Annotated in this window: 110 protein-coding genes, 1 tRNA gene and 2 pseudogenes (2 of these 113 only partly in view); 50 read left to right on the plus strand and 63 right to left on the minus strand. The window is 56.4% G+C overall.

Features of this window, described 5'->3' with window-relative positions:
• The 6 genes from aqpZ to AACZ86_RS01950 form a co-directional block, all read left to right on the plus strand.
• Window positions 1-719 carry the 3' portion of an aquaporin Z gene (gene aqpZ, locus AACZ86_RS01925; RefSeq protein WP_339688963.1) on the plus strand. 4 nt of this gene lie to the left of the window's left edge, so only the last 719 of its 723 coding nucleotides appear in the window; its start codon lies off the left edge, out of view; the stop codon is at window positions 717-719.
• Between the two features lie 120 nt (window positions 720-839).
• On the plus strand, window positions 840-1,907 hold the full coding sequence (locus tag AACZ86_RS01930) for an efflux RND transporter periplasmic adaptor subunit (protein WP_339688965.1): 1,068 nt from the start codon (window positions 840-842) through the stop codon (window positions 1,905-1,907).
• Between the two features lie 36 nt (window positions 1,908-1,943).
• Window positions 1,944-5,021 (plus strand): efflux RND transporter permease subunit, encoded by a 3,078-nt coding sequence (locus tag AACZ86_RS01935; RefSeq protein WP_339688966.1) that lies wholly within the window; start codon window positions 1,944-1,946, stop codon window positions 5,019-5,021.
• A gap of 11 nt (window positions 5,022-5,032) precedes the next feature.
• Window positions 5,033-5,566, plus strand: coding sequence for a peptide-methionine (S)-S-oxide reductase MsrA (gene msrA, locus AACZ86_RS01940; protein ID WP_339688968.1), 534 nt, complete (start codon window positions 5,033-5,035; stop codon window positions 5,564-5,566).
• A 9-nt stretch (window positions 5,567-5,575) separates the two neighbouring features.
• A complete protein-coding gene (locus AACZ86_RS01945; RefSeq protein ID WP_339688970.1) occupies window positions 5,576-6,445 on the plus strand; it encodes a UTP--glucose-1-phosphate uridylyltransferase in 870 nt (289 codons plus the stop codon).
• A 63-nt stretch (window positions 6,446-6,508) separates the two neighbouring features.
• The gene (locus AACZ86_RS01950; protein ID WP_339688971.1) at window positions 6,509-6,778 is read left to right on the plus strand and encodes a DUF6726 family protein; all 270 of its coding nucleotides are present in this window, start codon (window positions 6,509-6,511) and stop codon (window positions 6,776-6,778) included.
• Between the two features lies 1 nt (window position 6,779).
• On the opposite strand, the gene AACZ86_RS01955 is transcribed toward AACZ86_RS01950, so the two are convergent.
• The 4 genes from AACZ86_RS01955 to AACZ86_RS01970 all read right to left on the minus strand — a co-directional run bounded on the left by AACZ86_RS01955 (window position 6,780) and on the right by AACZ86_RS01970 (window position 9,613).
• Window positions 6,780-7,805, minus strand: coding sequence for a M48 family metalloprotease (locus AACZ86_RS01955; protein WP_339688972.1), 1,026 nt, complete (start codon window positions 7,803-7,805; stop codon window positions 6,780-6,782).
• Window positions 7,806-8,486 carry a LysE family translocator gene (locus tag AACZ86_RS01960; protein ID WP_339688974.1) on the minus strand — a complete coding sequence of 227 codons (681 nt, stop codon included), beginning with the start codon at window positions 8,484-8,486 and terminating at the stop codon, window positions 7,806-7,808.
• Window positions 8,487-8,525: 39 nt separating this feature from the next.
• Window positions 8,526-8,651, minus strand: coding sequence for a hypothetical protein (locus tag AACZ86_RS01965; protein WP_339688975.1), 126 nt, complete (start codon window positions 8,649-8,651; stop codon window positions 8,526-8,528).
• 71 nt (window positions 8,652-8,722) lie between these two features.
• Complete coding sequence (locus tag AACZ86_RS01970) at window positions 8,723-9,613, minus strand: LysR family transcriptional regulator (protein WP_339688976.1); 891 nt, start codon at window positions 9,611-9,613, stop codon at window positions 8,723-8,725.
• Between the two features lie 125 nt (window positions 9,614-9,738).
• Here AACZ86_RS01970 and AACZ86_RS01975 point away from each other — a divergent pair, with 125 nt between their 5' ends.
• The 3 genes from AACZ86_RS01975 (at window position 9,739) to AACZ86_RS01985 (ending at window position 12,180) form a co-directional block, all read left to right on the plus strand.
• Window positions 9,739-10,458 carry a pirin family protein gene (locus AACZ86_RS01975; RefSeq protein WP_339688977.1) on the plus strand — a complete coding sequence of 240 codons (720 nt, stop codon included), beginning with the start codon at window positions 9,739-9,741 and terminating at the stop codon, window positions 10,456-10,458.
• Window positions 10,459-10,550: 92 nt separating this feature from the next.
• A complete protein-coding gene (locus AACZ86_RS01980; protein WP_339688978.1) occupies window positions 10,551-11,132 on the plus strand; it encodes an NAD(P)H-dependent oxidoreductase in 582 nt (193 codons plus the stop codon).
• A 139-nt stretch (window positions 11,133-11,271) separates the two neighbouring features.
• On the plus strand, window positions 11,272-12,180 hold the full coding sequence (locus AACZ86_RS01985) for a mannan-binding lectin (RefSeq protein WP_339688979.1): 909 nt from the start codon (window positions 11,272-11,274) through the stop codon (window positions 12,178-12,180).
• A gap of 97 nt (window positions 12,181-12,277) precedes the next feature.
• Here AACZ86_RS01985 and rpoC read toward each other — a convergent pair whose 3' ends face one another.
• The 4 genes from rpoC to AACZ86_RS02005 form a co-directional block, all read right to left on the minus strand.
• On the minus strand, window positions 12,278-16,687 hold the full coding sequence (gene rpoC, locus AACZ86_RS01990; RefSeq protein WP_339688981.1) for a DNA-directed RNA polymerase subunit beta': 4,410 nt from the start codon (window positions 16,685-16,687) through the stop codon (window positions 12,278-12,280).
• 63 nt (window positions 16,688-16,750) lie between these two features.
• Window positions 16,751-21,163, minus strand: coding sequence for a DNA-directed RNA polymerase subunit beta (gene rpoB / locus AACZ86_RS01995; RefSeq protein ID WP_339688982.1), 4,413 nt, complete (start codon window positions 21,161-21,163; stop codon window positions 16,751-16,753).
• 258 nt (window positions 21,164-21,421) lie between these two features.
• Window positions 21,422-23,401, minus strand: a complete 1,980-nt coding sequence (locus tag AACZ86_RS02000; protein ID WP_339688984.1) for a sulfatase-like hydrolase/transferase — start codon at window positions 23,399-23,401, stop codon at window positions 21,422-21,424.
• A gap of 108 nt (window positions 23,402-23,509) precedes the next feature.
• Window positions 23,510-24,082 carry a TetR/AcrR family transcriptional regulator gene (locus tag AACZ86_RS02005; RefSeq protein ID WP_339688985.1) on the minus strand — a complete coding sequence of 191 codons (573 nt, stop codon included), beginning with the start codon at window positions 24,080-24,082 and terminating at the stop codon, window positions 23,510-23,512.
• A gap of 138 nt (window positions 24,083-24,220) precedes the next feature.
• On the opposite strand from AACZ86_RS02005, the gene AACZ86_RS02010 reads away from it, so the two are divergent.
• Together AACZ86_RS02010 and AACZ86_RS02015 are read left to right on the plus strand one after the other, a co-directional pair.
• Complete coding sequence (locus AACZ86_RS02010) at window positions 24,221-24,589, plus strand: hypothetical protein (protein WP_339688986.1); 369 nt, start codon at window positions 24,221-24,223, stop codon at window positions 24,587-24,589.
• 12 nt (window positions 24,590-24,601) lie between these two features.
• Window positions 24,602-26,041, plus strand: a complete 1,440-nt coding sequence (locus AACZ86_RS02015) for a carotenoid oxygenase family protein (protein WP_339688988.1) — start codon at window positions 24,602-24,604, stop codon at window positions 26,039-26,041.
• Here AACZ86_RS02015 and AACZ86_RS02020 read toward each other — a convergent pair.
• The 20 genes from AACZ86_RS02020 to AACZ86_RS02115 all read right to left on the minus strand — a co-directional run bounded on the left by AACZ86_RS02020 (window position 26,038) and on the right by AACZ86_RS02115 (window position 42,794).
• On the minus strand, window positions 26,038-26,478 hold the full coding sequence (locus tag AACZ86_RS02020; RefSeq protein ID WP_339688989.1) for a GFA family protein: 441 nt from the start codon (window positions 26,476-26,478) through the stop codon (window positions 26,038-26,040). The two genes, AACZ86_RS02015 and AACZ86_RS02020, sit on opposite strands and share 4 nt — an antisense overlap.
• Entirely contained in the window at window positions 26,475-27,329 is an 855-nt protein-coding gene (locus tag AACZ86_RS02025; RefSeq protein WP_339688990.1) for a fatty acid desaturase, read from the minus strand. Before AACZ86_RS02025 ends, AACZ86_RS02020 begins: the two co-directional genes overlap by 4 nt.
• The gene (locus AACZ86_RS02030; protein WP_339688992.1) at window positions 27,326-27,499 is read right to left on the minus strand and encodes a hypothetical protein; all 174 of its coding nucleotides are present in this window, start codon (window positions 27,497-27,499) and stop codon (window positions 27,326-27,328) included. Before AACZ86_RS02030 ends, AACZ86_RS02025 begins: the two co-directional genes overlap by 4 nt.
• A gap of 112 nt (window positions 27,500-27,611) precedes the next feature.
• Entirely contained in the window at window positions 27,612-28,298 is a 687-nt protein-coding gene (locus tag AACZ86_RS02035; protein WP_339688993.1) for a 5'-methylthioadenosine/S-adenosylhomocysteine nucleosidase, read from the minus strand.
• Window positions 28,291-28,830: an adenine phosphoribosyltransferase gene (locus AACZ86_RS02040; RefSeq protein ID WP_339688994.1), complete on the minus strand. Its 540-nt coding sequence runs from the start codon at window positions 28,828-28,830 to the stop codon at window positions 28,291-28,293. Before AACZ86_RS02040 ends, AACZ86_RS02035 begins: the two co-directional genes overlap by 8 nt.
• A 180-nt stretch (window positions 28,831-29,010) precedes the next feature.
• On the minus strand, window positions 29,011-29,382 hold the full coding sequence (gene rplL / locus AACZ86_RS02045) for a 50S ribosomal protein L7/L12 (protein WP_339688995.1): 372 nt from the start codon (window positions 29,380-29,382) through the stop codon (window positions 29,011-29,013).
• Window positions 29,383-29,423: 41 nt separating this feature from the next.
• Window positions 29,424-29,936: a 50S ribosomal protein L10 gene (rplJ, locus tag AACZ86_RS02050; RefSeq protein ID WP_339688997.1), complete on the minus strand. Its 513-nt coding sequence runs from the start codon at window positions 29,934-29,936 to the stop codon at window positions 29,424-29,426.
• 370 nt (window positions 29,937-30,306) lie between these two features.
• Window positions 30,307-31,788 (minus strand): GspE/PulE family protein, encoded by a 1,482-nt coding sequence (locus AACZ86_RS02055; protein ID WP_339689370.1) that lies wholly within the window; start codon window positions 31,786-31,788, stop codon window positions 30,307-30,309.
• A 200-nt stretch (window positions 31,789-31,988) separates the two neighbouring features.
• A complete protein-coding gene (locus AACZ86_RS02060; RefSeq protein ID WP_339688999.1) occupies window positions 31,989-34,676 on the minus strand; it encodes a TonB-dependent receptor in 2,688 nt (895 codons plus the stop codon).
• Window positions 34,677-34,752: 76 nt separating this feature from the next.
• Window positions 34,753-36,285, minus strand: a complete 1,533-nt coding sequence (locus AACZ86_RS02065; RefSeq protein ID WP_339689000.1) for a hypothetical protein — start codon at window positions 36,283-36,285, stop codon at window positions 34,753-34,755.
• A 176-nt stretch (window positions 36,286-36,461) separates the two neighbouring features.
• Window positions 36,462-36,842 (minus strand): GFA family protein, encoded by a 381-nt coding sequence (locus AACZ86_RS02070; RefSeq protein ID WP_339689001.1) that lies wholly within the window; start codon window positions 36,840-36,842, stop codon window positions 36,462-36,464.
• Window positions 36,843-36,923: 81 nt separating this feature from the next.
• Window positions 36,924-37,703, minus strand: coding sequence for a transglutaminase family protein (locus AACZ86_RS02075; protein ID WP_339689003.1), 780 nt, complete (start codon window positions 37,701-37,703; stop codon window positions 36,924-36,926).
• A gap of 111 nt (window positions 37,704-37,814) precedes the next feature.
• Window positions 37,815-38,516 (minus strand): 50S ribosomal protein L1, encoded by a 702-nt coding sequence (gene rplA / locus AACZ86_RS02080; protein WP_339689005.1) that lies wholly within the window; start codon window positions 38,514-38,516, stop codon window positions 37,815-37,817.
• 4 nt (window positions 38,517-38,520) lie between these two features.
• Window positions 38,521-38,952 (minus strand): 50S ribosomal protein L11, encoded by a 432-nt coding sequence (gene rplK, locus AACZ86_RS02085; protein ID WP_176280762.1) that lies wholly within the window; start codon window positions 38,950-38,952, stop codon window positions 38,521-38,523.
• Window positions 38,953-39,152: 200 nt separating this feature from the next.
• The gene (locus AACZ86_RS02090) at window positions 39,153-39,680 is read right to left on the minus strand and encodes a GNAT family N-acetyltransferase (protein WP_339689006.1); all 528 of its coding nucleotides are present in this window, start codon (window positions 39,678-39,680) and stop codon (window positions 39,153-39,155) included.
• 15 nt (window positions 39,681-39,695) lie between these two features.
• Window positions 39,696-40,232, minus strand: coding sequence for a transcription termination/antitermination protein NusG (nusG, locus tag AACZ86_RS02095; protein WP_176280761.1), 537 nt, complete (start codon window positions 40,230-40,232; stop codon window positions 39,696-39,698).
• A gap of 27 nt (window positions 40,233-40,259) precedes the next feature.
• On the minus strand, window positions 40,260-40,454 hold the full coding sequence (gene secE, locus AACZ86_RS02100; protein ID WP_176280760.1) for a preprotein translocase subunit SecE: 195 nt from the start codon (window positions 40,452-40,454) through the stop codon (window positions 40,260-40,262).
• Window positions 40,455-40,597: 143 nt separating this feature from the next.
• Window positions 40,598-41,173, minus strand: a complete 576-nt coding sequence (locus AACZ86_RS02105) for a hypothetical protein (protein WP_339689008.1) — start codon at window positions 41,171-41,173, stop codon at window positions 40,598-40,600.
• Window positions 41,167-41,859 (minus strand): DsbA family protein, encoded by a 693-nt coding sequence (locus tag AACZ86_RS02110; RefSeq protein WP_339689009.1) that lies wholly within the window; start codon window positions 41,857-41,859, stop codon window positions 41,167-41,169. Before AACZ86_RS02110 ends, AACZ86_RS02105 begins: the two co-directional genes overlap by 7 nt.
• A gap of 47 nt (window positions 41,860-41,906) precedes the next feature.
• The gene (locus tag AACZ86_RS02115; RefSeq protein WP_339689010.1) at window positions 41,907-42,794 is read right to left on the minus strand and encodes a phytanoyl-CoA dioxygenase family protein; all 888 of its coding nucleotides are present in this window, start codon (window positions 42,792-42,794) and stop codon (window positions 41,907-41,909) included.
• 151 nt (window positions 42,795-42,945) lie between these two features.
• On the opposite strand from AACZ86_RS02115, the gene AACZ86_RS02120 reads away from it, so the two are divergent.
• A complete protein-coding gene (locus AACZ86_RS02120) occupies window positions 42,946-43,512 on the plus strand; it encodes a TetR/AcrR family transcriptional regulator (protein ID WP_339689011.1) in 567 nt (188 codons plus the stop codon).
• A 3-nt stretch (window positions 43,513-43,515) separates the two neighbouring features.
• Here the strand turns inward: AACZ86_RS02120 and AACZ86_RS02125 are convergent, their stop codons facing one another.
• Together AACZ86_RS02125 and AACZ86_RS02130 are read right to left on the minus strand one after the other, a co-directional pair.
• A complete protein-coding gene (locus tag AACZ86_RS02125) occupies window positions 43,516-43,905 on the minus strand; it encodes a VOC family protein (RefSeq protein ID WP_339689013.1) in 390 nt (129 codons plus the stop codon).
• A 28-nt stretch (window positions 43,906-43,933) separates the two neighbouring features.
• Window positions 43,934-44,009 (minus strand) — tRNA-Trp (locus AACZ86_RS02130).
• A 242-nt stretch (window positions 44,010-44,251) separates the two neighbouring features.
• Between AACZ86_RS02130 and AACZ86_RS02135 the strand changes: the two genes are divergently transcribed.
• Window positions 44,252-44,620 (plus strand): PilZ domain-containing protein, encoded by a 369-nt coding sequence (locus tag AACZ86_RS02135; protein ID WP_339689014.1) that lies wholly within the window; start codon window positions 44,252-44,254, stop codon window positions 44,618-44,620.
• Between the two features lie 81 nt (window positions 44,621-44,701).
• Window positions 44,702-45,250 carry a cupin domain-containing protein gene (locus AACZ86_RS02140; protein ID WP_339689015.1) on the plus strand — a complete coding sequence of 183 codons (549 nt, stop codon included), beginning with the start codon at window positions 44,702-44,704 and terminating at the stop codon, window positions 45,248-45,250.
• 18 nt (window positions 45,251-45,268) lie between these two features.
• Here AACZ86_RS02140 and AACZ86_RS02145 read toward each other — a convergent pair whose 3' ends face one another.
• From AACZ86_RS02145 to nhaA, 3 genes are all read right to left on the minus strand, one after another.
• Window positions 45,269-46,465 (minus strand): aromatic ring-hydroxylating dioxygenase subunit alpha, encoded by a 1,197-nt coding sequence (locus AACZ86_RS02145; protein WP_339689017.1) that lies wholly within the window; start codon window positions 46,463-46,465, stop codon window positions 45,269-45,271.
• 75 nt (window positions 46,466-46,540) lie between these two features.
• Entirely contained in the window at window positions 46,541-46,936 is a 396-nt protein-coding gene (locus tag AACZ86_RS02150) for a YbaN family protein (RefSeq protein WP_339689018.1), read from the minus strand.
• A 51-nt stretch (window positions 46,937-46,987) separates the two neighbouring features.
• Entirely contained in the window at window positions 46,988-48,205 is a 1,218-nt protein-coding gene (gene nhaA, locus AACZ86_RS02155; RefSeq protein ID WP_339689019.1) for a Na+/H+ antiporter NhaA, read from the minus strand.
• 383 nt (window positions 48,206-48,588) lie between these two features.
• Here nhaA and AACZ86_RS02160 point away from each other — a divergent pair, with 383 nt between their 5' ends.
• Both AACZ86_RS02160 and aat read left to right on the plus strand, forming a co-directional pair.
• Entirely contained in the window at window positions 48,589-49,494 is a 906-nt protein-coding gene (locus AACZ86_RS02160; protein ID WP_339689021.1) for a hydrogen peroxide-inducible genes activator, read from the plus strand.
• Between the two features lie 63 nt (window positions 49,495-49,557).
• Window positions 49,558-50,415 carry a leucyl/phenylalanyl-tRNA--protein transferase gene (aat, locus tag AACZ86_RS02165; RefSeq protein WP_339689022.1) on the plus strand — a complete coding sequence of 286 codons (858 nt, stop codon included), beginning with the start codon at window positions 49,558-49,560 and terminating at the stop codon, window positions 50,413-50,415.
• A gap of 35 nt (window positions 50,416-50,450) precedes the next feature.
• Here the strand turns inward: aat and AACZ86_RS02170 are convergent.
• From AACZ86_RS02170 to AACZ86_RS02190, 5 genes and pseudogenes are all read right to left on the minus strand, one after another.
• Window positions 50,451-50,891, minus strand: a pseudogene (locus AACZ86_RS02170) (DUF2155 domain-containing protein); the annotation flags it as partial.
• Window positions 50,888-51,295 (minus strand): NADH:ubiquinone oxidoreductase subunit NDUFA12, encoded by a 408-nt coding sequence (locus AACZ86_RS02175; RefSeq protein ID WP_339689024.1) that lies wholly within the window; start codon window positions 51,293-51,295, stop codon window positions 50,888-50,890. The pseudogene AACZ86_RS02170 and the gene AACZ86_RS02175, both read right to left, overlap by 4 nt.
• 81 nt (window positions 51,296-51,376) lie before the next feature.
• Window positions 51,377-51,880, minus strand: coding sequence for a DUF192 domain-containing protein (locus tag AACZ86_RS02180; protein ID WP_339689026.1), 504 nt, complete (start codon window positions 51,878-51,880; stop codon window positions 51,377-51,379).
• 17 nt (window positions 51,881-51,897) lie between these two features.
• Complete coding sequence (locus AACZ86_RS02185; protein WP_339689027.1) at window positions 51,898-52,536, minus strand: cold shock domain-containing protein; 639 nt, start codon at window positions 52,534-52,536, stop codon at window positions 51,898-51,900.
• A gap of 147 nt (window positions 52,537-52,683) precedes the next feature.
• Window positions 52,684-53,166 (minus strand): regulatory protein RecX, encoded by a 483-nt coding sequence (locus AACZ86_RS02190; RefSeq protein ID WP_339689028.1) that lies wholly within the window; start codon window positions 53,164-53,166, stop codon window positions 52,684-52,686.
• A gap of 222 nt (window positions 53,167-53,388) precedes the next feature.
• Here AACZ86_RS02190 and AACZ86_RS02195 point away from each other — a divergent pair, with 222 nt between their 5' ends.
• Together AACZ86_RS02195 and AACZ86_RS02200 are read left to right on the plus strand one after the other, a co-directional pair.
• The gene (locus tag AACZ86_RS02195) at window positions 53,389-55,119 is read left to right on the plus strand and encodes a fatty acyl-AMP ligase (protein WP_339689029.1); all 1,731 of its coding nucleotides are present in this window, start codon (window positions 53,389-53,391) and stop codon (window positions 55,117-55,119) included.
• Window positions 55,120-55,207: 88 nt separating this feature from the next.
• Entirely contained in the window at window positions 55,208-57,577 is a 2,370-nt protein-coding gene (locus AACZ86_RS02200; RefSeq protein WP_339689030.1) for an EAL domain-containing protein, read from the plus strand.
• 15 nt (window positions 57,578-57,592) lie between these two features.
• Here AACZ86_RS02200 and AACZ86_RS02205 read toward each other — a convergent pair whose 3' ends face one another.
• The 4 genes from AACZ86_RS02205 to AACZ86_RS02220 form a co-directional block, all read right to left on the minus strand.
• Window positions 57,593-58,327, minus strand: coding sequence for a ParA family protein (locus tag AACZ86_RS02205; protein WP_339689032.1), 735 nt, complete (start codon window positions 58,325-58,327; stop codon window positions 57,593-57,595).
• Between the two features lie 43 nt (window positions 58,328-58,370).
• Window positions 58,371-58,721 carry an arsenate reductase (glutaredoxin) gene (gene arsC / locus AACZ86_RS02210; protein ID WP_339689033.1) on the minus strand — a complete coding sequence of 117 codons (351 nt, stop codon included), beginning with the start codon at window positions 58,719-58,721 and terminating at the stop codon, window positions 58,371-58,373.
• A gap of 104 nt (window positions 58,722-58,825) precedes the next feature.
• Complete coding sequence (locus tag AACZ86_RS02215; protein ID WP_339689035.1) at window positions 58,826-59,365, minus strand: (2Fe-2S)-binding protein; 540 nt, start codon at window positions 59,363-59,365, stop codon at window positions 58,826-58,828.
• Window positions 59,366-59,465: 100 nt separating this feature from the next.
• Entirely contained in the window at window positions 59,466-60,230 is a 765-nt protein-coding gene (locus AACZ86_RS02220; protein ID WP_339689036.1) for a class II aldolase/adducin family protein, read from the minus strand.
• 259 nt (window positions 60,231-60,489) lie between these two features.
• Here AACZ86_RS02220 and rpsU point away from each other — a divergent pair, with 259 nt between their 5' ends.
• Both rpsU and AACZ86_RS02230 read left to right on the plus strand, forming a co-directional pair.
• Window positions 60,490-60,696, plus strand: a complete 207-nt coding sequence (rpsU, locus tag AACZ86_RS02225) for a 30S ribosomal protein S21 (protein ID WP_067197663.1) — start codon at window positions 60,490-60,492, stop codon at window positions 60,694-60,696.
• Window positions 60,697-60,732: 36 nt separating this feature from the next.
• Window positions 60,733-61,308 (plus strand): FKBP-type peptidyl-prolyl cis-trans isomerase, encoded by a 576-nt coding sequence (locus AACZ86_RS02230; RefSeq protein ID WP_339689039.1) that lies wholly within the window; start codon window positions 60,733-60,735, stop codon window positions 61,306-61,308.
• An 18-nt stretch (window positions 61,309-61,326) separates the two neighbouring features.
• Here AACZ86_RS02230 and AACZ86_RS02235 read toward each other — a convergent pair whose 3' ends face one another.
• Entirely contained in the window at window positions 61,327-63,417 is a 2,091-nt protein-coding gene (locus AACZ86_RS02235) for a bifunctional (p)ppGpp synthetase/guanosine-3',5'-bis(diphosphate) 3'-pyrophosphohydrolase (protein WP_339689040.1), read from the minus strand.
• A gap of 172 nt (window positions 63,418-63,589) precedes the next feature.
• The gene (locus AACZ86_RS02240) at window positions 63,590-63,958 is read right to left on the minus strand and encodes a hypothetical protein (RefSeq protein ID WP_339689042.1); all 369 of its coding nucleotides are present in this window, start codon (window positions 63,956-63,958) and stop codon (window positions 63,590-63,592) included.
• 136 nt (window positions 63,959-64,094) lie between these two features.
• Between AACZ86_RS02240 and AACZ86_RS02245 the strand changes: the two genes are divergently transcribed.
• Window positions 64,095-64,634 (plus strand): helix-turn-helix domain-containing protein, encoded by a 540-nt coding sequence (locus AACZ86_RS02245; RefSeq protein WP_339689043.1) that lies wholly within the window; start codon window positions 64,095-64,097, stop codon window positions 64,632-64,634.
• Between the two features lie 53 nt (window positions 64,635-64,687).
• Here the strand turns inward: AACZ86_RS02245 and AACZ86_RS02250 are convergent.
• Window positions 64,688-64,830, minus strand: a pseudogene (locus tag AACZ86_RS02250) (phosphohydrolase); the annotation flags it as partial.
• Window positions 64,831-65,010: 180 nt separating this feature from the next.
• Here AACZ86_RS02250 and AACZ86_RS02255 point away from each other — a divergent pair.
• Both AACZ86_RS02255 and AACZ86_RS02260 read left to right on the plus strand, forming a co-directional pair.
• Window positions 65,011-66,243, plus strand: a complete 1,233-nt coding sequence (locus AACZ86_RS02255) for a histidine kinase (protein ID WP_339689044.1) — start codon at window positions 65,011-65,013, stop codon at window positions 66,241-66,243.
• The gene (locus AACZ86_RS02260) at window positions 66,240-67,040 is read left to right on the plus strand and encodes a LytTR family DNA-binding domain-containing protein (protein WP_339689046.1); all 801 of its coding nucleotides are present in this window, start codon (window positions 66,240-66,242) and stop codon (window positions 67,038-67,040) included. Before AACZ86_RS02255 ends, AACZ86_RS02260 begins: the two co-directional genes overlap by 4 nt.
• A gap of 3 nt (window positions 67,041-67,043) precedes the next feature.
• Here the strand turns inward: AACZ86_RS02260 and tadA are convergent, their stop codons facing one another.
• A complete protein-coding gene (gene tadA, locus AACZ86_RS02265; RefSeq protein ID WP_339689047.1) occupies window positions 67,044-67,502 on the minus strand; it encodes a tRNA adenosine(34) deaminase TadA in 459 nt (152 codons plus the stop codon).
• Between the two features lie 151 nt (window positions 67,503-67,653).
• On the opposite strand from tadA, the gene rpmB reads away from it, so the two are divergent.
• Window positions 67,654-67,944 (plus strand): 50S ribosomal protein L28, encoded by a 291-nt coding sequence (gene rpmB / locus AACZ86_RS02270; RefSeq protein WP_339689048.1) that lies wholly within the window; start codon window positions 67,654-67,656, stop codon window positions 67,942-67,944.
• Between the two features lie 4 nt (window positions 67,945-67,948).
• On the opposite strand, the gene AACZ86_RS02275 is transcribed toward rpmB, so the two are convergent.
• Window positions 67,949-69,034: an esterase-like activity of phytase family protein gene (locus AACZ86_RS02275; protein WP_339689049.1), complete on the minus strand. Its 1,086-nt coding sequence runs from the start codon at window positions 69,032-69,034 to the stop codon at window positions 67,949-67,951.
• Window positions 69,035-69,124: 90 nt separating this feature from the next.
• Here AACZ86_RS02275 and AACZ86_RS02280 point away from each other — a divergent pair, with 90 nt between their 5' ends.
• The 4 genes from AACZ86_RS02280 to AACZ86_RS02295 are packed head-to-tail and all read left to right on the plus strand — an operon-like array spanning window position 69,125 to window position 72,690.
• On the plus strand, window positions 69,125-69,832 hold the full coding sequence (locus AACZ86_RS02280; protein ID WP_339689050.1) for a CoA transferase subunit A: 708 nt from the start codon (window positions 69,125-69,127) through the stop codon (window positions 69,830-69,832).
• 20 nt (window positions 69,833-69,852) lie between these two features.
• Window positions 69,853-70,773 carry a hypothetical protein gene (locus tag AACZ86_RS02285; protein WP_339689052.1) on the plus strand — a complete coding sequence of 307 codons (921 nt, stop codon included), beginning with the start codon at window positions 69,853-69,855 and terminating at the stop codon, window positions 70,771-70,773.
• A 2-nt stretch (window positions 70,774-70,775) separates the two neighbouring features.
• Entirely contained in the window at window positions 70,776-71,417 is a 642-nt protein-coding gene (locus AACZ86_RS02290) for a 3-oxoacid CoA-transferase subunit B (protein ID WP_339689053.1), read from the plus strand.
• 10 nt (window positions 71,418-71,427) lie between these two features.
• On the plus strand, window positions 71,428-72,690 hold the full coding sequence (locus AACZ86_RS02295; protein WP_339689055.1) for a serine hydrolase domain-containing protein: 1,263 nt from the start codon (window positions 71,428-71,430) through the stop codon (window positions 72,688-72,690).
• On the opposite strand, the gene AACZ86_RS02300 is transcribed toward AACZ86_RS02295, so the two are convergent.
• The gene (locus AACZ86_RS02300) at window positions 72,687-73,484 is read right to left on the minus strand and encodes a sugar phosphate isomerase/epimerase family protein (RefSeq protein ID WP_339689056.1); all 798 of its coding nucleotides are present in this window, start codon (window positions 73,482-73,484) and stop codon (window positions 72,687-72,689) included. The genes AACZ86_RS02295 and AACZ86_RS02300 overlap by 4 nt on opposite strands.
• Window positions 73,485-73,631: 147 nt before the next feature.
• On the opposite strand from AACZ86_RS02300, the gene AACZ86_RS02305 reads away from it, so the two are divergent.
• From AACZ86_RS02305 to AACZ86_RS02315, 3 genes are all read left to right on the plus strand, one after another.
• On the plus strand, window positions 73,632-75,218 hold the full coding sequence (locus tag AACZ86_RS02305) for a fatty acid--CoA ligase (protein ID WP_339689057.1): 1,587 nt from the start codon (window positions 73,632-73,634) through the stop codon (window positions 75,216-75,218).
• A gap of 121 nt (window positions 75,219-75,339) precedes the next feature.
• On the plus strand, window positions 75,340-76,083 hold the full coding sequence (locus tag AACZ86_RS02310; RefSeq protein ID WP_339689058.1) for an enoyl-CoA hydratase/isomerase family protein: 744 nt from the start codon (window positions 75,340-75,342) through the stop codon (window positions 76,081-76,083).
• A gap of 139 nt (window positions 76,084-76,222) precedes the next feature.
• Complete coding sequence (locus tag AACZ86_RS02315; protein ID WP_339689059.1) at window positions 76,223-77,143, plus strand: M14 family metallocarboxypeptidase; 921 nt, start codon at window positions 76,223-76,225, stop codon at window positions 77,141-77,143.
• A gap of 60 nt (window positions 77,144-77,203) precedes the next feature.
• On the opposite strand, the gene AACZ86_RS02320 is transcribed toward AACZ86_RS02315, so the two are convergent.
• The 5 genes from AACZ86_RS02320 to AACZ86_RS02340 all read right to left on the minus strand — a co-directional run bounded on the left by AACZ86_RS02320 (window position 77,204) and on the right by AACZ86_RS02340 (window position 81,049).
• Window positions 77,204-78,112 (minus strand): DMT family transporter, encoded by a 909-nt coding sequence (locus AACZ86_RS02320; RefSeq protein ID WP_339689060.1) that lies wholly within the window; start codon window positions 78,110-78,112, stop codon window positions 77,204-77,206.
• A 186-nt stretch (window positions 78,113-78,298) separates the two neighbouring features.
• Complete coding sequence (locus AACZ86_RS02325; protein ID WP_339689061.1) at window positions 78,299-79,057, minus strand: SDR family oxidoreductase; 759 nt, start codon at window positions 79,055-79,057, stop codon at window positions 78,299-78,301.
• A 32-nt stretch (window positions 79,058-79,089) separates the two neighbouring features.
• A complete protein-coding gene (locus AACZ86_RS02330) occupies window positions 79,090-79,875 on the minus strand; it encodes a ThuA domain-containing protein (RefSeq protein WP_339689062.1) in 786 nt (261 codons plus the stop codon).
• Window positions 79,875-80,423, minus strand: coding sequence for a VOC family protein (locus AACZ86_RS02335; protein WP_339689063.1), 549 nt, complete (start codon window positions 80,421-80,423; stop codon window positions 79,875-79,877). Before AACZ86_RS02335 ends, AACZ86_RS02330 begins: the two co-directional genes overlap by 1 nt.
• Complete coding sequence (locus AACZ86_RS02340) at window positions 80,420-81,049, minus strand: glutathione S-transferase family protein (RefSeq protein ID WP_339689065.1); 630 nt, start codon at window positions 81,047-81,049, stop codon at window positions 80,420-80,422. Before AACZ86_RS02340 ends, AACZ86_RS02335 begins: the two co-directional genes overlap by 4 nt.
• A 182-nt stretch (window positions 81,050-81,231) precedes the next feature.
• Between AACZ86_RS02340 and AACZ86_RS02345 the strand changes: the two genes are divergently transcribed.
• Both AACZ86_RS02345 and AACZ86_RS02350 read left to right on the plus strand, forming a co-directional pair.
• Window positions 81,232-82,809, plus strand: a complete 1,578-nt coding sequence (locus AACZ86_RS02345) for an aromatic ring-hydroxylating dioxygenase subunit alpha (protein WP_339689067.1) — start codon at window positions 81,232-81,234, stop codon at window positions 82,807-82,809.
• 2 nt (window positions 82,810-82,811) lie between these two features.
• Window positions 82,812-83,234, plus strand: coding sequence for a PaaI family thioesterase (locus AACZ86_RS02350; RefSeq protein WP_339689068.1), 423 nt, complete (start codon window positions 82,812-82,814; stop codon window positions 83,232-83,234).
• Between the two features lie 3 nt (window positions 83,235-83,237).
• Here the strand turns inward: AACZ86_RS02350 and AACZ86_RS02355 are convergent, their stop codons facing one another.
• The 4 genes from AACZ86_RS02355 to AACZ86_RS02370 form a co-directional block, all read right to left on the minus strand.
• On the minus strand, window positions 83,238-84,050 hold the full coding sequence (locus AACZ86_RS02355; RefSeq protein WP_339689069.1) for a helix-turn-helix transcriptional regulator: 813 nt from the start codon (window positions 84,048-84,050) through the stop codon (window positions 83,238-83,240).
• A gap of 121 nt (window positions 84,051-84,171) precedes the next feature.
• Complete coding sequence (locus AACZ86_RS02360; RefSeq protein WP_339689071.1) at window positions 84,172-84,405, minus strand: biotin/lipoyl-containing protein; 234 nt, start codon at window positions 84,403-84,405, stop codon at window positions 84,172-84,174.
• 7 nt (window positions 84,406-84,412) lie between these two features.
• Window positions 84,413-85,414, minus strand: coding sequence for an alpha-ketoacid dehydrogenase subunit beta (locus tag AACZ86_RS02365; RefSeq protein WP_339689072.1), 1,002 nt, complete (start codon window positions 85,412-85,414; stop codon window positions 84,413-84,415).
• Window positions 85,411-86,394 (minus strand): thiamine pyrophosphate-dependent dehydrogenase E1 component subunit alpha, encoded by a 984-nt coding sequence (locus AACZ86_RS02370; protein ID WP_339689073.1) that lies wholly within the window; start codon window positions 86,392-86,394, stop codon window positions 85,411-85,413. Before AACZ86_RS02370 ends, AACZ86_RS02365 begins: the two co-directional genes overlap by 4 nt.
• 456 nt (window positions 86,395-86,850) lie before the next feature.
• Between AACZ86_RS02370 and AACZ86_RS02375 the strand changes: the two genes are divergently transcribed.
• The 3 genes from AACZ86_RS02375 to AACZ86_RS02385 all read left to right on the plus strand — a co-directional run bounded on the left by AACZ86_RS02375 (window position 86,851) and on the right by AACZ86_RS02385 (window position 90,302).
• A complete protein-coding gene (locus AACZ86_RS02375; RefSeq protein WP_339689074.1) occupies window positions 86,851-87,852 on the plus strand; it encodes an NADP-dependent oxidoreductase in 1,002 nt (333 codons plus the stop codon).
• An 86-nt stretch (window positions 87,853-87,938) separates the two neighbouring features.
• Window positions 87,939-89,150 carry an acyl-CoA dehydrogenase family protein gene (locus AACZ86_RS02380; RefSeq protein ID WP_339689076.1) on the plus strand — a complete coding sequence of 404 codons (1,212 nt, stop codon included), beginning with the start codon at window positions 87,939-87,941 and terminating at the stop codon, window positions 89,148-89,150.
• Window positions 89,151-89,162: 12 nt separating this feature from the next.
• Entirely contained in the window at window positions 89,163-90,302 is a 1,140-nt protein-coding gene (locus tag AACZ86_RS02385; protein WP_339689077.1) for an acyl-CoA dehydrogenase family protein, read from the plus strand.
• A 16-nt stretch (window positions 90,303-90,318) separates the two neighbouring features.
• Here AACZ86_RS02385 and AACZ86_RS02390 read toward each other — a convergent pair whose 3' ends face one another.
• Complete coding sequence (locus AACZ86_RS02390) at window positions 90,319-90,699, minus strand: nuclear transport factor 2 family protein (RefSeq protein ID WP_339689079.1); 381 nt, start codon at window positions 90,697-90,699, stop codon at window positions 90,319-90,321.
• A gap of 84 nt (window positions 90,700-90,783) precedes the next feature.
• On the opposite strand from AACZ86_RS02390, the gene AACZ86_RS02395 reads away from it, so the two are divergent.
• The 6 genes from AACZ86_RS02395 to AACZ86_RS02420 all read left to right on the plus strand — a co-directional run bounded on the left by AACZ86_RS02395 (window position 90,784) and on the right by AACZ86_RS02420 (window position 95,815).
• Entirely contained in the window at window positions 90,784-91,554 is a 771-nt protein-coding gene (locus AACZ86_RS02395; protein ID WP_339689081.1) for an SDR family oxidoreductase, read from the plus strand.
• Window positions 91,555-91,636: 82 nt separating this feature from the next.
• Window positions 91,637-92,050: an OB-fold domain-containing protein gene (locus AACZ86_RS02400; protein WP_339689082.1), complete on the plus strand. Its 414-nt coding sequence runs from the start codon at window positions 91,637-91,639 to the stop codon at window positions 92,048-92,050.
• On the plus strand, window positions 92,050-93,198 hold the full coding sequence (locus AACZ86_RS02405) for a thiolase family protein (RefSeq protein WP_339689372.1): 1,149 nt from the start codon (window positions 92,050-92,052) through the stop codon (window positions 93,196-93,198). Before AACZ86_RS02400 ends, AACZ86_RS02405 begins: the two co-directional genes overlap by 1 nt.
• An 8-nt stretch (window positions 93,199-93,206) precedes the next feature.
• Window positions 93,207-94,382 (plus strand): acyl-CoA dehydrogenase, encoded by a 1,176-nt coding sequence (locus AACZ86_RS02410; protein ID WP_339689083.1) that lies wholly within the window; start codon window positions 93,207-93,209, stop codon window positions 94,380-94,382.
• Window positions 94,383-94,385: 3 nt separating this feature from the next.
• Complete coding sequence (locus AACZ86_RS02415) at window positions 94,386-95,408, plus strand: NADP-dependent oxidoreductase (RefSeq protein WP_339689084.1); 1,023 nt, start codon at window positions 94,386-94,388, stop codon at window positions 95,406-95,408.
• 14 nt (window positions 95,409-95,422) lie between these two features.
• Complete coding sequence (locus tag AACZ86_RS02420; RefSeq protein ID WP_339689085.1) at window positions 95,423-95,815, plus strand: limonene-1,2-epoxide hydrolase family protein; 393 nt, start codon at window positions 95,423-95,425, stop codon at window positions 95,813-95,815.
• 2 nt (window positions 95,816-95,817) lie between these two features.
• Here AACZ86_RS02420 and AACZ86_RS02425 read toward each other — a convergent pair whose 3' ends face one another.
• Window positions 95,818-96,579: an SDR family oxidoreductase gene (locus tag AACZ86_RS02425; protein WP_339689086.1), complete on the minus strand. Its 762-nt coding sequence runs from the start codon at window positions 96,577-96,579 to the stop codon at window positions 95,818-95,820.
• Between the two features lie 272 nt (window positions 96,580-96,851).
• Here AACZ86_RS02425 and AACZ86_RS02430 point away from each other — a divergent pair, with 272 nt between their 5' ends.
• The 3 genes from AACZ86_RS02430 (at window position 96,852) to AACZ86_RS02440 (ending at window position 102,924) form a co-directional block, all read left to right on the plus strand.
• Window positions 96,852-99,311, plus strand: a complete 2,460-nt coding sequence (locus AACZ86_RS02430) for a TonB-dependent receptor (protein WP_339689087.1) — start codon at window positions 96,852-96,854, stop codon at window positions 99,309-99,311.
• Window positions 99,312-99,523: 212 nt separating this feature from the next.
• Window positions 99,524-101,986, plus strand: coding sequence for a TonB-dependent receptor (locus tag AACZ86_RS02435; RefSeq protein ID WP_339689088.1), 2,463 nt, complete (start codon window positions 99,524-99,526; stop codon window positions 101,984-101,986).
• A 146-nt stretch (window positions 101,987-102,132) separates the two neighbouring features.
• On the plus strand, window positions 102,133-102,924 hold the full coding sequence (locus AACZ86_RS02440; protein ID WP_339689089.1) for an SDR family oxidoreductase: 792 nt from the start codon (window positions 102,133-102,135) through the stop codon (window positions 102,922-102,924).
• Between the two features lie 2 nt (window positions 102,925-102,926).
• Here the strand turns inward: AACZ86_RS02440 and AACZ86_RS02445 are convergent, their stop codons facing one another.
• Both AACZ86_RS02445 and gyrB read right to left on the minus strand, forming a co-directional pair.
• The gene (locus AACZ86_RS02445) at window positions 102,927-103,280 is read right to left on the minus strand and encodes a DUF393 domain-containing protein (protein ID WP_339689090.1); all 354 of its coding nucleotides are present in this window, start codon (window positions 103,278-103,280) and stop codon (window positions 102,927-102,929) included.
• 110 nt (window positions 103,281-103,390) lie between these two features.
• Window positions 103,391-105,907, minus strand: coding sequence for a DNA topoisomerase (ATP-hydrolyzing) subunit B (gene gyrB, locus AACZ86_RS02450; protein WP_339689091.1), 2,517 nt, complete (start codon window positions 105,905-105,907; stop codon window positions 103,391-103,393).
• A 276-nt stretch (window positions 105,908-106,183) separates the two neighbouring features.
• Between gyrB and AACZ86_RS02455 the strand changes: the two genes are divergently transcribed.
• The 5 genes from AACZ86_RS02455 to guaA all read left to right on the plus strand — a co-directional run bounded on the left by AACZ86_RS02455 (window position 106,184) and on the right by guaA (window position 111,654).
• A complete protein-coding gene (locus tag AACZ86_RS02455) occupies window positions 106,184-106,585 on the plus strand; it encodes a PaaI family thioesterase (protein WP_339689093.1) in 402 nt (133 codons plus the stop codon).
• A gap of 254 nt (window positions 106,586-106,839) precedes the next feature.
• On the plus strand, window positions 106,840-107,346 hold the full coding sequence (locus tag AACZ86_RS02460; protein WP_339689094.1) for a hypothetical protein: 507 nt from the start codon (window positions 106,840-106,842) through the stop codon (window positions 107,344-107,346).
• 366 nt (window positions 107,347-107,712) lie between these two features.
• Window positions 107,713-109,278: a class I adenylate-forming enzyme family protein gene (locus AACZ86_RS02465; protein ID WP_339689095.1), complete on the plus strand. Its 1,566-nt coding sequence runs from the start codon at window positions 107,713-107,715 to the stop codon at window positions 109,276-109,278.
• A 24-nt stretch (window positions 109,279-109,302) separates the two neighbouring features.
• A complete protein-coding gene (locus AACZ86_RS02470) occupies window positions 109,303-110,007 on the plus strand; it encodes a zinc transporter (RefSeq protein WP_339689096.1) in 705 nt (234 codons plus the stop codon).
• 75 nt (window positions 110,008-110,082) lie between these two features.
• A complete protein-coding gene (gene guaA / locus AACZ86_RS02475; RefSeq protein WP_339689097.1) occupies window positions 110,083-111,654 on the plus strand; it encodes a glutamine-hydrolyzing GMP synthase in 1,572 nt (523 codons plus the stop codon).
• A gap of 108 nt (window positions 111,655-111,762) precedes the next feature.
• Here guaA and AACZ86_RS02480 read toward each other — a convergent pair whose 3' ends face one another.
• Together AACZ86_RS02480 and AACZ86_RS02485 are read right to left on the minus strand one after the other, a co-directional pair.
• Complete coding sequence (locus AACZ86_RS02480; protein WP_339689099.1) at window positions 111,763-112,359, minus strand: zeta toxin family protein; 597 nt, start codon at window positions 112,357-112,359, stop codon at window positions 111,763-111,765.
• Window positions 112,359-112,445, minus strand: partial view of a hypothetical protein gene (locus AACZ86_RS02485; protein WP_339689100.1) — the 3' portion only. The gene runs 264 nt beyond the window's last position; 87 of the gene's 351 nt are visible here — the last part of the coding sequence; its start codon lies beyond the right edge, outside the window; the stop codon is at window positions 112,359-112,361. Before AACZ86_RS02485 ends, AACZ86_RS02480 begins: the two co-directional genes overlap by 1 nt.

Consider the following 112,445-nt stretch of genomic DNA (forward strand, 5'->3'; position numbering starts at 1 on the left):
CAACAGTACAAAAATCATTAGCGGAATTTCTGGGAACATTCTGGCTGGTTTTCGGCGGATGCGGGAGCGCGGTTATCTCGGCGGCATTCCCGGAAGTCGGCATTGGTTTGCTCGGTGTTGCTCTGGCTTTCGGCCTCACGGTGCTCACAATGGCATATGCCATTGGCCATATCAGCGGATGCCATCTCAACCCGGCGGTAACCATCGGCCTGTGGGTGGGTGGACGCTTTCCGGCCAATGAAATCCCCGTTTATATCATCGCCCAGGTTTTCGGTGCGATTGCGGCAGCAGCGGCGCTTTACATGATTGCATCGGGTAACCCGGCTTTCGATCTTGCCGTGAACGGCTTGGCCGCGAACGGGTTCGGTGACAAATCACCTGGCGGCTATGCCATGGGAGCCGGGATCGCGATCGAGGTCTTGCTGACCTTCTTCTTCCTGCTGATCATATTGGGTGCAACCGATGGTCGCGCTCCGGCCGGCTTCGCACCGTTGGCAATTGGTCTGGGGCTGACGCTGATCCATCTGATCAGCATCCCGGTAACCAACACTTCGGTCAATCCAGCAAGAAGCACGGGACCCGCGCTGATCGAAGGTGGCATCGCATTGTCGCAGCTCTGGGTTTTCTGGATCGCGCCAATCGGTGGTGCCATATTGGCCGGTATCGTCTACAAGGTGGTCGGAGGGTCGGGTCAGGATATCGTCGGCACGGAAGGTTGATACTGACTCTTTAATAGCACATCCAAGGGGCCGGGTTTCACAATCCGGCCCTTTTTGGTTTCATTTCGAAATTTTCTATTGGTCAAGCCCGCCTAGCCACCTAAGAAGAATGCATTAGGGGTGGTAATTCGCGATATGGCGCTTGGCAGAACGATAATATCGATTTTCGTCGGTCTGGTTTTCTTGACCGGATGCAGCGGTAGCGAACCGGAAGCAAAGCCAAAATCAACCGAGCCCGTTCCGGCAGCAGTGACCACGGTCCAGCCGGCTAGCGAAAATGAGCTTATTGTCGCCGCTGGCACTGTCCGCCTGCGCCGGGAAACATCGCTGGGTTTTACCACTGGCGGCAAAGTCGCTTCGGTCCGCTTTGAAGAAGGTGACAGGGTGAAGCGCGGTGCGGTTCTTGCCTCTCTGGATAGCAGTACGGTCGCCTCCGACCTCAGCGTAGCGCGCGCGGAACGCGATCGTGCAGAAGCCGAATATGGTCGCATCGAGAAATTGTTCAAAGATGGTTGGGTGACCAAAGCCCGGCTCGAACAATCAGAAGCGGCTACGCGCGTGGCCCGTGCCCGTATCCAGTCCACGGAATTCGCCAGCCGCACCGCTGATATCCGTTCACCCGGCAATGGAATAATCCTCACCCGCAATATCGACGCCGGCCAAATCGTCGCGGCCGGAACGACCGCGCTGGTATTGGGAGAAATTGACAAGGGTTTCGTGTTGCGGGTTCCGATGACCGATGCAGATGCCGCCCGGATACGCGTCGGCATGACGGCAAAGGTTCTTGTTTCGTCCATTTCCGACTTCCCGATTGACGCGGTGGTCAGCGAGAAAGACGGACGGGCCGATGAACGGACCGGAACGTTCGAAGTAAGTTTTCTGCTGCCTGGAAATGACCGTTTGCGGTCTGGTCAGCTGGGCAAGGTCGAAATCGAGGTATCACGAGGATCGTCGGCAACTTTCGTTATTCCGGCTAATGCAATATTCGGGATTCGGACCGGTGAAGGTCTGGTATTTGTGGTCGATGACAAGAACCGGGTGAAACAACGCAATGTCGATATCGGAAAGCTGACCGACAAGAATCTTGAAATTCTCGGTGGCTTGAAAGAAGGCGAAATCATCGTGACCCGCGGCGTCGAGAAGCTGCGCGACGGTGACGTGATCAAGCCCATCAGGACAGCAAAGTGATCGCTGTTTCAACCCAGGCGGGTCATCGGGCCTGATATGCTTGCCCGGTTCGTCATTTCTCGCTGGCAACTCAGTCTGGTTCTTTTCATTCTGCTCGTTGTGCTGGGTATCAGTGCGCTCATCAATATTCCCAAGGCTGTTGATGCCCACTTTCCGATTCCGGCCGTCAACATCATTGCGATCCAGCCCGGAGCCGATGCGCAGGAAATGGAAGAGACGGTCGCCAAGCCGATCGAAGACGTCCTTCAGGGTCTGGACGACATCGTAGAGGTGCAATCGACAAGCACCGATGGCGGAACGGTGATCAATGTCGAATTTAGCGAATGGTCGGGTGACGTCGACGGTTATTTCGATGACGTGGTCCGCGAAGTATCCGCAATCCGGGACGAACTGCCGGCAGAATTGCAGAAACTGGAATATCGCAAGATCCGGACCACCGAAGCTGCGGTCATGCAGGTGGCTCTGATCAGCGAAACCGCTTCGTGGCGGCGGATGGAGAAATATGCGGACGATATGGTCGAGGTCTTCACCCGCAACAGCGGCGTCCGGGAATCGCGGATTTTTGGCCTGCCCAAGCCGGAAGTCAGCGTCGAGGTCGATTCGGATAGATTGTCCGAATTGCGCGTACCCGCTAGTGCGATAGCCGATACCGTGCGCCGGGGAGGTGCAGACTTGCCGGGCGGAGCTGTGCAGAGCGGCGAGCGAAGGCTGAATGTCGAGGCCGGTGGTGCATTCCGGAATCTCGATGCCATTCGTGGATTGCCGCTGCGGGCTGCCGACGGATCGCTTTTGACCGTTGATGATGTAGCAGACGTCAGCTGGGGCGCACAGGAACAGATTTACCGGACCCGCCACAATGGCCAGCGCGCCGTCTTCCTTACGGTGACCCAGAAGGACGGTGTCGATGTCACCCGCCTGAAAAACGAACTTGATATCGAGTTGAAACGGCAGCGCTCGATCTTGCCGCCGGATATTAAACTGGTGATGCAATTCGACCAGAGCCGCGATGTGAAGCGGCGATTGAACGAACTGACCCGCGACTTTTCGATCGCGATTGCCCTGGTCATCTTCACGCTTCTGCCGCTGGGTTTTCGCTCGTCGGCTATTGTCATGATCTCGATCCCGCTCTCGCTCGCCTCCGGCCTGCTGGTCCTTTATGCAATGGGATATAATCTCAGCCAGCTCTCCATCGCCGGCTTCATTGTCTCGCTCGGGTTGCTGGTCGACGACAGTATCGTAGTGACCGAAAATATCGCGCGGCATTTGCGAATGGGGAAGACGCGGATTCAGGCTGCAATAGAGGGCAGTCTGGAAATCCGTGCAGCGGTTATCGGTTCAACGGCTGTGCTGGTGCTGGCCTTTGTGCCGCTGCTGTTTCTGCCCGGTGGTGCCGGTTCCTATACCCGGTCCTTCTTCATCGCCATAATCGCGACCGTGATTGCCTCGTTGCTAATTTCCCTGTCCGTCATTCCGTTTCTCGCCAGTCGTATGTTGCGGCGGGACGAAGATCCGGAAGGGAATCCGGCGCTGCGTTGGGTCAATGATAAAATCCAGCGGTTTTACCGGCCATTTTTGCATATCGCTCTGGGGGCACCGGTCAAGACCGTCGTGCTGGCAATGGTTTTGTGCCTGTCGGCATTCGCGCTTGTTCCGGCTTTGGGTTTTTCGCTTTTTCCTTTTGCCGATGCACCCTATTTCCGGGTCTCGGTTGAAGCGGAACAGGGCAGCAGCCTTGACCGAACCGACGGGATTGTCGCTGAAGTTACGAAGATTCTGGAAACCGAACCCAGTATAGTTGTACGGGCAGAAAATATCGGAAACGGCAATCCGCAAGTGTTTTACAATGTCGGTCCCAGGGCCGAGCGCACAAACTATGGTGAAGTGCTGGCGGTTATGGATGAGTGGGACACGCGGGAAGGTCCGGAAATGATAGAGCGGTTGCGCAAGCAGCTCGATCAGATTGCCGGTGCCCGCGTGAAGATCGAACTTTTCCAGAATGGCACACCTGTGGAAGCGCCGATCGTGATTCGGGTGGCGGGACCGGAACTGGAAACGTTGAAGGAACTGTCGGGCAAGGTTGCCGATCTGCTACGACAGACTCCGGGAGCTCGCGATATCGTGAATCCCGTGGATACCGACAAGATTGACCTTGATATCGGTCTGGATGAACAGAAAGCCGCGCTGCTCAACATTGCCTCGGGCGAGCCGCGCCGTGCCATCCGGCTGGCGATCAGCGGCGAACAGGCCGCGTCTTTCCGGGATCAGGAGGGTGACAATTATCCGGTGACCGTCCGCTATCCGTTTGAGAATAATCTTCCGATCTCGGTACTGGACAAGGTGTATGTCGCTACGCGCACGGGTGATTCTGTGCCGCTGTCCCAGATAACCAATCCCAAACTCACGAACGTAACTCCGCAAATCCAACGCTATCAGTTGCAGAGAACTGTGCTGGTTACGGCCCAAGTCGATTTTGGCGAGATCCCGTCAACAATCAACAGCCGTGCGGTGGAGAAGCTGGAGCAGATGGATTTCCCCGAAGGCTATGAATGGTCGGTGGGCGGTGAGTCAGAAGCTATTGGCGAGACCTTCGGAAATTTCGGTCCGTTGATCATTACTTCCATCATGCTGATCATAGCGATTCTGGTGGCCGAGTTTCGACGGTTTCGGGAAACGATTGTAGTCGCAGGCGTCATTCCGCTCGGGACTTTTGGTGGTATTCTAGCCCTTTTTGTCACTGGGAACTCGCTGAGCGTCATGGCGATTATCGGCTTCATCGCACTGATCGGGATCGAAATCAAAAACTCGATATTGCTGGTTGATTTCACCACACAGTTGCGCGCGCAGGGCATGGGCCTGCGGGAAGCCATCGAGAAAGCCGGTGAGGTCCGCTTCCTCCCCGTGCTGCTGACTTCTATTACTGCAATCGGGGGCCTGACCCCTCTCGCATTCTGGGGCGGGGCTCTGTACGGCCCGCTGGCGCTCATCATCATCGGGGGATTGATAAGTTCCACCCTCTTGTCTCGCGTGGTTACACCCGCCATGTATCTACTTGTCGCTATGCGCGATGAAGCGAGCGAAAACACAAATAGCGGGGGCGTGGCCGCCTCTGCATAAAAGGAGTTTATATGGCACAGCAGGAAGCCATTTTGGCCGGCGGTTGCTTTTGGTGCACCGAGGCGGTGTTCAACGATATTGCCGGGGTGAATTCCGTCGAAAGCGGCTATATCGGAGGCGAAAAGCCCGACCCCAGCTATCGCGAGGTTTGTTCGGGTACCACCGGTCACGCCGAAGCAATCAAGATCGGGTTTGACGACGCGGCGGTAAGCTATTCCGACCTGCTCGATATCTTCTTTGCGACCCACGATCCGACACAACTTAATCGTCAGGGCAATGATGTCGGCACCCAGTACCGGTCGGCGATTTTCCCGGTCGACGATGTACAGAGGGCCGAAGCCGAAGCCGGAATAATGCGTGCCGGAGAGGGCAGGGCCGAACCGATCGTGACGACGATCGAAGGGCCTGCGACGTGGTATGTCGCGGAGGACTATCATCAACAATATTGGGCGGATGAAGGGCGCGGCAATCCATATTGTGTGGCCACCATCCCGCCAAAATTGCAGAAATTGCGGACCAGTTTCGCCGATAAATTGAAGGACTAGAGCAGAGCTATGAAACCGATCAGAAAAGCTGTCTTTCCCGTTGCCGGCATGGGAACCCGATTCCTGCCGGCGACCAAGGTAATGCCCAAAGAACTTTTCCCGATCGTTGACCGTCCGCTCCTGCAATATGCTGTGGATGAAGCGCTTGAAGCCGGAATCGAGCAGATGATTTTCGTCAACGGTCGCGGCAAAGGCATGATCGAGGATCATTTCGACATGGCCTATGAGCTGGAACACACGATGGCCGACCGATCGAAAGACCGCTCGGTTCTTGACGGAACCCGGCTCCGCCCGGGCGATTGCGTTTTCGTGCGGCAGCAGGAGCCGCTCGGACTTGGTCACGCGATCTGGTGCGCGCGGGACATTATCGGCGATGAGCCTTTCGCTATCTTTCTGCCCGATGAATTCATGGTCGGTTCACCCGGATGTATGAAACAGATGGTAGGGGCTTATGAAAAGCTTGGAGGCAATATTGTCTGCGCACTGGAAATTCCGATCGAAGACACGCCGTCTTATGGTGTGATTGATCCCGGCTATCAGGATGGTCCGATCACCGAGGTCAAAGGTCTGGTGGAGAAACCGGCCGCTGGTACAGCGCCGTCCAATCTGATCCTGCCGGGCCGCTATATCCTGCAGCCCGAAGTGATGCGGATATTGGAAACCCAGGCCGCTGGCGCTGGCGGGGAAATCCAGCTGACCGATGCGATGGCGCAGATGATCGGCAAGCAGCCGTTTCACGGCATGACCTTTGACGGTAAACGCTATGATTGCGGATCGAAGCAAGGCTATGTCGAAGCCAATCTGGCGATGGCGCTGGCCCATCCGGAAATCGGCAGTGACATCCGGGCGATGGCCGAGAAGCTGCTGGCCCGGTCCTGAACCGTCCGGACATTCATCCGGACTTCATCATATTGGCTGCACAAGGCAGTTGAGGAGTTTTTCATGCGCGCATTTTCAATTCTGTCGGTGGCTCTGGTCTCCCTGATGCTGTCGGGCTGCGTCACCAAAGTCATCACGGCGCCCTTCCGGGCTGCCGGCACGGTGGTCGAGACTGCTGTCGATGCGACCACCCAGAGCCAGTCCGAGCGGGAGGAAGATCTGGGCCGTAAAGTACTTGCCGACCGTAAAAAGCAGCGGGATCTTTGTCTGGACGAGGCGCAAAACAAGCAAGAGCGCCGCAATTGCAAAGATGCTTACAACCGGGACGATTGAGTCAGTCTGCTTTGGCCAGCAGCGGAGGTGAGAATTTGCCACCAACGGGTTCCATTGCCGCCATCTTCGCCAGTTCCTCTTCGAACAATTCGACCCGCTTCTTCCAGCGGTAATGGGTGGAGGCGGAGAATATGCCTTTTCCATGTTCCTTGCCATAGCGGGTCCAGAACCGGATCGCCGCTTGCGGATCGTAGCCGGCATTGACCATCAGCCACACCGATAGCCGGTCCGCCTCGATCTCTGCGGCCTTGATCTCGCTTGCACTCTCGCCGAATTGTCCAAAAAATCCGCGATTGACGTTCTTAGCATCGAGCCGGTCGCGGTGTTTCAGCAGATTATGGGCCAATTCATGTGCGACAACGGCAGCAAATTCGTCGTCAGTCAGAAAATATTCGGCGAGACGCGAAGAGACGCTGACCAGCTTGCCATCGGCGCCGGCACTCCTGTCAGCGCTGACTCGGATCTGAAATTGACTTGGACATGTCATAGCTGCAGCGACCGAAATAGTTTGGTTGATCCCGCCTCGCGAGATCGTCAACCGGACATTGTCTTCGGCAAGCGCCTGTTCGAGTAGCCGATTGATCGCCGCGACCCTGCGATAGACTGGCTGTTGGTTAGACAGCTCGGGATCGTCGATCGCAATGTCATTGATGGGGATAGTGTTGATCGCCAGCAGAGTGTCGCCTGGTGATAATTTGGCGCTTTCGGCCGGACTGTCCGGAGCCACCGCGGTAATCCCTACGGAACCATCGAACCCGAGCGCGAAACGGGCGGTTTCCTGATCGACATATTGAGCGACATCATTGAGCAACAAACCGGTCCTGGCGGCTTTCTGGTCGCAATATGGCGTGTTGGCATCGACCAGTCGATAACCGATGGCGTTCAACCGATGGTCAAGCAACTGCAGCCCCTTGAGCGCCAGAATCATGTCGGCGTTGACCCCGTCATCAGGGCCTTCCTGTGCCGACAGGGGGGCTGCAAAGCTCAACGCCACCAGAGAAATCCAGATTCTGATCATAAAGTCCATTTAGCCCATTGCTCCTGTCGGCAGGTTGAACGCGCTTTGCATCGCATTATCGGTGAGGTTCCACCATCCTAATATCAGCGCTGCGCCAGTCAGCACGAGCGCGGCAATTTTCTGAAACAGAGGCTGTGCCTGATCGGCATTGCCGAGATTGCGAGCCTTGGAAGCGAGAGCGGAGTAAAAGGTCAGGCCCGTTGTTTCCGTTATGACGGTCAGCCCTGCCAATATAGCAAATTGCAGCAGCACATTGCCGTCCGGATCGATAAATGGCGGGATGAACGCGGTATAGAATAACAGCGCCTTGGGGTTAGACATGTGGACCGCCAATCCGTTGAGCAGTCCTTTTCGGAAGCCGGCGCTGCGGGCCGGTTGTTTGGCAAGCGTGCTGGTGCCGCCTTTGAACATCTGCCAACCCATCCACGCAAGATAGGCTACGCCAAGCCAGCGAAGCACCGAATAAGCGGTCGGTACCGCCGCTATCAGTGCGATCAGCCCGAAGGCGGTCAGGCCATACCAGATAAAATTCCCGATATTCACGCCGACGATCGGACCGAGTGCGCCACGCATACCTCCCCTGGGTCCAAGCGGCAAAGCATGGCTGACCGCGACCATGGTGGCTGGCCCCGGAGTGAGGCAAAACATCAGGTCTGTGATGAGAAACAGAAATATGGTTTCGAGCGGCATTAATGTTCGCGCCTGTTATGCGGACGAACTTTACAAACTTTACAGTGTAAGAGCAAAAAATTCCTCGCCTTCGATTTTAGCCAGAAACTCGCCGTCTCGACTATCCACAATGGTCATCAAGAAGAAGTCGCCGCCATCGGGTTTGAAGAGCATTTTGTCAGACATCCGCGAAAGGTACAAAATCCCGACGGTGTAGGACAGGAAAATAACGGCGCGTATGCTCTACCTGTACTCAGCTAACGCAAATTGTCTTTCAGAAAGTCCACCAGTGCATCGACGCGGGCCGGACGCAAACGGGATGGGGGCATGACGATATTGAGAGCGATTTCACCCATGTCCCAGTTTGGCAGAATATTTATCAGGTCGCCCGCATCCAGCGCCTTTTGACACAGAAAGTCAGGCAGATATCCGATGCCCCGGCCAGCGATGAGTGCAGGCAGCATGACATCGCCGTTATTGCTCTGGAACCGGCACTTGGGGCGAACATTCGATGTCTGGCCTTTTTCGTCCGTGACTTGCCAGACTTCGGGTGTGAGGGTGTTGGAATATATGAAGCAATCGTGGTCGCTCAGGTCAGCCGGTATTTTCGGTCGGCCCTTGCGTTCGAGATAGCTTGGGGCCGCGATGAAATAGCCCTCCATTTTACGAAGCTTGATCGCCCTCAGGCTGCTGTCGGGAAGCGCGCCGATGCGGATGGCGCAATCAAACCCGTCCTCGATAAGATCGACCCGCGCATCGTTCAGCTGGAGATCGACGGTGATTTCGGGAAATGCGCACATGAAATCCGCGATCACCGGCGCGAGGTGCGAAAGTCCGTAGCTTAGAGGCGCAGCCAGGCGGACCCGACCGTTGAGCAGATGTGTAGTGTCGCGCGCAGCCTCCATCGCTGCTTCACCGTCGAGTGCAATTTGCTGGGCGTGTTGCAATAGCGATTTGCCAGCGGTCGACAGGGAAATTTTGCGCGACGTGCGGTGGAACAAAACCGTGCCGAGCGACTGTTCCAACCGCGAGATCGCTTTCGAGATGGTCGGTTTGGAGAGTGCCAGTTCATGGGCGGCAGCAGTGAAGCTCCCCAGTCGGGCTACTTCGGCAAAAATTGCCCATGCTTCATAATCAGGTAAGGCCATAGGAGATCATTAGATCTTATTTGGAAACAATCAAATTCCAATTTGTCTATTTTGGAAACACATAAGCCACTCTATCTCCATCTCAAGCAGAGCGGAAGTAACACCGCTCTAACAGGAGAAAGACAATGATCGAGAAACGCACATTCAACGACCTGGCCCATGTTGATCACGAATGGCTGCAGGCCCGCCATCATTTTTCCTTTGGCAAATATTGGGATCCCGCCCGCATGGGCTTTGGCCCGATCCGGGTGTGGAATGATGACGAAATCAAACCGAAAACCGGATTTCCGATGCATGGCCATCAGGATATGGAAATCATAACCTATGTCCGCGAAGGGGCCATCACCCACCGCGATAATATGGGCAATGAGGGCCGCACAGAGGCCGGCGACGTTCAGGTGATGAGTGCCGGTACCGGCGTGATGCACAGCGAATATAATCTGGAAGATGAGCGGACTCGTTTGTTCCAGATCTGGATTGAGCCGCGTGCTGCCGGTGGTGCCCCCCGCTGGGACGCGAAAGCCTTTCCGAAGGGTGATGACCGCTCGGACCAACTGGAAATTCTCGCCAGTGGTTTTGATGAAGACATCGAAGGCGGTGCCTTGATGATCGGAGCCGATGCACGGCTTTACGGCGCGACGCTTACTGCTGGAACCACGGTCGAACATCAAATCGCCGATGGCGCCCATGTCTATCTGGTCGGTTCTGCCGGTACAGTGAGGGTCAACGGAGAACCGGTCAGTGCCCGGGATTCCCTGGCGATCAGGGATATACCGTCGCTGCAGATTGAAGCCATCGACGATGCGGAATTTGTCTTTGTCGAGGCATGGGAGTCGCACCACTGACACCCGCTACCGGAGGGACGCTCTCCCATCCCGTTTTTGGGCGAGCGTCCCTCCAATCCCTTCCACTAATTACAACCATAGGAAATATTCTCATGACCGATCAAAGAAACATCCTCCGTATCGACGCAAGCGCTCGCAAAGCGGCTTCATCGTCTCGCGCCTTGACCGATGCCTTGATTGAAAGGCTCGCACCGGCCAATATTGTCGCCCGCGATCTTGCCGTGGCATTACCCTTTGTGACGGAGAATTGGGTCGCCGCCAATTTTACCGACGAAGCGGAACGAAGCGACGCACAGAAAGCGGAACTCGCTTTGTCCGATACGCTGGTAGAAGAACTGATTGCGGCCGATATATTGGTGATCGGCACGCCGATCTATAATTTTGGTATCCCGGCAGCACTGAAAGCGTGGATCGATATGGTGGCGCGGGCGCGCATGACGTTTCACTATACCGCTAACGGCCCGGAAGGGCTTCTGACGGGCAAGAAAGCCTATATCCTGGTGGCTTCGGGCGGTACAGAGATCGGCAGCGAGATTGACTTTGCTACCGGCTATTTGCGCCATGTGCTGGGGTTTATCGGTATCACTGACGTTACCTTCATCGCTGCAGATCAGCAGATGGTGAAGGGGCAGGCTGCGGTGGAAGCTGCCTTGCAGGAAATAGCCATAGCTTAAAGCGCTTCCGGTTTTCGCTAACAGAAAGGTCCTCCGAAATCTCTTCGGCGGACCTTTCTTATTTGGGTGATGGACTTGTTATAGGCCGCCACACTGTGCAACAGAGGGCTCTGGGTCGCACCAGAATAACGGGGAAGTCATGACTATTTTAAACAAAGCGTTGGCAATGGGCCTGACCGTTGCCACGATGGGATCAACATATCTGGTTTCTTCTGAAGCCGCATACGCGCAGCAGCGGCAGCAAGGTGTGAACGGCTATAACGTGTCAGAGGTCAGGTTTAATGGCGGCTTGTTCCGTGAAACCGGCAGAGGACATTGGACGGAATATGGGGCCGATGGCCGGGTTAAATTCATTTTCAGAGAGACCAGCCGGGATGACTGGTCGGTCTATCTCGATGATTCCTCACGGAATATACAGCTGCAAATCGACATCCACCGCAAATGGATAAGATTGGGTGACAATGGCGGGCCCATGCACGATTTCTATGCGATTACAAAAGCGTCCCGCAATGAAGGGCGAACCAGAACGCCGCCACAACCTTCCCCGCGCGCAGAGCGTGCCCGAACCAACGGCAGTAACGTGCAGCAGGTATATTTTGCTGGCGGCAGTTTCAAAAAGAGCGGTCCGGGCCGCTGGACGGAATATAATGCACAGGGCCGGGCGATATATAATTTCACGGAAACCGGGCGCGATCAATGGTCCGTCTATCTCGATGACCGGTCGCGCAATGTGCAATTGCAGCTGGATCTTTACCGCAACTGGATCGGTTATGGCCAAAATGGCGGTGCCAAGAGTGACCTGTACCAGATTCAGTCATCGTCACGGGTGCAGGCAGCAGCGCCCCAGCGCCGGTCCCCGCCTCCGGCCCGCCGCCCTGATCCTCGTCCCGTAAGCAATACGCGCAATATTGATGCGGGTCCGATCTGGAACCAGCAGGATGCACAACGAAAATGTCCGGCTGTGGCGGCCTCTCAGGGCGGGCAGTGGACGGGCCAATGGCGTACGACGGTCCAGGGCCAGATGTCGGTCTGCGAGATCAGGTTCTAGCCAGTTCACGCTTCTCGCAGTTGACTGAACAACAAAAAGCCCCGCTGGATCATCTCCAGCGGGGCTTTTTTTAAACCGGTTGAAAGGGCGGGAAGGTCTATTCTTCCTTGTCTTCGTCGGACTGAGCCGCTTCGGTGTCGCTCTCTTCGATGCCTTCACCCATGGTTTTTGCCATATGTGAATCGCCCGTAGCAGCTTCCTCACCTTGCGCCAGTTCGGCCGCATGCTGTTCTTCGGAACTATCCGCAGCAATCAGGGCTTCCTCGACCGGTGTCTCGCCGAACACGTCAGCAGCGGTTGGCTCGGCTTCGGCAGCAGGAGCCGGGGCAGAAGCCGCAGCATTTGCTACTTCTTCCGCTTTCAGATCGGCTGCAGCCTGCATTGCGTCGAGCATTTTCTGCTGTTGTGCCCGCAATGCCGCATCACGGCTGGTTGCGGCGATGCGTGCACGGTTCATGCCCGCTCCGGTACCAGCCGGGATCAAACGGCCAACGATCACGTTTTCCTTGAGACCGATCAGCTGATCCTTCTTGCCCTCGACAGCCGCCTGGGTAAGCACCCGGGTGGTTTCCTGGAAAGAAGCGGCAGAGATGAAGCTGCGGGTCTGCAAGCTCGCCTTGGTGATACCGAGGAGCACTGGCTTACCGGCAGCAGGTTCCTGCTTCTTGGTCAGCTTCGCATTATATTCCAGCATCTCTTCAAGATCGATCTGCTCGCCCGGAAGAAGCGTGGTATCGCCGCCATTGGTGATTTCAACTTTCTGCAGCATCTGACGAACGATCGTTTCAATGTGCTTGTCGTTGATTTTCACGCCCTGCAGACGATAGACTTCCTGAATTTCCGAAACGAGATATTCGGCCAAGGCCTCAACCCCGAGAACTTCAAGAATATCATGCGGATCCGGAGAACCGGAGACCAGATTGTCGCCCTTCTTGACGAAATCGCCTTCCTGTACGTCGATGACTTTCGTCTTCGGCACCAGATATTCGACTGGTTCGCCTTCTTCAGGAACGATCGCGATCTTGCGCTTCGCTTTATAGTCGCGGACGAATTCAATCCGGCCATCGATTTTCGCGATGATCGAGTTATCCTTCGGAATGCGCGCTTCGAAAAGTTCGGCCACACGTGGCAGACCACCCGTAATGTCGCGGGTCTTCGCAGCTTCGCGAGAGACACGTGCCAGCACGTCACCAGCGACAACCTTCTGGCCATCTTCGACCGAAAGCGTAGCGCCGTTTGCGAGCATATAACGACCGGTTTCACCGCTGTTTTCATCCAGCAAGGTCATCCGCGGACGAAGGTCTTCCTTGTTCGCGCCGCGACCAGAAGCCCGATATTCCATGATCACACGCTGTGCGATACCGGTGGCTTCATCGGTCTGTTCGGTCATCGTCTTGCCTTCGATGACGTCCTGATATTTGATGACACCCGGTTTTTCGGTAATCATCGGCATGGTGAACGGGTCCCATTCGGCGAGACGATCGCCGAGGTGAACCTTCGCGCCGTCCTTGATCAGCACGCTGGTACCATAAGGCACCTTATCGGCAGACCGTTCGCGACCGTCATTGTCGATCACGGCGATGATACCGCTACGCGCCAGCGACAGGAAGCGTCCGTTCTTGTCTTCGATGACCGGCATGTCGCGATATTCGACCTTACCTTCTGCCACCGATTCCAGATTGGACTGCTCGTTGAGCTGTGCCGCGCCGCCGATGTGGAAGGTACGCATCGTTAGCTGCGTGCCTGGCTCACCGATCGACTGAGCCGCGATAACGCCAACAGCTTCACCGATATTTACCGGTGTACCGCGAGCAAGATCACGACCGTAGCAGGTGCCGCAGACGCCCATCTTGGATTCGCAAACCAGCGGCGAACGAATGCGCGCGGACTGGATGCCGAGCTCTTCGATCACGACGATGGCTGCTTCGTCCAGCAACGTGCCGGATTTGATCACAACGCTGTCGTCTTTGCTGTCGACAATATCTTCGGCCATGGTCCGGCCGAGGATACGTTCGCCAAGCGATGCGATAACCGAACCGCCCTGGACGATGGCTTTCATCTCCAGCGCATTTTCGGTGCCGCAATCTTCTTCGACAATCGTGCAATCTTGCGAAACGTCAACCAGACGACGGGTCAGATAACCCGAGTTGGCCGTTTTCAACGCCGTATCCGCGAGACCCTTACGGGCACCGTGGGTGGAGTTGAAATATTCGAGAACCGTCAGGCCTTCCTTAAAGTTCGAGATAATCGGTGTTTCAATAATCTCGCCCGAAGGTTTCGCCATCAGACCACGCATACCGCCGAGCTGTTTCATCTGTGCTGGCGAACCACGCGCACCGGAGTGGCTCATCATGTAGATCGCGTTGATCTCGCGCTCGCGGCCATGTTCGTCCTCTGGCGTCGCGGCCAGCTCGTCCATCATCGCGTTCGCAACCGTGTCACCACAGCGGGACCATGCGTCGATCACCTTGTTGTATTTTTCCTGCTGGGTGATCAGACCGTCTTGATATTGCTGCTCATAGTCAGCAACCTGTTCGCGTGTTGCAGCGACGGTAGCATCCTTGGAGTCAGGAATGATCATGTCATCCTTGCCGAAGGAAATACCGGCACGGCAAGCGTGACGGAAGCCAAGACCCATGATCGCATCGGCGAACAGGACCGTGTCTTTCTGACCGGTGTGACGATAGACTTGGTCAATCACGTCGCCGACTTCTTTCTTGGTCAGCAAGCGGTTGACGATGTCGAACGGCACCAGGTGCGATTTCGGCAGACATTCGGCAATCAGCAACCGGCCCGGCGTGGTTTCGAAACGTTTGAGAATCGGCTTGCCGTCCTCGTCGGTTTGCGGAACCCGGGTGGTGATCTTCGAGTGCAAGGTCACCGCACCGATTTCCAGTGCCTGATGCACTTCGGCCATATCGGCGAGCAACATGCCTTCGCCAGGCTCGCCCTTGCGATCCATTGTCAGATAATAGATGCCGAGAACCATATCCTGCGAAGGAACGATGATCGGTTTGCCGTTTGCTGGCGAGAGGATGTTGTTGGTCGACATCATCAGGACACGTGCTTCCAGCTGGGCCTCGAGGCTCAGTGGAACGTGGACCGCCATTTGGTCACCGTCAAAGTCGGCGTTGAAGGCGGAGCAGACCAGCGGGTGAAGCTGGATAGCCTTACCTTCGATCAATACCGGTTCGAACGCCTGGATGCCGAGACGGTGAAGCGTTGGAGCGCGGTTCAGCATCACGGGATGCTCGCGGATAACTTCTTCGAGAATGTCCCAGACTTCCTTGCGCTCTTTTTCGACCCATTTCTTGGCCTGCTTGAGCGTCATCGAAAGGCCCTTGGCATCAAGGCGCGCGTAGATGAACGGCTTGAACAGTTCCAGGGCCATTTTCTTCGGCAAACCGCATTGATGCAATTTCAGCTCGGGACCGGTTACGATAACCGAACGGCCGGAATAATCGACGCGTTTACCGAGAAGGTTCTGACGGAAACGGCCCTGTTTACCCTTGAGCATGTCGGACAGGGATTTCAGCGGACGCTTGTTGGCACCGGTGATGGTCCGGCCACGACGGCCATTGTCGAACAATGCATCGACCGATTCCTGAAGCATACGCTTCTCGTTACGGACGATGATGTCTGGTGCGCGCAATTCCATCAGGCGCTTCAGACGGTTGTTCCGGTTGATCACGCGGCGATAGAGATCGTTGAGATCGGAGGTCGCGAAACGGCCACCATCCAGAGGCACCAGCGGGCGCAGCTCTGGTGGAATTACTGGAATGATTTCGAGGATCATCCATTCCGGCTTGTTGCCGGAATCGATAAAACTTTCGACCACTTTCAGGCGTTTGATGATCTTCTTGGGTTTCAGGGTCGACTTGGTCGTCCGCAGATCTTCCATCAGATCGTCGCGTTCCTGCTTCAGATCGAGGTCCTGAAGCATGATCTTGACCGCTTCTGCGCCGATACCGGCAGAGAAAGCGTCTTCGCCATATTCATCCTGCGCTTCGAGCATTTCGTCTTCGGTCAGCAGCTGGAATTTTTCCAGAGCCGTCAGCCCGGGCTCGATAACCACATAGCTTTCGAAATAGAGCACGCGCTCGAGCTGCTTGAGCTGCATGTCGAGCAGCAGGCCGATGCGCGATGGCAGGGATTTCAGGAACCAGATATGCGCGACAGGGGCAGCAAGGTCGATATGACCCATGCGTTCCCGGCGAACCTTGGTCACCGTGACTTCTACACCGCATTTTTCGCAGACAATGCCCTTATATTTCATGCGTTTGTACTTGCCGCACAGGCATTCGTAATCCTTTACCGGACCAAAGATACGCGCGCAGAACAGGCCGTCACGTTCCGGCTTGAACGTCCGGTAGTTGATGGTTTCCGGTTTCTTGATTTCACCAAAAGACCAGCTGCGGATGCGCTCTGGCGATGCAAGACCGATCTGGATCTGGTCAAATGTTTCCACCTTGGCGATCGGATTTGCGAAATTTGATACTTGATTCATGACTTAATTCCTCTTGGGCGTTCGCCCCAAATTTGAAATGCTGCGTGGCGTGACGCTAGTGCTTCACTCCGCCGCTATCGCAATTCCATCGTCCGTCTCATCATCATCGTCACCAAAGCTGGAGAGCTGGATGTTGAGGCCGAGCGACCGCATTTCCTTGACCAGAACGTTGAAGCTTTCCGGTACGCCGGCTTCGAACGTATCGTCACCCTTGACGATCGCTTCGTAAACCTTGGTCCGGCCGATCACGTCATCAGACTTGACCGTCAACATTTCCTGCAACGTGTAAGCCGCGCCATATGCCTGCAATGCCCAGACTTCCATTTCCCCGAAACGCTGTCCACCAAACTGCGCTTTACCGCCGAGAGGTTGCTGCGTGACAAGGCTGTAAGGGCCAATCGAACGAGCGTGGATCTTGTCGTCGACCAGATGGTGAAGCTTGAGCATGTAAATATAGCCCACGGTCACCTTGCGATCGAACTTGTCGCCTGTCCGGCCATCATAAAGATTGACCTGACCGCTACGATCCAGACCTGCCAGTTCGAGCATGTCGGAAATATCGCTTTCGTGCGCACCGTCAAATACCGGCGTACCCATCGGGATACCGTGGCGAAGATGGCCGACCATTTCGACGATCTCGGCTGTATCACGGCTATCGATATCGGCATGATATTGTTCGCCGTAAATGACCTTGAGCCGTTCCTTGACCGCATCCGGCGGTGGTGCCGCCTTGGGGTCGGGATTGGCGAGGCGCCATTCTTCGAGAGCTTCGGTAACCTGTTGGCCCAGACCACGTGCGGCCCAGCCCAAGTGGGTTTCGAAAATCTGTCCGACGTTCATTCGCGAAGGCACACCCAGTGGATTGAGCACGATGTCAACCGGTGTACCGTCTTCGAGGAACGGCATGTCTTCCTGTGGCAGGATGCGGGAGATAACCCCCTTGTTGCCGTGACGACCAGCCATTTTGTCACCTGGTTGCAGCTTGCGCTTCACCGCGACAAAGACTTTGACCATCTTCAACACGCCCGGTGCGAGTTCGTCACCGCGTTCGAGCTTCTCGCGACGGTCTTCGAACCGTTCGTTGATCAGCTTGATCGCTTCGTCATATTGTTGACGGGTAGCTTCGAAATCGGACTGAACCTGATCGTCCTTGACTGCAATCTTCCACCAGTCGACCTGCTCCAGTTCGGAGAGGCTTTCCTCGGTGATTTCAGCACCCTTCTTCATAGGCTTCGGCGCGGAAGTAGCGGTCTGGCCGATCAGCATGTCTTTCAACGTGTTGAAGGTTGCCCGGTTGAGGATGGCGCGTTCGTCGTCGCGATCCTTGGTAAACCGGCCAATTTCTTCGCGTTCGATCGCCAGAGCGCGTTCGTCCTTGTCGATGCCGTGACGGTTGAACACACGAACTTCGACAACCGTACCGGCAACACCGGGATGCAGACGCAAAGATGTGTCGCGAACGTCGGAGGCTTTTTCACCGAAGATGGCGCGCAGAAGCTTTTCTTCCGGCGTCATCGGACTTTCGCCCTTTGGCGTGATCTTGCCGACGAGAATATCGCCCGGTTCAATTTCAGCGCCGATATAGACAATGCCTGCTTCGTCGAGGTTGCGAAGCGCTTCCTCACCGACATTGGGAATATCACGGGTGATGTCTTCAGGGCCAAGCTTGGTGTCGCGAGCCATGACTTCAAATTCTTCGATATGGATCGATGTGAAGACGTCGTCTTTCACGATCCGTTCGGAGATGAGGATACTATCCTCGTAGTTGTAGCCATTCCAGGGCATGAAGGCGACGAGGCTGTTCTTGCCGAGCGCCAATTCACCCATGTCCGTGGATGGACCGTCGGCAATCGTGTCGCCCTGCTGGACGATTTCGCCGACCTTCACCAGCGGACGCTGGTTGATGCAGGTGTTCTGGTTGGAACGCTGGAATTTCTGCAGCGTGTAAATGTCCACGCCGGATTTTCCAGCTTCCACTGCGTCGGATGCGCGGATGACGATACGGGTGGCGTCCACCTGATCGACAATACCGGAGCGTTTCGCAGCAATGGCAGCGCCAGAATCGCGGGCCACGGTTTCTTCCATGCCGGTGCCGACAAACGGTGCTTCGGCTTTCACCAGAGGCACAGCCTGACGTTGCATGTTCGATCCCATGAGCGCGCGGTTGGCGTCATCATTTTCCAGGAATGGAATAAGCGAGGCGGCAACCGACACCAGCTGCTTCGGACTAACGTCCATCAGCGTGATGATATCGCGTGGCGCCATCAGGAATTCGCCAGCCTGACGAGAGGAAACGATTTCCTCCACAAAGCTGCCGTCTTCGGTGAGTTCGGCGTTTGCCTGAGCCACGGTGTGCTTCTGCTCTTCCATCGCGGAGAGATAGACAACATCGTCGGTCACTTTATTGTCGACGACTTTCCGATATGGCGTTTCGATGAAACCATATTGATTGACGCGGCTGAACGAAGCGAGCGAGTTGATCAGACCAATGTTCGGGCCTTCAGGCGTTTCAATCGGGCAGATACGGCCATAATGGGTCGGGTGAACGTCGCGGACTTCAAAGCCGGCGCGTTCACGGGTCAGACCACCGGGGCCCAATGCTGAGACGCGGCGTTTATGGGTGACTTCCGAAAGCGGATTGGTCTGATCCATAAATTGCGACAGCTGCGAGGAGCCGAAGAATTCGCGAACCGTTGCAACGGCAGGCTTCGCATTGATCAGGTCGTTCGGCATCACGGTGGATACGTCTACGCTGCTCATACGCTCCTTGACGGCGCGCTCCATGCGGAGGAGACCGACGCGATACTGGTTTTCCAGCAATTCGCCAACGGAACGGACACGACGGTTGCCGAGATTGTCGATATCATCGACTTCGCCCTTGCCGTCTTTCAGATCGACGAGGGTTTTGACAACCGCGAGAATGTCTTCCTTGCGCAGGATTGTATAATCAGCAGGCGCATCCAGTTCGAGACGCATGTTGAGTTTGACACGGCCCACGGCACTGAGGTCATAGCGCTCTGGGTCGAAGAACAGGCCTTCGAACAAGGCTTCAGCGGTTTCGCGCGTTGGTGGTTCACCAGGGCGCATGACGCGGTAAATGTCGGACAGGGCGCCATCACGATCTTCGGCCTTGTCGACCTTCAGCGTGTTGCGGATCCACGGACCGGTTGTGACATGGTCGATGTCGAGCAATTCGAGCGCATCGATGCCGGCATTGTCGATCTTTTCAAGATTTTCTGCGGTCACTTCGTCACCGGCTTCGATGTAAATCTCGCCGGTTTTTTCATTGATCAGATCAAAGGCGCTGTAACGGCCGAAGATTTCCTCGGTCGGAATTACGATGTTCTGCATGCCATCGGATTCGGCCTTTTTCGCGGCGCGAGGAGTGATCTTGGTCGCCGCTTCAAAGACAACTTCGCCGCTCTGCGCGTCGACGATGTCGAAAGTCGGCTTGATGCCGCGCCATTGCTCGGCAACGAAAGGAATGGTCCAGCCGTCTTTCGCGCGCTTGTAAACGATGCGCTCGTAAAACAGGTTGAGGATATCTTCTTCCGAATAGCCCTGCTTGACGATCTTGACGAGCTGGGCGCTCTTGGTGCGGCCTTCGTCTTCGATCTTGCCCTGCACGTCGATCGCACCCATTGGTTCACGGATGGTGATCAGGTTGCCTTCGACTTCGAGAATTTCCGCTGGCTGCTTCATGCCCGCTACGCGGACCATCTCGCCGACTTTGAAATCAGGCTTCTTTTCTTTAACTTCCAGGATCGCGTCACCCAGCGAACGCAGCAATGCGGTCACCGGCAGCTTGCGTTTGCGATCGATACGGACGTTGACGATGTCTTTCGCGTCAAATTCAAAGTCGAGCCAGCTGCCGCGGTACGGAATGACGCGGGCGGCGAAGAGGAATTTGCCGGAAGAGTGGGTCTTGCCACGGTCATGGTCAAACAGGACACCGGGCGAACGGTGCATCTGGCTGACAATGACGCGCTCTGTACCGTTGATGACGAACGTGCCGTTCTTGGTCATCAAAGGCATGTCGCCCATATAAACGTCTTGCTCTTTGATATCGAGAACCGAGCGTGCTTCTGTTTCGGGGTCGACCTCGAACACGATCAGGCGAAGGGTTACCTTCATCGGCGCGGCATAGGTGATGCCCCGCTGGCGGCATTCTTCGACATTATATTTGGGATCTTCGAGCTGGTAGTTGACGAAGTCCATTTCGGCGGTGCCGGCAAAATCGCGGATCGGGAAAACGCTGCGCAGCGTCTTTTCGAGGCCAGAGACATATCCGATCGAAGCGTCCGAGCGCAAAAACTGTTCATATGATTCGCGCTGAACTTCGATGAGATTCGGCATCTCGATGACTTCGTGGATATCGCCGAAGATTTTGCGAATACGCTTCTTGCGGGTGGGGGTCGGAGCCGTCGTTTTGACCGAAGCTGCTTGGGTAGCCATATAGTTTTGCCTTCTCGCCATCGCCGGAAAACCGGCGGAAAATCAAAATGTGGAGACGCATCAAGACGACAAAAGCCGCATGTTCCCCAAAGCGGGAAACTGCAGCTTTTTAGCGTCCTGAAAACCGTGCAAATTTCATTTCTTCTGGCGCGCCGCGCGACTGCACGCCCTGTCTCGAAATCTGTGGTGAGCGCGGGATATAGGGATGTACCCGCTTTCGGTCAAGGGGGCGTGTCGGCGATCCTTTCTGCTGAAGACATCCGATTGCGCGGCTGGCGTTTACTCGCGCGTCGGCTTCGCCCGGTTCTGCCATCTTGCCGATCCCCAGATCCGGATCAGCCGGTCCACGCGATCCTTGAAGTCTCCATCCAAGCTGCTCGCATTGGCGCAGCGGCCTTTCTCGACCATGCAGGCCTCGCCGGTGTCGAGCCGCAAGGATGTAATATTCGAAGCGCCTTCAGCGATGCCGATTTGCGTGGGCCGTTCGAGATCGCCGACCGTCATCAGCACCGGCTTTGCAGGGATGTCCGGTTTCTCATCCTTGAGCAACGACAATATGATGGCGCGATAGTCGCTCATGCCAATCGGGCCGTTGGCAGCGACACCCAAGCGGTTGGTGACGAGAAATGTGCCGTTCTGGCGGATATTGATATTGTGGCCGTGGCCCAGAAAACCCTCCTCAAACAGATCTTCACCGTGATCGCCGGTCACGACAACCACGCTATCGTCCCACACGCCATCCCGCTTCAGCCGGGACACCAGCTCGTCGAGCTGCTGATCCGAATATTGGACCGCATTCCAGTAGGTCTGCTGCAATTGCTCCCGATTGCCGGCGTTGATCTCGGACCGGGGCAGGGGCCTGTCGGTCAAGCCGAGCGGCATTCCCTCGTGGAAATAGGGGAAATGCGGTGACTGGAAATTGAAATAGAGAAATTGCGGCTGCTTCCATTTGGATGGCTGCTGATATTCGTCCGCAAAGGCTTTCAGCAGATGTATCTCGTCGATCAGGATCGAACCTTGCGCGCCGTTGCTGAAGGCGCGGAGATGTTTCAACCTGTCACCGTCGAAGAAGATATCGGCGTTGTCGCGCATGCCTACGGTCTTTGAAATATCCCCGAAATCTTCTGGCTGGCCGGAAAAAACAGCAATTTCATAGCCGCTGGATTTGAGTTCGCGGAATAGCGAGGGAGATCCCTTTGCCGGTTGTAGCGCTCCGCCAAACAGCGACTTGAGCGATGCAGTGGTAAAGCCGACATGGCTGAATGCCGGGGAGATGAGGCTACCGGATTTGGCAATGGCTTCAAGATTGGGCGCCACCGGCTTGCCGTTGATCCGCTTGCCGATCACATCATATCGTGCGCTCTCCATGACAATCAGGACGAGGTGGGGGCGTTTCCCCGATATCAATGTGACTGGCGGTTGCGGCGCCATCGGAGCCAGTTGCAGATCGCCGCCGTAGCCATCCTCGTCGATGCCATTTCCCGGAATATCCAGCGCCAACGGATAGCGGGCGCTGTTGAACGGATGCCGGTCCGGCATGCTGGATATCCAGCCGTAGCCATCATTGTCAAAGTCGGTCAGTTTGTTGGCTCCCTGGGTAAACAGGCCCCGGGCAAGCGTGCGGTTCAGGCCATTTTGCACGTCTGCAGAAGCCGACGGTACCGCGATTGCGAGGAGCAGGGTGGAGCCGAATAGCGCGATGAAAAGGCGTCCCTGGGCTCGCCATTGGGGCTCATTGGCGCGGACCGGGAATTTGCGGGACAGCAGGCGAAATATATAAATATAGGCGAGCAGGCCGAATATCAGCGCGGCGATGCCGAGGAAGATTTCGTTGGAGGCGAAAAGCAGGGCGTCGGTCAGGCTGCCGCCGCCGAGATTGGCCATCAGCGCAAAGCTCATCGTGTCGCTGAAATATTGATGCAGCTGGAAGGTCAGGGCGAGCAGCAGGATATAGGTTCCGCCGACGATGGTCGCCAGAAAGAACAGCGGTGGCCAGGACCTTTTGCTGCGGAACAGCCGGACGATGATCCACCATGTACCGATGACCAGCATGGCCATGGAAGAGATATAGCCGACAAGGAAGATGGCTCGTTCGGTGAATGTATCGTTGGCTTGCGACTGGCCAAAGCCGCCGGTAAACAATCCATATTTGCGGTCGGCGAGCGCGAGCTCCAGCGCGGCAAGCATGCTGATCAGGCCGAGAATGACTCCGGTAAAGAGCTTTCCCCGCCTATCGCTTCTGGTGAAGAGATCCCGCATGTTTTGTGTTTTCAATCCCGCATATTCTGTAGCAGGGTAAAGCTAGCAGAAGCGGGTAAAAGGCGGGTTAAGTACAGTCGGGCCAAGTCTGGTCGGTTGCGCGAAGGGTCAGCAGTCTCGGAAATCCGTCATCAGCACCACCTTGCGTACCATCGCCGGATCATAGACCACCTGGCCATCGAGAATCAGCATCGCCAGCCCGTGGACCAGGGACCATGCGTGGAGCGCAGCGGCGGCGCGTTGGTCTTTCGACATTTCGTCCGGCATGGTCGCGGCAATGCCGGTGCGGAGCTGGAAGAAGGCTTCTCCCATGGCTGAAGGATCGTCGGTGGCGAGATCGACCTGGCCGACGCGATTGTAGACCAGCCGCAGCAAGGCGGGGTTTTCGACCGCCCATTTGACATAGGTAACGCCAACTTCGGCGAACCCGTCGCGGCCGCCGCCGGCTTTCGTGGCCGCTTCTGCCTGGCTCCGGCCCAGCCGGTTGAGGCCTTCCAGTGCCAGTGCATCGAGCAAGGCATCCTTGTTGGGGAAATGTCGGTAAAGTGCGGTTGCCGAGACGCCGAGATCGCGGGCAAGGGCGCGCAATCCAAGGTCGGGTTGCTCCTGACTTTCCAGCCGTTCCATCCCCATTTGCAGCGCCGCCGCGCGCAGGTCGCCATGATGATAGGGTGCGTTCACCGGAAGGCCTGACATTGGAAGATTTGGAAGCATGTTTTGCTTGCTGCAACTCTTATGTTGACACTGTTATCATTGCTTGTCATGTTAACAGCATAAACATCGCGAGTCGATTTGCCAAGGCGGAAGGAAGCTTCATCAATGCCGATTTATGCAACCATCGCTGCGCTGCTTGGAGTGATCGTCGCGATTGCCCATTCGGTGCTCGGCGAACTGGTCATACTCGGGCCGCTTTATCGCGAACGGACGACCGGTCTGCTCGCCGCGCGGGCGATGCGCGACATTATCCGGGCGGTTTTCCACATCCCTTCGCTGGCCTGGGCCGGGCTCGGCATAGCGGTGCTGCTCAACCGCCTGCAATCCGGCAGCGATCTGCTGCCGATCGTCGCCGTCATCATTTTCGCGCTGTCCGGGGTCGCCAATATCGCCGCGCTGCGCCGGCCGCATCCCGGCGGTGTCATATTGCTGGCAATGGCATTCGCCACGATCGCCGATATCCGTTTCAACTAGAAGGAATTATCCATGGCTTCTGTAATCGAAAAAACCCTCCGCGCCGCCGTCACGCCCGTCCTGGGTGCAGTCTCCAATTACAATCGCAAGCGGATGAAGGCACCGTCCGGCGGTCACCCTTATCTGAATGGTGTGCACAAGCCGATGACCGAAGAAGTCACACTGGCTGATCTAAAGGTTGATGGCGAAATTCCCGCACAACTTGACGGACGCTATCTGCGCATCGGTCCCAATCCGGTAACCGCGCCCGATGAAGCCAGCTACCACTGGTTTACCGGCGATGGCATGGCCCATGGCATTCGCATCCAGAACGGTCAGGCAAAATGGTATCGCAACCGCTGGATCCGCAGCAATGCTGTCAGCGATGCGCTGGGCGAGCCGCGCAAGCCCGGCACCCGCAAGCCCCGCACCGATACCGCCAATACCAATATCGTCAGCATCGCCGGCAAGACATTTGCGATTGTCGAGGCTGGGGGCTTCCCGGTCGAGTTGACCGACGATCTGGAAACGGTGAAACATAATCCCTTCGACGGTACTTTGGTTAACGCCTTCTCCGCTCACCCGCATCTCGATCCCAAAACCGGCGAGATGCATGCCATCTGCTATGATGCGCCGGTCATGGACAAGGTCTGGCACGTCGTGCTTGGTGCCGACGGCAAGGTGAAACGGGAGGAGCCGATTGCGGTCAAGGATGGCCCGTCGATCCACGAATGCCAGATTACCGAAAATTATGTGCTGGTCTTTGACCTTCCCGCGACCTTCTCGATGAAGCGGATGCTGGGCGGTTTTGCCTTTCCCTACGACTGGAATCCCGCTCATGGCGCCCGCGTCGGGCTTTGCCCGCGTGACGGATCGGGTGTCGATACCGTGTGGTGCGACGTCGATCCCTGCTATGTCTATCATCCGGCGAATGCATACGAAACCGATGACGGCAGCGTGATCGTCGACGTCGTTGTGCACGAAAGCACTTATGCGCGGACGACCTTTGGTCCGGGCGGCGAGTGGTCGCGGCTGGAACGCTGGACCGTCGATCCGGTGGCCAAGAAGGTCAGTCGCAAGGTCATTGATGACAGGGCGCAGGAATTCCCGCGCTACGACGAACGGCAGACTTCAAAACCCTATCGCTATATCTATGATATCGCGCTTGCCGGCCTGCCAGACGAGCTCGACATGGCGGGCACCGAATTGTTCAAACATGATCTGCAAAGCGGCGACAAGCTGGTGCGCGATTTCGGTGCTGGCCGCCATCCGGGGGAATTTATCTTTGTGCCGCGCTCCCCGGATGCGGCAGAGGACGAAGGCTGGCTGATCGGCCTCGTGATTGACGCCGGTCAGGAAAAAACCGAGCTGCAAATTCTCAACGCTGATGATTTCCTCGGCGAGCCGCAAGCGGTAATCCATCTGCCGCACCGCATCCCTCCCGGGTTTCACGGTAATTGGGTAGCGAGCTAGGGCTGCTTGTTGTCGAGCCGGCTGGAGCCAATATTTTCCGAGAATTGCGGACTGTCGTCGGTGATTGTCACCCACGGCGCCTTGGAGCCGACGAATATATGGCCAACATAGCCGCGATGACCGGAATCATCGTCCAGCAGTCCGGCCGGCACGAAATATAGATCACTTGCCTCTCCCTTTAATGGGAGAGGACTCCCGCATTTGCGGCAGAAGGTTGAGTGCCATCCTTTGTCATCGTCTGGGAAATATGTTTCGATCAGCTGCTCGCCGCTATCCCACGAGAAATTTTCGTGCCGGGTATGCATGACCGCGTTGCCATCCGTGCCGGACACTTTCCGGCATTTGGAGCAATGGCATTGACCGATTGGCCCCAGTTGTCCGCGAATTGAAAAGGTGATGCCGCCGCACAGGCAGCTTCCCCTGATTGCATCGTTCATTTCAAATCTCCCTCAAACCGGCAACCTCTTGCCTCCAATATCGGTCGCAACTCGCGGAAGGCTTTGGGCGTGTCGGTTAGCGGGATGAACGGGTGGAGGTGGTGGATCAGGTGATATTGCATGCCCATCGAGGCGATATTGCCGACCCGGCTTTTGAAGAATTTGGCATTGTCATAGCGCCCCTGTTTGACCGCTGGGTGATGCGGGGCCCAGCTGAAGAAAAACTGGATATAGGCGATGCCGATATGGCGCGGTGCCCACCAGAGCAGGGCCGCCTCTATCGCATAGCCGTTCCATGCCAGTGCGAATAGCGAAGCGAAGAAGGTCAGCTGATAGAGCGCGCCGTCGACCAGCACATCGGATCGTCCAATTTTTTCCAATATATAGCCATAGCCGCGCAGCACGCCGCCCTTGCCGCGTTGTCTCTGGACAAAGCTTTGCCAGATCGCGTCCCATGGACCTTTGGATCGCGTGGTGATGTCAGGATCATTTTCCGGATGATTGACATGTTTGTGATGCTCCAGATGGGTCAGTTTCTGGATGCGATAGGGCATGGCCATCGGCAACAGGCTGAGATGGCCGACCAGTTCGTTCAGCCAGCGCAGCCTCTGGCCGGGTCGGGCAATCATGCCGTGCACCGCTTCATGCGCGGGTAGAAAACAGGCCATCACGTTGACACAGGCAATCGGAAAGGCAATCCACAGCGGCAATATGTCCAGAAAAACCAGGGGCCAGAGCGACAACCAGATCAACAGATTGCCCAAGCCCCAGACCACCACTTCCCACGGAAAGCGATCGGCATATTTGCGGGCGATCATCCGTTCCTGTTTGCGCAATTCCGCTTCCGTCATGGTCTGGCCCAAATCCAGCTGCCCCTGAAAAAGGCAACTATGCCCCAGGTGCCGCCGACGATCAGTCCCAGAGCCAGGGTCGACAGGCCGAGCGGTTGTTGCCAACCGATTTTGTCCAGAATCTGCGCAAAAAGTGGCCCGAAGAACAGAAACCCGAACAATATAGGCATAAAATGTAGAATTTTTCTGACGACAAGTTCAACGATTGGCATGTCGTATGGCTCCGATTATTGAGCGACCGTCTGTTTCATGGCTAAGATGGCGGTGACTTGTCAAATGCAATCATAGCAATGCAATGAACCGCGCTGCTTCATCGGCGGCGCGGTTTGCGGCGCGCTCGAGATTGGCATGAAAGTCGCCGGAGCTGTTGCCGTCGGCGCCGTCGGTTACCGCTTTGATCCCGGCCCACGGGATATCGAGCAGTGCCGCAATCTGGGCGACGGCCGCGGTTTCCATGTCGACCAGATCGGCTTTCAGAACATCGCGCAAATAGCCCGAGCGGTCGGGGCATTTCACAAAACAGTCGGCGGTCGCGATCCGCGCCTGTGGCAAGGCAAGGGCCGCCGGCATGGAATGGGAAATAAACGGCTTCCAGTCAGAAGGGCCAATCGGCCAGGCGCCAGCGTTATAATGGGTGAAGCCGTCATGCTCGCCGAACCTTTCGAGCGTGCCATAGTCGGCTTGCAGGGATTCGCCGAGATAGAAACAGTCTCCCTGACGGCTGCTGACATGACCGGCGGTGCCGATCACCAGAAACAGGTCGGGGCGGAAGTGGCTGTGCATATAGAGAGCGGCGGCTCCGGCGTGCACCTTGCCAATGCCGGAGCAGAGGATTGAAACCCGCTTTCCTGCATGTTCGAGCTGGCGGACCTCGCCCAGCGGACTGTCGATCCTTGTCACCGGATGATCGCGCAGAAAGGCATCTGCCTCGTCCTGCACACCGGTAATGATGGCGATATGTTCAATCACCGGCAAAACCCATCAATGCCGTCGACTTTACCCCCGCTGCGATCAGCTTCTGTGCTCCGCCGAGATCGGGCAGGTCGACGATGAACAATGCCTGGTCGACTATGGCGCCCTGACTACGGAGCAGTTCGACGCCGGCCATGGCCGTCCCGCCCGTAGCGATCAGGTCATCGACCAGCAGCACCCGTTGGCCGGGCAGGATCGCGTCGACGTGCATTTCGATTCTGTCGGTTCCATATTCCAGCGCATAGTCGATGCTCACCGATTTGCCCGGCAATTTGCCCGGCTTGCGCAGCATGATCTTGCCCTTTTCCAGAGCATACGACATCGCCGCCGACACGATGAAACCGCGGGCCTCTATCCCGGCGATCAGATCGAAGCTGTTCGGGTCGACCAGGGCAATCATCCGGTCGATGGTCTGGCGAAAGGCGGGGCCGTCGAGCAGCAGCGTCGATACATCGCGAAACTGGATGCCCGGCTTGGGATAGTCCGGAATTGTCCGCACGAGATCGATCAGGTCCTGATTGTCGGTCATATTGTCCCCCGGAAACACGAACCGTCCTAGTCGCGCAGCGGCCCGATCATGTCAATCATCCTGCTTTTGCAGTTCGGGCCACGAGCAGGCGAGGCGCGCGGCCTTCAAGTCAGCTGCCATAAAAAAGGGGCGGCTTCCGAACCGGAAACCACCCCCTGATTTTTCAATAAACCGTCAGGCTTATTTGAGTTCGACGGTACCGCCGGCAGCTTCGATCTTCGCTTTGATTTCTTCTGCTTCGGCTTTGTTAACGCCTTCCTTGATTGGCTTAGGAGCGCCTTCAACAAGAGCTTTGGCATCGGTGAGGCCGAGAGCGGTGATCGCACGGACTTCTTTGATGACCTGGATTTTCTTGCCGCCGTCGCCGGTCAGGATTACGTCAAATTCGGTCTGCTCTTCAGCAGCTTCGCCAGCGGCAGCCGCTGGACCAGCAACTGCGACAGCAGCGGCAGCAGAAACGCCCCACTCTTCTTCCAGTGCCTTGGACAGTTCAGCCGCTTCCATGACGGTGAGTTTCGAAAGTTCTTCAACAAGTTTAGCAATATCAGCCATTTTATAACTCCAGATTTCTAATCAGTTTATTCGGTTAAAATTCATTCACCCGTAGCAGCATAAGCGCTGAGTACGCGTGCAACACTGGTTGCCGGCTCGACAAGAACCCGTGCGATTTTGGTTGCTGGTGCCTGAAGCAGTCCAACAATCGTTCCGCGCAGTTCGTCAAGCGAAGGCATGGATGCCAGTGATTTGATGCCCGCTTCGTCAAGAAGGGTATCGCCCATTGCGCCGCCAACGATCTCAAGACGATCATTGGTTTTTGCAAATTCGACTGCGATTTTAGCAGCCGCCACCGGATCATCCGATGTTGCGAGCGCGACCGGACCCGTTAGCATATCAGCTATCGGGGCATAGTCGGTTCCTTCCAGAGCCAGCTTGGCAAGGCGGTTTTTAGAGACTTTGAAGCTAGCGCCTTCGTCCCGCATTTTCGTCCGAAGCGCGGTTGATTGCGCAACAGTCAGGCCTAGGTTGCGTGTTACCACGACAACACCGGCGTCTTTGAAAATAGCGTTCAGAGCGACAACCGCTTCGGTCTTTTGACCACGATCCATATTTTGCTCCTTCACGTGGACTGCGTTTTGAGGCGCAATCCAATTCTAGTAACCGTCATCCCGACAAAGGGATGACGAGCGAAAGGACTGACCGAAATCAATCCTGTATAATCCGAAGGGGGGTTTTGGCCGTTCTGCCGCGTGAAAAACGCTAGCTGCGTACCCGTGTGTCTCCACACGAAAAAACTGATCCCCGTCTAGGCTGGAAATTAAGAGGGTCAAATTACCCTCACCCGCTGTCTCGGACGGAAATTGTGATTCTTTTGACGGAACCGCAATTTGTAGGGGAGCCATTAACGGGAATGGCCGTGATGTCAAGGGGGGGGGGGTAAATGGCGGTCTTCTATCCATCCTGCAGTGCCGTTTTACCCTATCGTGAAATTCTGATGCCTTCTTCTGCCGTGGTGATGCCTTCGCGGACCATCAGGCGGGCGGAGGATGCAAGCGATCTGTTCTGCAGGAAGGCGTGCGCGGCAATGCGGCCTTCGTCGCCGCCGTCATTGACAAGTTTGCGGATGGTATCGTCGATGCGGATCGCCTCGAACACGCCGATATGGCCCTGGAAACCGGAATGATGGCATTTCGCGCAGCCGGTTGCCCGGAACACCACGGTCCCGCGATCGAATCCCAATAGCGAAGCGAGCGAGCCGTCGGCCTGGATCGGCTGGCGGCAATATTCGCAAAGCCTGCGGACCAGACGCTGGGCGACGACGGCGCGGATGGTGGAGGCGAGGTTGAACGGATTGCCTTTCATCCCGAGCAATTTGCTGATCGCGCCGACCGCGTCATTGCTGTCGATGGTGGACAATATGAGCTGGCCGTTTTGCGCGGATTGCACCACGATATCCAGCGTTTCCCGATCACGGATTTCTCCCACCATGACGACATCGGGATCCTGCCGCAGCACGGCCTGCAACCCTTGCGCATATGCAGGCTCAGGCGCGGCCTTGATTTCCGTCTGGCTGATCGTTTCAATGGCATATTCGATCGGATTTTCGACCGTGAGAATATTATGCCGACCATCGTTGAGCTGCCTGATGCAGGCATATAAAGTTGTTGTCTTGCCCGAGCCGGCATGCCCGGCGACCAATATGATACCGTCGGGGGCCGATAGCGCGTCTGTCAGAATCGCTAGGCTTTCGCCGGACAGTCCGGGCAGGTCGAGCGCTATTCTTGAAGCTTCTTCATCGAGGATGTTCAGGATGATATATTCGTTCGCTGCATTGGGCAGTGTAGATACCCTCACGTCGAGCGCTTTCCCGTCGAGGGTGAGGCTGATACGACCGTCTTGCGGGATAGGCTCTCCGGCCATGTCCAGTCGCGCCATCTGTTTGATCTGCTGCACGATATCGGCGGCAAAATGCGCGGGCATTTTCAGCTTCTCGAGCAGTCGGCCGTCGACGCGCATTCTGACGATCAACTCGGTTTCAAACAGCTTGATGTGAATGTCGGAGGCCCCCTGGCGGGAGGCTTCGGCGATGATAGCGTAGATCAGCCGGATACCGGGTTGCTGTCTCCGGGTTTCGCGGAGGTCTCCGGCATCGATCATGATGTCATTGATGGTCGCGCCATCATGGTTATCCGGTAATTCCGGTAAGCGTGCATCCTGAGCATAATGGTCAGACAGCAGCTTTTCAAAAGCCGGTCCGTCCACCAGCTCAACATCGAGAGGCAAGGTCAAATGGCGGCTGACCGCCAGAAGAGACGCCGGATCGGCATGCTCGTGCAATGCAACAACCAGCCGTTCGCCGAGCACCTCTTTCAGCAAGACACCGCGGCTACGGGCAAAGTCATAAGATATGTCGGTAACCGGAAGCGTGGTTTCCGGCCCGGCCCGCGAGAAATCATCCATGATCGATCGAGCGGACGCATCTGTGTCGTGGATCGCGCCGCGCTCTGTTCCCCGTGAGATTTTCATTCCCTGTTCCGTCCGCAAATCATGCCCAAAGCATTCTGGATGTTATGGTTACGATGGCTTCGTGAAGGGTGAGGGACTCCCGCGTGACATAAAAATTACAATAATGACATGTTCCCGACCGACGATGCCGGAACCTAGAAGTTCAGGCCGATACTCATCGAGAAGCGGGTCCCCACGGCATAGGCATTGTTCAGAATCTGCGTGTCGCCCAATGTCTGGGATTCGCGATAGTCCGTACCCAGGACATTTCGCGCTTCGAATTTCAGTTCGAAGTCCTGACCGGCGATATTCATTTCCTCGCGCAGCACCAGATCCAGCCGCCATCCGGTTTTTTCCACCAGGTCAGGCTGGTCCTGCGGCCCGCGAGCGGTCACGCGCGGGCTGTTATAGGTCAGCAGGACCGTTTGCTGGGACAGCGCGCCTTCTTCGCGTTCCATGCCGAATTGGAGGTTGGCGACATGGGTAGACTGTCCCGTCAGGCGATCGCCGTCGTCGAACAGATTGGAGGCAGCGGTTGGCAGCAAAGTGACCGGACTGATCGCCACATCGTCCGCGCCGACCTTGATTTCGGATTTGGTGTAGGTGTAATTTGCCGCGAGCAGCAAGCGGCGGTCTTCGAAAAAGCTGCCGCCCAGATCATGGAGCGGGAAATATTTGACCAGTTCCATCTCCGCACCGACCAGGGTCGCTGACGGTGCATTGGAAAAGCCGGTGAACAGCGTTCCGCCACCTTGGACGAAGGCCACATTCTCGATCGGATTTTCGATATCCTTGTAGAATCCGGCCAACGTGATGCGCTCGCCCACGCCAAGATAATATTCAAACCGGCCTTCGATATTGACCAGTTCGCTGTCGGTCAGCAGCGGGTTGCCGATGAAGGTCCGGTCGGTATCGAGATCGAGAAACTGCTGCGGTGCCAGTTCGCGGAATTGCGGCCGGGCAATGGTTTTGGATGCGGCAAAACGGAATTGCATATCATCGGCAAAATTCCATGTCAGCGTTCCGGCCGGTAGCCAGTAGTCGTTGCTTATGCCGGACGGAACGGCGGCTCCGCCAGCACCGGTCAGCAAGATCGGGGTCACGCTCTGGTCCGCATCTTCGTAGCGGACGCCGAGATTAAGGCGCAGACCGTCAGCCAGTTCGGCATCGACCTGTCCGTAGCCCGCGTGAATTTCCAGCTTTGCGTCATAGGCGGGCACCGATGACTGGGCGGCGACTTCGCGCAATTCGATTTCGTGGGTCAGCACATTATAATCGGACAACAGGAAATCGATCCGTTCCTGATCGATCGGATTGGGCAGGCCATTGGCGGGCACGAAGCGGAAGTCACGCCGCTCTGCCTGACGATCATTGAGATAATAAGCATAGCCGGCAGACAGGTTGAGCGGGATGCCGATATCGGTTTCATAGCCGAAATCGATACCGCCGCCATAGACATCATCGTTCAGATTGCTGAACTGGACCCGCGCTGATTCGCCGGGAGAGGTCAGGTCGTTGACGAAGTCATTGGCGATCAGGTCGTCAAAGGCATAGCTGTAGGACCGCTGATAGGGCGCATTGCGTTTGGAATTGGCGTAGGCGCCGCGCAGGTCGAGAGAGAAATCGCCAAACTGAAATTCGCCGACAAATTGCGAGGTGAAAAGCTGGCGTTCGAACCAGCTGGTGCGGCCCTGATTGAGCAATGTTTCTTCGTCCACGTTGATCGCGTCGATACCGGCTTTGATCGAAGCCTCTTTTGAAGTGTCGTGAATATAGAGATTGGTGAAGCGCAATTTATGCTCGCCGATTTCCGCCGACAGTCCGAGCAGACCGTTGACGACGATGCGGTTTTCGGTGGTGACAAAATTGAAATTCTGGTCCGGAAGCAGTCCGGGATTGCCGTCGATACTGACAATGCCCTGGGAGGTCTGCTGGACGCCGCCGCGCGTCCGCCAGCTGTTTTCAAAGCCGGCTGTGGCGACGACGCCGATATTGGCATCACCCATGTAAAAGGACGTACCACCGGTCAGCTCGGCGGAGAAATTGGCCGGAATATCGGTGTTGCGCTGGATGAGGTTGGTTTCGGCATTGTTCAGACTGGCCGCAAAATTCTGCAGGTCCTGACTGGAGAATTCGGTGCCGACCGAGATCGGGATATTCTGGCTTATCGCCTGAGCGAGACCGGCGGGAATATCACGCAAGCCGCTATCATAGCCGATGATATCCGTATCCGATCCATCATATGTATAGCCGAGCTTGCCGGTGGTTTCGCTGTCGCCGCTCAGACTGGTGCTGAATTTGAGAAACGGCTCGTCGGGCGTGGCCTTGGTGGTCAGGTTGATAACCCCGCCGCCAAATTCACCGGGATAATTGGCCGAATAGCTTTTCTGGACGACGGTCGATGCAATGACGCTGGTCGGAAAGAGATCGAGCGGGACAACACGGCGCAGCGGTTCCGGAGAAGGAAGGGGAAGCCCGTTCAGCAGCGCCAGTGAATAGCGTTCGCCAAGGCCGCGAACAAAAACAAAGCGCCCGCCGACGACGCTCAAACCGGTGACCCGCTGCAATGATCCGGCGATATCGCCGTCTGCCGTGCGGGCAATTTCGGCTTCACCGAGGACCGATACGACCTCGGCCGTGGCGCGGACGGGATCGGGTATGAACTGGCCGCGCACGACGATCATATTTCCGCTGCTGCCGGGCGCCGAAATGTCGACTGCCTCCTCGCCTGGCCGTTCAACATCCAGACTTTCTGTCTCGTTGACAGTCTGGGCATAGGCCGCCGGAGAGGCCAATATTGTTCCCAACATCAAGCTGGCGGTAAGCGATGCGCGCATTTTCATCGGATCAGATCCTCGTCATGAATAAAAAACGGGATGACGGCCCGAATGAGCCGCCATCCCCTGTAGAAGTTTGAATTTAGCCAATCGTCGGAGCGACAATGCAGTCATTGGCGTAGAGGCCGCATGTCCAGCCCTTGAAACGGGCATCATTCGCGTCCTTGACCGCGCCGATATAGGCGACGTCTTCAAAGAAGCCGCTGGCTCCGCTTGCGGCGAAAGGCGTTACGCCATTTTCATTGGCACCGTTGATGAACGGGAAGGCCGCCGAAGCATTGGCCAGAGTGGACGTTCCGCTTGCCGTGTTGTTGGTACCGGCATTGAAAATCGTCTGGATCTGCGCCACCGTGATATTCCCGTCGTCAACAAATGACGTCGCACAGCTCATGAACAGCGACTGGAAAACCGGCGGACCATTTTCGTCCGCGGCTGCGCCCGCTGCCTGAATGGTCGTGGCGCTGTCGATGTCGATGCACGCTGCGGCGCTGTTGAAGACGCTATTGTAAAACTCGTAGTCCCCACCGCCGCGCAGAAGGATGACATGATCCTGACCGCTCGAAACGAAAGTGACGTTCGCGAGCAGATGGCGCTGGCGTGGCTCGGCATCTTCGTCGCCGTTTGAATCGGCTTCCATGACATGGTCGCCGCCGCCAACGCGCTGAACCGCCAGCACAAACTGATTGGCGCCCTGATAGCCCGAGTCCGAATCGACCGAGTCATCGTCGATGCCGGTAAAGGCCAGGTTTTTGCCGTTGACCCGACCGCCGAACCATTCGACGCCATCGTCGGAACTGTTGTGGACCTGGATATTCTGGAAGAAGGTTCCGCTGCCGACACCGGCCATCGTGATGCCGTTCAGCTCGTTGCCCGGGGAAACCTCAAAGCCGGGATAGCGAACCTGCATATAGGACATCCGGCCGCTGCTGTCGGTTGGCAGAGTACCGCCGTACACCGCGTTGGAAGGTCCTTCGACAATCGCTTCACAATCGGCACGAGCGCCGCCCGGGTTGGATGCGCCGCCGGTAGCACAATCGGAAATAGGTGCGCGGCCAAGAATAACGATCCCGCCCCATTGTCCGATGCTGTCAACACCGGCTGTACCCAATATATTCTGGCGTGAGGTGAAGATGATCGGAGCAGATGCCGTTCCTTCGGCAAAAAGCTGAGATCCGCGGTTTACGAGCAGGAAGTCGCCGCCGGAAGAACCAAAGATGGTTACACCGGGTTCGATTGTCAAAATGCCCTGCGCGCCGCCGTCAACGCCGACTTCAACGCCGCCGGACAGGGAATATACAGTGTTCTCGGTCGAGGCGCGTTTGGGAAGAACCAAATTACCCTGAATGATGCCCGATACCTGACAGTTGCGAGCCTGTTCGCCATTGCCGGTGGTGATGGTTCCGACATTGGCTGTACCGACCGGACAATCGGTCGCCGGCGTTCCGGCTACTGGCGTCGGGGTGGGCGTCGGGGCCGGTGTGGGGGTTGGAGCCGGCGTCGGCAGGATAACCAGATTGCCTTCACCCGGCGATGCGACATCATCGGCGCCACAGGCACTTACCGCGAGCGCTGCTGCACTGGCGAAAAGAACAGAACGGAATTGCTTATTCAACATGGATTTGTCTCCGCAGACTTTGGATTTGAAGCTTTTGTTCAAACGATGCGGAGCAGAATCAGCTAATCCCCATCGCCTCGGTCAGGGGCAATAGGCTGGATAAATGACGTGCGAGCTTTGATTATGTGAAGGTTCGGCGACTCAATTATTTCAGAAATATGTACCCGGGCGACGGGCTATTGGTCGCGCTGCAAAACCCCCGGTTCGATCTCGTAATAGTCGCCCTTGTCACCGACAAAGATATGACTCCAGATTTTTGTGTCGGTCGGCTGGTCGAGACAGCCCATGGCGATGGCGATCTTGTCGTGATGGATCGGGTCCCAGAACAGGAAGGCGCCGCAGGTGTCGCAGAAGCCGCGACGGACTTTTTCAGACGACTGATACCAGCGGATATGCTCCTCGCCGCTGATCGTCACGACGCTGGTCGGCACGTCGATCGACGCCCAGTAATGGCCGGACTGCTTGCGGCACTGGCTGCAGTGGCAGGCGTCGGCTTCGGGCAGGTCGCCAGCGACTTCTATATTTATGGCGCCGCAGAGGCATGAACCCTTGTGCATATTTCTCTCCCGGGGATTGCGTCGGTGACAAGTCTAACGGAAAAGTGCTCCGGTTTGAAAGCCGGAAATTGATCGTGGGGTTCAGGCGCGCGCTACGCTTACCCGTTGCTCGACCATATTCATGCTGCCGAAGGCGGTGAGGAAAGAGACGTCGGTGGCGTCGCGTCCGATGCCGATCACGGCCATATCCGACGCCTTCGCCATGCCGGTGGGGTCTACCAGATGCCAGCGGCCATCGAGAAACACCTCCGGCACGGCGTGAAAATCCTGCGGCCGGACATCGGGCGCATAGGTGCTGGCGAAGCGCGCCGGGATATTGGCCGCGCGGGCCATGCTGATCATGATATGGGCATAGTCGCGGCACACGCCCTTGCGCGCGGCAAAACATTGCTCGGCGTTGCTGTGGACGTTGTCCGCGTCCGATCCGTAGGTCATGGTCTGTTCGATGTAGGCGGCCATGGCCGCCACTAGCGGGCCACCGCTCAGACCGGAAAATTCACCGGTCACCACCTGATCGAAAGCATTGACCGAACAATAGAGCGAGTTGAACAGATAAGGCACGGCGTGGCCGGGCAAGTCATTCAACGCGGTCGCGGGCAGGGTGGCAAAATCGGGATTGGCGCGGTCGATTGTCACCAGCGCATCATATGAGATATCGAGCTTTTCCTGCTGCGTGGTCCACAGCCGGGTGCCGACGCCGTCATGGGCCGGGACAAGGGACTTGCTGTCTGTTGGTCCGACAAGCATTTCGCTGCTCGTCAATATCTGGTCGGCGGTTGCGGCCGCTTCGACCTGGACCAATATCGTGCAGGGCGCGGGGAGGCGGTAGGATAGGTCCGCGCTGATCTGCAATATCGTCATAACGGTCCTTATCATATATCCGGGGCATGAAAAAAGGCCGGGCTTGCACCCGGCCTTTTTCTAACAGCTTGTTACGTCATCCCGGCTTTCGCCCGGGCGACGCGTGACCAATTAAGCGCCTTCAATCTCGCCGAGATCAATCTTGAGGCCTGGCCCCATGGTTGTGCTCAGACCGATTTTGCGGACATATTTGCCCTTGGCGCCAGCTGGCTTTGCCTTGACCACGGTGGTAACCAGTGCATCGAAATTCTTGCGCAGATCGGCTTCGGAGAAGCTGGTCTTGCCGATGCCGTTGTGGATGATCCCGGCTTTTTCGACGCGATATTCGATCTGTCCGCCCTTGGCGTCCTTGACCGCTTGCGCGACATTCGGGGTCACCGTACCAAGTTTCGGGTTTGGCATCAGGCCTTTGGGACCAAGAACCTTACCGAGACGACCGACAACACCCATCATGTCAGGGGTTGCGATAACGCGATCATAGTTGAGATCGCCGGCTTGCATGGCTTCCATCAGATCTTCAGCGCCAACGGTATCGGCACCGGCTGCCTTGGCTTCGTCTGCTTTCGCATCCTTGGCGAAGACGGCAACGCGCGCTGTTTTGCCGGTTCCGGCTGGCAGCGAGATCACGCCGCGGACCATCTGGTCAGCATGGCGAGGATCAACACCGAGGTTGATCACGATATCCAGCGTTTCGTCAAATTTGGAAGTCGAAGCGAGGCCTTTCAGCGTCTTGATTGCTTCATCGATGCTGTACAGTTTTTCGCGATCAACTTTTGCATTGATCGTCTGCATTTTTTTGGAGAGTTTTTTCATATTCTTATCCCTCCACCACATCGACGCCCATCGAGCGCGCGCTGCCTGCAATGATTTTCATAGCCTGTTCAATGCTGTTGGCATTGAGGTCGGCCATTTTGGTTTCGGCAATTTCCTTGATCTGCGAAGTCTTGATCGACCCGCCAGAAACTTTGCCTGGTTCGCTTGAACCTTTTTTCAGCTTGGCGACCTTCTTGATCAGGTAGCTGGCTGGTGGTGTCTTGGTTTCAAAGGTGAAGCTGCGATCCGAATAGACGGTAATCTTCGTCGGGATCGGCGTGCCTTTTTCAAGCTTGTCTGTTGCGGCGTTAAACGCTTTACAGAAATCCATGATGTTGACGCCGCGCTGACCCAATGCTGGGCCGATTGGCGGGGATGGATTTGCAGTACCGGCGGGCACTTGCAAATTGATGTAGCCATCAATTTTTTTAGCCATTTGGCTGTCCTTTTCTTTCTATTTCCGTCCTTCGACAAGCTCGGGACGAGCGGGCCCAGGGGGTCGGATCAAATTAAGTGGTCAAACAGAGACTGGTGTCTCTTCCCACGATGGAGCCATCGCCTTTTTCGCGATAACGCGGGCCGCATAAGGGAAGTTCGGCAGATTGGCAAGCGATTCGGGAAAGCGGGGCAGCGCTCTCAATCGCGGAGCGTCAGCCGGTACAGAAATTCTGCATCACAATGATCGCCGACCATGAACGTCGTGTCGGCAATATGCTCAAAGCCATAGCGGTGATAAAAGGCCTGTGCGCGGAAATTGTCGGCATAGACGCTCAGGATGATCTCCTCGCAGTCTCGTTCGCGGGCGCTGGCAATGACCCAGTCCATAAACTGCCCGGCCAGGCCGGTGCCAAACTGGCTATCGTCGAGATAGAGTTGCGACAGTTCGATCGCGCTGGCCTTGCCCGGATCATAATCGACGCCGATTCGGGTGGAAATCTTGCAATAACCGACCAAAGCGCCGCTGGCCTCGTCTTCTGCCAGACGATAGACGGTCTGGGCGTCGGCTATGTTCGAAGCGATGCGGGCTTCGGAATGCGTCTGCGCCAGAAAGCTGGCCAGATCGTTGCTTGAATACAGAGTCCCGAAGGCGCTGGTGAATGTGGCTTTGCCGAGCTCCGCAAGCGCCTCGACATCGTCAGGACAAGCAGGGCGAAGCCGGATCAAGTGCGAGAGACAGTGCTAGCTGATCAGGTCGACTTCGCCGAAGTCCAGTTCGACCGGGGTTGCGCGACCGAAGATGGACACGGAAACCTTAACCTTGTTCTTGTCGAAATCGAGTTCCTCGACAATGCCATTGAAGCTGTTGAACGGGCCGCTCTTGACCTTGACCTCGTCGCCGATTTCGTAGCTGACCGTGATCCGTTCTTTCGGAGCGTTGGCCGCTTCTTCCTTGGTGTTGAGAATGCGGGCAGCTTCGGATTCGCTGATCGCCTGCGGCTTGCCGCTGCTGCCGAGAAATCCGGTAACCTTGGGCTGGTTCTTGACCAGGTGATAAACATCATCGGTCATTTCCAGCTTCGCCAGCACATAGCCGGGGAAGAATTTCCGTTCGGACTGGATTTTCTTGCCGCGTTTGACTTCGGTAATGGTCTCGGTCGGGACTTCGATATCCTCGACCAGTTCGGTCAGGCCGAGACGCTTGGCGTCAGCCTCGATGGCTTCCTTGACCTTGTGTTCAAAGCCCGAATAAGCGTGAATGATGTACCAGCGTGCCATGCGAATAACCTAAAAATCTGTTGGGAATTAAGCGAGGCTCAAGAGCCAGGCGACAAGCCCGTTAAAAACCGAATCAACACCCAGAAAAAACAATCCGAGAATAGTCGTCATGATCAGCACGAGGATCGCCGTACGGACGGTCTCGGGCCATGTTGGCCAGACGACCTTATTGGTCTCGGCCTTGACCTGATTCATGAATTCGCCTGGATTGACTTTCGCCATGCTTGATTCCTTAAATTCGCTTCCCGGTTTCCGCATAAACTCCGGGTGTCAGTCGTTTGACCGTGTTCGGATATATGCATGATTTCGGAAAGAACCAGCCCTTTAACCGCAGATTCCCGGATTCGCAAGAAAAGAGTGGGATTTTACGCGACTTTGGCCGCTTCGATCAGGGACCGTATCCACGGAAGATGCTCGCGGCCAACGAACAACTGGTCGGCAATCAGATAAGATGGTGATTCGAAAATACCATATTCTTCCGCCCGGGCTCGAATCGAAAGCAGTTTTTCACTTGCCGATTGCGGGTCGGGGACGTGCTTTTGCACCGAAGAGAGCAGGGCCGCCACGACCGTTTCATCGTCGAGGTCTGCCTGTTCGCTCCAGTAAGCGGCAAAGGCGGCGCGGATGAACGGGACGGGATCGCCATCGATGCCGGCCAGTGCTGCCAGCGCGGCATCGCTGCCGGCAGGCGTCTCTGCGAAATGCATGTCGCGGCCCTGAACCGCTGCATAATGCAGCCAGGTATCGCGCTGGGAGAGGGCGCGGACGCGGCGGTGACGTTCGCCCACCGTTTCTTCGGCCTTCTCTTCGGGGATCAAAAACGGCCGCACCGAGAAGGGCAGCCATTCAATCTGCACGCCGGTTTCCCGCGCCAGATCCAGTGTCGGTTCGAGCGCCAGACAGGATGCAGGCGATTTGAAATCGATGGTGACGGTCAGCATGGTTGCGCCTCCATTGTGTCAATCTCGTAGGCGATATCGGGGGCAGGGCCGTTCCGTCCAGTCAGGTGCCAGCGGACATAAGGCAAATGTTCGCGCCCAAACAGGATCGTGCCGTCAAAGACATAGGTTGGGACGCCGTAAATGCCGGCCGGGTGGAGTTGAGCTTGGAGCGCGTCATGCTGCGCGCGGCCTTCGCCTTGCTGAAAGGCGGCAAAACCGGTCGAGTCGATGCCGGCCGGCTCAAGGGTTGCTGCGATGACCGTCACATCCTCGATATCCAGTTCGCGCCGCCAGAAGGGCGGATAGACGGTTTGCAGATAGTCGCCGAGCCGGTCGCGATCCTTCTGCATCGCCCATAAAATCCCGATATTGGCGATCGATGAATCCCATATTTTCTCGGTACCCTTGAGAATATGCCCCTGACGCTCGACATAGCGGCGCGCGTCGCGATAGCCATATTTGATCCGCTCCCACTGGCTCGCGCTGCGGGTGCTTTCTACGACTTTGCCTTTGCTTTTGCGCGCCGATCCCAGATAGCTGGGGATATCGAGGGTGAGCGGTCGCCAGTCAAAACGCATGTCCAGCGCTTGCTCCAGCGCCAGCGTGGGCTGGATGGCGGCAAAGGCATAGGGGCTTTTGATGTCGATATAGACGATCAGCGGTGCGTCGCTCTCCAAGGCTTTCATAGATAATCTCCCTCGGAAACAGACAAATTGGTCGACAAATTCGTCGGTCAGGCCGTTCCGTCCGACAATTTCCGGCTCGGGTGCATGCCGTCGACATAACCCATGAAGGGCGGGTGGATATTGTAACCCAGCAGTTCCTGCACCCGCTTCGGGAAGCGCGCTACTTTTTCAGGCGATACCGCGAGCAATTGCTGCTCCAGCGGCCGGCACCATCCCTTGCAGAATTGCGGCGTCACTATCAGGCGATGGGCATCGGAATCATTGCCGCCGCCGCGATGCCATAAAGTTCCTTTTGCGATCATCAAGGAGCCAGCCGGCATGGTCGCCTTTATCATGTCGGGATGGTCATCCTTGCCGCCGTCTTTTTTGTCCGTGACGCCCGTTTTGAAATCGGAACCGCGGTTGGCGCCGGCAGGCTGTTCGTCCCCCCATTTGTGGCTGCCCGGAATGATTTCAGTGGCGCCATTTGTCTCGGTCGTTTCGCTGATCGACCAGAAAGTCGACAGGCTGAGCGGATCGCGCGGCCGGGCCAGACCACAATGGCTGTCATCAAAATGCCAGGGCTGGACGGTTTCTCCGGGATGCAGGTTTATCGCCAGACAGGCATAGAGCAGGCAGCTTTCGCCCAGCTCCCGTTCGGCAAAGGCCAGTTGCAACGGATGGGATATCAGATCGGCAAATACCGGATCCTTGTCGAGCATCCCGTAAATCCGATTGGACTGCGAACCTTCGAAATTGTTGCGACCGCGGATATCGGCATCGATCCATGGTTTGAGCGCCGCGCGTTGTTGTTCCAGCTGCCCGGAGCTCAGGACATCGGTGAAGATGACATAGCCCTCCTCCTGAAACTGCTCCCATGCATCTTCGAAACTGCGACCGTGCAAATAGGGGCTCAAATCCACCCTGGATGTTTCGATCCTGCTTTCGACATTCATCGGCCCGCTCCTCGATTCGACGTTGAGCATTTTCCTAGCAACAATTTGAATTGAATTCAATTCAAATTGTTGCTAGGAAAATGCAGCCGAATGGACAAGGAGACAGGCAATCGCCGTTCAGAGCAAATCCGCCGAAAATTCCGATCGCAAGATGTTGCGCGCCGCCAAGATTCTGGCCGCTGCAGAAATGATATTGCGCGAAGGTGACGGCGAACTTGAAATGGGGCAGGTTGCCGAGCAAGCTGGCGTATCGGTCGGCCTCGCCTATCATTATTTCGGTTCCAAATCCGGCATGCTCGGCGCGATCATCGATGCCTTTTATGATCGCTACAACCATGTCGTGAACCAATATATCGATCCCGATATCACATGGCGCGTACGCGAGAAACGCCGGCTAATGGCCGCTGCAGAATTTCTCTATAATGACCCGATGGCTCCGGTCATTCTCGGAAAAATGGCCCAGACCAACCAGGTCGCGGCGGTTGAGTCCGCGCGTCACGAAGAAATGATTGAAATGGCAATCCGCAACATCCGATCCGGGATCAAACGCGGTGACATTGGCACCCATATAGACCCTACCTTAGCCGGCGCGGCGATTACCGGAGCGATACGCAGCGGGATCATGCACGCTATGGGCATGCGCCCGCGGCCGGATCCGGCGAAGCTCACGCATCAGATATGGGGCATGATCGCAGGCGCTCTCGATATCGAGCGATAGGCCTCAATAGCGTTCGATGAGATCCCATTTGTTTCCGAACGGATCGCGCCACTTGACGACCTTGCCGTAGATTTCCTCGCGGGGTTCTTCGAGAAAATCGATGCCGGCGCGTTGCATGATTGCGAAATCACCGTCGAAATCATAGGTTTCCAGAAACAGGAAGACACGGTCTCCGGCCTGTTCGCCGATAACTTCTTCCTGAGCCTCGTTGGTTGCGCGGGCCAGCAAAAGACGGGTTTCGGTGCTGCCTGGCGGGGCGACCAGCACCCAGCGCTTGTCCTCGTCCAGTGGCGTGTCTTCGATCAGTTCAAACCCCATCAGGCCAATATAAAATTCGAGTCCCTGATCATAGTCGGGAACAATCAGGCTGATGGCGGAAATAAACTGGGGCATGAAGATTTCAGTATATTGGCGGGAAAAATGGCAGGAGTGCACGGACTCGAACCGTGGGCCCTCGGTTTTGGAGACCGATGCTCTACCAACTGAGCTACACTCCTGTACGGGCCGTATCGCCCTTGCGAAACAGCCGGTTCGCGCGCCTTAGCGTCCCCCGATGATTTCGGCAAGCGTGATTGTACCGCGGCAATGCAAATTCAAAGATGGTTAACGAGGAATGGATGTCTGTTTACCGCGAGGGGAAAGGCAGAGTTCACACATATGCGGGTATTTAGGGCTGTCGCTAATGGGGTAGCGGCTATGGCGGCATCGCCAAAGCGAGGACCACGCTCAGGAGACTGAAATGCCAGATTCGACAACCCACATGCCTTCGGCAGTGGCAAATGACGACGTTCAGCGCATGTCTTATGCTATCGCTTCTGCCGAAGATCGATGTGCTCCGCGCCAGCGGCTTTCGATTCCGGCGAAAATGCGGTTTTCCTGCTCCAGCAGTTTTTCGGTGGAAGTGACGGATATGTCGCTTGCCGGATTTGCCTGTGACGCCTTGCTGGCAACGACTCCGGGCACCTTGTGCTGGCTGACGCTACCGGGACTCAGCGCGCTTGAGGCGGAAGTCGTCCAGCATAGCAAGCACGGCATGGGTTGCGCCTTTAAAAACCTGCTCAACCTGGCGGTTTTTAACCATTATGTTGCCAAATATCCGGCCAAATAAGAAGCTCCCAGTAATTTCTCTGCTTTTCCCGAGGATGCATGTGCTGCTAGGTTGCTGATTCAACCTGGTCCGGAGGTATATATGAAAGACGCTGGCACCTCTAATCCCAAAAAGCCTGAGCCTTTAAAAGTCCTGCGAATATTCAGGGGCAAGGATGCGCCCAGTCTCGATGAGGCGGGTCATATGACCTATGCCGATGACGATCCGGTGATTCTGGACGGCGCGGCCCGGCTTGGCGAAGCGGGCATAGGCGAGGGCGCTGTGCTGAAATGCTTGTTCAGCGGCTTTGGCTTTTCGCTCCACTATGTCTGGTTCAAACCCGGTTACCCGTTACCGCTGCATAGCCATGACAGCGATTGCCTCTATTATCTGATCAGCGGCGATATCCGGATGGGTACCGAGGAAATGGCCGCGGGCGACGGATTTTTTCTGCCCGCCGGCACGCCTTATACCTATACGATCGGTGATAAAGGCGTCGAGCTGCTCGAATTCAGAACCGAGGAAGATTTCGATATCCGGTTCAAGGGCAAGGCCGACGCCTATTGGGAGAAGATGCTCGAAAAACTGCGCGCCGAGCAACCCAAATGGAAAGAGGCGCTGCCCCCGGTCAGGGAATATCGCAACGTCTGAACCGGGGCCTGGTCCGGATCACTCCGCTGCTTGCAGCTGCGGCGCAAAAATCCGGTTCAGTTCGGCATCATCCGCCTCGGTCAAACGGTCCACCCATTGGTGGAAGGCCTGTCCGCCGCCTTCGTTGCGGCCAAACCAGACCTTGTCGATCAGGCCCGATTGCAGCGATTCATGCTGGCGTTTTCCGGTCTTATAATCTTCTTCGGCAACCACAACTTCCAGAAAATCAAACTGCTCTCGTGCGCCTTGCCGGACAGCATCGTCGGTCGGTTCATTCTCCATCACGTAAAATTGCGTGGTGAAACTCTCGCCAACGGTCTTGCCAGGGAATAGCTGGGATATCATCGCCCCGCGCCCGCCGCCACCATAGAAGCTGGCGATCGAGATATGCGGGAAGATCGTCCAGACGCCCTGTAACAGTGCGTCGATCGGCCAGTCTTTTTCGTCCATCTCGGTGAGATCAAGCTTCTCGTCGCTGCCGGTTTTCTGAATGAATTTCGATGGCGAGGACAGGCGCTGATGCGGGCCCCAGGAGAAATAATTGGCCCGGTTGAAGAAATCCGCGCCGAACGTGTCCTTGTGCAGCACCGGCAGGTGATAGAAGTCGAGATAGCCGTCATAGGCGGTCTTCCAGTTCGGCCCCGGAATGGTCCGCTGATCAAACAGGTGCCAGCCGTCGAAGCCGAAATGTTCGAGCAGGCTGTCATAGCCGCAGAGATAGGATTCGATATCAAGCGTGCTGTCCGGATCGAGCGTCGCCCAGATCAGACCGGCCCGCTCCAGCGTCGGGAATTTCTGCAGACAGAAAGCCGCCTTGTCGACGGTCCCGAAATCTTTCGGGGAGGCAATTGCGAGCAATTCGCCATCATTCTTGAAGGTCCAGCCATGATAGCCGCAGGTGAAGCGCGACGCCTTGCCGCTGCCCTGGGCCACCGGATTGCCGCGATGGGTGCAGCTGTTGAGAAAGGCCTGTGCGGTGCCATCCTTCTGCCGCGTCATCAGCACCGGGATGCCGGCCATTTCCATCGCCTTGTAACAGCCCGGCTCGGGCAGTTCGCAGGATGGCGCCATCATGAGCGGCAGGCGCTTGAAGATCAGTTCTTTCTCGCGCTCGAAACGCGCTTCGTCGGTATAGTCGGATGCGGGCACTGCGACCACGTCATCGACCAGCTCCATCGTATCCGCCTTGCCATGCTCAACCAGTGAACGGGTCATTTCCAACAATTGCTGCCGCGACATTTTTTTCTCCTAGATTCAAGCGGAGATTATCATATTCGCGCGCAGCGGAAACTATTCTTTATGCGAAGGGGGTCGCGCCGGTAATTTCGATGGATCGGGCTCGTTGCGGGTCCAGATCCAGCTGCCGCTGATCAACGCGGCGGCTATCGGAATGAGATTCCACGGCAGTTTGACAAAGAGCAGTGCGATCACGCAACTGACCGCAAAGGCGACCGTCGCCGACCATTTTCCGCGCCGGGTGATCGCTCGCCGGTCGCGCCAGTTCTTGATATGGGGGCCGAAGATGCGATGCTCGACCAGCCAGGCTTCGAGCCGCGGCGAACTATTGGCGAAGCAGAAGGCCGCAAGGATCATGAAGGGCACCGTTGGTAGCAGTGGCAACAGAATGCCGATGCTGCCCAGTGCCAGCGAAGCCAGTCCGGCCAGCAGATAGAGTTGCCGTTTCATCCCTGCGCTCTATCACGCTTTGCGGCGAATGCCGACAGATTCGATTGACCATTATCGGGCGGGAAATTCATCACCTTCAGCTGCCATGTTGCGATTGTCACAGCCTGATGATGACAGGAAGCGCAGCAGGCAATAGCCGAGCAGACCGGAAATCAGCGAACCGCTGATCACGCCCAGTTTGACGGTTTCGATCTGGCCCGGATCGACAAAGGCGAGATTGCCGATAAACAGGCTCATCGTGAAGCCGATGCCGGTCAGGCAGGCGAGACCATAAAGTTGCAGCCATGTGACTCCGTCCGGTCGCTTCACCAGACCGATTCTCGTCGCCAGATACATGAAGCCGAACACGCCGACTTGCTTGCCGACGACCAGTCCGGCGGCAATGCCGAGCGCCAGAGGTGCCATGAGATCCGTCGGTCTCAGTCCGGCAAGTAACACGCCGGCATTGGCGAAGGCGAACAGGGGCAGCACTAGAAAGGCTGTCCAGGGGTGCAGGAAATGTTCGAGATGTTTGAGCGGCGAACTTCCGTCCTTGGCGTTGAGCGGTATTGCCAGCGCTGCGATCACGCCGGCGAGGGTCGCATGGACGCCGGATTTCAGGACGCAGATCCACAGAAAGGTGCCGACCAATATATAGGGTGCGGTCCGGATCACACCGAGCCGGTTCATCGCGAAGAGGATCACGGTTGCGCCACCGGCGAGCAATAGCGAGAAGGTCGATACTTCTGCGGTGTAGAAGAAAGCGATGATGATGATCGCACCGATATCGTCGATAATCGCGATCGCCAGCAGCAGGATTTTCAAAGATAGCGGCGCATGTTTGCCGAGCAAGGCGAGCACGCCGAGCGCAAACGCGATGTCGGTTGCTGCCGGTATCGCCCAGCCGTTGATATTTTCCGGCACCGTCCAGTTGAAATAGAGGAATATCAGAGCCGGGACAGCCATGCCGCCGATCGCGGCAACGACAGGTAGCGAGGCTTGCTCGATAGTGGATAGCTGCCCTTCGAGCAGCTCGCGCTTCACTTCCAGTCCGACAAGAAAGAAGAAGATCGCCATCAGGCCGTCGTTGATCCACAGCGACAGCGGCTTGGCAATTTCCAGCGCACCAAATTGCACGGCAACCGGGATGTCGAGGAAGCCGAGATAATAGGGATTGAGCGCGCTATTGATGGCGACCATTGCGGCCACTGCAGCGCAAAATAATATGATGCCTGCGCTGGTTTCCTGCCTGATAAATTCCTGGAGGGCAGCGCGCGCCTTTTTCACCATCGGGATATCATCCTCTTTCTGAAAAATCGGGGCGGTCAGCGCTTGAGGGTGCGCTGCCGCCCCAGTTGTCGGGGGAAAGGGAAAATGATCTAGGTGTTCTGGTTTGCTGGACCATGTTGATGCTCGCGGATGCGTTCGGCCAGGCTGCGCTGCAGCATTTTCAGCGCTCGCCTTTGTTCGTCATTGCCGTGGCCAGCCGCGATCCGGTTGTCCGCTTGCGGGGTTTTTGTACCGGGCTGTTGCTATATTCTTCCACGATATATCCTCTTTTTATCGCACCTTGACTGCGATATGGTTGATATGAGGCAAATCGCGTGATAACTCCAATCGAATGAAATCGTAAAAAGCGATAGATTTCTTCTATAGGATGGAGTGACCGCGCTATGCCGACTTTACGCCAGTTTGAATATCTCGTGGCGGTCGCCGACCATGGCCATTTTGGCAAAGCTGCCCAGGCCGCTGGCGCCTCGCAACCAACCCTGAGCCATCAGTTGCGCGCGCTCGAACAGAGACTGGGTGTGACATTGGTAGAACGACGCACCCATGGCGCCGAGCTTACGCCAGTCGGCCGGGAGATTGCTTCCCGCGCGCGTCATGTGCTGGTCGAGGTGAAGGATATTCGCGATCTGGCGGAGCGGGCAAGCGACAGTCTGGCGGGAATTTTGCGGTTCGGGGTTTCGCCGACCCTTGGTCCCTATCTGATGCCACCGGTGATCGCGGGGCTGCATCGCAGCCGCCCGGACCTGCGCTTCTATATGCGCGAGGGCATTCCAGACCTGCAGGCGATGGAACTGACCAAAGGCTCGATCGATATGCTGCTGGGCCCCTTGCCGATCGAGGGCGAGAATCTGCATATCGAACCGCTGTTTCGGGAACCGCTCATTCTGGTCGCGCCGCCGGATCATCCGCTGGCATCGAGGGAGGATCTGGTGCTTTCCGATCTCGCAGGACTGCCGGTGCTGAGTCTGGACCGTCGGCACCACCTCCATCGCGACGTGGTACGCCAGTGCCAGCAGCACGACATGAACCTTTTGCGCGATTATGAAGGCACCAGCCTCGATAGCGTTCGGCAAATGGTCGCATCGGGTCTCGGGCTGGCGATATTGCCGGAACTCTATGTCCGTTCGGAACTGTCGCGCGGCGGTGATGTCGCGTTGCTCGACGTCGAAGGCTGGTCGGTGACCCGCAGCATTGGTGCCGCCTGGCGCACCAACGCCGGCTTCGCCAGCGAATATGCGGCAATTGCAGAGAAAATTGCTGACGAAGCCCGGGTGTTGATGTCCGCATGACGGATCGCAATCGGTGCCGATTTCCATTTGTCCGAACGGGGCCGATAAGGTTATCTGATATTCATGGCCATTAATCTCGACCTGCTGTTGAAAGCTTATGCATCGGGCATATTCCCGATGGCGGACGCGCGTGATGATCCGGACACATTCTGGGTGGAGCCGAAGGCCCGGGCGATCATACCGCTCGACAATTTCCAGATGTCGCGTTCCCTCCGCAAAACCATCAGGTCCGACCGTTTCAGGGTCAGCGCCGATACGGCCTTTGCCGACGTGATTGCAATTTGTGCCGCGGCGGCGTCGGATCGCAAGGAAACCTGGATAAATGCCGAAATCGAGGAGGCGTTTAACAGTCTGCACCGGCTGGGCTTTGCGCATAGCGTCGAATGCTGGCAGGCGGATGATGCGACCGGCGAGGACAGGCTTGTCGGTGGTCTTTATGGCGTGGCAATCGGCGGGGCTTTTTGCGGGGAAAGCATGTTTTCCCGGACCCGCGATGCTTCAAAAGTGGCCTTGGCCTGGCTCGTGGCCCGCCTCAAAGTCGGAGATTTCGACCTGCTCGATTGTCAGTTCATGACGGACCATCTGGCGTCATTGGGTGCAATCGAAATCAGTCAGGACGACTATGTCGACCGGCTGAGAAAAGTTCGATCCTATGTGCCGTCTTCGGATTCGGCGATCAGGTCACCGATTACATCGGCCGGCGGCCTGTTCGCCGCAGGAGCGGATGGAGTGGCGGGGACCGGTCGAACGGATGGAGCCACTGGCGCAGCGGTTTCCGGCACGGTTTCATTCGGCGCGCTGGATGTGCTGTTGGCGAGATTGGATGAAGATGCTCGCGGTGCGGTAGGATTGACCGAATCTCCGGGCGTATCCTCCTCACCGGGGAAGCTCATTGCGCAACTCTTGACCCAGACATCATAAATCGGGTGCTCGACAACATTCAGCGACGGTGATTCGCGAAACAGCCAGCCGGAGAAAACCCGCTTCCACTGGTCTTCGCCGGATCGATCGGAAGGTCGTTCGTTGACCAGAAGCTGGACAAAGGCCCCTTGTTCGGGAGTCAGTTCCCAAGGTGCGGTTTTCTCGCATGCACGCAAGCGGACGATCGCGCGCCCGATACGGATCGACTGGCCGGGGCGCAGCTCGAGATCCCGGGTAAGGCCGTTGCGTTTGTTAAGGAAGCCGAGCGTGGCGACGCGCTCCGCCATCGGCGTCCCTATCTGATCGGTCGCCGAGGCTACCAGATCATTATCGCTTGCAGCCGCTACCTCGGCTTTTTCAGCTGCCTGGCCGGTTGCATTTTCCTCGACATTATCGCCAGTGAACCAGCTACAGCCGGTCAGCAGGATCGTTGCCAGAATCGGGAATAATATTGAGTGGCGGGCCATGCCTGTCATTCCGCTTCGGCAGGGTTCCAGGATTCATAATCTCCGGTCGCTGCTGCGCGGTGGCCGCCTTCTTCCAGTGCGCCGGCAGGACGATAGGCTTGCGCGGTGCCGGTCAGATTCCCGCTGGGTTGCTTTTCCCAGATGCGGGCTTGCGGCAAATGGCTTTCGGGAATTTCGTCATAGCTGTTGTGGAGCCAGCCATGCCATTCGGGTGGCACGCGGCTGGCATCATTGGCACCGTTATAGATAACCCAGCGCCGTCTGGCGGGGTGGCCGGAGCTTTCCTTTTTCGACTGGAAATATTTATTGCCAAAGACATCTTCGCCGACGCCTTCGCCATTGCGGGCACTGAACAGGGCCGTGCCGATAGTCGCGCCGTCCCACCAAGTGAATATTTTCGCCAATATGCTCATGCCGTCCGCTTAGCCCCGCAGGTACGCGCTCCGCAATGAAAAAATGTCAAATCGGATGGATGTTTGCGGACGGGAACCGGATCACTGCCAGGTGACGATGTCACCGGGTTCGATACCCAGTTCAGCCGCCCGGCCTGCCGCAATTTCAAACACGGTGGCAATCGGCTCGTTGGAGAGAACCGGATCGAGCGAATAGGGGGTGGTATTGGCCGCAATCGATTCGATTGTTCCATCCCTGCGGATGAATATAATATCGAGCGGAATGACGGTATTCTTCATCCAGAAACTGGCGAGGCGATCTTCCGGTAAAGGAAAAATCATGCCTTTGTCATCCGCCAACTTGTTCCGGAACATCAGACCGCGAGCCTGCTGAGCGCTGTTTTCTGCGACTTCGACGATGAAGGCATGCGACGCGTCCGACGTCTGGACGCTGAGCGGTACCTGCTTGAGACCCGCCTCGGAGAGCGGCAATGCGCTTTGCTGGTCGGTTGCAGCGGTTTCACCGGTTCTGGCATTGCAACCGGACAGGCTGAAAGCGGACAGCAGCAACAGGGAAAGCGCTATCGCTTTTGGCCTTTTGTTCATTTGAATGATTTTCTTCTTCAGACTGGAGACGACAGGCAGACTTGTACGGCCATGTGGCCCCGGTCACCATCTTTTATGCAGGCCCGTAATCGCTGGCCCGGAATGACCTCGGCGATCCCCGCGTCGCGGAGCGTTTCCATATGCAGGAAAATATCGCCGCCAATTTCGCTGCTGACAAGGAAACCATATCCTTTGGCGCGATTGAACCATTTTACTTCGGCGTCGGTGAACGCCGGATGATCCTTATCGACAGCCGGTACCGACTGTTGCCCGCCTGATGTCGATCGCGGCCCGTTTTCTGCCACGCAAGTTGAAAGGTCGATGTCGAGAATTTTTGTCGCCTGCAATCCTTTGGGTGCGCGCACATATTCGCAGGTGATTGTCGCCATTTCCGGCAGTTCCCGTTTGCCCAGCGGTTCAAGGAGACTCCAGTGAATCAATATATCCGATCGGGATGTCGAGCCGTTGTCGCCAGAATCCCTGTCGTCAGAATCGTCTTTCTCGGGAACGATGAAGCCGAACCCGCGATGACAGTCGAACCATTTTACCCGGCCCCTGGTGCGTAGCACTTCGACATCAGCCGATGAATGATCATCGTCGCTGGCGTGGGCTATGTAAATATCCGCAGGGGCTGTTTCCGCTAATAAGCTTACCACAATGCATCTCCGAACAAAACTAAGCTAAATCAAGAGTCTATTAATTTCCGACTCGGTGTCAGGCTTATATCACGGCAAATATATCATAATAATTGTAAACTGGCGATTCTCCTGCCTTGACATACCAGTCCAGGGGCGCCGCTACGGCTAGTCTTCCGATATTATGTCTTCGCCCGGTTTGGCAAAGACAAAGCGTGACGCCACGTCGAAATCATGGCCGGCCCGCAGGAACGCCTGCAATTGCTTGCGGCATTTATCGGCGTCCTGCTGGGTTTCGGCATAGGGTCCGATCCGCCGTTTGCGGGCAAATTTTTCCGCCGCCATCCAGCTGTTCGATTCACTGATCTGGAAGGCTTCGCGCCCGTCCGCTTCACCGATACCTGCCTGGTATAGCGCATGTGCGACACGGCGGGTGCCATAGCCACGCCGGTTGAGGGCAGAGGCTTTGTTTTGTGCGTATAATGCGTCATCAATATAACCGAGCGAGGCCATGCGCTCGACCAGCTCCTCGACTGCGGGAGGATCGGCATCCTGCCATTCCCGTTCGCCTATTTTCCGGTGCAGATATACCGCCAGTTTTTTCCGGCTCGTTGCATATCGTTCGACATAGCGTATAGCCAGCCGATTCAAGCTCTCCCCATTTAACGTTTTAACGCTGTTTTTCAACGGCTTGGCCTTCTGGTTTGACGTTTGCCCTTTTTGTGCCACAGTCGGGCCGAAATTTAAACGCCAGAGGTTATCAATGACATAGTTAGAAGAGTCTGAAGGGCGGTCGAAAATCGACCATATTCCCTTACCGAATGAAGAAGATTGGTTTTTAGGAAGGCTGGACCTTCCGGAAATGGATATTGGATGACCGAATTGACAGCAACGCCGACCCTGGATGAGCTTCCCCGCCGTTTCTCGGATTTTAATACGCTGGGAGATGCTCTGGATTATGCGGCGCGAGGACAAAAGGGTTTCAATTTTCACGATGCCCGTGCTGCGCTTGTCCGGGCCTATCCGTTCAGCGAACTGCGTGAAGATGCGTTGGCATTCGCAAAACGACTGATCGCATTCGGTATCAAGCCGGGCGACCGGGTGGCGCTGATTGCCGATACCGAACCCCAATTTTGCGCGCTGTTTTTTGGCGCTGTCTACGCCGGTGCATGGCCGGTGCCACTGCCATTGCCGACTTCCTTTGGCGGCAAGGAAAGCTATATCGAGCAGATCGGTGTGCAACTCGACAGCTGTACTCCGGCGCTTTTGCTGTTTCCGGACGAGATATCGGAATTGGCGGAGGCTGCTGGCCAGTCGCGGGATATTCCGGCTTTCGGCTGGGATAAATTCGCCGAACAGGATGCGCCCGATACACAATTGCCGCAAGCCGACGGCGGCGATATCGCCTATCTGCAATATTCCAGCGGCTCGACCCGCTTCCCGCATGGCGTTGCGGTCTCGCACAAGGCGTTGCTGCATAATCTCGGCTCGCATGCACATGGCATGCTGATTAACGAGACAGATCGCTGCATATCCTGGCTGCCTTTCTATCACGACATGGGTCTGGTCGGCTGTTTCCTGTCGATGGTCGCAAACCAGGTTTCTACCGACTATCTCAAGACTGCGGATTTTGCGCGGCGGCCCTTATCATGGCTGGACCTGATTACCCGCAATCCCGGAACGTCCTGCAGCTTCTCGCCTACTTTCGGCTATGACATCTGCGCTCGCCGGATTGGCAGCCAGTCCAATGTCGAGGAACGGTTCGATCTTTCGCGCTGGCGACTGGCGGGCAACGGCGCCGACATGATCCGGCCCGATGTGATGCAGCGGTTTACCGATGCTTTCGCGTCGGCGGGTTTCGACGCCAAAGCTTTCCTGCCGAGCTACGGTCTCGCAGAAGCCACGCTTGCCGTGACATTGATGCCATCGGGCGAAGGGATGGAAGTGGAACTGGTGGAAGAAACCGAGCTTTCCGGAGAGAAACAGAGCGACGGCAGTCGCCCGAAACGGTTCCGCGCGATCGTCAACTGCGGCAAGCCCGTGCGCGATACATTGCTGGAAATCCGCGAGGAAAATGGAGCTGTGCTGGCGGAAAAAACCGTCGGCAAGGTCTGGATGAAAGGCCCGGCGGTGATGGAATGCTATTATGGCGATCAGGAAGCAACCGATGCCTGTCTGGTGGACGGCTGGCTCGATACCGGTGACATGGGATATCTGTCTGACGGCTATCTCTATATTGTCGGCCGCGCCAAGGACATGATCATCATCAATGGCAAAAACCATTGGCCGCAGGATATCGAATGGGCGGTGGAACAATTGCCCGGCTTCAAGGCCGGCGACATTGCCGCCTTTGCGATTACCACGCCTGGCGGGGAAGAAACGCCCGCTGTGCTTGTCCAATGCCGGACCTCGGATGAAATCGAGCGTTTGCGGCTGCGGAACGAGATCAAGGAAAAGGTCCGGGCGATCACGGGGATGAATTGTGTGATCGAACTGGTACCGCCACGGACATTGCCGCGCACCAGTTCCGGCAAGCTAAGCCGGGCAAAGGCGCGGAATCTCTATCTTTCCGGTGATATTCAGCCTTATGCGGTCGCGGCCTGATTGGGCCGAGTTTCTGTCAATCGGAATTTGCACGAAAATTTGGCCTGATCCTTACGTTTCGCTAAGGTTTTCGGACTAATAGCGATGTGTGCAAAAGATTCTCTCCCAATCCGGTTTGCCGCGGGAAATCCCGCTGAGCATTTTACTCGGCCTGACTGACCCCGAAGGGGTCGAGTGGGGCCGGATTCGTGCGTTGCAGTTTAACGGTATCCACCAGCATAGTTTCCTGAAGATTGTTTCGGCGATTGTATGCGGTTTGTTGACGATGCAATGGGGGGCCGGTCTGATCAACGGTCTCTACCTCGGCCTCTGGCTGACGGCATTGTGCGCATTATATGTTTATTCCCATATATTGTACCGCAAACAGTCGACGTGGCAGCGGAGATCGATCGATCGTGGCGAGACCGCCATGGTTCATCTGCTTTCCCTCGCCGGCGGCTTGATCTGGGGCAGCGCATTTCTTCTCTTTGCCTTCCATACCAATTTCGCGACCCTGGTCCCGCTGTGGGCCATGATCATCTGTCTTATGGTGGGGTCAGCGATAATGTTCTCGGCGATCCCGCTGTGCAGCATCCTGTTTATCTCCTCGTCCAGCGCGGCGATGGTCTTCGGCTGGCTGCATAACGGCAGTGTCGAGCTGGCATTTGTGTCGGGAGCGATCGGGGTTCTGTTGGTCTCCGCCTGTCTGATGACCGGACGATCCTTCATTGACCGGAAGGTTGCAGAAGCGAGTCTGAACGAGAAAAGCGAAGTGGTCAGCTTGTTACTTAAGGAATTCGAGGATACCGGAGCCGACTGGCTGTGGCAGACCGATACATCACGGCGGATGACGCATGTCTCGCCGCGATTTGCCCATGCTGTCGGCCAGCCCGCAGATGTGATTGAAGGCAAACCGTTCCTGCAGCTTGTCGCCGGAGAATCCTGGGAGAGCGGAAAATTTTCAAATGCTCTGCACGAACTGGCCGACAAGTTGAAACGGCGCGACAGTTTCAGTAATTTGCTGGTGCCGGTCCAGATCAATGGCGAGAACCGCTGGTGGGAATTGTCGGCCTCGCCGAAGCTCGATGATAATGGTATGTTCCACGGATTTCGTGGCGTTGGATCGGATATCACCCAGCAGCGCGAATCAGCAGACAAGATTTCGCATATGGCCAGATTCGACACGCTGACCCGTTTGCCAAACCGTCTGCAGCTGACCGAAGCGCTCGGGAAAGCACTGCAAGCGGCCGAGAAATGGAGCGGCCGCTGCGGCTTCATGATGATCGACCTTGATCGCTTTAAGGCAGTGAATGACACGCTGGGACATCCGGTGGGTGACCGCTTGTTAACACGTGTGTCGGATCGACTGCGGTCGCTCATGACCGACAACGAGCTTTGCTGTCGCCTGGGCGGCGATGAATTTGCTATCGTGATCAAAGACGCCACCGATCTGGATTATGTGGAAGCGCTTGCCCAGCGTATCATCGACAGATTGTCGCAAATTTATGAAATCGACCAGCATACGCTCTACATCGGTGCCAGCGTCGGGACGGCAATTGGACCGCGCGACGGTCGCACCGTGGAAATGCTGATGCGCAGCGCCGATCTCGCTCTTTATCGGTCTAAAGATCAGGGCGGCGGCGCCTATAATCAATATGAGCCGAAACTGCACGTGCAAGCCGAAGAACGACGGGTGATGGAAATTGCCCTGCGCAAGGCGCTGGAGAAGGGCGAACTGTCGTTGAACTATCAACCGGTGGTCAGTGCTGACACGGGCGGAGTCGTCGGTTTTGAAGCGCTTCTGCGCTGGACCAGTCCGCAGTTTGGAATTGTATCGCCAGCGAAATTCGTGCCGCTGGCCGAGGAGGCGCGGCTGATTGTTCCGATGGGAGAATGGGTCTTGCGAACGGCTTGTCAGGAAGCCATGAACTGGCCCTCCTCCGTCAAGGTTGCCGTAAACGTCTCCGCCGACCAGCTGACCGAAGTCAATTTCCTTTCTACCATTGTATCGGCGCTCGCGGACAGCGGGCTTCCTCCGCACCGTCTGGAGATCGAAGTGACCGAGAGCATTTTCATGCGCGAGGGCACCGGGGCTGCAGAAATGCTTGATAAGATCATTGCGCTGGGGATCAACCTGTCGCTCGATGATTTCGGGACTGGCTATAGCTCGCTCGGCTATTTGCGCAAAACGCGTTTCACGACGATCAAGGTCGATCGCAGTTTTGTTCAGGGTGCTGCGAAAAAGGCGCCGGAGAGTCTTGCCATCATCCGTGCCGTTGTAGCGATGGCGGATGCCCTGGGCATGTCAACGACCGCCGAGGGCGCCGAGACAGAAGAAGAAGTGCAGATGATCAAGCAGCTGGGCTGTACCAAGATCCAGGGCTATTATTTTGGCCGGCCGATGGTCGCGGAAGACGCGCGGATATTGTTCGACACATTTGATAGCGAGCAACTGGAATATAGCAGAAAATCTGCATAGGTCGGTGCGACCCGCCTATTTTTTCGCGAGCCGCTTTTCAATTCCCCGCCAAATGCGGGCATAAGCCTGGGCGGCAGGGCTGCGGGGCGCGAAACTGCCGATCGGCTTTCGCAATTTCGTCATATGTTCAACAGCGCTCGACATCGGGATAACCGGCCATTTCGGCTTGTTGAGCAGGCCCTCGTTGTGAATGGTTCTCCGCCGGTCGACCATTGTGTAGACCGGTAGCAACGGTGCGTGTTTTTTCCCGGCGCTGTTGAGAAATATCTGCACATCGCTAAGCGCGCGTTCTGAGAGTGGCGACGGTATGGTCGGGACGATTACAATATCCGCATTGCGCAGGATTTGTTCGCTGGTCTCCGACAGGCCGGGCGGGCAGTCGAGGATGATCCGGTCATAGTCCTTGCCCAGTTCCTTGAGCAGCTTGCCGAGATGTCGCTTTTTACCGATCTGGAAAAACAGCCGGTCAAGGCTGCGCAGCGAAACGTCTGCGGCCAGCAGATCGAGATTGTCTATTTCCGTATGTTTGATCAGCTTGGCTGGCTTGACATTGCCGGCGATCATCGCACGCGCCCGATCTTTCTCGACATTGTTCCCGTTTAATATGAACGAAGCCGCGCCCTGCGGGTCGAGATCCCAGAGCAACGTCCGCCGGGAACTGCCGACAGCGCTATTCCATGCCAGATTCACCGCCGTGCAGCTTTTGCCAACGCCGCCTTTCATGCTGTATATCGCGACTACCGACATCATCTTTCCCGGTTTGTTTATTCCAATCCGCCGAAAGAGCCTCGTGTCAGAGTATCTCCTGCACGATTTCCTGCGGACGACACAATCTGACCCCCTTGTCGGTTTCGACCAGCGGCCGGTTGATCAGCATCGGCTCCCTGGCCATGGCATCCAGAATCTGGTCGCCTGTGGCGTCTTCTTTCGTCAGTCCCAGCTCTTCGGCCGGGGAACCGCGGACTCGTAAGCCTTCCTGCGGAGTCATTCCAGCGTCGCTGTAAAGCTGTTCCAGCTTGGCACGGCTCGGCGGGTTTTTCAAATATTCGACCACGGTCAGGTCAACGCCGGGCGTCTCTTCCAATATCGCCAACGTCTTGCGCGATGTGCCGCATTTCGGATTGTGCCAGATAGTCGCTTTCATGTTTCTCTCTCGATTCGCCAAAAGAGTTTCATAAACACGAATTGGCGGGTTGGTTCAAAGAAAACCCGAGGGACGCGAGCTTGGGCACGCAAACCTTAATTGCTTCAATCCTTTGGCGTCAACGCCGGAACCGCTTTGGCGGCATCTTCGGGATCGATTCCCGGAGGCGGCGCAGCGCTGAGCACCGCTTCCCCGCGCGCGACGCGGCCGGCGCGCTGGATCGCCTCGCGGATCCGCGGATAGGTTCCGCAACGGCAGATATTGGTGATTGCCTCGTCAATCGCGGCTTTCGACGGGTTGGAATTTTTCTTCAGCAATACCGCGGCTGCCATGATCATGCCGGACTGGCAGAAACCGCATTGCGGTACATTTTCTGCCGCCCATGCCTGTTGCACCGGATGGCTGCGATCACGCGACAGCGCCTCGATTGTGGTGACAAAACGGCCTTCCATCTCGCCGATGGTGACGAGACAGGAGCGGATCGCCTCGCCGTCGACTTCGACCATACAGGCGCCGCAATCGCCGGTGCCGCAGCCATATTTGGTGCCGGTGAGGTTGGATGCGTCACGCAATGCCCACAGGAGCGGTGTTTCCGGATCCATCCGGTACCAGACCGGTCGGTCGTTGACAGTAAATTTGGTCATAGCGTCTTGCTCGTCATCCTGAACTTGTTTCAGGATCTCCTGCGAGTGGTTTATGCAATAAGGGATGCTGAAACAAGTTCAGCATGACGAAAGCAGAATTTTACTCCCGCCAGCTTTGGTCTTCGCGATCCACCAGTCGCACCATCGCGTCAAATTCCGGAACGCCCTGCTGCATCGGATCGATCGAGACCTGCGACAGATTTTCCAGATGCTTCCTGATCACTTCCTCTCCGATCATCACCGGCTTGCCCATCGATAAAGTCTGCATCTGGATTTCGCAGGCGCGTTGCAGCACCCAGTGGTTGAGAAACGCCTGTTCCAATGTTCGGCCCATCACCACCGGGCCGTGATTCTCCAGCATCATCATCCGTTTTTTGCCAAGGCTGGCGAGGAAACGCGGTCCTTCATCCTCGTGCACCGTAATGCCTTCAAACTTGTGATAGGCGAGGCGCGGGACGATAGCGGCAGCGTAGAAATTGATCGGCTGCAGTCCGCCTTCGACCGAGGATACCGCCATGGTCGCGGTCGTGTGGGTGTGGATGATCGCATGGACATCGGGCAGTTCGCGGTGGAACAAGCTGTGCTGGGTAAAGCCGGCCTTGTTGACCGGGTAGGTCGAGCCATCCAGCGTGTTGCCGTCGATGTCGATCTTGACCAGAGTCGAGGCGGTCACCTCGCTGAAATGCAGGCCATAAGGGTTGATCAGAAAGGCGTCATCCTCACCGGGTACCTTGAGCGTGATATGGTTGAAAATCATTTCGTCCCAGCCGAGATAGGCGAAAATCCGGTAGCAGGCCGCAAGCCGCTGGCGTGCTTTCCATTCTTCTTTGCTGCAACTGGACTGGATATTGATCGCGGTGGCCATTTTTCTCTCCTCGAATCGGTTTTTATAGTCTCTATACATCAACCTATAGCAAAGCCCTGAAAAGATGAATCCAAAGCTCCGGTCATTCGCGCATTGAATCGCGTAAAAGCTTGCCTCGGTGCCGAGAAATTGATAGGCGGCGCGAGATTGAAGCAGATTGATTCTGCTGCAAACCCTTTTTTATGGCTTTTACACTAATATAGGCCAGAAGAAATTGCTTCTGGACCGCTACGAAATTTGAACGGAGTTACTCAGTCTTATGCAAATCATGGTTCGCGACAATAATGTTGATCAGGCCCTCCGGGCGCTCAAGAAGAAGTTGCAGCGCGAAGGCGTCTATCGCGAAATGAAGCTTCGTCGCCACTATGAAAAGCCATCCGAGAAACGTGCTCGCGAAAAGGCTGCTGCCGTGCGCCGCGCCCGCAAGATGGACCGCAAGCGTATGGAACGTGACGGACTGATTTAAGCGCTTCGGCTCCACAATAATCAAGGTAGCCTGCCCATGTCTGTCACCACGGTTCCGATTCATCCCATCAAAAAGGGCTCGCTGACCAAAATCTGGTTAGCAGTGTTCCTTGTCGCTGCGGCCGCTCTGCTTCTCGCTTATACGGGAACCCGGAATGTTGTCGTAAATGGCGCAAGCAACGAACAGTTTCTGGCCGCCAATGCCGATGAGGACGGGGTAGAGACAACCGCTTCGGGCTTGCAATATAAGGTGATCAAGCCGGGCGAGGGGGCTTCGCCCACGGCGACCGACACCGCACTGGTCAAATATGAAGGCCGTCTGCGCGATGGCACGATCTTTGACGCCAATGAACAGACGCCAATGCCGGTTGGCGGCGTTGTGCCCGGTTTCTCCGAAGCATTGCAATTGATGCAAAAGGGCGGCGAATATCGCATCTGGATCCCGTCGGAGCTCGCTTATGGCGAAGCATCCCCCGGACCGGAGCTTCCTGCCAACAGTCTGCTGATATTCGATGTGACCCTGCTGGACTTTATTTCCGCAGCACAAATGCAGGAATTGCAGCGGCAGATGCAGGCAGAGGGGCTTCCTGGCGGACCACCGCCGGCTCCCTGACATTCTACTAGCGTCGGACTAGGAGCGTTCGGCCTGCGCGACCGCTTCCGATGCGCGCAAAGCCGACAATATCCGCATCAGATGATGGACATTGTGCACTTCCAGATCAACATCGAATGTATGGAACGGGCCGTCGCGATGCGACAGGCGCAGGTTCAGAATATTGGCATTGTGAAAGCCGAAAATGCCGGCCATTTCCGAAAGCGTCCCGGGCTTGTTGTGCAGGACCACGCATAGCCGCGCCGCTGCGCCGTCGCTTTCATTTCCCCAGCTGAGATCGACCCAGTCCGCATCCACGCCATCGGCCAGACTCTGGCAATCGATCGTGTGTACTTCGACACTTTTGCCGCTGCGTCGCAGGCCGACAATCCGGTCTCCGGGTACCGGGTGACAGCATTCGGCGAGGTTGAAGGCAACGCCGGGAGTCAGTCCCTTGATCGAAATCGCCCGGTCCTGTTCGGGCCATTGCCGTTCGTCATCATTGTCGTTGACGCTGCCGGGAATGAGCGCCTCCATCACTTCGCGGTCGCTGAGCTGGCGCGTCCCGATCGCCATCATCAGGTCGTCCGGTTCCTGCATTTCCAGCCGTTTCAGCGCGGCCTTGACAGCGCGGGGCCCGATCTTGCCGGGCAATCTTTCGATAATTTCCTCATATAGTTCCGTGCCGATCGCCACAATCTCGTCGCGTTCCTTGAACCGGACGTTGCGGCGGATCGCGGACCGGGCCTTGCCGGTAATGACGAAGGACAGCCAGCCCGGCTGGGGATCCTGTCCCTTGGATTTCAATATCTCCACGACATCGCCATTTTGCAATTGCGTGCGCAAGGGCACGTGCCGACCGTTGACCTTGGCGCCGACGGTCTGGTTGCCGAGATCGGTATGCACGGCATAAGCGAAATCGACCGTGGTCGAGCCTCGCGGCAATTGCAGCAACGTGCCTTTGGGGGTGAAGGCAAAAATCCGGTCCTGGTACATCGCCAGTTTGGCGTGCTCGAGCAATTCTTCCGCGTCTTCCGCCTGATCCAGGATTTCGATCAGATCGCGTATCCAGCCGGCCTGGCCGTCGGGCCGGTTGCCCTGTTTATAGGCCCAGTGCGCGGCGAGACCATATTCATTGTCCTCGTGCATGCGCTGCGAACGAATCTGGATTTCCACCCGCATATTGTTGCCGTGCATCAGGGTCGTGTGGATCGACTGGTAGGCATTGCGCTTTGGCGTGGAAATATAGTCCTTGAAACGGCCTGGAACCATTTTCCATTTCTCGTGCAGGATGCCGAGCGCGCGATAGCATTCGGCGCTGTTGTCGGTCACCACGCGGAACGCCATGATATCGGTCAGCTGCTCGAAGCTAACGTGCCGTTCCTGCATCTTGCGCCAGATCGAATAGGGATGTTTCTCGCGTCCGCTGACCTCCGCTGCCAGCCCGCCATTGGCGAGAGCCTTCTGGATCGATTCCGAGATTTTCTCGACCTGGCCGTCATCCCCTTCCTTGATCGCCTGCAATCTTTTGGTGATGGTCTCATAGGCTTCGGGTTCCATGTGCCGGAACGCCAGCAATTGCATCTCGCGCATATATTCATACATGCCGATCCGTTCTGCTAGGGGCGCGTAGATATCCATGGTTTCATGCGCAATCCGCCGCCGCTTTTCTTCACTCTTGATGAAGTGCAGCGTCCGCATATTGTGCAAACGGTCGGCAAGCTTGACCAGCAGGACGCGGATATCGTCGGACATGGCCAAGAAAAATTTGCGCAGGTTCTCGGCTGCCCGTTCATTGTCGCTCTGGGCTTCGATCTTGGATAATTTGGTTACGCCATCAACCAGCCGGGCGATCTCTTCGCCGAATAATTTGCCGATTTCTTCCGTCGTGGTCAGCGTATCTTCGACCGTGTCGTGGAGCAGGGCGGTGACGATTGTCTGCTGGTCCAGCTTGAGATCGGTCATCAGACCGGCGACCTCTATGGGATGACTGAAATAAGGGTCGCCGCTTGCGCGTTTCTGGCTGCCATGTCGCTGCACCGAAAAAACATAAGCGCGGTTGAGCAGATCCTCATCTGCATCGGGATCATAGGATTTTACCCTTTCCACCAGTTCATATTGCCTAAGCATCAGCTGAAGATGTAGCGCTTTCGGGGCGGGGGCAACAAAAAAGAGCGCCGAAGCCGGCTCTTATGTCCGGGGAATGGAACATAAGGTTGGCTTCGGCGCTATGGCTGACCGGGGGGAGCCAGTAAACTGGCTGCTATCGGGAGCGAGAGACCGGTCAGGCGGGATGCTCAAATCAATTGTTGCACTTGGCGAGCGCTTCGCTGTCAAAGGCCTCGCCTTTATAGGCGAAACTGGCAACCGGACCGAATTCATCGGCGACCTTGGCGCAGATTGTACGGGGCGAAGAACTGCTCTGCGCGCCAATACATTCGGTGCCTGCGCAACGGATGACCGTATCCTTGATAATTTCCTGGGCCGCCTCGACCGGAGCCTGCAATTCCGCAGTATAGGCGATTGATTTGGTGCGGGCTTCGGCCGTCGTAGCGGTAAACAAGGTAAGAGATGCCATCGCGGCAATGCAGAAGATCATCGAAGCACGAAGGGGGCTTTGGGAGAGAAGCATGATATTTCCTTTCTTATCGTTCGGTTTGCCGACCGTCATGGTGATGGCTGGCGGGGAGAAAATCGTTGTTGCAATTTAGGTTGCGAATCACTACTTAGATTAATGGGTTTTAAGTTGCAACTAAAAACTTACATTTTTTTCGCACTCACCCGAAAACTGGTTTAGGAATGGGTACATGGATAAAATCAGAGAAGATCTATCGAGCCTGATCGGCGGAGAATGCAGCCTACCTGTATCGCTGGAAGTTATCGGCGAACGCTGGTGTTTCATGATATTGCGCGCTGCGCTCAACGGCGTCGGGCATTTCGAGGATTTCCTTTCCGAAATCGGTATCGCCCGGAATATCCTGGCCAACCGGCTCACCCGCATGGTTGAAGCGGGGATCATGACCCGTCGCCCTTGTGATCATGACAAACGAAAAGTCGAATATCGGCTGACCGACAAGGGGCAGGATTTGCTGCCGACGATGATCGCGATGCGACAATGGGGGGAACGATGGGAAACCGGCGTTCCGTCCAATCCGGTGTTATGCGATTCGCGTGACCGCCAACCCATCGCCCGCGTCACCATGCGGGCGCACGATGACCGGATATTGGAAATGGAAGATCTGTGCTGGATTGATGAAGCAGAATTGAAACCCGATTCAGACGGCGTCTGTCGTGAAGATATGGTGGTTCGCCATCTGAAGGAAATCGGCGAGTCTTCTGCAGCCTGAAGGCCGAGTCCGATGGATGCTATTCGGTCGCGGAAATGCGGTCGACCGGGCGGGCCATGATGTTCCGCGATCCAATGGTTTTTCTCTCTGACAGAGGGTTTCAGGATCACCGCAGCAACATCGGGGTGATTATGGTGCCAAGCGTATCGCTGACGTCGTGAAGTAATGCCATCACGACATATTCCTCGTCCCGGCCTTCGCCGGGACCGTCGATCATATTCTCATTGGTCGTTTCTCGGGTTTTCAAACATTTCTGTCGTGGCCGACAATGAAAATCTTACGGTTTTCAGTGAAAAACGACGCCGGTTGAAGCCTTATTTGCACAAATGATAGGCGATTCTTCCCCAACCGGTAATGCCCCGCTATAGATAGAGCGATGGCCGTCATGGAAATTCGTCCCCAGCCGTTTTTTGGCAACAAGAACCGAGCATTCTGGAACCTGCAATCTGCGGGCTGGGCCGGTGCGCTGATATTGCGGGCGATCGGCGGAATCTCGAACGGATTGCCGCTGAGTTTCCTGGTGCCGGTCATTATTTCGACCATCACCGGCTATTCCATCTCCCTGCTTTTGTCGGTCGTGTACAAGAATCTGATCCACCGGCGTCCTATTGTGACATGGAGCAGCACCGCGGCGATATTGACGGTAGCCTCGGCTTTATACGCTTTCATCGATGCCTGGGTCTTCCTCATCCAGAATCCGACGTCGGAAACCGCCTTTATCACCTTATTCATAGGATCACTGTTCCTTGGTATCATGCTGCTCGGCGCCTGGTCGGCACTTTATTATGCGATAAATTTCTTCCTACGGGTGGAGGAACAAAATGATCAGCTATTGCAGCTCGAGGCGCAGGCCACCCGCGCCCAACTTGCGATGCTGCGTTACCAGCTCAATCCCCATTTCCTGTTCAACACGCTGAACAGCATATCCACGCTCGTGCTGCTCCGGCAGACCGAACCGGCCAATGCCATGCTGTCACGCCTGTCCTCCTTCCTGCGCCATACATTGGTCAACGAGGTCCACAGCCGGGTGACTCTGGCTCAGGAGGTCGAAACCCTGCATCTCTATCTCGATATTGAAAAAATGCGTTTCGAAGAGCGACTGCGCTCCCATTTCGATATCGACCCGGCTGTGCGCGACGCGCTGTTGCCCTCTCTATTGCTGCAACCACTGGTCGAAAACGCAATAAAATATGCGGTCACGCCGCAGGAAGAAGGCGCGGACATCTCGGTTTCGGCCCATCGCGACGGGAACAAGCTGCGAATTGTGGTGTCGGATACCGGGCCCGGAAAAATTGGTGCGATGACCAGCAAGTCCGATTCGACCGGCGTCGGCCTCGGCAATATTCAGGAGCGATTAAACCAGGCTTATGGAGAAGCCGCCATATTCGAAACGCGATCGTCTCCGGGCGAGGGCTTTTCGGTATTCATCGCCTTGCCATTTGAAACAAGGGAACAGATCGAGCGGGAAGCGGCGGATGACTCGGCGACAGACGAACAAGTGAGAAACGAGACTATTTTTGGGGAGCATGCATCCAGTGATGACCAACAGCGGGAGCCGGCGAATACACCGGCGATGGCATCATTTCAGCATAAGGATTTAAAAACATGACGATCAAGACGATATTAGTCGACGACGAAAAACTTGCGATCCAGGGTTTGCAGATCCGGCTCGAGAAATTTGACGATATCGAAATTGTCGACACCTGCCGCAATGGCCGGGAAGCGATTCGCAAGATCAAGACATTGAAGCCCGATCTGGTGTTTCTCGATATCCAGATGCCAGGATTCGACGGATTTTCGGTGGTTCAGGGAATCATGGAGATCGAACCGCCCCTGTTCATTTTCGTGACCGCCTATTCCGAACATGCGGTCCGCGCCTTCGAGGCCGAGGCGATCGACTATCTGGTGAAGCCGGTAGAGGAAGACCGGCTTGCCGACGCCATTGACCGGGTACGCAAGCGTTTGCTGGAAAAACGCGGCGGCGCGGAACTGGAAAAGCTCAAAAACGTGCTCAGTGAAGTCGCGCCCGATGCCATGGCCAATATGGATGATTCGGAAGAGCCTGCCTCAGCCGACCGCTATGAAAAACTGATCAACGTGAAAGACCGCGGCCAGATTTTCCGGGTCGATGTCGATACGATCGAGCGGATTGATGCGGCCGGCGATTATATGTGCATCTATACGGCCGACAATAGTCTGATTCTGCGTGAAACGATGAAGGATCTCGAAAAACGTCTCGATCCCCGTTATTTTCAGCGGGTGCATCGCTCGACCATCGTCAACCTGAGTCAGGTGCGCGAGGTCAAGCCGCATACAAATGGGGAATGTTTCCTTGTTCTGGGGTCGGGCGCGCAGGTGAAGGTATCGCGCAGCTACCGTGACGTTGTCGCGCGCTTTGTCCATTAGGATTTAGTCCCGGCGACCCCGGAAAAAGTCCGTCAGCAGCTTGGCGGATATTTCTTCATCCATGCCGGCATAAACCTCGGGCTTGTGATGGCATGTCGGGGCGTCGAAGAATCGTACGCCATTGTCCACCGCTCCGCCCTTTGCATCACCGGCACCATAATAGAGCCGGCGGATGCGGGAGTGGGCAATCGCGCCAGCGCACATGGTGCAGGGCTCCAGCGTGACCCATAGATCGCAATCGTCGAGCCGGTCATTGTCAAGAAACCGTGTTGCTTCGCGAATCGCAACGATTTCGGCATGGGCGGTCGGATCATGATCGATCCGGGTGCGATTATGGCCGCGTCCGATAATTTCCCCGTTCCGGATGACAACCGCGCCGACCGGCACTTCGCCGATCGCCAATGCTGCCTTCGCAAGGGCCAGCGCCGCGTCCATGAAGGATGTATAATTTGCCAGAGCCATTGGCTGCGCCTAGCGGGATTGATGATAAAACGCCAGATAGGGCATCGGACAAGGAAAAGCGCCGTAATGCTTGACGGCCTTATGGTTTGTGGTTATCGAACCCCACTTTCCCGCTGGGAATCAATCAATAACAAGAAATTGGACTTTTACGATGTCGCGGATTTGCGAACTGACAGGTAAGACTCGGCTGGTAGGCAATAATGTGTCTCACGCCAAAAACCGGACCAAGAAGACATTTTTGCCCAACCTGCAAAATGTGACTCTTCTGTCCGATACACTCGGCAAGGGCGTGAAACTCCGTGTTTCGACCCATGGCCTGCGTTCTGTGGAACATGTTGGCGGCCTCGACAATTGGTTGCTGAAAACCAAGGACGACAAATTGAGCCAGCGCGTGAAGCGTCTCAAAAAAGAAATCGCGAAAAAGCAGGTTGCCACCGCGTAAGCGATCAGTCTGATTCGAACGTTGAAAAGCCGGGGCTCGCTCCGGCTTTTTCGTTTTTGCGTTCCGGTTCCGGTTTTGTCTGTGCAACTTTGCCCTTCAGCAGCCGGAATTTGAACAAGAGCGATTCCTGCAGCGCGCTGAAATTGTCATCCGATGCTATCCAGACAAATATTTGGTCTCTATCCCGCGTGACGGCCAATGCTTCCATATTATCGACCTTTAATGGTGGCCTCAGCGTGGCGATCGGTACGGACGTCGCGATTTTTCCCGGTTGGAAGTCCTTGAGCTGCGCGGTCGACAATATTGCTGACACACCATCAAACGGTGTAAACCGTCGGTGCAGCATCAGGGCTGTCTTCTCGTCGAGTATCGCCGCGTCGGTCAAATTATAGCCTTTCGGCGGCTGATAGCCGAAGCGCACGGCTTTGCTGCCTGGTTCAGCGGGATCGCTGGCAAATATAAGCGCCTGATAACCACCTTTCGAATATTCTGCCGCCTCCGAAAAAACCAGAAAACGGCCATCGGGCAGATGAAGCATCGCCTCTGGGCCCTCGTTTTCCGGCCAATTTTTTGTGGCTTCAGGAAAATGCGCGGCTTCTCTGCGAGCCAGAGACGGGCCGTAGCGCCAGATACTATGCTGATGCTCGTAGCCAACCCAGAACTGGCCGGTCTCGGGATCGTGCAGGAACGATTCGGCATCCCAATTCTGTCGGGCAAATTCATTCGGTTTGGCCGGGCCGTCGGGTAGCGGGGCAATGAACGGACGAATCGCCCGATGTTTGCTTTCATCCAGCGTAAATCCGAACAGGCTTCCGTTGTCGCTGAGCATCAGGAAACGGCTGTCGGGCAAAGCGATCATGGATGATATGCCTCCGAAAGCGGCATTGTCGCTGGTGATTTTCCAGCCGCCGAGAAATTCGAGACGACCAATCCGGGTGCGAACCGGGTTCTTCGCGTCGATAACTATCGGTTCCAGCGCGATATATTGGCTTTCATTTGCCCGAGGAACGGGTCCGCGCACATAGGTGACCGGCACAAGAAAGAAAAAGAGCGATAAACAGGCCAGGACACGGAACATGATGCCGCGCATAACCGATTCATTGCATCAAACATATTCTATTCTGGACGGTCGGACGCCACCTGCGCTAGACGCCGGACAACCAGTCAGGAAAGCGGAAAAATGAAAAAAATCTATCCCGATGCAGCGGCGGCGCTCGAGGGCCTTTTATTCGATGACATGCATCTGTGTGTTGGTGGTTTTGGTCTTTGCGGAATTCCCGAACGGCTGATCGATGCGATCCAGCAGGACGGCGTCAAAGGGCTTACCATCGCCTCGAACAATGCCGGCATTGATAATGAAGGTCTCGGCAAGCTGCTCCGCTCGCGGCAAGTGAAGAAGATGATCGCTTCCTATGTCGGCGAGAACAAGGAATTCGAACGACAATTTCTTTCCGGCGAACTGGAAGTGGAATTCTGCCCACAGGGGACTCTTGCCGAACGGTGTCGCGCCGGTGGGGCGGGTATTCCGGGTTTCTATACCAAGACCGGCGTCGGGACGCAGGTAGCCGAGGGCAAAGAGCATAAGGATTTCAATGGCCAGACCTATATCCTCGAGCATGGGATTTTTGCCGACGTCTGCCTGATCAAGGGCTGGAAGGCGGACAAGGCGGGCAATCTGATGTTCCGCAAGACGGCCCGCAATTTCAACGCGCCGATGGCAACCGCAGGCAAAATCTGTGTCGCCGAGGTCGAGGAGATTGTCGAAGTTGGCGAACTGGATCCAGATTGCATCCACTTGCCGGGTATCTACGTCAAACGGCTGATCAACGGTGCGCCCTATGACAAGAAGATAGAATTCCGCATGACCCGGCAGCGCGCAGACGCCTGATGGCCCGGCTTCGCCTATCTTTGGCTTTGGCAGTCTTGCCACTGCTGTCCGGTTGCGTGGCGGCACTCCTGCCGCTCGCGGCGTTGGGGACGATGGGCAAGAAACAGATTGATCGCGCCGAAGCGAAACGGGAACTGGTCGCGTCCGGCGCAATCGATCTTGCGATGCCCTCAGGTAAGGTAACGATCGGACCCAGCAGCGAGACTGTTGACGCATTGCCCCGAACGGAAAAGAAATTCTCGGGGCAAGGCGGTGCGATTGAAATTGCCGAATCCGATCTGGATGGTGATGCTGCCGATTATATTGCACAATATTATCAACCGAGAGGTTCCAATGCTTCGCCTTATGCCGGATTTGCGGCACATGCTCTGAATCAGTCGGCCAGGCTGGAAGCAGGAGAGGGCGTTGAATCGGTTGTGTTGATTCCGCGGGTTGATGTTTTCAAGCCGAAAACCATGGCGTGTGAAGGCAAGCCTTTGGCTGTAGCCATCGATCTTGACGACACGACCGGCGGCGACTGGACAAAAGCGGAAACGCTGTACCGGCAAAATGGCCTTATCGAAGTGCTGGCCAGCCTGCGGGCGGCTGAGATCAGCGTGATCTGGTTGTCCGACCAACCCGTTGCGGCATCCGAGAAAATTTCGAGCATCCTCAGCGAGGCCGGTTTCTCGCAATCCGAATCGGATAATTTTCTTTTCCTTGATCGTGGCGGCGATGACCGAAAACAGGTTCGGCGCTGGGATGCCGCGCGCAACTATTGCATTGTAGCGATGGCCGGTGACGATCGCGCGGATTTTGACGAGCTCTATGATTATTTGCGCGATCCCGACGGGGCGATCACGCTGGAAAATATGTTTGATAATGGCTGGTTTCTGACGCCGCCTCCTCTAGTGGAAGCGAACGAACCAGCAAATGCAACACCGGTTGAGAAAGAAGGATAAATATGCCCTGGACTCGCGATGAAATGGCCGCTCGGGCGGCACAGGAACTGCAAGACGGCTATTATGTGAACCTGGGAATAGGTATTCCGACACTGGTAGCTAACCATATTCCCCCGGGAGTAGAGGTCACGCTGCAAAGCGAAAACGGGATGCTCGGTATCGGACCGTTTCCTTTCGAGGACGAGATCGATGCGGATCTGATCAATGCCGGTAAGCAGACGATCAGCGAGTTGCCGTCATCAAGCTATTTCAGTTCCTCCGACAGCTTCGCGATGATTCGCGGCGGCCATATCGATCTGACCGTTTTGGGCGCGATGGAAATTGCCCAAAATGGCGATATCGCCAACTGGATGATTCCCGGCAAGATGATCAAGGGCATGGGCGGCGCGATGGATCTGGTCGCCGGCGTGAAGAAAATCATCGTCGTGATGGATCATTGCGCGAAGGACGGCAGTCCCAAGTTCATTCCCGAATGCACATTGCCGCTGACCGGTACCAATGTCGTCGACATGATCATCACCGATCTTTGTGTGTTCAGGCGTGACGACCATGACAGTCCGTTCAAGCTGATCGAACTGGCTCCGGGAATTAGCGCAGAGGACGTGGCAGCAAAAACCACTGCCGCCTATGAAATAGCATTATAAAATATAGCCGGTGAAAAAACATCTGACTTTATTGTTCGGCCTGGCGGCTCTGTTGCTCGTTGGCTGGTATGGTTATCGCGCGCTTGTCGAACAGCAAAGCGGTTTTCCGTTGCCGGAGTTGATTGTACCGGAGGTTGAAGCGAGACTACCAACCCGGCCCGATGACTGGCAGGGCACGATCGACTATTCGGGCCTCGACCGTGATTTTACGGTTCTGGCAGCACGACCGGAAATGGCGGGGCTGGCGGTTGCCATTGTCGAGGATGGCGAACTCCGCTTTATCGGAACCTATGGTGTAACCGCCAAAAATAGCTGGGAGCGGGTGATGCCGCAGACCGTGTTCCGCTGGGCCTCGGTCTCGAAAGGGGTCGCCGGGTCGCTTGCGGCAAAACTGTCGCAAGAAGGCAAGCTCAACCTCGATGCGCCGCTTGCCAGTTGGCAAACGTCCCTCAGACTTCCCGGCGGTGCGGAATCGCGAACAACATTGGCACAACTTTTGTCGCATCAAACCGGTCTTACGAAAAATGCCTATGACAGCAAGCTGGAGGACGGCCAGAATCCCGGCCTGCTCCGCGCGCAACTGGCTGCGGCCCCGCTGCAATGCGTGCCGGGCACCTGTCACAGCTACCAGAATATCGCTTTTGACGCCGCCAGCGAAATATTGGGGCAGGCAGCCGGAACATTATATTCTGATGCGGTGCAGAAGCAGTTATTCGAGCCGCTCGGCATGAAGAGCGCGCAATTCGGCATGACCGGCCTGACCGGCGCGCAAAGCTGGGCACGGCCGCATCGCGGTGACGAGGTGCGAACCCTGTCCGAATCCTACTGGCGGGTCCCGGCAGCTGCTGGCGTCAGCAGCAATATCGTGGATATGGCGCGCTGGATGCGCGCGCAGATGGGCGAGGATGAAGAGGTTCTGTCGGCCGGGACACTGGCACTGGCCCATGCGCCCTTGGTCAGGACCGGTCGCGTCTATAGCGGCGATCTAGCCCGCGCACTTGGCGAGCCGTCCTACGGATTGGGCTGGCGCAGCTTCACCTATGCCGACCGGCAACTGGTCGGGCATAGCGGTGCGGTGGACGGGTTCCGCTCGACGATGATATTTGATCCGGTAGCGCGGACCGGTGTCGTGGCGATGTGGAACAGCGGTTGGGGGCGACCCTTCCGGCTTCCTTTTGCTGTGCTCGACAGCTTCTATGGCCAGTTGGGAAATGATTGGCTCGATCTGTCGGACCTGCCTTTACCCGAAGTCCCTCCCGTTCCGCATTCTTAATCCAACAGATTGCGGCTGGCGGTGACAGCGCGATGTGCCCATGATTTTGCATCCGATCCTCCGCATCCGGCGAAGTCGGGCACTTCGATGTCGATATCTACATGCGGGCCGAGCAGGGCGGCCAGATTTTTCAGCGGAAAGACCCCTTCGCCAGGGATCATCCGGTTCATCGCTTCATCAAGATAGTCGCCGGACAGATGGAAATCCGGTCCGTCGCATAGCTGGACATAGGTGATGATGGCCGGATCCATGGTCTCTAACTGCTCCAGCGTGCCGCCGGTGCGGAACAGATGGAGCGCGTCTATAGCGATCCCGAGATTGGGCTGGTTCACACGGCCATGTAGCGTGGCAGCCTTGTCGAGGCTGTTGCAGCCAGCAGAAAACCCGGTGAATTCGAGACCGACTTCCAGCCCGTTTTCGCGAGCCATTGCGCATAGTTTCGAAAGCTGATCCTCCGCGCGATTGCAGTCGGTTTCGTGGATATGGGTCACTATCCGTTTTGCGGCCAATTCTGCGGCAAGGGTGATGGCTGGCGCAAAGGCCGCGACGTCTTGCGTCGCCATCACCGGAAAATATTCGGCGTTGATGATCCGCATATCATGGTCGTGCAGCAGGCGTTTGAAAGATGCCGATGCTGAGGGAGTAACGACCGGAAACATGTCCTGGCCCTGTTTATCGACTGGCGTCGCGGTGAAGAGGCAGACTTCGTCGAGCCCGGCTTCGGCAGCGAAGCGGACAAGGCCTTCCGGTCCGCCCTCCATCATCGTGATCTGATGCAATGCCAGTTTGCGCATCGGGCGACCCTAGATCAGCAACGCGATGTCTTGCCACCAGCATTTGTGTCATTCCCGCTAGTCAATCTGCTAGGCTGTATCACTCGTTGGCCTCTCTATGTATCCGGGGCATGGCCGGTCAGAGAATCGCGCAAAGAGGATGATATTATGACGGAAGACGAGATAGTTTCTATTGCCGATGTCGTGCGTTTCCACGCGCAGCAACAGCCGGACTCGGTGGTTTTCACCTTTGAAGGTGACGAAATGACCTATGCCGCACTCGATGCGGGCAGCAACCGGGCGGCCCAGGCACTGGCGTCTAAGGGCGTCGGCAAGGGCGACCGGATCGCCTATATGGGCAAGAATAGTCATCTCTATTTTGAAATATTGGTCGGTGCGGCCAAGCTGGGTGCCGTGATGGTTCCGGTGAACTGGCGGCTGGCTCCGCCGGAAGTCGCCTATATATTGAACGATTGTCAGGCGAAAATCCTGTTTATCGGCCCCGGCTTCGACGATCTGGTGCGCAAGATCAAAGATGATCTCGACCATGTCGAACTGATATTGGGTAGCGAGAAGGCCGAAGGCGATTTTGCCGGCTATCCGGCATGGCGCGACGGCTTTGAACCTGTCGATCCGATGGTGGCTTGTAACGAAGAAGATGACGCGCTGCAGCTCTATACATCGGGTACCACGGGTCACCCCAAGGGCGCGATCATGACCAGCGGATCGATTTTTTCCTCGCGCAGTTCCGGGGTCACGGAAGAGGATTTGATGGACTGGCAAAAGCCGATCCCGGGCGAGATCACATTGCTCGCCATGCCCTGCTTCCATATCAGCGGCACCGGCACCGGACTGGGCGTGATGTTCACCGGTGGCAGCGCCATCGTATTGCCGGAATATGATCCGACCCAGGCGCTCGATCTGATCGCGCAATATAATATCTCGAAAATCTTCATGGTACCGGCGGCGATCCAGATATTGCTCAATCATCCACGGGCCAGGGATGTCGATTTTTCCAATCTCAAATATATCACTTATGGCGCGTCACCGATCCCGCTGGAGTTGATGAAACAGGCGATGGATGTGCTTGGTTGCGGTTTTGTCCAGATGTACGGCATGACCGAAACATCGGGGACGATCACCACGCTCAACCCCGAAGATCATGATGTGAACGGTAACGAGAAGATGCGTTCGGTCGGTACACCTCTTCCCGGTGTCGAGATCAAGATTATCGATCCGGAGACCGGCGAGACTTTGCCACCATATACGATTGGCGAAATCGCGACCCGCTCGGCAAAGAATATGAAAGGCTACTGGAACCGGCCTGACGCCACGGCGGAAACGATTGACGCTGACGGCTGGCTCAGGACGGGCGATGCCGGTTCGCTCGACGAGGACGGCTATCTCTATATCCAGGACCGGCTGAAAGACATGATCATCTCGGGCGGAGAGAATGTCTATCCGGCGGAAGTCGAGAATGCGCTCTACGCCAATCCCAAGGTCGCCGACGTCGCGGTGATCGGCGTGCCCGACGCAAAATGGGGCGAGGCGGTGAAGGCCTGCGTCGTGGTCAAGGCCGGGCAGGAACTGACCGAAGCGGAACTGATTGCCGATGCCCGTCAACGTATTGCCGGCTATAAATGTCCGAAGTCGATTGATTTCATCGAAGCTCTGCCGCGCAATCCTTCGGGCAAGATCTTGCGCAAGGACCTGCGCGCGCCTTATTGGGAGGGCAAGGACCGGGCGGTCAATTGATCGATCGCATTTTACAGTTGATGTTTTTGCCGTTCGCCCTGAGCCTGTCGAAGGGCACTGCTCGTCGAGAGGTGCTTCGACAAGCTCAGCACGAACGGTATTTGGACGAGGGCGAAAGGTTATGACAGAATTGGTGCTGCGGGAAGACCGGGGTGGCTGGGCGCTGTTGACGCTGAACCGCCCGGACAAGCTCAATTCCCTGACGGTGGCCATGTTCAGGGAGCTCCGGGACCATGTCTCCGATCTGCGCAAGGACGACAGCATCGGCTGCGTGGTTCTTCGCGGTGCGGGCAAATGCTTTTCCGCCGGTCATGATCTCGGCGATATTGCGGAAGGTGAAGCGGTGCCATCGCCCGGCTGGCATTCTGAAACATTGCGGATGCTGGAAAAACTGCCCAAGCCGGTGATCGCTGCCGTACACGGTCACTGCTACACCGGCGCGCTCGAGGTGGCTCTGGCGGCGGACTTCATTCTGGCCGCAGACACTGCGCGTTTCGGTGATACCCATGCGAAATGGGCGCTGACCCCGGTCTGGGGCATGAGCCAGCGTCTGCCGCGCAGGGTTGGCATTGCCACCGCCAAACGGCTGATGTTCACCGCCGACATGATCAATGCCGAGGAAGCGGTGCGCATCGGGCTGGCGGAATATTCTGTGCCGCTTGAACAGTTCGATGCCGAGATTGAAGCGCTGGCGAACAAGATCGTCGCCAATTCCGGTTTCTCTCACGCCGCCAACAAGCGTCTCCTGGAGGCAACCGACGGCGGTCCGCTTGACGCCGGGCTGCAATGGGAAGTGATGGAATCGGAAGGCCATGGCCCCGATATGTATGAGCGGATCGGGGCTTTTACGGGAAAAGGGAAGTGATGGGGAGATGATCCGCTTGTTTTCGGCGTCTATATTGTTCTGAAAGCGGACTCCAGCTCTGGCACTAAGCCGAAATTCGTTTAGAATTGGCAGCATCATTTCCCAATCATGATTCATGCCTCTGGCCAGCGAGACCCAAATGAATAGCAATCCCTTTTATCCGATCGGAACTCCGGGCCAAGCTTGGGGCGAGGAGGAACGGAAGCAATGGCGAGCCAGTCAATCCGTCCAGCGCCGGTACGCACAGGACGTAGTGCCGCGGATCGAGGCACTGGCTAGCCAATTTGAAATCCTTTCTTATGGTCGACTCGATTACGCCGACGATATTTATCCGCTTTTCGCTCTTCAAAACGGTCCTCACGACCCCGCTCTGCGCACAGCGCTCGTAACCGGCGGCGTACACGGATATGAAACGAGCGGAATAATGGGCGCGCTTGAATTTCTGGAGAAGCACGCAGCCAATTATGCTGGCAAAGTCAATCTGTTGGTGGCGCCTTGCGTAAGCCCCTGGGCTTACGAGCGTGTCAATCGTTGGAATTACAACGCATTGGATCCCAATCGCAATTTCAAACCAGATAGCGAAGCGGTTGAGTGCGCGGCGCTGATGGCGTTAGTTGCCGCTCATAATGGACCGTTCCTCCTGCATATCGACCTGCATGAAACAACCGATAGCGACGAGAGCGAGTTTCGTCCTGCTCTGGCGGCACGAGACGGCAATAGCTATGTGCCGGGTGCCATACCCGATGGCTTCTATCTGGTTGACGATAGCGAGAGCCCGCAACCTGCTTTCCAGCAGTCGATCATATCGGCGGTCGAACGGGTAACGCATATCGCTCCGCCGGACGAAAATAATATGATTATAGGCTCGCCTGTGATCGCTCACGGCGTGATCGAATATCCGCAATTCCAATATGCCATGTGCGGTGCCGTGACCGATGCCCGGTTCAGGACGACAACCGAAGTCTATCCGGACAGTCCGCGCGCGACGCCGCGCGAGTGTAACAACGCGCAGGTGGCAGCTGTTTGCGCTGCTCTGGATTTCGCGCTCGCTCATATGTGAGCCGACCGAAACACCGGCTTCAGTGGATTGCTAGATTTGTTTCCTGATCCAATCAGCCATCTATGCCGGTGCTCCGGGCGTGGCGATCGGACTGTCTGATTCTGTGGTCAGGAGCGCGCCGACAGAGGCTATGACTATACAGCCGATAGCAAGCCATTGGAGGCCGCCGAGTTGCTCATGGAGAATGAACATGCCTGCGATCGCACCTATGGCCGGTTCCGCAGACAGCATGACGCCAAAGGTTCGTTCCGGGATGTGGCGTAGGGCGATCATCTCCAGTGAATAAGGCAAGGCGCTGGATAGCAGAGCCACACCCAGACCCAAAAACAGGACGGAGGGTAACAGCAAAGCCGTTCCGGCGCTGTTGATGCCGAAGGGCAGGATGACGATAGCGGCGGTGCTCATGCCCAGCGCCACCGACTGTCCCGCGTGCATGTGCGACAGGCTTTTCCCGAAAATGATATAAAGCGCCCAGAACAGCCCCGCTGCGGCTGCGAAAGCCACACCCACGGGATCCAGCGCGTGTATGCCGCCGCGGAGAGGGAGTAGAAGCCCCAGGCCTGCCACGGCAAAGCCAACCCAGAGAAAATGGATCCAGCGCCGGGCATGAATCAAGGCGAGAACCAAGGGGCCGGCAAACTCGATCGCGATGGCCGGTCCCAGTGGAATGGTCCGCAGGGACAGGTAGAATGTAAGGTTCATAAGTCCCAGCACGAGCCCGTATAAGAGCACCCGCCCGGCATCGACCCGGCTCAGTTTGAAGCGCCAGGGTCGCCAGACGCAGAGCAATATCAGGGCCGACAGGCTGACCCGCAGCGCGGCGGTTCCCTCCGCGCCAATCACCGGAAACATCTGTTTCGCAAAGGAGGTCCCGACCGCCAATGACACCATCCCGCCAAATAGAGCAAGATAGGGCATGGCTGTCCAGAGCGGTGATGACGGGGCGAGTTTTGATTGGGGTGTCGACATGACGCGGGATATAATGCGCTTTGGGGCGCTTGCATCATAAAATCATCGGAATATCGTTGGAAATCATGACAATGACAATTTGTGGCTTGGCGGCCATGCCCGCACTGATGCCCACAATGGTTATCGGGACGTGCCCAAAGGGCAGATCAAGCTTCCCCTTCCAGCAGGAAGGGGAAGCTTTTCAACTTAGAATTGTACGCGTTTGGTAAAGCCACCATCGATCACCAAATGGGCGCCGGTGGTGTAGCTGGATGCAGGGCTGGCGAGGAAGACGACGCCGCGGGCGACGTCATCGGCGGTGCCGAAATCACCCAGTGCGAAGCCGGCTTTGGTGCCTTCGTAAAATTCCGGCATGCCCTTTTCAATCTGCGACCAGTTGCCGCCCGGGAACTTGATCGGTCCCGGGGAAACCATGTTGACGCGGATACCCTTGGGCCCCAGCGACTGGCTGAGCTGGCTGCCGAAGGTGATCAGCGCGGCTTTCATCGCGTTGAATGCCTGTGGCGCGACAAAGGTTTCGAACGCTGCGGTGGAAGACATGAAGATCACGCTGCCGTCGTCTGATTTTTCCAGATAGGGTTCGAGCACTTCCATAGCCTTGACCGCACCGAGTATGTCGGTGTTGAAGGTGACTTCCCAGTCACCGGTCGCGCCGGCACCGGAAGAGCTGACATTGTGGATGAAAATATCGCAGCCGCCGAGATCGCCCGCCGCTTTTTCCAGCCATTTGGCATAGCCGTCGAGATCGGTCATATCGAGCGCGTCGGCGATCACCTTGCCGCCATGGGCTTCGAGTTCTTTTTTCGCGGTCGCGACCTGATCGGCATTGCGCGAGAAGAAAGCGACATCAGCGCCTTCCGCTGCAAAATGCTCCAGCGCCGCGCGGCCGAGGCCACGGCTTCCGCCAGTGAGAATGACTTTTTTGCCCTTGAGTCCTAAATCCATTGTAGTCTCCTTTGTGTTTCGTGAAATCGGGGTTAGAATTTTGCTATGGCGGTTTCGCAGCTCCAGCCGATGCCGCGCCGCAGCAGGTCATAGATGATCGGCTGCTGCCAGCCGGAACGGTCCACTTCGGGCCACCAGTCGAGCACCGGCTCCATGTCATAATGGCCACGGCAGTGACCCATGGTCAAATAGAGGACCGCGCCTTCGCCCATCCGGCGGATATAGAAGACCGGATGGCGGCTCTTCGTGATGTCGCTGTGAACAAAGCCGCTGATATCGTCCGTGCCATTATATTCGGTGTCGAGAAGGACATCGAGTTCGGCGCGGGTCTCGACCAGATATTGTTCGTCGACGGTTTCAAAGCTGGGGATACCCTTGACCAAAGGATGATCGGGCTGGGCATTGTCGACCGTGAACGGAATGATCGGTGGATGGGACAGGAAGCGGGTACCAAGCGTGTCGGCAAAGACCGGCATTTCATCCGGCGCATCGACAAGACCGTTTTCCAGAAATTTCAGAACCGCGTTGGTTCCGTGCAGGGCGAAATAGCGGCCACCGCCGTTGACAAAATCCTGGATATTCTTTTGCGCTGCCTCGCTGGGCTGGAGGTCGCAGGTATAGCTGACCAGAAAATCTGCGTTCTTGATCGCGTCAAGATTCTCATAATCCTCGAACACCCGCACCCTGATCCGGTCATCCTCGGCGAGCAGTTTCATCACTTCCAGCCGGGCATAATCGATATCATGATATTTGCCGGCGGCGACCAGAACACACTGGATCGGCTTCTGGTCGGGGCGGCGTTCTGGCGCTTCGGTCATTATTCTTTTCCTATTATCGGATTTGTTTGGCCATCCCAGTCGAGATGCATCTGGCGCATCGCCGCGAAACCGTCGATTCCGGCTTGCGGGATTTGCAGATATTCGATGATAGTGCCGGGTCCGCCGCCATAATCGGCGTAGAAAGCACCACCGACACCGCCGGGCAGGCTGACTTCCTGAATGACTTCGCCGCCGGCTTTTTCGGTCAGCGCGCGGGCATGATCGAGATCGTCGACGATCAGGCAGAGATGCTGGACGCCCTGAAGTCCTTTTTCGCGCCAGTCCCTGAACATCGACGGCGCATCATTGTTGGGGCGGATCAGTTCGACCTGGACGTCACCCCAATAGCCGATCGCCATCGAAAACTGGATGTCGGACGGCTCTCCGCGATATTTGACATTTTCCACCTCGACTTTTTCGGTGTGGAAAAACGGACCTGCGCCCATTTTACTGGTCCAGTAATCGAGCGCCGCGTCATAGTCGTCCGGTACATAGCTGATCTGCATGATCGAGCCGAGCTTGGCGAGGGAGGCTGGAGTTTCGCTCATTCGCTGTCCTGCCAGACTTTGGAGGAGGGGCGCTGACCGATCCGATCGACAAATTTCGCGAGATTGTCCGTACCCTCGGGCAAGGACCATCCGATCGTATAGCCGAACTGGATGAAACAATAGGCGATCAGGTCCGCCATGGTGAACTTGTCCTGGCAGATATAGTCCTTGCCCTCGAGCTGAGCGTCCAGCCACTTCCATTTATTGTCAGACATGCGCGAGAGATCTGCTGCGCCTTCTGCGCCGACAACATCCATTCGTGGTTCGAACATCGGCCGACCGACGCCGCCGCGGAAACCGAGGGTCATCGGAACGGCGATTTCCAGATCGATCCTCCGGGTCCACATCCTTACTTCGGCGCGCTCCTCAGCGGTCGAGCCGATCAGCACCGGTTCGGGATGGGTTTCTTCGAGATATTCGGCGATCGCCATGATTTCGCTCAGCATGAAGCCATTGTCGAGTTCGAGCACCGGCGTCGTGCCGAGAATATTCTTGTCCGAGAATCCCGGCTGCCGGTTTTCGGCGGTCAGGATATCGATATGCACGCGTTCTATATCGAGGCCTTTCTCGAGAATGAACATGCGCACGAAACGCGGGTTGGGACCAAGGCTGGAATAAAGCTTCACTTGAAATTTCTCCTTTGGGACGGATTCGCTTCCATCTCTATATGATGCAAAGATACACAGGTAATCACCGGGGACTAACCTCTCAAAAACAACAGGCGATGCTGCCAGATTCACTAGTGGCCGACGGGCTTGTTTAGGCTATTTTGATCGAAACAAAGACGTTTAGTTTTCAGGAGAAGATGATGGTTGAGACTTTAACCGGACATAATCGGTCGAATGGTATTTCCTACACGGAATTGCTGGAAGGCGACAAAGTTGCGCCCCCGGCTGTTTTTCTGGAGGAATCACCGATGGAGCCCGGCGTCACCACCGTCGAGGTCAGCCGTTACTGGACCAAGGAAGAGCATGACCGGGAGGTCGAGAGACTCTGGAAACGCGTCTGGCAAATGGCTTGCCACAAGGATGATATCAAGAATGTCGGTGATACTTTCGTTTACGATATTGCCGGACTTTCTTTTCTGGTTGTCCGGGTCTCGGAAGACGAGATCAAGGCCTATCCCAATAGCTGCATGCATCGCGGCCGCGCGATTTGCGACAATCACAAAAAGGGTCAAAAGGCGCTCCGCTGCCCCTTCCATGGCTGGTCGTGGGAACTGGACGGCAAATTGAAGGAAGTTCCTTGCCAGTGGGATTTCCCATCGGTGACCGCAGAGACCCACAGCTTGAAGGAAATCAGCGTCGGTGAATGGGGCGGTTTCGTGTTCATCAACCCGGATCGCGATTGTGAGCCGCTGGAAGATTTCCTCGGCGATATTGATCGCCATTTCCAGATTCCGTTCGAACGACGTTTCAAGGCGGCGCATATGATCAAGCGGCTGCCGTGCAACTGGAAAATTGCCCAGGAAGCGTTCATGGAATCCTATCATGTAGTCGGCACCCATCCCGAGCTGATGCCGGCTTTTGCCGATGCGAACAGCAAATATGATGTCTGGCACAATATGTCCCGGGCGATGTCGGCCCATGGTCAGCCAAGCCCCCATACCGATCTGGTCAATCCCGATCCGACAGCCTTTCCGGATCAGAAAGCGTTCCAGAGTTTCGTCCATCCGATCAGCAAGCACAAGTTCGAGCGGCTGGAAGAGAATCGCGTCAAAGTTTCTTTGCCCAATGGCAAGAGCGGCATTTTCGATATGGATGCCAATTATATCGAGGGTGATGTGACATCTGCAGATCCGCATATGTGCAACTGGATCGGTGGCAAGATTGCACCGGACGATGAAAATATGCCGATGGTCTATAGCGATGTTTCTGCGCATGCCTTGCGTGACGAGGCGGCGCAGGCACGGCGGGAGGAAATGCGCCCGGCATGGGGCGACATGGTTGATGATATCAGCGATGCCGATCTCGTCGATGCGATTTTTTACAGCGTCTTCCCGAACATCAGCCCCTGGGCGGATTTCAATCCTATCTTCTACCGGTTCCGGCCAGACGGCGATAATCCGGAGCAATCCCTGCACGAAGTGATGTTCATGGTCCCGTTGCCCGAAGGCGCGGAGCGGCCCGAGCCAGCGAAATGCACGTTCCTAGACCTGCATGACGACTATACCCAGGCGACCGAGTTTGGCAGCTATCTGAACAAGATTTTCAATCAGGATTATCTCAATCACAAAGCCATGCAGAAAGGCATCAAAAGCCAGCCGAATGGTGTGGCGCTATTTGCCCAATATCAGGAATCCAAGCTCCGCCATTTCCATGACACGCTCAACCTGTGGCTGGATTCGGAAGAGCCGCCGAAAAGCCCAAAGAAGGCGGTTGCCTGACGTTGGAGAATATTCTGGCGGATAATATCCCGGCCGGTTTTGAGCGGGCAAGATTTTCCAGCCCGTTTCTGGACATGGCCGGGCCATATTATGAGCGCCAGGGCGACGGATGCATCATTGTCGCGACCCGGATCAACGAGGGTCACATCAACCATATCAAGGTTGCCCACGGCGGTGTGCTCGGCACATTGGCGGATGTGGCGCTTAGCTATCAGGTGCACCGTGCGGAGAAGCCCGCACTGCCGGTGGCCACGATGAACCTCAACACCAACTTTCTGGCCGGGGCAAAGCTCGGCGACTGGGTAGAGGCCTATGCCCGGATAGACAGGATCAGCAAGCGCACCGCTTATAGCAGCGGACGAATAATCTGCGGTGAGCAAGTGCTGATGACGATGACCGCGGTCTTCGCGATATTGCGGAAATAGACCTTAGTCGGTCGCGCCCAGATATCCCAGCTGGCCGGCCTTGAATATCGTCTGCCCACGATTGACGCTGTTGAGCTTTTGTCCCGCCCGGTTGACGTGATAGCGGATGGTCGCATGGCTGAGCGACAGGATCATGCTGATCTCCTTGTCGGTCTTGCCGATCGCGGCCCAGTGCAGGCATTCGGCTTCGCGCTTGGATAGGATGCAATTTGCCGGCATCCGGTGTTTTTCGCGCATGGCCAGAACATAGCCGGTGACGAAACGGCTGGTGACGATACCGAAAAAGTCGGAATATAGCCGATAGGCTTCGGTAAGGTCGGCAATATCCCGGTCAAGCGGCGTGAAGCTGACGGCCGCGATCTGGCCGAATGGCAGGTGCACGGGGATCAATATGGCGGATTTGGCTGTGGCGCCCTCGGCATAAAAATCCTTGAGGTCGATTTTGTCGAGATATTCATTCGACCAATGTCCGTGAAAGCCGTCGGCGTTGCACCAGATCGGTTCGCTCTCGTAGCGACAGGCCCGGGGCAGGGGAGAACTGAGCGCCAGGCGGGTGTCCTCCCACCAGCGTTCGCCTTCTGCAACCCAGCCAAAAACTTCCTTGTTGATCAGATTCCCGTCGGCATCGACAAGATGTGCCTTCGATGAAATATCAGCCGAAACCGCGATCCGGAAACCATAGGATTGAGAAATTTTATGGACCGCTTCGGCAGCCGGACGAATTTCGGCCGGATTGGTAATGGTCACACTGTCCAGATTCTTGCGAAATCGTTGTCGACCAATTTCGGGAATCACGGCAATAAAATTCTCGGCCATTCGGCTACACTCCTCGCGACGTATATTGTTTTTCTTCGTCGTGTGTCGCGGTGTTTGGTTTTGCAGTCAACCAAACATTCCTACCAAAACAGATAGGAGGAGTGAGCCCTCTGGGTCGTCTCTATTCGATCGTTCCGATCAGTTCGCCAACCGGATATTCTTCGCCGTCCGCCTGAATGATAATCGTCAGTTTTCCGCTTGCCGGTGATTCAACTTCCTGTGTCGATTTCTCATTTTCCAGCGCATAGATTTCCTGACCCGCGGTTACATCCGCGCCGTCTTCGACCAGCCATTCCGCAAGAATGCCGGTTTCCATGCTGAAACCCAATTTTGGTATGCGTATTTCTGTTGCCATTATATTTTTACCCTAAGATTTTATGTACTTCACGTTCGACATCGTCCTGATTGAACATCCAGGCCTTCTCGATCGCAGGAGAAAAAGGAACCGGTGCATAGCCGGAACCGACACGGCCAACGGGGGCCTTGAGTTCGGAGAATAGTTCTTCATGGATACGCGAGGAGATTTCCGCGCCCACACCAAAGTTTCTCACCGCTTCGTGAACAACCACTGCCGCCTTGGTCTTGGCAACGCTTTTCAGCACCGTTTCTTCGTCAAACGGGGCGATGGTGCGAAGATCGACGATTTCGCAGGAGATACCATCCTTGGCGAGATTGTCCGCAGCGCCATGGCATCGGCTGATACTGCTGCCGTAGCCGATCAGCGTAATATCCGTGCCTTTGCGGGGAACTGATGCCTTGCCCAGCGGTACAACATGGTCCGGCGCCGGGGCAGGGCCCTTGACGAAATAGCCGGGCGTATTCTCGATGAAGATCACCGGGTTGGGATCCATGATTGACGAATAAAGCAGGCCATAAGCATCGGCAGGGTTGGAGGCTGCGACAACCTTGAGCCCGGGGACATGGGCGAGCCACGCTTCGAGCATGTCGCTATGTTGTCCGCCGAGACCGGTACCTGCGCCGGTGGTCGTGCGGATGGTCAGCGGCACGGTGGTTTGGCCGCCGGACATGAAGCGAAGTTTTGCCGCGTGATTGACAATCTGGTCCATCGCGACGGTGATGAAATTCATCAGCATGATTTCAGCAACCGGCTTGTAGCCGACCATCGCAGAGCCAACCGCGGCGCCGACAATAGCCTGTTCGGAAATCGGGGTCGAACGGACGCGGTCGGTGCCGAATTTTTCGGACAGGCCGAGCGTCACTTTAAACACGCCCCCGCCTTGCTCGTCGGCGATATCTTCGCCCAGCAAGATGACTTTGGGATCGTCTGCCATCGCTTTGGCCAAGGCCATGTTACAAGCCTGGGCGAACATGATTTCTTTTGGCTTCTCGACTTTATCGGTCATGCTGCAATCTCCACGTCGAGGACATCGATGCGATATTCATCGCCCGGAGGATAAGGGGCATCGAGCGCGAACTGCGATGCTTCTTCTATGATCGCCGCATTTTTGGCTTCGATCGCAGCGATATCCGCTTCGCTGACCTGAATGTCGAGCAGCTGCTGGCGCAGGATCGGCATCGGATCATCCTTTTTCGCCTGCTCCATTTCCTCTTTCGGAATATAATGGCTGGTGTCGCCCAGCAGATGGCCGTGGAAACGGAAGGTCATCGCTTCGATCAATGTCGGTCCATGGCCCGCCCGCGCATATTCGACGGCTTCTTTTGCCGCTGCATACATGGCGCTGGCATCATTGCCGTTAACCTGCACCGAGCGCAGGCCAAGGCCTTCTCCGCGCTGCTTGATCGAATCCGAACTGGTGGCGAAAGACATGGGAGTGTGCTCGGAATATAGATTGTTCTGGCACAGGAAGATAACCGGCAGTTTCCAGACCTGCGCCATGTTAAGCCCTTCGTGGAATGCGCCGATATTGGTCGCGCCATCACCGAAGCAGCAGACCGTGACCTTGCCGTCCTTGTCGAGCTGGCTGGCCAGCGCGAGGCCATTGGCGATCGGGATGCCCGAGCCGACGATGCCGGTGGTAACCATCACCCCGGTTTCGGGATGGGTGATATGCATTGGCCCGCCTTTGCCCTTGCAGGTTCCGGCCATTTTACCGGCAAATTCTGCCCAGAGGTCTTTCGAAGGGATTCCCTTTGCCAGCTGATCATGCAGTCCGCGATAAATTGTGACGAGATAATCCTCTTTGTTTACCGCTGCCATCATCGCCGAGGAGACCACTTCCTGGCCGCGTACGGGATAATAGACAATTTGTAGCTGACCCGCTCCGATCATCTGGCGGAACTTGATGTCCGATTGCATGATCAGGTCGGCGCGGGTGAAAATATCAATGAGGACATCTTTGTCCGCCATGTCAGTATTGGCCAAGGCTTTGCTCCTTTGTAATGCCGCCCTCTGATGGGGACGCTTTCGTTCAAAACTTCATAGCGCGAGCGGGCTGACTCGCCACTATTGTTATAGGGAGTGAGACGCGAATTTCAGGCTTTTTAGTCACGCGTGTCGCCCGACCCCGTTGATCGTGAAACCAGTCTCGAGCGGTACGGGTCTAGCCCCCGAATCAATCGGGAAAACACAAGCCGGTGGTTGTCCTATAGCCTCTGTCGCCCAATGAAATGGCCGCCTGCAATCCGATAGGCTCCCGGCTAGCCCACTATAATAAGTGCCTTTCATCTTCTGTGCTTCGCGATAGGTTTTGTCCTGCCAAGAGCGCAGAATACTGTCTGCTGCGACAGCATTTTAATCGGTCAGCTATCAAAGCTGGCAGTTCGGTTGATCGCAGGAATCCGTCTAACAGGTTGCCAAGTCTTCCAATGGAGAGAGAAAATGACCGACAACAGGCAATGGCTGATCAACGGACGTCCCAGAGGACGCGGACTGCTGACTGATGATTTCAAGAAAGTTGTCACCGAGGTGCCTGAATGTGCCGAAGGCCATGTGTTGGTTAAAAACGAGATACTGGGTTTCGATCCGGCTCAAAAAGGTTGGATGGAAAATATCGGCGGCTATGTCGCCCCTACCGAAATCGGCGAGGTGATGCGCGCGTCCGGGATAGGGACCGTCGTCGAATCGCGGCATCCCGACTTTGCCGCAGGCGATAAAGTCATGGGTATGTTGCGCTGGCAGGATTATGCCCATGTTCGTGGCGGTGACTTGAACAAGGTTCCCGACGACGAATTGCTGGCCGCCAATCTCGGCGCGCTCGGTACCACCGGGATGACGGCTTATTTCGGCCTCCTGAAACATGGCCGGCCTCAGCCAGGCGACACGGTCGTCGTGTCCGGCGCGGCCGGTGCAACCGGTTCGATGGTGGGGCAGATTGCAAAAATTGCCGGATGCCGGACGATTGGCATCGCTGGCGGTGACGAAAAATGCAAATGGCTGACCGACGAAGTCGGCTATGACGTGGCGATCGATTATAAGAACGACGATGTACGGGCGAAGCTGAAAGAGCATTGCCCCCAGTCGATCAACGTCTTTTACGATAATGTCGGCGGCAGCATCCTCAACGATGCGCTGGCCCATCTGGCGATGCACGCCCGAGTCACGATTTGTGGCGGCATATCGCGTTACGAACAAGGCGGTTTGCCCGCCGGCCCCGAAAATTATTTCAACCTGATCTTCAAGCGGGCCACCATGTCCGGCTTTATCGTGAGCGATTACGGGAGCGAATTCCCGGAAGCGCAGAAACGTATGCGCCAATGGATCAAGGAGGGCAGGATTACGTTCAAGGAAGATATCCAGAACGGTTTTGACAACATTCCTGCAACATTGAATCGTCTGTTTGCAGGCCAGAATTTCGGCAAGCAAATGCTCCGTCTGGATTGATGCAGTCGATGTTATCGCTAGTTAAATGCACAGTGCCCGCATCGTATAGGCTGTCATATGACACTGTTGTCACGAGAGGTTAGGTCATGAGCGATCTGGAAGAATTCCGCGCAGAAGTGCGGACTTGGCTGGACGAAAATTGCCCCGTAGAAATGCGGGACGGGGATATTACGGCGGAAAACCAGTGCTGGGGCGGACGTCAGTGGGAATTCCAGTCCGAAGCGCAGAAACTCTGGTTCGAGCGCGCGCTGGCCAAAGGCTATACCGTGCCGACCTGGCCGACCGAATATGGCGGTGCCGGCCTTTCCTCCGACGAAGCCAAAATCCTTGAGGAAGAGCGGCAGGCGATCAACGCACGCAAGCCGCTGAGCAATTTCGGCATATCGATGCTAGGCCCCGCATTGCTTGCTTTTGGTACCCATGAACAAAAAGAGCAGCATTTGACCGGAATTGCCCGCGGGGAAATTCGCTGGTGTCAGGGCTATTCCGAACCGGGAGCCGGATCGGATCTTGCTTCACTCAAAACCCGATGCGAGGACAAGGGCGATCACTGGCTGATCAACGGCCAGAAGGTCTGGACGTCCAATGCAGATATTTCCGATTGGATTTTCTGTCTGGTGCGCACCGATTTCGATGCCCCCAAACATCAGGGTATCACTTTCATCCTGATCGATATGGCGAGTGAAGGCATTAGCGTTAAGCCGATCGTGCTCATCTCCGGCCATTCCCCTTTTTGCGAGACGTTTTTCGACGATGTCAAAGTGCCCAAAAGCTATGGCGACAATAATGCATCGGTCGTCGGCGAGGTCAATCGCGGCTGGGATGTTGCGAAAAACCTGCTGGTGCATGAGCGCGGTATGCTCGGCACCATGTCGCCGCTGCGTGGAACAACCGGGCCGGAAAGTCTGGGGAAATTTGCTGCCGATCAAATCGGACTGGATGCGGCCGGACGTCTTGACGATCCATCCCTTCGTCAGCGCATAGCGCAAGCGGAGCTCGACAACTGGGCCTATAATTTGACCGTTGAACGGCTGACCGACGAAGCCAATGCGGGCAATGGCCTGGGCGCCAAATCGTCGATGCTGAAATATGTCGCTTCCGAACTCACCAAGCGCGGCACCGAGTTGCGTATGGATATCGAAGGCACGACAGCGGCAATCATCGGTGAAGACGGCATCGAATATGGCAGCCTCGCCAATAACTGGCTCTACAACCGGGCCTATTCCATTCTTGGCGGCACTACCGAAGTTCAATTCAACATCATTTCCAAGCGTGTCTTGGGTTTACCGAGCCAATAGGGCGAATTAGTCATGCCGCTGATACTCAACGAAGAACAACAAATGCTGCAGGATGCGGCAAACGGGTTCCTGATAGAAAAGGCGCCTGTATCGGCGTTTCGCAAAGTCCGCGATAACAAGCCGGCGGACGGTTTCTGTCGCGAACTCTGGTTGGAAATGGCACAAATGGGATGGGCCGGGATCATCGTCGATGAAGCGCATGGCGGCAGTGGTTTCGGCTATGTCGGCGCCGGCGTGCTAGCGGAGCAAATGGGTCGCAATCTGACGGCTTCACCCTTTTTCTCAACCTCCGTTCTGGGCGCAACCGCGATTCAGCAATATGGAACTCAAAAGCAAAAAGAGGAAAATCTGGCAGCGATTAGCAGCGGCGAAAGACTGTTCGCATTGGCGGTCGACGAGGGGCCTCGCCACAATCCCAGCCGGATCGCATTTTCGGCCGAACCGAAGGGCAACGGCTTCGTCCTTTCCGGCGCGAAAACTTTCGTTGCCGACGGTCATGTTGCTGACAAGCTGATCATCGCTGCCCGCACGTCGGGTGAACAGGGTGACGCGCATGGCATCACGTTGTTCCTTGTTGATGCAGATGCGCCGGAAATTGTCCGCGAGCACATGCCGATGGTAGACAGTCGCAATGCTGCCAATATTTCGGTCGATGGCCTCGAGGTCACCGGCGATGATATATTGGGCGACCTGGATGGCGGCTACGGCGCGCTGGAAGGCATTTTGTCCGCGGGCCGTGCCGTGCTGAGCGCCGAGATGTCCGGTTCGGCGCAAGAGGTTTTCGGGGTCACTACGGATTATCTCAAGGAACGCGAGCAATTCGGCCAGAAAATCGGGTCCTTCCAGGGATTGCAACATCGGGCAGCCCATTTGGCGACCGAAATCGAAATGATGAAATCGGCCGTGCTGAAATCGCTGAAAGATCTTGATGAGGATTTTGACAATGCGGGACTGACCTGCTCACTGGCCAAGGCAAAAACAGGGCAGGTTGCCCAGCTTGCAACGCAAGAGGCGATCCAGATGCACGGCGGAATCGGTGTGACCGACGAATATGATGTCGGCCTCTATTTCAAGCGGGTCCATGTTGCCCAGCAGATGTTTGGCGACGCAGGTTTTCACAGTGATCGCTGGGCAAAAAATTCCGGCTTTTGATCAGTCGCGGAGCGACCTAGGCGGTTCTGACGGTCACATTGCCCGGGCCAAAATGGGCCGTCATCTTCTTCACTTTGCCAGCCGGGTCAAATTCGAAAATATCGATGACATCCACGGTCAGGATCTGACCGTCGGGGCGGTTGATTTCGGCGCGGAACGGGAAAGCGGCTGCTTTTTCGGAAATGCGCACGGGACCGGTCAGCTCGACCTTGGCGCCGCCGGAAAATGCATTGATATAAAATTCCAGGATATCATCGCCACGCTTTGGTTCTGTGCCGACCGGGTCTTCGACTTCGGCATCATCGGCATAAATCATCATCACCGCTGGCATGTCGCCTGCGTTTATTGCGGCCAGATATTGGTCCACGGTGTGCTTTATATGTTCCGGCGTCAGCATCGAGCATCCTTTCGTAAGAGATTGTGCCGGAACTAGAGTGTCGGGGCCAGAGAAGCCTCTGCTGAATTTGATAGGGAGAAGAATATGTCGGGTCAATTGAAGGGCAAGGTTGCGATAGTGACCGGCGGGGCATCGGGTATCGGTGCTGCGACCGTCGAGCGCTTTGTTCAGGAAGGCGCCAAAGTCTTGTCTACCGATGTCCAAGAAGAACTGGGACAATCCGTTGCTGACGAGGCCGGCGCAATGTTCATGGTTCAGGATGTGTCCGATGCCCAGGCATGGGATCGGGTAATGGCTAAGGTCCAAAGCGAACATGGGCGGCTGGACATATTGGTCAATAATGCCGGAATCGTGATCGGTAAAAATATCGAGGATGTCGATCTCGAAAGCTGGCACCATCTGCTCGGCATCAATCTGACCGGCGTCATGCTGGGGTGCCAGAAGGCGATTGCCGCGATGAAGAAAAATCCCGGCGGTTCCAGTGGTTCGATCATCAATATCGCGTCGACCAGTGCATTCGCCGCGCTCCCTAGTGATGTCACCTATACGGCCTCCAAAAGCGCGGTGCGGATGTTGTCCAAATCGGTGGCGGTCCATTGCGCGCAGAGCGGATTGAATATCCGGTGCAATAATCTGGTTCCTGGCGCGACCCACACCGCTATTATCGATACCGCGGCGGAGACTGTTCCCGGCATGGTTGCAATGGCAGCCGCCATGTCGCCGATGAACCGAATCGGGCAGGGCAGTGATCTTGCCGCAGCCGCGGTATATCTGGCTGGCGATGACAGCAGCTTCGTTACGGGGAGCGATCTGCTGGTCGATGGCGGCATGCTGGCGGTGCATCCGGGCTACTGACCCGGTCCATCCTAGCCGTTTTGGCAGTTATTGGCAGCCCGCTTTCCCTCTTATAGGACTCGCAGAAAAGGGAGAGATCTTTGTGAGCGCACAACCGATTGCCGACAATCTGTTTACCGAAGACATGAACGCACTCGTCGGTGCGAGAAACAAGGAAACCGGGCAGATATTTTTCCCGCTGCCATTGAATCCGGCAGATAATATCGAACCGATTGCGCTGGCCACCCGCGGAACAGTCTGGACCTACACGGTCCAGCGTTTTCCGCCCAAGCCCCCCTATATCGGACCCACCGATCCGGAAAAATTCAAACCTTATGTGGTCGCCTATGTCAGCCTGCCGGGCCAGACGATGGTCGAATCGCGCTTGACCGGTATCGAACCGGATGATGTCAAAATCGGTATGGAAGTAGAGTTTACGGTGATCCCGCTGGATCCCGATGCTCCGCCAGAAGAGCAATTGCTCATCCACGCCTTCAAACCTGTCGAGGGAGAATAATAATGTCAGACGTTTGCATCGTAGGAGCAGGCATTCACCCCTTTGGCCGGACCGAAGGACGTGACGGCATGGACCAGGGAATTTTCGCGGTCAGGCAGGCACTGGCAGATAGCGGTATCGAATGGAAAGATGTCGAGTTCGCCTTCGGCGGCTCTGCCGCCTCGGGCAGCGCGGACAATATGGTGTCCCAGCTGGGCCTGACCGGTATCCAGTTTATCAATGTCTCCAATGGCTGTGCAACCGGCGGATCGGCCCTCAACGCAGCGGTGAGCGCGATCAAGTCGGGCGAATATGAAATGGGCATGGCGGTCGGTTTCGACAAGCATCCGCGCGGTGCTTTCAATGCTGACCCGTCGGCCTATGGACTGCCCAACTGGTATGGTGAAGCCGGCTATATGCTGACCGTGCAATTTTTCGGTGCGAAAATCATGCGCTATCTGCACGAGCATAATATCAGCCGCGAAACATTGGGCCGGGTTGCCGAAAAGGCGTTCCGCAACGGGGTAAAAACCGATCACGCATGGCGGCGCAGTGAGGTTGATCTCGATACGATCATGAACGCGCCGATGATCTGTGATCCGCTGACCAAATATATGTTCTGTTCGCCAGCCGAAGGAGCTGTAGCGCTCATTCTCGCAAGCGAGAAAAAGGCGAGGGAATTGGGTGTTCCGATCATCCGGCTCAAGTCTTCGGTTATGCGCACGCGGCCAGCCGGATCTTTCGAGGTATTTGCCGCTTCTATCGATAACGAGCGCGGCGGAACAGCAACCGGAATAGCGTCCAAGGCAGCCTTTGAACAGGCTGGCATGGGGCCGGAGGATATTGATATCGCGCAGTTGCAGGATACGGAATCCGGTGCGGAAATCATGCACATGGCGGAAAACGGTTTTTGCAAGCCGGGCGAACAGGAACAATGGCTGCTTGAGGGGCGCAGCGAGATCAATGGTCAATTGCCGATCAATACCGACGGCGGTTGTCTCGCTTGTGGCGAACCGATTGGAGCTTCCGGCCTGCGGCAAGTATATGAAAATGTCGTGCAACTGAGGGGTACGGCAGGCGCGCGGCAGGTGCCGGGTGATCCGAAAACGGCCTATACGCAAGTCTATGGCGCGCCGGGCGTATCTGCCGTAACGATTCTTCAAAGATAGGAGATTCGATGACCAAGGAAATCAGCGCCGAGGCGCATGACATGGCTGAACGGGTTGAGAAATTCGTTCGCGACAAGATTTTTGCCTATGAAAAAGACGAGCGTTGCGAAGACCATGGTCCGACCGACGAGCTTGTGCAGGAAATGCGGGTGCTCGCCAGGGAAGCGGGTGTTCTGACGCCGCATATCCGTGAGGATGGCAGCCATCTGACGCATCTGGAGACGGCGCTGGTATTGCGCAAGTCCGGATTGTCCCCGTTGGGGCCGCTGGCGGTCAATACGTTCGCGCCCGACGAGGGCAATATGTATCTGCTCGGCAAATGCGCGTCGCCGGAGCAGAAAGAGCGGTTCCTCGAGCCGCTGGTATCCGGCCGCGAGCGTTCCGCGTTTTTCATGACCGAACCGGCCAGTGAAAATGGCGCGGGTTCCGATCCGATGATGATGCAGACGACCGCAGAACCGGACGGCAATCACTGGGTGATCAACGGTCGCAAGACGTTCATAACCGGCGCCAAGGGTGCAAAGGTAGGGATCATCATGGCGAAGTCCGCCGAGGGCGCGACCATGTTCCTTGTAGACCTTCCCGATCCGGCGATCAGAATCGAACGGGTACTGGACACGATCGACAGCTCGATGCCGGGTAGTCATTCGGTCGTGCAAATTGACAATCTTCGCGTTCCCGCAGACCAGATGCTGGGTGAGAGCGGGGAAGGTTTCAAATATGCGCAGGTGCGACTGTCGCCAGCCCGCCTGACTCATTGCATGCGCTGGCTTGGTTGCTGTGACCGGGCGCAGGAAATCGCGATTGACTATGCGTGCAAACGGCATGCGTTTGGCAAGCCGCTTATCGATCACGAAGGTGTCGGTTTCATGCTGGCGCAGAACCAGATCGATCTCAAACAGGCTGAATTGATGATCGACTGGTGCGCCGGGGTACTCGATACAGGCGATTTGGGAACCACCGAAAGCTCGATGGCGAAGGTCGCTGTTTCCGAAGCCTTGTTCCGAATCGCCGATAATTGCGTGCAGGTCATGGGTGGCACAGGATTGAGCAAAGACACGGTGGTCGAACAGGTGTTCCGCGAAGTGCGTGCATTCAGGGTCTATGACGGCCCGACCGAGGTCCATAAATGGTCGCTCGCCAAGAAAATCAAGAAATCACATAAAATCGCGAATGAAGGATAATATATGACCACGAACCGCAAATTCACGCTCGTCAGCCGTCCGATTGGTGCACCCAAGGAAAGCGATTTCGCGCTGGTCGAGGAAGATTTGCCTGAACTCACTGAGGGTTCGTTTCTGGTCCGCAATCATTATATCTCGCTTGATCCGGCCCAGCGCGGCTGGATGAGTGATGCGGAAAGCTATATGCCGCCAATCGCACTGGGTGCAGCGGTTACGGCGAGCAGTGTCGGCAGAGTTGCAGAATCCAGGAACCCGGATTTTCCGGTAGGACAATGGGTTGTCGGGCTCGGCGCGATGGAAGAATATTCGATCGTTCAGGCAGGCGGGTTCACATCGCCGGTCGACGCTTCTCTGGTTCCTTCGCCGACCAATTTTCTCTCCGTCCTCGGCGCGGTCGGGATGACAGCCTATTTCGGTATGATTGATGACGGAAAGCCCAAGGCTGGCGAAACGCTGCTGGTAACCGGAGCGGCCGGGGCAGTCGGTTCGCTGGTCGGGCAGATCGGCAAGATCAAGGGCTGCCGGGTTGTCGGTATCGCCGGTGGCGCCGACAAATGTCGCCGTCTGATCGACGATTATGGTTTCGATGCAGCGATAGACTATCGCGGCAAGAGCCAGGCCGATCTTGAAAAGGAAATCGCGGCGGCAGCGCCCGATGGCGTCGATATCATCTGGGAAAATGTCGGCGGCGAAATTCTCGACGCCGGGATTACCGCGATCAACGAATATGGCCGCGTCGTACTCTGCGGTCTGATCAGCGAGTATAACAGCCCGGAACCGGTCGGTATTCGCAATCTCTGGTATCTGATCTCGCGTCAGGCCACGATCAAGGGCTTCCTCGTTCGCGATTATCCGCCGCGCTTTGCTGAAGGCATCGCCGAAATGGGCCAATGGCTTGCCGAGGGCAAGATCAAGCATGACGAGGATATCGATAAGGGCATTGAAAATAGCTATGCCGCTTTCATGAAGCTCTTCTCTGGCGCTAACCAGGGCAAGATGATCCTCGACGTGTCGCCAGCAGAATAGAAGGAAGTATGACCATGTCCGATAGCAAGCAACAGGTTCTCGACTTTATCGATGCCTGGAACCGGCTGGACTATGATGCGATCTATGCTGCCATGGCGGACGATATTTTCTATCATAATATCCCGATGGAGCCCTGTGTCGGCATTGATGCGGTCAAAGCGTTTTTTGACGGCTCCGGCATGGGCTCCGACGGGGCGGAATGGATCGTGCACCATATTGTTGCCGAGGGCGACACGGTGTTGACCGAGCGTACCGACAAGTTCCGGATCAACGGCCGTTGGATTGCCATCCGGGTAATGGGCACGTTCGAAATGCACGACGGCAAGATCGCCAAATGGCGGGACTATTTCGATCTCGCGGAATTCCAGAACCAGATGGCGACCGCCATGGGGGCAGCCGCCTCCTGAGATCAGGCTGGCTTGTAGAGCACGCCATTGTCGACCGGATATTCACCGGCGGTCATGAAGCGCGATTCATCGCTCGCCAGATAGACGCATAAAGCCGCGACATCATTGGGGTGACCCAGATCACCGATTTTTATCATCCCAGTTGCCGGTGTTTCCCCGCCACCCGCGCCGACGGCTTCCTGCCGCACCATGGGCGTGTCGATACCGGCGGGATGCAGGCTGTTGCAGCGGATGGGATAATCCTGTTCCTTGCAATGCAGCGCCACGGATTTGGTCATCGACCGCACACCGCCCTTTGCGGCGCTATAGGCGACAAACGGGGAATAGCCCTGCAAGGCCGCCATCGAACTGAGGTTGATGATCGAGCTCGGCTGGTCGTTGGCTTTCATCGCCCTGACCGCAGCGCGGCATCCCAGAAAAACGCCGTCTAGCATGATTGACGTATGCCTGCGGAACAGGTCGAGCGTACAATCCTCGATCGTTCCGGGAATCACCAGCCCGGCGTTGTTGACCAGAATGTGAGGCGTTCCAAAAGCGTCGATCGTTGCCGAGAATATTTCATCCCAGCGCTGTTCTTCGACGACATCCTGTTGCAGGGCGATCGCATTGGCGCCAATCGCATCGGCGACTTTTGTGACAGCCTCCATATCAATGTCGGTCAGTACGACCCGAGCGCCTTCTGCAGCAAATGTTTCGCTAATTGCTTTGCCCAAGCCGGAGCCGGCTCCGGTGATGATTGCAATTTTTCCGTTGAGGCGACTCATCTATTATTCTCCCGTGATCGACTATTACAGGCCTATAAGCGGTTGCTTCCCGGCTCGCGCAATTCCTATTTTGGTTAGCACCAACGCCGATTGTCGGTCAAAAATGAACAAATGTTGCGCAAAAAACACAGTTTCTCATATTTGCTATCAAATTGGCTAGCAGAGCCAGCAGAAAGTCACGCTTAAGATAAATTAATAACAAGGCGGAGCAAACCGTCGGAATTTTAAGCTAGGCACTGGCTAAATATGTCAGGCCAATTTGGGAGAGATCAATGACCAGACATTCTTCACGCAACAAATCCGCCTTGAAAAGTAAGACCGCAAGATCCTTTTTATTGGGGTCCGTCGCTAGCTTGGCGTTCGCTGGTCTTGCCTCGCCTGCAGCGGCTCAAGATTCAGATGAAATCAATGAAGCCACGATAATCACAGTGATTGCGCGAAAGCAAACTGAATCCTTGCAAGAGGTCCCCGTGACCGTGACCGCGATCGGTGGAGACACGCTGGAAAAATATCAGGTGAACGAAATCGCCGATGTCGTGAGCCGCGTTCCGGCTCTCAACGTCCAGGTCGGCGGTTCCGGTTCCGGTGGCCAGATCAGTTTGCGTGGTGTTGGTTCTTCCAATATTTCGGCATCATTTGACTCTGCCGTCGCGTTCGATTTTGACGGCGTTCAGGTCAGCACGATGCGGATGGTTCAGGCAGGCTTTTTTGACGTTCAGCAAATAGATGTTCTCAAGGGTCCGCAATCCCTGTTTTTCGGCAAGAGCGCCTCGGCTGGTGTGTTTGCCATTCGTTCGGCCAACCCGACCCAGGAATGGGAAATGGCTGGCAAGGCTTCCTACGAATTTGAAGAAAAAGGCTATACTATCGGTGGCCATATTTCCGGCCCGATCAGTGACACGCTTGGTATTCGTGTCGCAGCACAATATCAGGACATCGAAGATTATGTAAAGCTGGCGCCTGGAACGGCGGCTTTCAATCCGGATGGCAGCATCAGGGATTCAAGAGGCCTCGAGAATTTCTTTGGTCGTGTCACCCTCCAATGGGATCCTGCGGATAAATTTAGCGCCAATTTGAAATTGAACTATGTCAAAAACAAAAACGATGGTGCTGTAGGCCATTCCGATATCAATTGCGGTGCAAATGGCGTGGCCGACTCTGTATATCTGCTGTCAGGTGGCCTGGTCATTCCTTCAAACGCTGACTGTAACGACAGAGACGGTCTTTACCATCATTCAGACGGCGCTGCGGCTTTGACAACCAAGGTTCCTGACGGATCAGCCGGGAATCCCCGCTTTCAAAATGGCGTCCCATATGGCGAAACGGATATCTTTTTTGGAAGACTGAAATGGGATCTCGATCTTACCGATACGCTGACACTTTCATCGGTTTCCGGCTATCTGAGTCTCGATGCAGTCGATACCGATTGCTATGCCTATGTCGGGCAATTTTCTCCAACCGTGCCCGCCAATGCCGGCTGTAGTGACCCGCAGAACAAGACGGAGCAGTTCACGCAGGAACTCCGTATTTCCAGCGATTTTGACGGAATGTTCAATTTCATGGTGGGGGCATTTTACGAAGATCGTGATATTGATTTCAACACCTCGCAACAGGGCGTGAACATCTCGTTCGTGGCACCCGACCCGGTAACCGGAAACACTTACGACTGGTTCAAGAAGCAGAATACCAAAACAGAGGCGCTATCGTTTTTTGCCAGTGCTACACTGGATCTGACGGAGCAACTGGAACTGTCAGGCGGCGTTCGCTGGACCGACGAGAAGAAAGTCTCGAGAATCAGTGTTCCTTATGTTCATACATTCCTGTCGTCGACGCCGGCATTTATAAACAGCGGCTTCTTCTCGGGTCCGATTACATTTAAGGACTCCAATTTCTCGCCAGAAGTCTCTCTGAAATATCAGGCCACGCCGGATATCAATATCTATGGTGCCTTCAAGACAGGTTTCAAATCGGGTGGTATTGATAATAGTGCGTTGCCATCGAACAGTTTGCTGGGTTTCAACGACCCGGATCCGGCCGTCCGTCAGGCAGTTGCCGATGCGCTTAAATTCAAATCCGAAACCGGCCTGGGCGGCGAAGTTGGCGTCAAGGCGCAGTTCGCAGACCGGACAGTAACATTGAATACCTCAGTGTTCTATTATGTGTTCGACGATCTGCAGGTTCAGAATTTCGACGCCGCGACGGTTCAGTTCCAGACCTTCAACGCCAGCCAGTTGACCAGCAAGGGTGTCGATGTTGAATGGGGATGGCGTACGCCGGTCGACGGGCTGAATCTTTCTGGTTCGCTCGCCTATACGGATGCCAAATTCACCGCACCGTTTGTGACTACCTCGGGTGAGGATATCGACGGTCGGAGAGCGGCACGCGCACCTAAATTCGCCGCCAATGCAGCCTTCGATTGGTCGATACCGATGTCAGATGCCTTGGAGCTGGGTTTGAACGGCAACCTGCAATATAGCGGAGCCTATTTCACCAATGAAGATTCCGCAGCGGATCTGAAGCAGGACAGCTATGTTTCTATCGATGGTTCTATTTCCGTTGGTGATCCTGACGGCAAATGGAAATTGTCGCTGGTCGGCGTCAACCTGACCGACGAAATCTGGATCAATACCAGTGGCGGTCGTCCGTTCCTTGAACCAGGCGTTGGTGACGATCTCGTGGTCACACAAAATCGTGGCCGTCAGGTGTTTGTGGAAGCCGCTTTCAAGTTCTGATCAACCTTCCGTTGATGAAATCGGGCCGGGGCAGCGCAAGCTGATCCCGGCCTGTCATTTTTGGTAATACGGGTGGGTATCAAATAGCGAAAGTGACAGTAGCAGAGGCCGACCGACCTGCTAGTCGCTGGGAAATAAGGCGGCACGGATAAAGCTGTCAATTTTGGATGTACCTCAGGTTCATAGCTGAGGTATTTTTTTTGGAGGTTCTAATGAATACATATTCAACACGTCTTGATAAAATGTTGCCCCGCAATTCCGTTCGGGGACTGTTGATGGGTACGGCAGCGAGTCTGGCTTTTGCCGGTATCGCAGCTCCAGCCTATGCGCAGGACGGTGTCGAATATGATGATAGCAATGTCATTACCGTGATTGCTCGCAAGCAGACTGAATCCTTGCAAGAGGTCCCCGTGACCGTGACCGCGATCGGTGGAGACACGCTGGAAAAATATCAGGTTAACGAAATTGCGGATGTCGTGAGCCGCGTTCCCGCTCTCAACGTCCAGGTTGGTGGTTCCGGTTCCGGTGGCCAGATCAGCTTGAGAGGTGTCGGTTCTTCCAATATCTCCGCATCATTTGACTCTGCTGTGGCGTTTGATTTTGACGGCGTTCAGGTCAGCACCATGCGGATCGTCCAGGCCGGTTTTTTTGATGTGGAGCAGATCGATATTCTCAAAGGACCGCAATCGCTGTTCTTTGGTAAAAGTGCGTCCGCCGGTGTTTTCGCTATCCGTTCCGCCAACCCGACACGGGAATGGGAAATGGCTGGCAAGGCTTCCTACGAATTTGAAGAAAAAGGTTATACCTTCGGCGGGCATATTTCCGGACCACTCTCAGACACGCTCGGCATCCGCGTAGCGGGACAGTATCAGGATATTGAAGACTATGTGAAAGTCCAACCCGGCACACCGGCGTTCAATCCCGATGGCAGTTTCAGAGACAGCCGCGGACTGAGCAATTTTGTCGGTCGCGCAACCCTGCAATGGGATCCGGTTGACAATTTCAACGCAAATCTGAAACTGAATTACGTCAGAAACAGAAGTGATGGCGCCGATTCCCATACCGATATCAGCTGTGGTGCAAATGGCGTCGCCGATCCGGTATATTTGCTGCAAGGCGGTCTCGTCATTCCATCCAATGCGAATTGCAATGCTACTGACGGTCTTTACGGCATGTCAGACGGTGCCGCAGCATTGGTTAGCAATGTTCCAACCGGCTCGGGTGGCGACAATACGAGTTTTGAAAATGGCATTCCATTTGGCAAAACCGACATTTTCTTTGGCCGATTGAAATGGGACCTTGATCTGAGCGAGACGCTGACATTGTCTTCGGTATCCGGCTACCTCAGCCTCGATTCAGTCGATACTGATTGTTATGCTTATACCGGCGCACTTGCACCCGGCGTTGCCGGTAACGCAGGTTGCAGTGACCCGGTAAACAAGACCGAGCAATTTACCCAGGAATTGCGCATCACGAGTGATTTTGACGGCATGTTCAATTTCATGCTGGGTGCATTCTACGAAACCCGCGATATCGATTTCAATACATCGCAACAGGGTGTGAACATCTCGTTCGTAGCGCCTGATCCGGTCACCGGCTTTACCTATGACTGGTATAAGAAGCAGAATACCAAAACCGAAGCGCTATCGTTCTTTGCCAGCGCGACTCTGGATCTGACCGACCGGTTGCAGCTGTCCGGTGGCGTGCGTTGGACCGACGAAAGCAAGATTTCGACAATCAGTGTTCCTTATGTTCATTCATTCCTGTCTGCGACGCCAGCCTTTATCAGCAGCGGCTTTTTCTCGGGGCCGATTGAATTCTCGGACTCCAATTTCTCGCCGGAAGCATCGATCAAATATCAGGCAACGCCGGATATCAATATCTACGCTTCGTTCAAGACCGGCTTCAAATCGGGCGGCATTGATAATAGTGCGTTGCCATCCAACAGCCTGCTCGGATTTAACGATCCGGATCCCGCTGTCCGTCAGGCCGTTGCAGATGCGTTGAAATTTGATTCCGAAACGGGAATTGGTGGCGAAATCGGTGTTAAGGCACAGTTTGCCGATCGCACCGTCACCTTGAACACTTCGGTCTTTTATTATGTATTTGATGATCTTCAGGTGCAGAATTTCGATGCCGCAGCGGTACAGTTCCAGACCTTTAACGCCAGCCAGCTTACCACGCAGGGTGTCGATGTCGAATGGGGATGGCGTACACCGGTTGAGGGGCTGAACCTTTCGGGTTCGATCGCTTATACGGATGCAGAATTTACCGCTCCATTTGTAACAACATCGGGTGAAGACATTAATGGCCGGTCTGCGGCGCGTGCACCAAAATTTGCAGCAAATGCGGCATTTGACTGGACCGTACCGATGGGTGATGCGCTGGAATTGGGCCTGAACGGCAATCTGCAATATAGCGGATCCTATTTCACCAACGAAGATTCAGCATCCGACACCGTACAGGACAGCTATGTGTCGATTGACGGTTCGATTTCTGTTGGTGATCCGGACGGCAAATGGAAATTGTCGCTGGTCGGCGTCAACCTGACCGACGAAATCTGGGTCAACACCAGCGCAGGTCGTCCGTTTCTTGAGCCAGGCGTGGGTGATGATGAAGTCTGGACCCAAAACCGCGGCCGTCAAGTCTTTGTCGAAGCTGCATTTAAATTCTGATCGACCTCCCGTTGATCTGATCTGGCCGGGACAGCTTGCTGTGCCCGGCCTTTTTTTGGCCGGTAATCGATAGCCATTATGAGAGTGGCATCGGTCACCGGTAGAACGTTAGAAGATACTGAAAATCTATAAAAGGAGCGGATTTCATGGGACGTCTAGAAGGAAAAAAAGCGGTAATTCTTGGTGCTGCCGGTAAAGGCAATATGGGGCAGGTGATTGCCAAGCGCCTGCACGACGAAGGTGCTGACGTGCTGGTTGCAGGGCGCAAGGAAGACGAACTGAAACGCTTCGCCGAAGAGCTTGGCGGCCATTATGCGCTTTGTGATCTTACCAGTGAAGCCGATATCAAGGCTCTTGCTGACGCAGCCAGGAGCAAGATGGGCGGCGTCGATATCGCGATCAATGCTACCGGTCTGGGTTTTCTGAAGCCCTTCCTGGAAAACACCAAGGAAGAGCTGGAAACGATGTCGGCGTTGCAGCTGGTAGGACCGTTTCAATTCTATCAGGAAATGATCAAGGCGATGGAAAATGGCGGATCGATCATCCAGATCAGTTCGGCCACCGCGACGATCATGCTCAACGACCATGCCGCCTATATGGGCACGAAAGCGGCCACGGATCATATCATCCGCTGTGTCGCTCATGAATTTGGCGAACGCGGAATCCGGGCAAACAGCATTTCCCCCGGCCTGACGCGTACGCCAATGACAGCGGGTGTTGATCAGGTGCCGGGACTGGTGGAGTCTTTTGAAGCACGTTATCCGCTTGGCCGCATCGGCACGAGCGACGACATCGCTGCCGCTGCCGTATTCCTTGCCAGTGACGAATGTTTCATGACCGGCGAGAATTTGCAGGTCAATGGCGGGCTGTGCCTGCGCGGTAATCCGACCCGCAAGGATCAGGAACTGATGATGGGGGCCGTCGCCGCCGCTTCCTGATATTAGTCTATCGGCTTGAACCGCTTCTGGATGTGCGGCCGGACCTTGAGGAACTGTTTGTACAGGGCTTCAAGGATCGGCAGCACGCCCGGAATGCGGGCGAGCTGGCCAAGTGGCAGCATGACCGGGATAGCACGCCACATGGCGGCAAATGCCGCTGCGCCGGACAATATCTGCCCGTCTTCCGAAGCGTGAAAGCGATCGAGCATCAACTGCCGGTCGAGCGGGCAGGATGTCGCGGGCGTCGATATGTCGACGAAGGTGATAGCCTCGCGCCGGTCCAGCCTGCGCATCAGGGCGATTTCCCGGATGCACAGAGGGCAGGCGCCGTCATACCATACGATGACGCCGCTCATCGGCCATGCTCGTTGTCGAAGCTGTGCGTCATGTCTGTCTCGCTATCATTGCAGCAGACATTTAACCATCGGAATGCTTTCTCGCCATATGGCCTAAAGGCCTAGCGACACTAAACGTCCAGATTGGCGACGTTCAGCGCATTGTCGACGATGAACTCGCGCCGTGGTTCAACCACTTCGCCCATCAGCTTGGTGAAGATATCATCGGTCACATCGGCCTGTTCGACGGTTACCTGAAGCAACGAGCGCACTTCGGGGTCGAGCGTCGTTTCCCAAAGCTGTTCGGCGTTCATTTCGCCTAGACCTTTATAGCGGGAAATCGCGAGACCCTTGCGGCCCGCTGCCATCACCGTTTCGAGCAGTTCGGAAGGACGGGTGATTAGCGTGCCTTCTGACCCGACACCGGCATCATCGCTGCTATCGTTCTCACCAGCGGCCGATTTGACCAGCCGGCTGCCGCTGCCATAGGTGGCGGTTTCTTCCGACGCGAGGCGGTGGAGCTTGCGGCCTTCGGCGCTTTCGAGAAATTTGGCTTCGATGATATGGTGATCGGTAACGCCGCGCCAGAAACGCTGGAACAGATAGCCGCCTTCTTCCGAAACCTGGCCAGACCAGCGGCCTTCCTCGTCAACCTTGTCCATCCAGGCAGCCGTCGCATCGACTGCGGCTTGCCGTTCGGCATGGCCGTGATCGGGATTGAGGGCGCCGGTGAGGGCCATGCCCTCAACAATCGTGCTGTCATAGCGCCGCGGCACATAAGTCATCAGGCTGCGCATTCTCCGGGCATGTTCGATCAGTCCGCGCAGATCTTCGCCGCTTCGCGCGCCTTCGCCGGTTTGCAGGATCATGCCGTTCAGGCCGGCTTCGACCAGATATTGGTCGAGCGCATTGTCATCTTTCAGATAGACTTCGCTCTTGCCCTTGCCGACTTTGTAAAGCGGTGGCTGGGCGATGTAGAGATGGCCGTTCAATATGATTTCCGGCATCTGGCGATAGAAGAAGGTCAGCAGCAAGGTACGGATATGCGCGCCGTCGACGTCAGCATCGGTCATGATGACGATCTTGTGATAACGCAGCTTTTCCAGATTGAAATCGTCGCGGCCAATGCCGGTGCCCATCGCCTGGATCAGCGTGCCGACTTCCTTGGACGAGAGCATCCGGTCAAAGCGGGCGCGTTCGACGTTGAGAATCTTGCCCTTCAGCGGCAGGATCGCCTGATACATGCTGTCGCGGCCCTGTTTGGCCGACCCGCCAGCGGAGTCCCCTTCCACCAGGAAGAGTTCGCATTTGCTTGCGTCTTTTTCGCGGCAATCGGCCAGCTTGCCGGGCAGTGAAGCGATATCCATCGCGCCTTTGCGCCGGGTCAGTTCGCGGGCCTTCTTGGCAGCTTCGCGGGCAGCAGCGGCGTCGATGACCTTCTGGATCACCATCGCGGCGTTCTGCGGATTTTCTTCAAGCCATTCGGCGAGCTTGTCGGCCATCAGGCTTTCCAGCGGCTGGCGCACTTCGGAGGAGACCAGCTTGTCCTTGGTCTGTGAACCGAATTTGGGATCGGGCAATTTGACCGAGACAATCGCGCTCAGGCCTTCGCGCATGTCGTCGCCGGTCAGCTTGACCTTTTCTTTCTTCAGCGCGCCGGAGCTTTCGGCATAATTGTTCAATGTCCGGGTCAGCGCCGACCGGAAAGCCGCCAGATGGGTGCCGCCATCACGCTGCGGGATGTTGTTGGTGAAGCAGAGAACATTTTCATAATAGCTGTCGTTCCACTCGAGCGCGACGTCGATGATGACATCGTCGCGGTCGCCGTGAATCGCGATCGGCTCGGGCACCAGCGGAGTCTTGTTGCGGTCGAGATATTGAACGAACGCTGCGATTCCGCCTTCGTAATAAAGGTCGATTTCCTTCGCCTCTTCATGCCGCGCGTCGCGCAGGATGATGTGGACGCCGCTGTTGAGGAAGGCGAGCTCGCGGTAGCGGTGCTCGAGTTTCTCGAAATCGAATTCGGTGATCTTGAAGGTCGCGGGAGACGGGAAAAAGGTGACTTTCGTCCCCTTCTTGAAGCCGGTCTTGTTGTCCGCTGCCGGAGCATCGCCAACGACCTTGAGCGGCCTTACGGCATCGCCAAATTCGAAACGCATATTATGCTCTTTGCCGTCGCGCCAGATATCGAGTTCCAGCCATTCCGACAAGGCGTTGACCACCGACACGCCGACGCCGTGGAGGCCGCCGGAGACCTTGTAGGCATTGTCGTCGGAGGTATTCTCGAACTTTCCGCCGGCGTGGAGCTGGGTCATGATGACCTCGGCTGCCGACACGCCTTCTTCGGTGTGCATTCCGGTCGGAATACCGCGACCATTGTCCTCGACCGAGACACTGCCGTCGGCGTTGAGCGTGATCAGGATCAGGTCGCAGTGGCCGGCGAGGGCTTCGTCGATCGCGTTATCCGATACCTCGAAGACCATGTGATGGAGGCCGCTGCCGTCATCGGTGTCGCCGATATACATGCCGGGGCGCTTGCGAACTGCATCCAGGCCCTTGAGAACCTTGATAGAATCTGCACCATATTCGTTTTGATTGGAAGATTTGGAAGCATCTTCCGGCGTTTCGTTTTTGCTAATGTCACTCATGGCGGGACCATAGCCGCTGGAGCCGGCAAACCCAAGGAAAATGTAGGATTTTCCGATATTAAAACCCTTCTAAATCAACCATTTATATTGGTTTCGGTTTACAGGCGCAATTCTCCCGCAAAGCCGTGATTATCAAAATGGATAGGGGTGAAAAACGAGGGGCAGGCAAGCGCCTGCAGGTCTTTCGCCAAAAGCCCTTTGTACCGTCGCGCCTTTGTGCAAAACAGCACGTTTATCAGCGTTTTTGCGCCAAATAGATCGAAAAGGAATCAAGTAATGACCAATCCGGCCGATATGGTGCCCTTTGCCAAAACCATGGGCATCACGATTACCAAGATGGGCAAGGACGTGGTGCGCGGCGAAATGCTGGTGCGACCGGAAATCTGCACCGCAGGAAACGGGCGCGGCAGTCCCAGCATTCACGGCGGCGCGGTGATGACCTTTGCCGATGTGCTCGGCGCGTTCGGCGGCTTTGCCAATCTGCCCGAGGGATCGAACGGGACCACGACCTCGGAAAGCAAGACCAATTTCCTCAATGCGGCACCGGAAGGTTCCATCGTCTATGGCGAGGCGACTCCGTTCAAGACCGGCCGGCGCCAGTCGGTCTGGCAGACGAAGATCACGCTGGAAGACGGGACGCTGGTGGCGGTGGTGACGCAGACCCAGATTGTGCTGTGAGGGAGCGCTCGCCATCACGTTTGTGTTGCATTCTCAGCAGCCCGGTCGCGTGCCGTTCGTCCTGAGCCTGTCGAAGGACGCTGGAGACCGTGCAGGTGCTTCGACAGGCTCAGCACGAACGGTAGGGCAATATGCGTCGCGCACCAGATATAAACGGCCATTGCCTCGACTGCGACCGGCACGGCCCCGAGACTATCCTTGCCCAATTTATTCGCAGCTTCCCAAAGGCCCCGTTTTTGCGCTAAACCTCCGTCATGAACAACACCCTGCTCGCCGTTTCCTTATTATGTCTGGCCACCATCGGCTGCTCCGACTCTTCCAAGGTCAGCGAGGACCTGCCCGAAAGCAGCGCCTATCTCGACAATCCGACCGGCCGGAGCGAACGGGTCGAGACCGGGCCATCGGCCAAGCCGGTGCGCATCGGTGAAGGCGGGCCGCGTTTTGACGCCTGCCAGTCGACCGGCGAAGTCGGCCGCCATGTCAGCGGCTCGTTGCCGGTGCTGAGCGCGCCCTTCGACGCAGCAGAAAAAATCGACAGCCTCTCGGCTGGCCAGACCATCCATATCTGCACCCGCAGTATCGACCAGCAATGGCTTGGCATTGTCTATGACAAGGCCGCCGATCCGGCGGCAGCGGAAGGTGATGCGGGCACTGCTGTAGATTGCGGCGTCTCCTCTCCCGTGCGCGCCAAGCGCAATTATGACGGCCCGTGCAAGAGCGGCTGGGTCGAGAGCACTTATGTGGTGCTGGTGGCGGGGTAGTTTTATCACGCGAAGACGCTAAGGCGCGAAGAGGTCAGTGATTGGGGCAGTGAAGGTGTGTGTTTTACACTTGTGCAAGGGGCGTCATTGCGAGCGCAGCATGGCAAACCAGGGCGGCAGGCGCTGATGATTGGGGTGAGACGCTCTGGATTGCCGCGTCGCTGCGCTCCTCGCAATGACGATGATCTGGCCGCACCGTTGAATTTCGGTGCGTCGACATTCCAACTAGGTCTCAAACGCATCGTCAATAACCATCACCCTTAGCGCCTTAGCGTCTTCGCGTGAAAATTGTCTCCACCTGTTCAAAAGAACAAACCGCGCCGAAAGCGATTGCATCTCAGGCCGATATGCGGAATTAATCGCTTGATGAAACATATAGACCCCGCCCGCTATCTCGAGCAGCCGTTCGGCCAGCTCGCTGACCTTATAAACGCCCATGCGGTCAACCAGCCCGACCGGATCGCGCTGGATGACAGCGTGGAGAAACTGAACTGGGTGGAGACCGCTGCGCAGGTTAACCGGATTGCGGCGCAGTTGCAGGCGGACGGGCTGCAGAAGGGGCAGGCGGTTGCGATTCTGGGGACGACGACGGTGCGCTATGCGCTGGCCTATCTCGGTGCGATTGTCGCTGGCGGTTGTGCAGCGCCACTGACCACCTCGGCGACACCGACGCAGCTGGCGAACATGATGCGCGACAGTGGTGCGATGCATCTGTTTATCGACAGCGTGAAGCGGGCCGAACTGCTGGAGAGCGGAGAGGCTTTGCCGCCGCTCAAACATGTCATGCTCGATCAGGCCATTGACGATGCGCCGATGATCATGGACTGGATGGCAGGCGAGGGTGCGACGCCCGCCGATCCCGGCGTCGGTCCGAAAGACCCTTATAATATCATCTATTCCAGCGGCACCACCGGCACGCCCAAGGGTATTGTCCACAGCCGCCAGATGCGCTGGTATCATGCGGCTGTCGGAGAGGCGACCGGCTATGGTCAGCCCGGTCAGGTCACATTGCTGTCGACGCCGCTCTATTCGAACACGACGCTGGCGCTTTTCACCCCGACCATTGCCTATGGCGGGACGCTAGTGATGATGGGCAAGTTCGATTGCCAGCGCTGGCTGGAACTGGCGCAGGAGCATCGCGCTAGCCATACGATGCTGGTGCCGGTGCAATATCAGCGCCTGATGGATTATGAGGGGTTTGACGATTTCGATCTGAGCGCCATGACTCATAAATATTGCACCAGCGCGCCATTCTCGGCGGAGCTGAAGGCGGAGGTTCTGAAACGCATGCCGGGCGGTCTGATCGAGATTTACTCGATGACCGAGGGCGGTGTGGTCTGCCTGTTGCTGTGCCACGAGCATCCGGACAAATTGCACACGGTCGGTATTGCCTGGGGCGGTAGCGAAGTGATCACGGTGGACGAAGAGCTCAACCGGTTGCCCGCGGGTGAAATGGGCGAGCTGGTCGGACGGTCGCAGACGATGATGTCGGGCTACAAGAACCAGCCGGAGAAGACCGAGGAAGCCAGCTGGTATGACGAAAATGGCGACCGCTGGCAGCGGATGGGCGATATCGGCAAGGTCGACGAGGATGGTTTCATCACCTTGATGGGCCGGACCAAGGACATGATCATCTCGGGCGGTTTCAATATCTATCCGCGCGATCTGGAGGAAGCGCTAATGGCGCAGCCGGGTGTCGCTGATGCCGCTGTAATCGGCGTCGCCTCGCGGCAATGGGGCGAGACGCCGGTCGGTTTTGTCGTCGCCGAGCCTGGCGTGACGCTGGACCTGGAAGCGCTGAAGGCAGCAACCAATGCCAATCTCGGCAAGACCCAGCGGGTTTCGGAACTGCGGCTGATCGACGAACTGCCGCGCAGCCATATCGGCAAGATATTGAAAACCGCGTTGCGGGATATGGTCGAGGCAACCTAGTTTGCGAACGGACGTTATCGCCTCATGTTGATGACCTTTCTTGTCGTGGTGGTGGTTTCGGCGGCGCTGATCGCGGGCGCGCTCTGGGGCGTTTACGGAAAGATATCGAGCAAGACCGAAGGCTTTGTCATTGCACTGGCCGGTGGCGCGCTGGTTGTTTCGCTGGTCAGCGAGATGATCCAGCCAGCCGTCGAGCAGAGCAATCTGTGGGTCGGGCTGGGCTCGGTGGCTGCCGGAGCGGCTGTATTTTCTGGCGTCGATTACTGGATCGATGAAAAATGGGGAGCGGAAGGCGGCGGCGGTTTGCTGGCCGCGATCACGCTCGACGGTGTGCCGGAAAATCTGGCGCTCGGGGTGGCGCTGATCGGGGCGGCACCGGTGGAAGTGGCGGCGCTGGCTGGATCGATCCTGCTGTCCAATCTTCCCGAAGCCGCGGGAGGCGCCAAGCAGATGGTCGGCAACGGGCTGTCCAGAGGCAAGACGCTGGGACTGTGGGCATTGACCGCTCTGATATTATCCGCCGCAGCGATCATCGGATATTTCGCGCTGGAAGGCGTCTCGCCGCATGTGCTGGCCGCGACCCGCTGTTTCGCTGCCGGTGCCGTGGTCGCCTCGCTCGCAACCGAGGTTTTTCCCAAGGCCTATAAGGAGGACCATCATATGGCCGGCGTCGCGACCGCAATCGGTGTGATATTGGCGGTCTTTCTCGGCGAGCTTGCCACCGCCTGAGCCGGGCCGGATTTTGCGGCGGCAAGAGACAAAGGCACTAGACTCGAATGGGGTGGCCCACTAAGCGGCTAAGCCATGTCCATAGCCCATGAAGAAACCATCCTGATCGTCGATTTCGGCTCTCAGGTCACGCAGCTTATCGCCCGCCGGGTGCGCGAGGCGGGAGTCTATTCGGAGATTGCTCCGTTCAATACCGCGGAGGAGGCCTTTCACCGGCTGAAACCCAAGGGGATCATCCTGTCCGGTTCACCCGCCGGAGTGCCCGACGAAGGCAGCCCGCGCGCGCCGGATGTGATTTTTGAAAGCGGCCTGCCGATCCTGGGCATCTGCTATGGCCAGCAGGTGATGACCCACCAGCTCGGTGGCACGGTGGAATCGGGTGCCGGCGGTGAATTTGGCGGCGAATTCGGCCGGGCCTTTATCGAGATAAGCGAAGAATGCGTGCTGTTCGACGGCCTGTGGAAGGTCGGCGACAAGCATCAGGTGTGGATGAGCCACGGCGACAAGGTCACCGAATTTGCGCCCGGCTTCCGGATTGTCGCGACCACCGAAGGCGCGCCTTTCGCGCTGATCGCCGATGACGAGCGGCGCTATTATGGCACCCAGTTTCACCCCGAGGTCGTTCACACGCCAGACGGCGGAAAGATGATCGCCAATTTCGTGCGGCATGTTTGTGGCTGTGCCGGCGACTGGACGATGGCGGAATATAAGGATGCCAAGATCGCCGAGATCCGCGAGCAGGTCGGCGACAAGAAAGTCATCTGCGGTCTGTCCGGCGGCGTCGACAGCTCGGTGGCGGCGATCCTGATCCACGAAGCGATCGGCGACCAGCTGACTTGCGTCTTTGTTGACCATGGCCTGCTGCGAATGAACGAGCGCGAGCAGGTCGAGACGCTGTTCCGCGACCATTATAATATACCGCTGGTGGTGGTTGATGCCGAGGCGCGCTTCATGGCTGGCCTTGCCGGTGTCTCCGACCCCGAAAAGAAACGCAAATTCATCGGCGGCGAATTTATCGAGGTGTTTGACGAGGAATCGGCCCGTGTTGGCGGTGCGGATTTTCTGGCGCAGGGCACGCTCTATCCCGATGTGATCGAGAGCGTCTCGTTCACCGGCGGGCCGAGCGTCACGATCAAGTCGCACCATAATGTCGGCGGGCTTCCGGAACGTATGAACATGAAGCTGGTCGAACCGCTGCGCGAATTGTTCAAGGACGAAGTACGCGATCTCGGGCGCGAGCTTGGACTGAACGATCAGTTCGTCGGTCGGCACCCGTTCCCCGGCCCGGGCCTAGCGATCCGTATTCCCGGCGAAGTGACCAAGGAGCGCTGCGACATATTGCGCAAGGCCGACGCCATCTATCTCGAGGAAATCCGTAACGCCGGACTCTATGACGCGATCTGGCAAGCCTTTGCCGTATTGCTCCCGGTCAAGACCGTCGGCGTGATGGGCGACCAGCGCACCTACGACAACGTTTGCGGCCTGCGCGCCGTCACCAGCACCGACGGGATGACCGCCGACGTCTACCCCTTTGACGCCAGCTTCCTGACCCGCGTATCGACGCGGATCGTCAATGAGGTGAAGGGGATCAACCGGGTGGTTTACGATTATACCAGTAAGCCGCCGGGGACGATCGAGTGGGAATAAATCGGAAAGAGCAAACAGCCGGGGGCTGTTTGTCCGATTTATTCGGCGACGCGAGGAGCCGCTGAGCCAATCACCGAAGTTTGTGAGTGCCTCGGTCCGTCGACAGCCTCAAACCAAATCCCCGTAAAGCCCCTCAAACCAATCCGGAACCTCACCAGCCCGCCGCGCCACCTGTCCTTGCGCTAGCTCCAGCAACATCACCGGCCGCTCGTTTAGGGCCGAGGCATCAAAGATCATCGCCCGGTCGGCGAGCAACGCGGCTTGGCGGATCAGGGGAGCGTTGCGATCAAACCGCTGGCGGATTTTGCTTTCCGGCACGGGGTGGCCACCTTCGTCGATGCGCGCGGCAACGCGGGCGACGGCCAAGTCAGCGGAAGCCAGAACCAAATGGAACACAATGATGCGATATCCGGCATCGCGGGCGTCCTGCAATAGTTCGAGTTTCGAGGGATGCGAGAATACCGTTTCCATAACGAAGGACTGGCCGGCCGCCATATGGTCGCGGCGTCGCTGCTCGGCTATTTCCGCGGCGCGGTAGGAGGCTTTGGGCGAGGGGTCTTTAAGCTCGTCGCGCTGGATGATATCGGCGTTGATGAACGGCGCGGCGATACGCGGTGCCAGCACGGTGTCGTAAAAGGTCGATTTGCCGGCGCCGTTCGGCCCGGCGATCAGGAACAGGGTCGGGCGGCCGGCGACGATGGCCATCAGTTGGCGGGATCGCTTTCCCGGCTAATCTTGCCGTCGCGCAGGCCGACGCCGAGACCCTCGGCCTTGCGTGCGGCGAAGAATTT

The organism is uncultured Parasphingorhabdus sp., assembly GCF_963975735.1.
In the GTDB taxonomy this organism is placed as follows: Bacteria; Pseudomonadota; Alphaproteobacteria; order Sphingomonadales; family Sphingomonadaceae; genus Parasphingorhabdus.

Bases quoted from the DNA above. Each gene is read 5' to 3' on its own strand.
- arsC (WP_339689033.1), bottom strand. From the start codon at position 58,721: ATGAAAGCGACTATCTGGCACAATCCGAAATGCGGCACATCGCGCAAG.
- AACZ86_RS02305 (WP_339689057.1), top strand. From the start codon at position 73,632: ATGACGGAAGACGAGATAGTTTCTATTGCCGATGTCGTGCGTTTCCAC.
- AACZ86_RS02440 (WP_339689089.1), top strand. From the start codon at position 102,133: ATGGGACGTCTAGAAGGAAAAAAAGCGGTAATTCTTGGTGCTGCCGGT.
- AACZ86_RS01935 (WP_339688966.1), top strand. From the start codon at position 1,944: ATGCTTGCCCGGTTCGTCATTTCTCGCTGGCAACTCAGTCTGGTTCTT.
- AACZ86_RS01960 (WP_339688974.1), bottom strand. From the start codon at position 8,486: ATGCCGCTCGAAACCATATTTCTGTTTCTCATCACAGACCTGATGTTT.
- AACZ86_RS02480 (WP_339689099.1), bottom strand. From the start codon at position 112,359: ATGGCCATCGTCGCCGGCCGCCCGACCCTGTTCCTGATCGCCGGGCCG.
- AACZ86_RS02275 (WP_339689049.1), bottom strand. From the start codon at position 69,034: ATGCGCGGCATCATGTTCCGTGTCCTGGCCTGTTTATCGCTCTTTTTC.
- AACZ86_RS02310 (WP_339689058.1), top strand. From the start codon at position 75,340: ATGACAGAATTGGTGCTGCGGGAAGACCGGGGTGGCTGGGCGCTGTTG.
- AACZ86_RS02025 (WP_339688990.1), bottom strand. From the start codon at position 27,329: ATGACGGAAGCGGAATTGCGCAAACAGGAACGGATGATCGCCCGCAAA.
- rplA (WP_339689005.1), bottom strand. From the start codon at position 38,516: ATGAAAAAACTCTCCAAAAAAATGCAGACGATCAATGCAAAAGTTGAT.
- AACZ86_RS02230 (WP_339689039.1), top strand. From the start codon at position 60,733: ATGTCTGTCACCACGGTTCCGATTCATCCCATCAAAAAGGGCTCGCTG.
- AACZ86_RS02180 (WP_339689026.1), bottom strand. From the start codon at position 51,880: ATGAACAAAAGGCCAAAAGCGATAGCGCTTTCCCTGTTGCTGCTGTCC.
- AACZ86_RS01970 (WP_339688976.1), bottom strand. From the start codon at position 9,613: ATGGCCTTACCTGATTATGAAGCATGGGCAATTTTTGCCGAAGTAGCC.
- AACZ86_RS02010 (WP_339688986.1), top strand. From the start codon at position 24,221: ATGCCGATTTATGCAACCATCGCTGCGCTGCTTGGAGTGATCGTCGCG.
- AACZ86_RS02260 (WP_339689046.1), top strand. From the start codon at position 66,240: ATGACGATCAAGACGATATTAGTCGACGACGAAAAACTTGCGATCCAG.
- nhaA (WP_339689019.1), bottom strand. From the start codon at position 48,205: ATGGTGAAAAAGGCGCGCGCTGCCCTCCAGGAATTTATCAGGCAGGAA.
- aat (WP_339689022.1), top strand. From the start codon at position 49,558: ATGGCCATTAATCTCGACCTGCTGTTGAAAGCTTATGCATCGGGCATA.
- AACZ86_RS02460 (WP_339689094.1), top strand. From the start codon at position 106,840: ATGAACAACACCCTGCTCGCCGTTTCCTTATTATGTCTGGCCACCATC.
- AACZ86_RS02205 (WP_339689032.1), bottom strand. From the start codon at position 58,327: ATGATGTCGGTAGTCGCGATATACAGCATGAAAGGCGGCGTTGGCAAA.
- AACZ86_RS02150 (WP_339689018.1), bottom strand. From the start codon at position 46,936: ATGAAACGGCAACTCTATCTGCTGGCCGGACTGGCTTCGCTGGCACTG.
- rplJ (WP_339688997.1), bottom strand. From the start codon at position 29,936: ATGGATCGTGGTCAAAAGACCGAAGCGGTTGTCGCTCTGAACGCTATT.
- AACZ86_RS02390 (WP_339689079.1), bottom strand. From the start codon at position 90,699: ATGCTGACGCCGGAACATATAAAGCACACCGTGGACCAATATCTGGCC.
- rpsU (WP_067197663.1), top strand. From the start codon at position 60,490: ATGCAAATCATGGTTCGCGACAATAATGTTGATCAGGCCCTCCGGGCG.
- AACZ86_RS02140 (WP_339689015.1), top strand. From the start codon at position 44,702: ATGAAAGACGCTGGCACCTCTAATCCCAAAAAGCCTGAGCCTTTAAAA.
- AACZ86_RS02385 (WP_339689077.1), top strand. From the start codon at position 89,163: ATGCCGCTGATACTCAACGAAGAACAACAAATGCTGCAGGATGCGGCA.
- AACZ86_RS02055 (WP_339689370.1), bottom strand. From the start codon at position 31,788: ATGGATGATTTCTCGCGGGCCGGGCCGGAAACCACGCTTCCGGTTACC.
- AACZ86_RS02455 (WP_339689093.1), top strand. From the start codon at position 106,184: ATGACCAATCCGGCCGATATGGTGCCCTTTGCCAAAACCATGGGCATC.
- AACZ86_RS02145 (WP_339689017.1), bottom strand. From the start codon at position 46,465: ATGACCCGTTCACTGGTTGAGCATGGCAAGGCGGATACGATGGAGCTG.
- AACZ86_RS02110 (WP_339689009.1), bottom strand. From the start codon at position 41,859: ATGAAAGCCTTGGAGAGCGACGCACCGCTGATCGTCTATATCGACATC.
- AACZ86_RS02290 (WP_339689053.1), top strand. From the start codon at position 70,776: ATGCCCTGGACTCGCGATGAAATGGCCGCTCGGGCGGCACAGGAACTG.
- AACZ86_RS02215 (WP_339689035.1), bottom strand. From the start codon at position 59,365: ATGACCAAATTTACTGTCAACGACCGACCGGTCTGGTACCGGATGGAT.
- AACZ86_RS02375 (WP_339689074.1), top strand. From the start codon at position 86,851: ATGACCGACAACAGGCAATGGCTGATCAACGGACGTCCCAGAGGACGC.
- AACZ86_RS02020 (WP_339688989.1), bottom strand. From the start codon at position 26,478: ATGAACGATGCAATCAGGGGAAGCTGCCTGTGCGGCGGCATCACCTTT.
- AACZ86_RS02355 (WP_339689069.1), bottom strand. From the start codon at position 84,050: ATGGCCGAGAATTTTATTGCCGTGATTCCCGAAATTGGTCGACAACGA.
- AACZ86_RS02325 (WP_339689061.1), bottom strand. From the start codon at position 79,057: ATGGATTTAGGACTCAAGGGCAAAAAAGTCATTCTCACTGGCGGAAGC.
- AACZ86_RS02060 (WP_339688999.1), bottom strand. From the start codon at position 34,676: ATGAAAATGCGCGCATCGCTTACCGCCAGCTTGATGTTGGGAACAATA.
- AACZ86_RS02360 (WP_339689071.1), bottom strand. From the start codon at position 84,405: ATGGCAACAGAAATACGCATACCAAAATTGGGTTTCAGCATGGAAACC.
- AACZ86_RS02175 (WP_339689024.1), bottom strand. From the start codon at position 51,295: ATGAGCATATTGGCGAAAATATTCACTTGGTGGGACGGCGCGACTATC.
- rplL (WP_339688995.1), bottom strand. From the start codon at position 29,382: ATGGCTGATATTGCTAAACTTGTTGAAGAACTTTCGAAACTCACCGTC.
- tadA (WP_339689047.1), bottom strand. From the start codon at position 67,502: ATGGCTCTGGCAAATTATACATCCTTCATGGACGCGGCGCTGGCCCTT.
- rpmB (WP_339689048.1), top strand. From the start codon at position 67,654: ATGTCGCGGATTTGCGAACTGACAGGTAAGACTCGGCTGGTAGGCAAT.
- AACZ86_RS02345 (WP_339689067.1), top strand. From the start codon at position 81,232: ATGGTTGAGACTTTAACCGGACATAATCGGTCGAATGGTATTTCCTAC.
- AACZ86_RS02395 (WP_339689081.1), top strand. From the start codon at position 90,784: ATGTCGGGTCAATTGAAGGGCAAGGTTGCGATAGTGACCGGCGGGGCA.
- AACZ86_RS02430 (WP_339689087.1), top strand. From the start codon at position 96,852: ATGACCAGACATTCTTCACGCAACAAATCCGCCTTGAAAAGTAAGACC.
- AACZ86_RS02415 (WP_339689084.1), top strand. From the start codon at position 94,386: ATGACCACGAACCGCAAATTCACGCTCGTCAGCCGTCCGATTGGTGCA.
- AACZ86_RS02420 (WP_339689085.1), top strand. From the start codon at position 95,423: ATGTCCGATAGCAAGCAACAGGTTCTCGACTTTATCGATGCCTGGAAC.
- AACZ86_RS02245 (WP_339689043.1), top strand. From the start codon at position 64,095: ATGGATAAAATCAGAGAAGATCTATCGAGCCTGATCGGCGGAGAATGC.
- AACZ86_RS02300 (WP_339689056.1), bottom strand. From the start codon at position 73,484: ATGCGCAAACTGGCATTGCATCAGATCACGATGATGGAGGGCGGACCG.
- AACZ86_RS02425 (WP_339689086.1), bottom strand. From the start codon at position 96,579: ATGAGTCGCCTCAACGGAAAAATTGCAATCATCACCGGAGCCGGCTCC.
- AACZ86_RS01985 (WP_339688979.1), top strand. From the start codon at position 11,272: ATGACTATTTTAAACAAAGCGTTGGCAATGGGCCTGACCGTTGCCACG.
- rpoB (WP_339688982.1), bottom strand. From the start codon at position 21,163: ATGGCGAGAAGGCAAAACTATATGGCTACCCAAGCAGCTTCGGTCAAA.
- AACZ86_RS02435 (WP_339689088.1), top strand. From the start codon at position 99,524: ATGAATACATATTCAACACGTCTTGATAAAATGTTGCCCCGCAATTCC.
- AACZ86_RS02380 (WP_339689076.1), top strand. From the start codon at position 87,939: ATGAGCGATCTGGAAGAATTCCGCGCAGAAGTGCGGACTTGGCTGGAC.
- AACZ86_RS01950 (WP_339688971.1), top strand. From the start codon at position 6,509: ATGCGCGCATTTTCAATTCTGTCGGTGGCTCTGGTCTCCCTGATGCTG.
- rpoC (WP_339688981.1), bottom strand. From the start codon at position 16,687: ATGAATCAAGTATCAAATTTCGCAAATCCGATCGCCAAGGTGGAAACA.
- gyrB (WP_339689091.1), bottom strand. From the start codon at position 105,907: ATGAGTGACATTAGCAAAAACGAAACGCCGGAAGATGCTTCCAAATCT.
- AACZ86_RS02105 (WP_339689008.1), bottom strand. From the start codon at position 41,173: ATGCTGACCGTCACCATCGATTTCAAATCGCCTGCATCCTGTCTGGCG.
- AACZ86_RS02470 (WP_339689096.1), top strand. From the start codon at position 109,303: ATGTTGATGACCTTTCTTGTCGTGGTGGTGGTTTCGGCGGCGCTGATC.
- AACZ86_RS01945 (WP_339688970.1), top strand. From the start codon at position 5,576: ATGAAACCGATCAGAAAAGCTGTCTTTCCCGTTGCCGGCATGGGAACC.
- AACZ86_RS02160 (WP_339689021.1), top strand. From the start codon at position 48,589: ATGCCGACTTTACGCCAGTTTGAATATCTCGTGGCGGTCGCCGACCAT.
- AACZ86_RS02315 (WP_339689059.1), top strand. From the start codon at position 76,223: ATGAATAGCAATCCCTTTTATCCGATCGGAACTCCGGGCCAAGCTTGG.
- AACZ86_RS02000 (WP_339688984.1), bottom strand. From the start codon at position 23,401: ATGCGGGATCTCTTCACCAGAAGCGATAGGCGGGGAAAGCTCTTTACC.
- AACZ86_RS02015 (WP_339688988.1), top strand. From the start codon at position 24,602: ATGGCTTCTGTAATCGAAAAAACCCTCCGCGCCGCCGTCACGCCCGTC.
- AACZ86_RS02330 (WP_339689062.1), bottom strand. From the start codon at position 79,875: ATGACCGAAGCGCCAGAACGCCGCCCCGACCAGAAGCCGATCCAGTGT.
- AACZ86_RS01965 (WP_339688975.1), bottom strand. From the start codon at position 8,651: ATGTCTGACAAAATGCTCTTCAAACCCGATGGCGGCGACTTCTTCTTG.
- AACZ86_RS02280 (WP_339689050.1), top strand. From the start codon at position 69,125: ATGAAAAAAATCTATCCCGATGCAGCGGCGGCGCTCGAGGGCCTTTTA.
- AACZ86_RS02220 (WP_339689036.1), bottom strand. From the start codon at position 60,230: ATGGCCACCGCGATCAATATCCAGTCCAGTTGCAGCAAAGAAGAATGG.
- AACZ86_RS01980 (WP_339688978.1), top strand. From the start codon at position 10,551: ATGACCGATCAAAGAAACATCCTCCGTATCGACGCAAGCGCTCGCAAA.
- AACZ86_RS02240 (WP_339689042.1), bottom strand. From the start codon at position 63,958: ATGACGGTCGGCAAACCGAACGATAAGAAAGGAAATATCATGCTTCTC.
- AACZ86_RS01975 (WP_339688977.1), top strand. From the start codon at position 9,739: ATGATCGAGAAACGCACATTCAACGACCTGGCCCATGTTGATCACGAA.
- AACZ86_RS02135 (WP_339689014.1), top strand. From the start codon at position 44,252: ATGCCAGATTCGACAACCCACATGCCTTCGGCAGTGGCAAATGACGAC.
- AACZ86_RS02075 (WP_339689003.1), bottom strand. From the start codon at position 37,703: ATGACGATATTGCAGATCAGCGCGGACCTATCCTACCGCCTCCCCGCG.
- AACZ86_RS02365 (WP_339689072.1), bottom strand. From the start codon at position 85,414: ATGACCGATAAAGTCGAGAAGCCAAAAGAAATCATGTTCGCCCAGGCT.
- AACZ86_RS02465 (WP_339689095.1), top strand. From the start codon at position 107,713: ATGAAACATATAGACCCCGCCCGCTATCTCGAGCAGCCGTTCGGCCAG.
- AACZ86_RS02115 (WP_339689010.1), bottom strand. From the start codon at position 42,794: ATGAATGTCGAAAGCAGGATCGAAACATCCAGGGTGGATTTGAGCCCC.
- AACZ86_RS02410 (WP_339689083.1), top strand. From the start codon at position 93,207: ATGACCAAGGAAATCAGCGCCGAGGCGCATGACATGGCTGAACGGGTT.
- AACZ86_RS02125 (WP_339689013.1), bottom strand. From the start codon at position 43,905: ATGCCCCAGTTTATTTCCGCCATCAGCCTGATTGTTCCCGACTATGAT.
- AACZ86_RS02070 (WP_339689001.1), bottom strand. From the start codon at position 36,842: ATGCACAAGGGTTCATGCCTCTGCGGCGCCATAAATATAGAAGTCGCT.
- AACZ86_RS02335 (WP_339689063.1), bottom strand. From the start codon at position 80,423: ATGAGCGAAACTCCAGCCTCCCTCGCCAAGCTCGGCTCGATCATGCAG.
- AACZ86_RS01955 (WP_339688972.1), bottom strand. From the start codon at position 7,805: ATGGACTTTATGATCAGAATCTGGATTTCTCTGGTGGCGTTGAGCTTT.
- nusG (WP_176280761.1), bottom strand. From the start codon at position 40,232: ATGGCACGCTGGTACATCATTCACGCTTATTCGGGCTTTGAACACAAG.
- AACZ86_RS02040 (WP_339688994.1), bottom strand. From the start codon at position 28,830: ATGACCGACAATCAGGACCTGATCGATCTCGTGCGGACAATTCCGGAC.
- guaA (WP_339689097.1), top strand. From the start codon at position 110,083: ATGTCCATAGCCCATGAAGAAACCATCCTGATCGTCGATTTCGGCTCT.
- AACZ86_RS02065 (WP_339689000.1), bottom strand. From the start codon at position 36,285: ATGTTGAATAAGCAATTCCGTTCTGTTCTTTTCGCCAGTGCAGCAGCG.
- rplK (WP_176280762.1), bottom strand. From the start codon at position 38,952: ATGGCTAAAAAAATTGATGGCTACATCAATTTGCAAGTGCCCGCCGGT.
- AACZ86_RS02255 (WP_339689044.1), top strand. From the start codon at position 65,011: ATGGCCGTCATGGAAATTCGTCCCCAGCCGTTTTTTGGCAACAAGAAC.
- secE (WP_176280760.1), bottom strand. From the start codon at position 40,454: ATGGCGAAAGTCAATCCAGGCGAATTCATGAATCAGGTCAAGGCCGAG.
- AACZ86_RS02195 (WP_339689029.1), top strand. From the start codon at position 53,389: ATGACCGAATTGACAGCAACGCCGACCCTGGATGAGCTTCCCCGCCGT.
- AACZ86_RS02235 (WP_339689040.1), bottom strand. From the start codon at position 63,417: ATGCTTAGGCAATATGAACTGGTGGAAAGGGTAAAATCCTATGATCCC.
- AACZ86_RS02445 (WP_339689090.1), bottom strand. From the start codon at position 103,280: ATGAGCGGCGTCATCGTATGGTATGACGGCGCCTGCCCTCTGTGCATC.
- AACZ86_RS02120 (WP_339689011.1), top strand. From the start codon at position 42,946: ATGTTGCGCGCCGCCAAGATTCTGGCCGCTGCAGAAATGATATTGCGC.
- msrA (WP_339688968.1), top strand. From the start codon at position 5,033: ATGGCACAGCAGGAAGCCATTTTGGCCGGCGGTTGCTTTTGGTGCACC.
- AACZ86_RS02030 (WP_339688992.1), bottom strand. From the start codon at position 27,499: ATGCCTATATTGTTCGGGTTTCTGTTCTTCGGGCCACTTTTTGCGCAG.
- AACZ86_RS02320 (WP_339689060.1), bottom strand. From the start codon at position 78,112: ATGTCGACACCCCAATCAAAACTCGCCCCGTCATCACCGCTCTGGACA.